A 103,093-nucleotide genomic window follows, 5' to 3' on the forward strand; every position below is an offset into this window, starting at 1 on the left:
ATGGCGCCCGCCACGCCGCCCGCGGCCGACCCGAACGCCGCCGCTCCGATGGCGCCGGCGGCTCCGGCCACCGCGCCCGCCCCGGAACCCGAGAAGGTCTACGCCGTCCCCACCACCGGTGAGATCGGCCAGATCATCGACGTGATCAACCGCATCTGCGTGCCCCTGGTGCGTGGCGGCGACATCTCCAAGCTGGCCACCAAGAGCCTGGGCTTCAAGTTCAACCGGCGGGAGGGGACCTATACCCAGACCCTGCAGGCCAAGCCCTACACCCTGACGGTCTTTTCGCCGGGCTCCAACAAGGACGTCTGCCGGATCGCCCTCAACTACACGCTGAACGGCGAGAAGCCGATCATCGTGGGCCTCAACATCTTCTCGCTGCTGCACCAGCCCGAACTGCTCCAGCAGCGCAACGACTTCGTGCCGGCCACCGACTACAAGCGCATCACCAACTCCTGGGAATACTTCACCGACCGCGAGTCGATCGGCCTGGTGTTCCTGCAGCTGAAAAAGCCGGACGGCTCCTCGGTCAACGGCAAGTGGGACATGGGCGAAGTGCTCTACTCGGAACGCAAGTTCTAGGCTTTCAGCCTCCCGCACCTATATGAGTTCAGGCGCTGGAGACGACTCCAGCGCCTTTCTCTTTCCGGGACGGCCCGGTCTTGGGAGGACAGCCATGGCCTGGCTCATCCTGTTCGTCGCCGGTCTCTGTGAAATCGGCTGGGCCGTCGGCTTGAAATACACCGACGGCTTCACGCGGCTCTGGCCCACGGTGTTCACCGGGGCGAGCCTGCTGGTGTCCATGGCCCTGCTGGGGATCGCCATGAAGTCCTTGCCGCTGGGGACCGCCTACGCGGTCTGGACCGGCATCGGCGCGGTGGGGACGGTGATCCTCGGGATCGTGCTGTTCAAGGAGCCGGCGACGGTGGCGCGCCTGGTCTGCGTCGGCCTGATCGTGGCGGGTATCCTGGGGCTGAAACTCTTCAGCTCACCGCAGACATAACTTAATTAAAACAATAGGGTAGAGCTTGATCCCCAGGGGGTTGAGAACCACTTCACGCGGCCCCTGAAGTGGCCCGGCCGTCGACCTGTTCCAGCCAGTCCCAGGCCTGGGTGGCCACGTCCTGCCATCCGGTCTCCCCCAGCAGCCAGTGGCTCATGCCGGCCATCTCGACGTAGTCGGCGTCCAGGCGCTGGGCGGTCTGGCGGCCGGTCATCGGCGGGTGGACCACGTCGCGCTGCCCCACCATCACCAGGCAGGGGATCCCGATGCCGCCGGTTCCGACGCTGGTGGTCATGAAGGGATCGAGCCACCAGTTCAAGGCCTCCCACAGCGCCCGGCCGCTCTCGGGGCGCAGGCGCTGCACCGTGGCCTCGCGCGCGGCCGACGGCATGCGGTCGAGGCTGTAGGTGCGCATCAGGGTGCGGTCGGGGCTGATGCTGTGGGTGAAGGCCGCTCCCATCATCAAGCCAAAGGCGGTGACCGCCTCTTCCATGGAAGACCCGGCGACGCCCCAGGGGGGCGAGGGAGCCAGCAGGATCAGGGCCTTGGGCGGCGTCCGCTTGGCCGCGAGCTGGGCCACCAGGCCTCCGAGCGAGTGACCGATGAGGATCGGGGGCTCGGGCAGGCCGGCGCACAGCTCGGCGATGTCCCTGGCGTAGTCGGTCATCGAGACGCCGGCGACGGCGCCCGGGCGGTCGTCGTCGCCATGGCCGCGCAGGTCCGGCGTCAGGACGGTATGGCCGGCGGCCTCGAAGGGCCCGCGGAAGGCCTCGAAGGCCCAGCCGCCACAGAAGGCGCCGTGGACCATGACGATGGGTGCGGCCATCAGGCGGCGCGACCCGGCAGGCCCGCGAAATCGTGGAAGGCGGTGATCACCGCTTCATAGGTGGCCTTCTTGAAGGGCACCACCAGGCCCGGCGCCTCGGCGAGCCGGCCCCAACGCCAGGCGTCAAACTCCGGATGTCCCTGGCCCCCGAGGTCGATCTCGGTCTCCTCGCCGTCGAACCTCAGGGCGAACCAGACCTGGCGCTGCCCCTTCCAGCCCTTGGCGATCTTGCTGCCGCTGTGGCCGGGGGGAAAATCATAGGCCATCCAGCCGTCGGTGCGGCCCAGCAGGGTGGTGGAGACGACCCCGGTTTCCTCGGCCAGCTCGCGCCGGGCGGCGACATAGAGATCCTCGCCGGCGTCGACGCCGCCTTGCGGAAATTGCCAGTTGTAGGGCTCGGGCGTGTTGACCCGGCGCCCCAGCCAGACGCGGCCGTCGGGGTGAAAAAGCACCACCCCCACGTTGGGGCGATAGGCGGCGAGGTCGTCCATGGGCGCGAGGTCTTATCTGCGAGTGGTCAGCGCCGAAGCGGGCGCAAGTTGGTAACCCCTAGACTCCACTGATTGTGCCCACTGCGCCACCTGAGTCAGCGTCACAGGGTATGCGAAACCCGATCCCAGAGCCTGGCCATGCTGCAGGGCGCCGGCTTCGAGGGACAGCAGCTGCTGATCGATGGCCTCCACGGAGAGCTGGTCGTCGACGATGCGGTCGGCCGAGGCCCGCGGCAGGCCGCCGCCGCGCCGCGCCGCCGAACCGTCGTCGATGAAGGCCAGGCCGCGGCCGCGCAGGGCGCCGGTGAAGGCGGTCATGGCGCTGTCGGAGCCGACGAAGCGCGAGCCGAGATAGTTGGTCACCCCGAAATAGCCGGTGGCGCGGCTGAGCAGCCATTCCAGCTTCTTGACCGTCTCCTGGCCCTGGGCCTGGGCCATCAGGGTGTAGGGGCCAGGATCGTTGTCGGGATAGTCCACCGGCTCCATGGGGGCCTCCAGCAGCACCTCGTGGCCGTTCTGGCGCGCCAGGTCGATCCAGCCCTGCAGGCCGTCGGAATAGGGCACGAAGGACAGGGTGATCTCGGGGGGCAGGTTTTCGATGGCCTGACGGGTGGCCGTCGCGTTCAGGCCGAGGCCGCCGATCACCAGGGCGACCTTGGGCCGGCCATTGCTGGCGAAGGGCCGGGCATAGGCCTGGGCGGGCGTCTTGCCCCCCGGGCCGATGATGGGCAGCAGGCCGCCGGAGCCCTGGGCGGTGAGGCCCGCGATGGGGGCCGGCGGCAGGGGGTCGGCGGCGTGGAAGGCCTGGGCGCCGGGAACGGTGATCACCGCCTGGCCGAAGGCGGCGCCGGGTCCAAGCGGGTTCTCCGAGAGCCGGAAAATGTCTGTTGATAGAGTGGTCCCGCCGGGGTTGTCGGCGGTCAGGGCCTCCCGCCAGCCCGGGGGCGCGGCCATGGCCGCCACCTTGGCCAAGCTGATGCGCACCACCGGGGTTCCCGCCTTGGGGTCGCCCATCAGGGTGACCAGGATCAGGGCCGCGGACATGAACAGGAAGGCCGCGCCGCCGGCGCCCACATAGGGGTTGGCGATGGCCTTGGCCAACAGCGCCTGGGCGTTGAGCCCCGGCGCTGGGGCGGCGGCGACCGCGACGAGCTTTTTCTTGGAAAACATAGGCATGACCACGCGAGGCTTCAGTCCGGAGCCTGAGGGATCATGGTTAATGAAGGGCTACTTTTCGCCGCGCCGCAGCATGGCGAAGGGCCGCAGGCGGCGCCGCAGCGCCGCCTGGGCGATTACTTGGCGACCGGCTTGGGTTCGAGCTTGGGCAGCTTGGAGACCACCTCGGCCATCTTGGCGGTGGGCTTGGGCAGCTTGGGCGTCGCGGCCACCGAACCGTAGCGCAGGACGTCCTTGGCCCGGGCCAGCTGGAAGTCGCCAGTGGTGGTGTTGAAGTCGGCCGGCGGAGCCTCGGCCGGCTCATGAGCGCCGATGCGGGTCTTGCCCTCCTCGGCGTTCAGGGCGTTGCGGAAGGATGCCTCGCTGAACTGGAAGGCGCGGTTGGCGATGGACTGGGCCTCATCACGGGTCTCGGCCACTTCCAGGTCCGGCTGGATGCCGGTCTTCTGGATGGAACGCCCCGCCGGGGTGTAGTAACGCGCGGTGGTGAGCTTCAGCGCGCCGTCCACGCCGCCCCGCAGCGGGATGACGGTCTGGACCGAGCCCTTGCCGAAGCTGGTGAGGCCCACCAGTTCCGCGCGCTTGCGGTCCTGCAGGGCGCCGGCGACGATTTCCGCCGCCGAGGCCGAGCCGGAATTGATCAGCACCACCACCGGCAGGCCGCCGGTGACGTCGCCGGCGCGGGCGTTGTAGCGCTCGACGTCGCGGGGATCGCGGCCCCGCTGGGAGACGATCTCGCCGCCATCCAGGAACAGGTCGGAGATGCCGACCGCCTGGTCGAGCAGGCCGCCGGGATTGTTGCGCAGGTCGAGGATCAGCCCCTTCATCTTGGGGTTCTTGGCCCTCAGGTCGACGATGGCCGCCTCGGCCTCGTCGGTGGTCTTTTCGTTGAAGGCCGAGACCCGTAGATAGCCGTAGTCGCCCTCGAGCTTGGCGGTGGCGGACTTGGGCTTGATCACCTCGCGGATCAGCTTGACGTCAAAGGGATCGGTCTTCTCGCGGGCGATGGTCAGGGTGACCGGCTCGCCGGGCTTGCCGCGCATCTGCTTGACCGCGTCATTGACCGACAGGCCAAGCACGCTCCCGCCGTTGACGGCGGTGATGAAGTCGCCAGCCTTGACCCCTGCCCTGAAGGCGGGCGTGCCGTCCATGGGCGAGATCACCTTGACCACGCCGTCCTCGCTGGTGACCTCTATGCCCAGGCCGCCATACTCCCCGCGCGTCTGATCGCGCATGTCGTCGAAGCTCTCGGGGTTCAGATAGCCGGAGTGGGGATCGAGCGAGGTCAGCATGCCGTCGATGGCCGCCTCGATCAGTTTCTTGTCGTCGACCTCGGTGACGTACTGACGCTCGACGGTGTCCAGCACGTCGCCGAACAGCTCGAGCATCTTGTAGGTCTTGGCCCGCGGCTGGGACGAGGCCAGCGCCTGCTGGCTGACATAGGCCATGGAGCCCGCCCCGAGGACGAAGGCCGAAACACCGATCAACAGATACTTGCGCATAGACTAGGCCCTAGGGCTCCCTTGCGGCGGAATTGAGCCGCTTAACCGCTTCACGTCCCCATCAGAACCCCACAGGGCTCCATAGTCTTCACTTAGCCAGCGGTCGGTCTCAAGCCGCTTCCGCCCGTCATCCAGCGCCCCGGATTGACCGGCGCGCCGCGTTCCCGGACCTCCAGATAGAGTTCCGGAGGCGATTGTCGCCCATCGGCCATCCATCCGACAGGCGATCCCGCCGCGACGGATTGTCCGACATCGACGTTCACCCGGTCCAGGCCAGCCAACACCAGATGGTATCCACCGGCCAATCTTAAGATCAAGATCACACCCCAGCCCTTCACCGGGCCCACATATTGGACAAGTCCGGCGTCGGGCGCCGCGACTTTCGCCCCAGAGGCGGTCTGGATGGTCAGGCCGTTGGCTTTGCCGCCGCCCGGGACCGCCTGTCCGAAGCGCCGGGTGACGGGGCCATCGGCCGGCGCCATCAGGGCCTTGGGCGCGGTGACCTCGCCGTCGTCCTCCTGCAGGGGGGCTTGGTCGCGGAGACCTGGAGGCTGGATCAGCCGGGCCTCGGCCAGCTGGCTGTCGGCGGTGAACAGGGCCTCGCTGGCCACGGCGGCCAGGCGGCGCTGGCGGGCGATCTCTCCCGCCTCGGCGGCGTAGAGCCGGGCGCGGCGCTGCAGCTCGGGCGTGATCGCCTTGACCAGGATGGCGGCGCGAACCGCCGAGACGGCGTCGTCGGGGCTGACCAGCAGGGCGGGTGGCGGATCGCGGCGGAACTGCTCCAGCACGGTCAGCAGGCGCGCCAGGCGGTTGAGGTTGCGACCCTGCTCGGCGGTGAGCACGGTCTCGCGGACATTGAGGCTCTGCAGTTTATCGCGCTCGCTGACCGCCGCCACGGCCACCACGCCCGCCGCCAGGCTGGCGAGGGCGCCGATCACGAAGGCGGGGCGGAGGCTCTGCAAGGGCGCGTCAGTCTCTGTGATAGGGGCCGCCGGCCAGGATGGTGACCGCCCGATAGACCTGTTCGGCCAGCATGGCGCGAGCCAGGGCATGGGGCCATGTCTGCGGCCCGAAGGCCAGCTTGCCGTTGGCGGCGGCCACCAGGGCCGGGTCGAGGCCGTCGGCGCCGCCGATCATGAAGACCAGGCGGCGCACCCCCTGGTCCCGCAGCCGGGCGATCTCGGCGGCGAAGTCACGGGACGCGCGCGCGCTGCCCCGCTCATCGCAGGCGATGACGTGGGCGTCGGTCAGGTGCGGGCGAAGGACATCAGCCTCGGCGGCCTTGCCGGGTTTCTTGGCTTCGACCTCGACCACCTCGACCGGGCCAAGCCCCAGGGCGCGGCCGGCCGCGGTGGCGCGGTCCACATAGAGCTTCACCAGCTCGACCTCGGGGGAACGGGCCAGACGCCCGACCGCCAGGATCGTCAGCTTCAAGTGAAGGCGATGTGGGCCGAGTCCACCGACCAGATCTTTTCGATGTTGTAGAAGGAGCGGACCTCGGGACGGAACAGGTGGATGATCACGTCGCCAGTGTCGATCAGCACCCAGTCACAGTGGGGCATGCCCTCGACGCGCACCTTGCCGTAGCCTTCGTCCTTGAGGGCGCGCAGCAGGTGATCGGCCATGGCGCCGACATGGCGGTGCGAACGGCCAGAGGCGACGATCAGGCCGTCGGCCACCGCGCTCTTACCCTTCAGGTCGATGAACACGACATCCTGGGCTTTGTCGTCGTCGAGACGCGCCAGGATCAGGTCTTCCAAAGCGCTGATGCGACTCTGGGGATCGGTGGAAACCTCGGTGGAAACCGCGGTTTCGTGCGCACTCGGCGCAGGGTCAGGGCTCAGCGGGGTAGCTCCTTTTTTGCCTCGCTAAAAGGCCTCATATCATGATTGCGCGGAAAGGGGCAGTGCGTGTGCGATCACGATCTTGAGCCGCCCATCCGCGCCCGCATGGCGGTGGACGAGAGGAAGTTGAGGGGGCCGGTGAGGAACACCCAGCGAGGCGGCTGGGTCCCCGCCAGGATGGGCCCCTGGCTGGCAGGGCGGCGCGCATGGCTGAACCGTTGCGCGGCGGGCGAGAAGCGGCTTCTCAGGGAGATCCACGGCCGCGAGACTACGGCGACCGGTGCGCCGCCCATGATCTGCGTCCAACCACGCCAGCGGTGGAAGCTGGCCAGGCTGTCGGCGCCCATGATCCAGACGAATTTCACTCCCGGATAGCGGGCCTTCAGAACCCGAAGGGTGTCGATGGTGTAGGTGGAGCCGATGGCGGTCTCGGCGTCGGAGACGATCATCGCCCGGCCGCGAGCCACCTTGCGCACCCCGGCCATCCGCTCGGCGAGGCTGGCGGTCTCGCGGCTGGATTTCAGCGGGTTCTGCGGCGAGACCAGCCAGATGACGCGATCCAGCTTCAGCCGCTTGCGCGCGGTCTCGGCCACATGGGCATGGCCGGCGTGGACCGGATTGAACGAGCCGCCATAGAGCCCGACCCGCATGCCCCGCGTGAGCGTGAAGCCCAGGCGCAGGGTCGCGGGCCGGCCGGCCTCAGGGACGCGCCGGGCGGGTCCGGCGAACCACATGGGCTTCACTCTGGATCAAAACCGCTTCGCCGTATCGGGATTGCGGTCGAGGTTGAGGTCGGTCTGGCGGACCCGGGCGCGGACGGTGAAGACCCCGTCTCCCGCCAGGACCCCGCCGCGGGCGAACAGGCGGCCATGCTCCCAGTTGGAGAGGCCGAGTTCGGGGCGGTTCAGGGCGTACTGGCCGTCCACCCAGCGGGTGAAGCCGTCACCGGTGAAGGGAGCGTCGATGGCCCCGTAGAAGCGGTCGTGGGCCTGGGCGTCCTGCGAGATCAGGCTGGCGGCGAAGCGGGGGCTGTAGCGGTTGAAGAGGGCGACAGCCTGGGCGGCGTCCTCGACAATCATCAGGGAGACCTCAGGGGTCTCCTCCCACTCCCACTCCCGGCCAAGGTCGCCCTCGGCCAGCCGTTCCACCAGGGGCTCCTCGCGCTCGCCCCCGGCGCGGGCGACGGTGACCCGGGCGTCGCGCCAGCCGGCGGGGATGTAGCGTTCGCAGCCCTCCACCACGTGCAGCTTGGCGCCCTTGCGACGCTCGCCGGCGGCCTGCAGGGCGCGCAGGAAGACGGGGACCAGCTCCTCGGCCCGCTCGCGCACGATGCAGCAGACATTCAGGGTGTTGCAGACCTTGCGGTCCAGGGAGTGGTAGGCGGCGGCCTCGAAGCGGTTGGCGTCTGCGGCGACATCGGCCACCATCCAGGCGCCCCCCGTGCCGTGCAGGCTGACCGGGGTCCCGGCCTGGCGGGCGATGGCGCCCAGCTGGGCCACGGCGGGGCCGGAGCCTCGGGCGACGGCCAGGGCCAGGCGCTGGTCGGAGAACATGGCCCAGCCGGCGGCATGCTCGGCGCTATCGACCAGGGCCGCGGCGCCCGGGGGGAGGCCGGCCTGCGCCAAGGCGGGATCCAGGGCGTGCTCGACGATGGCGCGCGCGGTGCCCAGGGCGTCGGAGCCGATGCGGAAGACTACGGTGTTGCCGGTGCGCAGCACGCCGGTAGCGTCGGCGAACACATTGGGGCGGCCCTCGAAGACGAAGCCGGTGACGCCGAGCGGCGCCATGACCTGATCGACGCTCCAGCCCTCGTGGGTGACGGTCTCAAGCACCTTGCCCCGGGCGGCGGGGGCGTCGCGCCAGGCCCGCAGCCCGGCGATCATGTCGGCGCGCATCGCCGGGCTGACGCTCAGGCGGGTGGTGGAACGGCCCCGATCCTGGGCCCGGGTGACATCGGCGGCGTTGGCGGCGCCGATGGCGGTCCAGACCCCGTCGTCGGCGAGCCTGCCCGCGAAGGCGTCGAAGAAGGCGGTGATGGCGGCGTCGCTGACCGCGCCCATCTTCTGGAAGGCGTCATGGGCCCTGCCCACGGCCCTGTCGGCGAGGGCCTGGACGGCGGCCGGAACGTGCAGCAGGTCGCCGCTGTCCTGCACCACCACCAGCCGGTCACCGGCCTGGAAGGCCTGGGCGAGGGCTGGCGAGACATAGGCCACCCGGTCGCCGCCATAGGGGATGGCCATGCCGGAGGCGAGCGCCGTCAGCCGGCCGTTCGCCGCCTCAACCCTGCCTCCGCCCGCTGCATCGTCCACGTCGACCGCCATATGCTCAAGATGAGCCTTAGTAAGCACCTTTGCCGGGGGCGGCAATTCACCCCCGCACCGCGACAGAATGTCCCGCCGATTAAGCCGTCGTTACCAGTCTGGATCCTACCTTGAGGGGCGAGGGGTGGGAGCCGGCGTCATGAAGAAGATCCTCAGTCTCGGCGCGCTGCTGCAGATCATCGCCGGGGTGATGGTGGCCTCCCTGGTGATCACCTGTGCGGTGATGGCCCTGCACGCCTATCATCGCCAGCAGGCCGCCCAGCGCGTGCTGCTGGCCGCCGAGATCTCGCGCGACCTGTTCCACGCCATGCAGGGCCTGAGGCTGGAGCGCGGCGCGGTCGCCATCGCCCTCACCAAGCCCGGCGTCCCGCCGGCGGAGGCCCTGCGAGGCCTCAACGCCAACCGGGCCGGCACCGACGCCGCGATCAAGTCCGCCCTGGCCCGCCTGCAGCGGGCGCGGCTGGACAGGGTGGTGTCCGACGGCCCGGCCCTGCGCCGGCTGGTGGAGGAGATCGACGCGCGACGCGCGACCTTCCTGCGCCTTCGGCAGGTGACCGACCGCGCGATGGCCGCCCCCGACCCGAACCGGTCCGACGCCCTGCGGCAGACCTGGCTGACCGCCGGCGCCAACCTGGTGGACACCCTGGGCGAGCTCTCGGGACAGCTCTCCAACGAGGCCATCCAGGCCGACCCCTTCATCGCCCGGATGATGACCATCAAGCAGGTGGCCTGGCTGGAGCGCGACGCCGCTGGGCTGGACACCATGCTGCTGGGCGAGGCGGTGGGCCGGGGCCGGCCGCCGACCGCCGCCGAGCGCGAGGCCCTGGCCAAGGTCACCGGCGCGGTGGACGCGCCGCATCGGATGATGAGCAGCCAGGCCGGCCTGGCCTTCAACCCGCCGCGCCTGAAGGCCGCCATCGCCAAGGCTGAACGTCGCTATTTCGTGGAGTTCCGGGCCACGCGGGCCGCAGCGCTCACCGCCCTGTCCACGGGGGCGCCGGTCGACGAGGTGGCGCTCAACCGCGACATGATGGAGAGTCTGCAGAGCCTGATGGACATCGTGGCGGTGAGCTTCGACCTCACCGCCGAGCACGCCGCCCATCAGGTGGAGGCGGCCGAACGCCAGGTGCAGCTCTCGATCGGCCTGATGGTGATCGCCTGCGCCTTCGGCCTGCTGTCGGCGACCTTCATCATCGGCCGGGTGGTGCGCCCGATGGCCAGGATCACCCAGGCCATGGGGGACGTGGCGGCCGGGGACCTGGACAGCGAGATTCCCTTCGAGTTCCGTGAGGACGAGATCGGCCGGCTGGCCCAGGCGCTGGGGGTCTTCCGCCGCAACGCCCTGGAACGCCGGGAGATGGAGGACGTGCTGGTGCGCAGCCAGGTCGCCAAGGAGGCGGCCGAGAGCGCCAACAAGATGAAGTCCCAGTTCCTGGCCAATATGAGCCACGAGATCCGCACGCCCCTGAACGGCGTGCTGGGCATGGTCCAGGTGATGGAGCGCGAGGCCCTGGCCCCCGATCAGCGGGAGCGGCTGCACATCATCCGCGATTCCGGCGCCGGCCTGCTGCAGGTGCTGAACGACGTGCTGGATATCTCGAAGATCGAGGCGGGCAAGCTGGACCTGGCGCCCGTCGAGTTCGACATCGAGACCCTGGCCACCCGCACGGTGTCCACCTTCACCGGGGCGGCCGCCGCCAAGCGCCTGGACCTGGAAGTCACGGTCGACCTGGACGCCACCGGTGTCTGGCTGGGGGACGCCGACCGCATCCGCCAGATTCTCTCCAACCTGCTCTCCAACGGCGTGAAGTTCACCGATGTCGGGGCCGTGTCCCTGGAGGTGACCACCACGCCCAAGGGCCTGGACTTCATCGTCCGCGACAGCGGCATCGGCATGTCGGCCGAGGCCCTGCCGAAACTGTTTTCCAAGTTCACCCAGGTCGACGACAGCAACGAACGCCGGTTCGGGGGTACGGGCCTGGGCCTGGCCATCAGCCGTGAGCTGGTGGAGCTGATGGGCGGCGCGATCGAGGTGACGAGCTCACCGGGCAAGGGGTCGGAGTTCCGGGTCAGCCTGCCCCTGCCCCGGGTCAGCGAGACCCCCCGCGCCACGGCCAGCGTGACCCCTGGCGAGATCACCCTGCCCCAGGACCGCCCCCTGCGCATCCTGGCGGCCGAGGACAACCCCACCAACCAGAAGGTGTTGGCGGCCCTGCTGGCGCCGCTGGACGTCCAGCTGACGGTGGTCGGCGATGGGCTGCAGGCGGTCTCGACCTGGGCCACGGCCGACTTCGACGTGATCCTGATGGACATCCAGATGCCCGAGATGGGCGGGGTGGCTGCGGCGCTCGCCATCCGCCAGGCAGAGGCCGCGCAGGGCATGCCGCCGATCCCGATCATCGCGCTGTCGGCCAACGCCATGAGCCATCAGATCGCCGAGTACATGGCTGCCGGCATGACCGCCTATGTCGCCAAGCCGATCGAGGTGGGCGTGCTGTACGAGACCATCGGCGACGCCCTGGCGATCGGCGAAACCCGCCCGGGAGTCCAGGCGCAGGCGGTCTAGCCGGCGGCGGCCTCGGCCGGGGCGTGGCCCAGGGCCAGGTCGTCGGCATGGATCACCGGACCTGAGGTGTAACCCAGGACTCCCTCGATGGCGTCGGACTTGAGGCCCCGGATGGCGACGGCGTCGGCGCTGTCGTAGCGGGTCAGGCCCCGGCCGATCTCGCGGCCCGCCTCGTCGCGCACGACGACGGCGTCACCCTTCTCGAATCGACCCTCGACCGCCCTTATGCCGGCCGCCAGCAGGCTCTTGCCGGTGGACAGGGCGCGGGCGGCGCCATTGTCCACCACGAGGGTTCCGGCGGGCGCGAGCGTTCCGGCGATCCAGGCCTTGTAGGCGGCCTTGGCGCTCAGGGCGGGCTCGATGACGGTGGCGGGTTCGCCGGCTTCCAGAGCCGCCAGGGGCGAGGGGCGGCGACCCAGGGTGATGACGGTGGCGCAGCCGGCCGACTGGGCCATACGGGCTGCGGCGATCTTGGTGGCCATGCCGCCGGTGCCGACCCCGGCGCTGGCGTTGGCGCCCCCGGCCATGGCCTCGATCTCCGGCGTCAGGTGGGTGATGCGGGCCAGGTGCTTGGCGTCAGGATTGCTACGGGGATCGGCGGTGTAGAGGCCGTCGATGTCCGAGAGCAGGATCAGCACGTCGGCGCCGATCATCTGGGCGACCCGGGCGGCCAGGCGATCATTGTCACCGTAGCGGATTTCCTCGGTGACCACGGTGTCGTTCTCGTTGACCACGGGGACCACGCCCAGGTCCAGCAGGGTCTCGACAGTGGCGCGCGCGTTCAGCCAGCGGTGCCGGACCTCGGTGTCGTCGCGGGTCAGCAGCACCTGGGCGGCGTGGATGTCGTGGGGCTCCAGGGCCTCTTCCCAGGCCCGCATCAGGGCCGACTGGCCGGCGGCGGCGGCGGCCTGTTTCTCGGGCAGGGTCAGGGAGCGCTTCGCCAGCATCAGCCGGCGGCGACCTAGGGCCACGGCGCCGGAGGAGACCACCAGCACCTGCTGGCCGCGAGCCCGGAGGCGTGCGACGTCGGCGGCGAAGGCGGCCAGCCAGAGGGTGTCGGCGGTTCCGTCCTCCCCCACCAGCAGGGCCGAGCCGACCTTGACGACGACCCGGCGGGCGCGCTCGATCCCGCTCACGGTTTCCAGCCCACTTCGTCCTCGCCGCCCTTACCCACCGCCGCCGCGGCCTTGCGGTCGCGCACCAGGGCGTAGGCCTCACGCAGGATCTCCTTCACCCCGGTCCCGGCGACGGCGGAGACCAGGCGGACCGGCACGCCGGCGGCTTCCTCCAGCGCCTCGCGCTGCATCTCCACCGTGCTCTCGTCCAGGGCGTCGATCTTGTTGAGCGCGATGATCTCGGTCTTGTCCCCCAACTCCTCGCCATAGGCCTCGAGTTCGTGCCGCACCGTTTTCCAGGCCTCCACGACGTCGGTCTGGGTAGAGTCGATCAGGTGGATCAGCACCGCGGTGCGCTCCACATGTCCCAGGAAGCGGGTCCCGAGGCCCGCCCCGTCCGACGCGCCCTCGATCAGGCCCGGAATGTCGGCCAGGACGAAGCGCTCACTGGGGGAGAGGTCCACGATGCCGAGATTGGGGTGGATGGTGGTGAAGGGATAGTCGGCGATCTTGGGCTTGGCGGCGCTGGCGGCGGCCAGGAAGGTGGACTTCCCGGCGTTGGGCAGGCCGGCCAGGCCGACATCGGCGATCAGCTTCAGCCGCAGCCAGATCCAGCGCTCCTCGCCCTCCTGGCCGGGGTTGGCGTGATAGGGGGCCTGGTTGATAGAGCTCTTGAAGCGGTCGTTGCCCCAGCCGCCATTGCCGCCCTTGGCCAGCAGGAACCGCTGGCCGGGGGTGTCCATGTCGACGATCAGGGTTTCCTTGTCCTCCTCCAGCACCTGGGTGCCGACGGGGACCTTCATGACGATGTCCTCGCCGGCCGCGCCGTGGCGGTTGCGGCCCATGCCGTGGGTGCCGGTCTCGGCCTTGAAATGCTGGCTGTATCGGAAGTCGATCAGGGTGTTGAGGCCGTCCATGGCCTCGATCCAGACGTCGCCGCCCCGGCCGCCGTCGCCGCCGTCGGGGCCGCCGTATTCGATATACTTCTCGCGCCGGAAGGAGACGGCGCCGCCGCCCCCGTTGCCGGAGCGGATATAGACCTTGCACTGGTCGAGGAATTTCATCGGGTCAGGATCCGGTCGCCCACGAGCTTCACGGTCGCGGCGGCCAATAGGGTTTTCAGAAGCGCGCCGGGAAGAAAGGGCGCGACGCCGCCGGCGAAGGCGGCCTTGGCCCCCAGTCCGGAGGCAAGCCAGGCGAAGCCCAGCAGCAGGATGACGGCATGGGCGGCGAGGAAACTGGCTGTCAGCGGCAGCCAGTCCCGGCCGGTCCGCGCCGAAAACCAGCCTACCAGGCCGGCGGCGACCAGGAAGCCCAGGAGGTAGCCGCCGGTGGGCCCCACCAGGGCCTCGACGCCGCTCGCCCCGCCGGCCAGGACCGGCAGGCCCATGGCCGCCTGGGCCAGCCAGATGAAGACGATCTCGAGGGCCAGCCGCAGGCCCGACAGGCCCGCGATCACCAGGAGAGCGTAGGTCTGCAGGGTCATGGGCACGGGATACATGGGCGCCTCCGCCCAGGAGGACGCGGCCAGGAGCCAGCTTCCCACCAGGACGGCGCCAACCCGCCACGCCAAGGCGCGCCCTGCGAGCAGGGCGTCCAAGGGCGCTTTGAAGGTGACGGAGGTGGTCAAATGCAGGATCCAGGAGAGTTCGGCGCCCGCCATAGCACGCGAGCGCCGCAAACTCACGCCAGCCAGACCATCATCCGCGAGGGGACGGCCTCGCCGCGGGCGGCCGAGGGCGAGAGCCGGACCTCCCCGGTGTAGAGGAAGCCGCTCTTGCAGAGCACCGAGGCCGAGGCCGGGTTATCGGAGAAGTGGCGCGCCAGGACGTAGCGCCGCTTCCAGTCCGTGTGGGCCCAGACCAGGGCCCCCTTGGCGGCCTCGGTGGCGAACCCCAGGTTCCAGAAGGGGCGGCCGATCCAGCAGCCCATTTCGGCGCGGCCGTTCTCGCTGTCGAAACCCACCACTCCGATCGGCCCCTGCTCGGGATGGTCGATGACGAACATGGCCCGATCCTCGGGATCGGCGTCGTCCACCTGGGCGAGATAAGCCTGGGCGTCCTCCAGCCCATAGGGGTGGGGGACGGAGGGGGTCATGCGGGCCAGGTCGCGGTCGTTGAGCAGCTTGGCCACGCGGGGCGCGTCGGTCGTCCGCGGACGGCGCAGCCGCAGCCGCTGCGTCTCGATGACGGGTTCGATCTGGATGGAGCACATCTTGAACCTCCCGGGCCCTCTGGTGGGACCCCTGAAACAGAAAAAGCGGGAGCCCGGCGTTCCGGACTCCCGCTTTTCGGGATTCTATCCGGTCCGCCTGACTGATCGTCGGGGCGGAACCGGAGAAGAAGGGTTCCGCCTAGCTGGCGTTGGTCTCGGCAGCCACCACGTTCACATAGGTGCGATCGTCGCGCTTGGTGACGAACTGCACAGCGCCGTCGGCGGTGGCGAAGAGGGTATGGTCACGGCCCATGCCGACATTCACGCCGGCGAAGAACTTCGTGCCGCGCTGACGAATGATGATGTTGCCGCCGACGACGGCTTCGCCACCGAACTTCTTCACGCCGAGACGACGACCGGCCGAGTCGCGGCCGTTGCGGGATGAACCGCCAGATTTTTTGTGAGCCATTGTGGTCTCCTAAACTTGTCTTGATCCGACGCTTATTCGGCGTCGGGCTTCTTGGCGGCGGCCTTCTTCGGCGCGGCGGGCTTCTTCTCGGCGGCTTCAGCCTTGGGCGCAGCGACGACCTTGGGAGCAGCAGCCTTCTTGGCGGCGGCGGCGGGCGCGGCGGCCTTTTCGGCGGCGAGCGCGGCCTTGGCGGTCGCGGCTTCCTCCAGCTTCAGGTTCCGGGCGCGCGCGTTGAGCACCGCCTTGGTGGTCATGTCCACCACGCCGTCCCAGTTCACGGTCTTGCCGGCGCCGGCCACCGAGGTGACGCGCAGGACGCTCTCGTGCTGGCGATGGCCACGGGTGCGGCGATAGCCCTGACGGCGGCGCTTCTTGAAGATCTTGACCTTCAGGCCCTTGCGGGTCTCGATCAGGGTGGCGCTGACGGTGGCGCCTTCCACGATCGGAGCGCCCAGGGTGATGGTTTCGCCATCGCCCAGCATCAGGACGTCGCCGAAGGCCACATTGGCGCCCGGCTCACCTTCAAGCTTTTCGACGACGAGAAGGTCGCCCGCCTGAACCCGGTACTGCTTACCGCCGGTTTTGATCACCGCGTACATCGTTCGCGCCTTGAGACTTTAGCAAAAAAGGATGACGCCCGCGGGAAGGTCCTGCGTGCGAAGGCGCGGACTTATACAGACGACCCCCGCCAAGTCAACGCAAGCCGCTGTCGATTCAGTGACCTCCGGAAGACTCTCCCGGACGCAGGCTGGCGAGCGTCTTGCCGGCGACGTCGCGTTCGCTCTCCCAGTTGGCCACCACGGCCCTGGAGACCTGCTGCATGAAGGCCAGGCGGGCGGGGACCGGCTTGGTGGTGCGCTTCATCAGGACCACCACGGCGTAGGACCGACCATCGGGGGCGGTGAGCACGGCGACGTCGTTGATGCCGATGGAGCCGCCGCGCCAGTCCTGGCCGGTGCCGGTCTTGTGGGCGATGGACCAGCCCGAGGGCAGGCCGCCCTTCAGGCGCCGGGGGCCGGTGCGGGCCTCCGACATGGTGGCGAGGAAGGTGTCGGTGGATTCCTGCGACAAAAGCTCGCCGCGCTTCAGGGCCACCAGGGCGGTGGCCACGCCGGCCGGGGTCGCGCCGTCCAGGGGGTTTTCGAGATAGGCGTGCATGGCGGCGTCCCGCACGGCGTCGGGCAGCCGGGCCCGGGCGTCCTTGAAATTGCCGCCGATGCCCATCTCCGGGCTCCAGGTCAGGCCGGCGATCTTGGCCTGCAGGTTCTTCTCGTCGGCGCCCATGCGGATGCCGGTGAGGTTCTTGCGGGCCAGCATGTCGGCCACGGCGTCGACGCCGCCCACCTCGGCCAGCAGCTTGTCGTTAGCGGCGTTGTCGCTCTCGATCAGGGCCCGGCGCACCAGGTCGCGCAGGGTGGTGGCGTAGCCGGTGGCGCCGATCTTGTGAGAGATGGGCTGGAAGAAGACGCTGCGGTCGTGCGGCCCGAGGACCACCGCCTGGTCCAGGCTGAGCTTGCCCTGGTCCAGGGCGTCCATGGTGGTCATGGCCACCCAGAGCTTGGAGACGCTCTGCTGCGGGAAGGCGTCGTCGCCGGCCACCTGGGCCATCCAGCCCTCGTTGGTGTCGGCCACGGCGATGCCGACAGTCTCGCGATAGCTGGCCGCCAGTTCGTCCAGGCGCTTCTGCAGCGCCTCGGGCGGCGGGCCGGGTTTGGGGCGCGGAGGGACGTGAGGCCGAGGCGCGCCGGTTCCGGCGGCCAGGATGGTGGGGGGCGGAGCCTTTTCAGGCGTGCCGATGGCCACATAGGTCCCGCCCATGATGGCCAGGCCGCCCAGGACCGCCAGGGCCGAGGCCGGTCGCCAGCGGGCGGACCAGAACATCCGGGTGTCGAAGAGGAAGTCGCGTCTAGCCTGGGGCCACTCCGCCGTGCGGTCCTCGATCCAGGTCAGGGCTCGAAGGCTGGCGACAAGCAGAGACAGGCCGCGGTCGGATACGCCGTCCACGCCCGACCGGCCCCAAGCCCGTAGCTGCCCAAGCCCTTGATTCATCACGTCTTGAAAACGCCGATCCGGCCACCTTGGTCAAGGAGTCAGGTGGTCGCGGACTTCCACAGTTACGTGACTGAGCCCCGCGAGGCCCGCCAGGCGGGCGCGATAGGCCTGCGGCGCCTGCGGAGCGGCCGCGGCGAGGACGACGATTGCGGCGTGATGGCCGGGGCCCAGGCGCCACAGATGCAGGTCCAGAATTCGCTCCCCCTCGCCCTCCAGGCGGGCGCGGATCTGCGCGGTGAGCTCGGGGCTGGGATTGATGTCCAGCAGCACGGCGCCCGTGCGGCTGAGCAGCCGCCAGGCGAAGTGGGCCAGCAGGGCCGCACCCACCAGGGCGGCCACCGGATCGGTCCAGCTCCAGCCCAGGTAGCGGCCGGCGGCCAGGCCGGCGATGGCCAGCCCGGAGATCACCGCGTCCCCCGCCAGATGCAGGTGGGCGGCCGACAGGTTCAGATCCCCGTCCCGATCATGGGCGTGGCTCTGGGCCGGCTTCAGCAGCCAGACGCAGACCAGGTTCACCGCCAGGGCGGCGGCGGCCAGGACCAGGGCGCCGTCATATTCCACCTCCGCAGGCGCGAGCAGGCGCTCCACGCTCTCGATGGTGATCAGCAGGGCGGTGACCCCCAGGACCGCGGCGTTGGCGAAGCCGGCCAGGTAGCCCACCTTGCCGGTGCCGAAGGAGAAACGCGGGTCGGTGGAATAGGTGCGGGCCACGGCATAGGCGCCGGCGGCCACCAGCAGGGCGGCCAGGTGGGCGCCCATGTGCAGGCCGTTGGCCACCAGGGCCATGGAGTTAAACATCAGCCCGCCGGTCACCTGCGCCGCCAGGGTGGCCAGGCAGATCGTCGCCACGATCCAGGTCCGGCGCTCATTGCGCGCGTGATCGGCGCCCAGATAGACCCGGTCGCCCCGGAAGGCGTCCATCGGCTCGTCGGCGGGGGGTTCGGCGGTGGTCACGGTCGCCTATATATAGAGTGCTGGGGCAAGGGAGTGGAGCGGTGTTATTCTATAACACTTGTCCGAGGTCAAGCGATCCCGTGCGCGGCGCCTGTTCCATCCCGCGCCGACAATGACTAGATGAGCCCCATGAACGCCAAGACCCCCGTCACCGTCCTCACCGGCTATCTCGGCGCCGGCAAGACCACCCTGCTCAACCGCATCCTCACGGAGGACCATGGCAAGCGCTACGCCGTGATCGTCAACGAGTTCGGCGAGGTGGGCATCGATAACGAACTGATCGTCGGCGCCGACGAGGAAGTGTTCGAGATGAACAACGGCTGCGTCTGCTGCACGGTGCGCGGCGACCTGATCCGGGTGCTCTCAGGGCTCATGAAGCGCAAGGGCGGTTTCGACGCCATCATCGTGGAGACCACCGGCCTGGCCGATCCCGGCCCCGTGGCCCAGACCTTCTTCGTCGACGACGACGTGAAGGCCAAGACGCAGCTCGACAGCGTCACCACCGTGGTGGACGCCAAGCACCTGCCCCTGCGCCTGGCCGATTCCCGGGAAGCGGTCGAGCAGATCGCCTTCGCCGACCAGATCGTACTGAACAAGACCGACCTGGTGACGGACGCCGAACTGAAGGCCGTGGAGGCCGCGATCCGCCGGATCAATCCCCTGGCCCCCATTCATCGGGCGCAGCGCTCCAATGTGCCGCTGGACGCCATCCTGGGCCGTGGCGGCTTCGACCTGGCCCGCATCACCGACATCAGCCCCGAGTTCCTGAACCCCGCGCACGGCGAGGAAGGCCATGTGCATGATGAGGACTGCGATCATGATCATCACGATCACGACCATTCTCACCACGATCACGGCCACGCACATGCGCACGAGGACCATGCGGCCGCGGCCGGTATCCGTGGCGTCTCGCTCACCCTCCGCAAGCCGATCCACGGCCAGAGGGTCACCAACTGGCTGAACCAGCTTCTGGCCGACCAGGGCCCCGACATCCTGCGGGCCAAGGGGATCCTGGACGTGGCCGGGGATGAGCGCCGACTGGTGTTCCAGGCGGTGCACATGATTCTGGAGGGCGACTTCCAGCGCGACTGGAAACCTGAGGAGGACCGCTTCAGCCGGATGGTCTTCATCGGCCGCAATCTGGACGAGGCCGCCCTGAGGGCCGGCTTCGAGGCCTGCGCGGCTTAAGAGCTCCAGATGGTCCCCTCCTGGGGGAGCTGTCAGCGAAGCTGACTGAGAGGAGCTTGGACCCTTGTTGTGGGCGGTAAGGGTCGACTACGTCGATCCCTCTCCGCCCCGGACCTTCGGTCCGAGACGCCTCCCCCGCATCGCGCCGACGCGCTGGGGGAGGATCTGAAACGAAAAAGCCCGCCCGGGTTTCCCTGGGCGGGCTTTTCCTTGTCTTGGAGACGAGGATTAGATGTCTTCGTTGATCAGGGCGACCTGGAAGTAGCCGTTGCCCTGCAGAGCGTTCATCACCGACATGAACTCGCCGTAGCGCACCGTGCGGTCGGCGCGGATATAGACGCGCTCCTCGGTGGGGTTGGGCTTGTTCAGGATGCGGGCGAGGTCGGCCGGCAAGGTGTCGAGGGTGGTGGGCTGGTCGCCGATGTAGAGGCCGGCCACCTGGATGTTGATCAGGGTCGGCTCTTCCACCTTTGTGCCCGGGGGCGGCGGGATCGCCGGCGGCAGGTCGAGCTTGATCGACACCGTCGCGGCGGGGATCGACACCATGAAGATGATGAGGAGCACCAGCATCACGTCCACGAAGGGCGTGACGTTGATGTCGCTGTTTTGGCCGAGGTCGAACTTGCCGCCGCCTCCGCCGCCCAGCTTCGCACCCATATGCAATTCCTTCCCTAGGGGCGCGTATGACGTCGCGCCCATCCACAGTCCGGACACCCTTCGCCAATCAAATCGGGATTGTAAAGCCCGAACCGCTGTCCGCCCGCAGCCAAGTCAAAGCGCTGCCTGACATGCTCTCGCGCCGGGCGAAATTTCCAGGCGCCCGATGTCTCGCCAAGACCCGTGTTAGGCGGCTAAGAGGCGCGCATGAACACCTCCTATGACGCCTATGTCACCGCCGCCCTCTTCGACCGCCACGGCAAGGCGGCTTTCGCCCTCGGCGACGGCACGGTCCGGTTCGAGGACGGGGCGACCGCCGCCGCCCACAAGGGCGTGGCGCTTTCGGCCTGCCTGCACCCCAGCGGCGAGGGCGTGCTGACCGGCGGCGACGACGGGGTCGTGGCCTGGTCGCGGGGCGCGGACGTCACCGAGATCGCCAGGATCCCCGGGCGCTGGATCGAGTCGGTCGCCGCATCGGCCGAATCCAAACTGATCGCCTTCGCCGCCGGCAAGGAGCTGCACGTCCGCGACTCCGCCGACGCGGCTTTTTCGCGGGTGTTCGTGCACGAGAAGTCGGTGGCCGACGTGGCCTTCGACCCCAAGGGGCGGCGTATCGCCACGGCCACCTATAACGGCGCCTGGCTCTGGTACGCCCGGATCGCCGAGCAGAAGCCCATGATCCTGAAATGGGCCGGCAGCCATGTGGCCCTGGCCTTCAGCCCCGACGGCAAGTTCCTGATGAGCTCCATGCAGGAAAATCAGCTGCACGGCTGGCGGGTGGCCGACGAGAAGAACCTCAAGATGGGCGGCTATCCGGCCAAGGTGAAGAGCCTGACCTTCCTCTACAAGGGCCAGATGCTGGCGACCTCGGGCGCCAACGGCGCGGTCATCTGGCCGTTCACGGGCTCGGCGGGGCCGCTGGGCAAGCAGGCGGCGGAGGTGGGCTTCGACGAGAGCTCAATGGTCAATCGCGTGGCCGCCACCCCGGTGGGCAACCGCCTCGCCGCAGGCCTCGACGACGGCCGGGTGTGGGTCTGCGACCTGTCCAACCAGGCCATCGACATGCTGAAGGCCGAGAAGGGCCCGCCGATCTCGGCCCTGGCCATGACCCCGGACGGCAAGCGCGTGGCCTGGGGGGATGAAGAGGGCGGGGCAGGGGTGTTTGAGGTCGCCTAGTCGAACCCCTTCAGCTCCGCCCAGGTCTCGAAGGGGTCGCGGGCCGAGCGCAGGGTGTTGATGGGAGCGGCCTCGTCGCGCCAGCCCAACGCCATGCCTGAGAACAGCATGTGGTCCTCCGGCAGGCCCAACAGGTCTCCCACCGTCTTGGGATAGCGGGCCCAGTATTCCTGGGCGCAGGTGTCGAGGCCACGCTCAGTCGCCAGCAGCATGACGGTCTGCATGTACATCCCCAGGTCCGACCACTGGGGCGGGCCCAGCTTGCGGTCCAGGCAGAAGAACAGGCCGACGGGGGCGCCGAACAGCTCCCCGTTCCGGGCCAGCTGGCGCAGGCGCGCGGGCTTGTCCTCGCGGGGGATGCCGATGGCGGCGTAGAGATCCTCGCCGTTCTGGAACCGCCGCGTGCGGAAGGGGTCCCACAGGCTCGGCGGGTAGACGTCGTATTCCGGGGTCTCACCGAAGGGGTTGGCGGCGACCTTGGCCTTCAGTTCGGTGAGCGCCTCGCCGGCCAGGGCGTAGACCCGCCAGGGCTGAAGATTGCCGCCGGACGGCGCGCGGGCGGCCAGCTCCAGGATCTCGCGGATCACCGCCGCTGGCGGGGTTTCAGGCTTGAAGGCGCGGATGGAGATTCGCCTGGCGACGGCATCGGTGACGTTCATCTGCGCTCCTGCGGTGCGGCGGCTTGACCCATTGTTCTCCATCGCTAGCACTGGCGCGCTGTCGCGTGACAGTCGGAAGTGGATGCCGGTTCAGGCGCCCGTCACCCGGCAAACAATAAGACGAGCCTCTTTTGTCCTTTTAGATTCTCTGAAAGGAAGAGGCTCGAGGTCAAGACAAGGGCCCCTGAACTTGAGCGACACGAACCCCGGTTCCGACAAGGACGATGGCCTGCGCCTCACGCCGCAGGCGTCGGGCGGCTGGGAGGACCTGGCCAGGTCCTGGGACGACATCTCGCTGAATGAAAAGCCGCGCTCGGTGAACGACCGTGGCGACGCCCCGCCTATCCAGATCGCCCAGGCCCCCCGATCCAAGCGCAGCGTCTGGGGCCGGGTCGGCCGCACGGTGGTCAGCCTGGTGCTGGTCTTCGGCCTGATCGGGCCAGTGCTGGTGACCGCCGCCTATCGTTTCGTTCCGCCGCCGATCACCTATCTGATGGTGGAGCGGGTGTTCCAGGGGCGTGGCTTTGACCGAAAGTGGCGCTCTCTGGATGAGATATCGCCGAGCCTTGTGCGCTCGGTGATCGCGGCGGAGGACGCCAAGTTCTGCAGCCACCACGGCTTTGATTTCGGCGCCATGCAGAAGGCCTTGGCCCACAACGAACGCTCCAAGCGGACGCGGGGCGGGTCCACCATCAGCCAGCAGACCGCCAAGAACATCTTCCTGTGGCCGGCCCGCTCCTATGTCCGCAAGGGCCTGGAGGCCTATTTCACCGTCCTGATCGAGGGGCTGTGGGGCAAGCGGCGGATCATGGAGGTCTATCTCAACAGCGTGGAGTGGGGGCCTGGCGTCTATGGCGCGGAGGCCGCGGCCCTGAAGAACTTCGGTGTCAGCGCCGACCGGCTGACCCCCGCCCAGGCCGCCCGGCTGGCGGCCATCCTGCCCAGCCCGCTGAAATGGCGCGCCGCCAAGCCGGGACCCTATGTGAAACGCCGCTCCGGCCGCATCGACAAGGCCGCCAGAACCGTGAGCCGCGAAGGGATGGCGCGCTGCGTCCTGGGTTGACGGAACAAAATTAAGCCCCCAACTCCTCTCTCAAGCGAAACAAATTCGCAAAGGGAGACTTCGATGCGCGTAGGTGTGCCCCGCGAGATCAAGGCGGACGAGTATCGCGTGGGGCTGACCCCCACCGCCGTCCGCGAATATGTCGTGCATGGCCATGAGGTGCTGGTGGAGGCCGGGGCCGGCCAGGGCGCCGGCTATTCCGATGAGGCCTATGCGCGGGCGGGAGCCAGCATCGTCCCGGACGCCGAGGCGGTGTTCGCCGACAGTCAGCTGATCATCAAGGTCAAGGAGCCCCAGGCCGGGGAGTGGGCGCGGCTGACGCCTGAGCACATCCTGTTCACCTATCTGCACCTGGCGCCCGATCCAGCCCAGACCGAGGGCCTGCTGGCCTCGGGCGCGGCGGCGATCGCCTATGAGACGGTGACAGACGCCAACGGCGGCCTGCCGCTGCTGGCTCCGATGTCGGAGGTGGCGGGCCGCATCGCGGTGTTCTCGGCCGGCGAGACCCTGCTGAAGCACAATGGCGGCATGGGCCTGCTGCTGTCGGGGGTGCCCGGCGTGCCCCCGGCGCGGATCTGCGTGCTGGGCGGCGGGGTCGTTGGCATGAACGCCGCCCGCATGGCCGCCGGTCTCGGCGCTGAGGTGGTGGTGGTGGAGCGCTCCATCCCCCGGATGCGGGTGCTGGACGACATGTTCCTGGGGCGCATCCTGACCCGCTACTCGACCCTGGACGCGGTGGAGGAGGAGGTGTTGAAGGCCGACGTGGTGATCGGCGCGGTGCTGACCGCCGGCGCCGCGGCCCCGACCCTGGTGCGCCGCGAGCACCTGTCGCGGATGAAGCCCGGCTCGGTGCTGGTGGATGTCTCCATCGACCAGGGCGGCTGTTTCGAAACCTCCAAGCCCACGACCCACGTCCACCCCACCTACACGATCGACGGGGTGGTGCATTACTGCGTGGCCAATATGCCGGGCGCCGCGCCCAGGACGTCGTCGGAGGCCCTGGGCCACGCGACCCTGCCCTTCGGCCTGGCCCTGGCCGACAAGGGGTTGGACGCCCTCGCCGCCAACCGGCACCTGGCCAAGGGGCTCAACGTGCTCAAGGGTCAGATTACCCACCCGGCGGTGGCGCAGGCCCTGGGCAAGCCGTTCAGCGATCCGTACGGGGCCTGGGCATAGCCACCACACTCCGCTCATCCCGGCCTTCGCCGCGATGAGCGGATGCTGGGCTACGCCGCCCAACGGGCCAGATCTTGCCGCCCCTGCAACACACCCAGGACATCCTCCAAGCCGAACGCAGGGTCATCCGCGTGCAGGGCGCCGTAGACCCCGTTGGCGAAGGCCATGTCGGCGGGGGTCTTCACCCGCCAGTCGAGGGCCGACCAGTCGCGCCGCGCGAGGCAGTGGGCCTGAGGATAGCGTTCGGGCCTGCCGCGGATCTGGGCCAGGGGTGACGTCGCCGCGGCCGTGGCCTCATCAGCCTCGGCGGCGGCGTGGGTCAGGGCCCCGGCGGTGACCACCTCGACCTCCAGCCCCTTGGGGAAGGTGCGCTGGACGCGGTTGGAAGCGTAGGCCGCGCCGGTGGTCAGCGCCAGGCGGATGGTCTCGTCGATGACGCCCGGGTCCACGAAGGGTGAGTCGCCCTTGATGCGCACCACATGGCTGACCGGGCCAGCGGCCTCGACGCAGCGCATGAAGCGGCGCGACAGGTTCTCCGAGGCGCCGCGGAACACGGTCTGGCCGCGGGCGACCAGGAAGCCGGCCATGGGATCGTCCACAGGCTCGTCGCTGGTGGCGACGATCAGCTTGGACAGGCAGCGGGCCTGACGGATTCGCTCCACCTGGCGCAGGATCATGGGCTCGCCGCGCAGGGGAGCCATGGCCTTGCCGGGCAGTCGGGGCGAGGTCATCCGGGCTTGCAGGATCGCGAGGATCATTTGGCGCTGGCTCCTTTTGAGCCGGCCGTGGAGGACGCCTAGGCGGCCCTCCAGGCGCGGGGGTCGAGGGCGACCGGGTCGTCGATCGCCATATCGTCCCAGTCGAGGTCGGGCGGCGGGCTGGAGGCCGCGGCGATCACCGCGTTCAATTCGGCCGCGGTGGTGACGCCCACCAGGACGGCGGCGGCCTCGGGCCGGGACAGGGCGAAGCCCAGGGCAGCCTGCAAGGGGTCGGACCGGCCCTCGGCGATCAGCCGGCGGGCGCGGGAAATCCGGCTGGCGGCTTCCTTCAGGTGGTTGGGAGCCCGGTCGGCGGGCAGGAAGAGCAGGCCCGACAGGAAGATAGAGCGCAGGTGCACCTCGATGCCGATCCCGGTCAGGGCCGCGAGCGTGCCGTCGATCAGCAGTCGCTGGTCGAGCAGAGAGGCCGGGGCCTGGATGATGTCGGGCCGGAAGCGGCGGGCCACGCCCAGGGGATCGTCGGAGGCGAAGACCGAGACGCCGATCTTCTTGGTCAGGCCCTGATCCTTCAGCGCCTTGAGGCGGTCCCACAAGGCCAGGCCGTGGGGCCCGAACAGGTCGGTGGCCGAGGGCACCAGAATGGCGTCGGCCTGTTCCACGCCCAGGCGGCGCAGGGTGGCCCGGGCCTCGGCCTCCACGAAGTCGGGACCGCGGTCGGCGCGGACGGTGGAGATCGAGATCTTGAAGGGGTTGGGCCGGGGCATGATGTCCCCCAGCACGCTCTCCACCTGGGGCGACCAGCCGGCGACGTCGAAGACGGCCAGGCCGGTGCGCGCAGCGACGTCCAGGATGTCCCGGACCTCGGCCTGGGGCGGGCGGCCGCGCAGGCTCGCCTGCTCGAGGGCGAACTGGGCGGAACCGAGACCGAGCTTGGAAAGCGGAGACGTCATGAACAACGCTGGTTGCGAACGCTAGGAGCCCCCATTTACGGGGCAAGGCCTAAAGAAGCGGTGTCTGGAACCTTTCACGGGGGTTAAGCTGAGCGCGATGAGAGAGCCCCTGCCCGAGTGGCCATTGTTCGGCATGGCCGAGGATGTGCGCCCCGCATTGCGGCAAGCCGCGCAACAAAATCAACCGCTTGCGCTCGCCACCCTGGTGTCGGTGGAGGGTGGGGGGCCGCGACCCGTCGGGACCCAGATGGTTTTCGCCGAGGCTATCGTCTGTGGTTATTTTTCAGGCGGCTGTGTGGAAAGCGATATCGCCGACCATGCCGCGTCCTGCCTTGAGGACGGCCAGCCCCGGCGCCTGGTTTACGGCGAGGGCAGCCCCTGGCCCGACATCCAGCTGCTGTGCGGCGCGCGCATCGAGATTTTCCTGGAGCGGGTTCCGGCAGGCGACCCTGCGCTGGCGCAGCTGCTGGCCGCCGAGGCCGAGCGGCGGCCCGCCGTGTGGATCAGCGACGGGGTCAGGCGGCTCTGCGCCGAGCCCGAGACGCAAAGCCCCTGGGAGGGCGCGATTCTGCGCCGCTACGACCCGACCCCGCGCCTGGTGGTGTTCGGCTCCGACCCCACCGCGCTCGCCATCAGCCAGCTGGGCGCCCAGAGCGGGTTCGAGACGACCCTCGTCCGCCCCAAGGGGCCGGAGGCCGGGCCGCCCATCGCCGGGATCGCCTACCTGCGCTCTGAACCGGAGGCCGCGCTCGCCACCATCGGAACCGACCCCTGGACCGCCATCGCCATCGCCACGCACAATCTGGAGACCGACCGCACGGCGCTTGCCGCCGCCCTGCCGTCGGCCGCCGGCTATGTCGGCCTGCTAGGCGCCCGCAAGCGCCTGCCCGAGCGCCTGGCGCCCCTGCGGGCGGCGGGCGTGCCGGAGAACGTCCTGCTCCGTGTCCACGCCCCCATCGGCCTGGACATCGGCGGCAAGGCCCCCTGGGAGGTGGCGGTCTCGGTGATCGGCGAGATCATGGCCCTGCGCCATTCCCGGGCGTCGGAGACGCCGCGCGAACCGGTCTCCAAGCGCGACAGGGAGAGCGCCTGGAGCGCGTCCCGGCCCAAGGAGATCAAGCCCGCCGATCAGGAGCAATTCTAGAGCGTGACAGCCTGGCGTGGGGACCGGTTCAGGCGTCCGTCACCTTCCAGGCTCAGTCTCGTCGCCCGACGGGTACGGGGGCCAGCATGCCGTCCAGGAAGATGCTCTGCACCGCCAGCATGCGCCATTCCAGGGCCAGCTCGCGATAGGGCCCGCTGGACACGCCGCCCGCCGCCGACTTCAGGATCAGGGCCTTGGCCCGGAGGTTCATCTCGTCTGGGGTGAGCATCAGAGGGCTCCTGGATTGTCGTCGGACTCCTCGGGGGCCAGCAACCGGGCCTGCAGGTCGCGGACGGCGCCGTAGCATTCGCAGGATCGCCGCTCGAGGCCGGGGCGATCGAGCACCTCCAGCTGTCCGCGGCTGTAGCGGATCAGGCCCTCGGCCTTCAGCCGGCTGGCGGCGGCGCCCACCGTGGTGCGCTGCACCCCCAGCATGATCGCCAGATAGTCCTGGGTGAGCGGCAGGACGCGGGCGTTCAGTCGGTCCTGGCTCTGCAGGATCCACCGCGCCAGGCGCGGCTCGGTCTCATGCAGGGCGTTGCAGGCCACCGACTGTTCTTCCTGGGCCAACGTCACCTGGGCGAAGCGCAGCAGCAGGTCCACCAGGGCCGGGCTCTGCCGCGCGCGCCCGCGAAGGGCGGCGGCCGGGATCGAAATCCCCGACCCCGCCAGCTGCACGAAGGTCCGGTTGGAGGACACCCCGCCGCTGAGGGCCGGCAACAGTCCGACGGCGCTCTCCGAGCCCACCGTGGCGCATTCGACGCAGGTTCCGTCGTCCATAACCTTGACCACCGACAGACCGGCGCTGCTGGGGAAGTGCGCCTCGGTCACCGGGCCGCCCGACTCGTAAAGTACTTCTCCCGGCCCCCAAGTCGCCTCGACCATGTCTGGGATCAAGGCCCCCAAGTCGGCCTTCGGAAGCGCGGAAAGAACTCGATTGATGAATATCACGGAGCCTCGGCAATTCTCTTGCCGCTCGTAATAACTCAAGTTCACGCTCCAACGCTCGGGAAACCGCCTTTTTGTCTCAATATTACATAAGGTAGAAGTATCTATTCATACTATGAAATAGTATTTGCTTATAATGTCGCGTTCTGACTTAGTGTTGTCGATGCCGCCCTGGTGGCTTCGCCTCAAGGGAACTTTCCGCCTCACTGAGGTCCGCGGTCTTCGCGGATTACGGATGTCCTGATGCAGACCGCAAATCGCCTCCTGCTCTCCCTCGATCCGGCGGACTACGACGTGCTGTCCCGGTCGATGCGGCCGATGACCTTCAAGGCAGGCGTGGTGCTGTACGAGCCCGAGGCGCCCATCGACTGGGTCTATTTCCCGGAGGAGGGGCTGATCTCCCTGCTGTCGGTGATGCTGTCGGGGGTCGCGGTGGAGACCGCGGTGGTGGGCCGGGAGGGGGGCGTCGGCTTCCTGGAGGCGGCGGGCGCCGGGGTGATCTTCTCCCGCGCCCTGGTGCAGGTGGACCTGCTGGCCCTGCGGGTGCCGGCCGAGGCCTATATCGCCGCTTATGACGCCAGCGCCTCCCTGCGGCGGAAAGTCGGCAGCCATGTGGAACTGAGCCTGGCCGAGGCCCGCCAGACCCTGGCCTGTCAGACCCACCACTCCCACGAGCAGCGCCTGGCCTGGTGGCTGCTGGAATGCCAGGACCGCACCGGCGGCGGCCCGACCCTGCCCCTGAAGCAGGACTTCCTCGCCTCGATGCTTGGGGTGCAGCGCTCCACCGTATCCCAGGTGGCCAGCGTGCTGAAGGCCGACGGGCTGATCGACTACACCCGCGGCGTGATCCAGATCCTGGACCGTCCCGGCCTCGAGAAGCGCGCCTGCGAGTGCTACGCCACCACCCAGCACTTCCGGGGAATGATCGAGACCCACGGGAGTGGCGCGACCTGAGCTGGCACGCGGTGGAATCCCTTAAGTCTTAAGGGAAACGCCCGCTCCGGCAGGCGTCTTAAGCTTAACCTGACGCCCCCAGGTTGCGCGCGATTGGCGTCGCCGTCGCCACCCTTAGGTTGCGGCGCATCGGCATCAGGCCGATGCAGGAGGGGTCATGTTTCTTACGGGTGGGTCTGGCAAGGACAGGCTGACGGGCGGCGCGGGCGCCGACACTTTGTATGGCTTGGCGGGGGACGACTCGCTCTCCGGTCTCGGCGGCGAGGACGTCCTGGCTGGCAACGAAGGCGCCGACACCCTCTCGGGCGGCGCCAGCGACGACTACTTGATGGGCGGCCTGGGCAATGACCGCATCGACGGCGGCACGGGCTTTGACTGGGCCGGCTACGAGGACGCCACCGCGGCCGTAAGGGTCGACCTGGCCCTGACCACCGCCCAGAACACCCTGGGCGCCGGGACCGACCAGCTCCTCTCCATCGAGTATGTGTACGGCTCGTCCTACGGCGACACGCTGAGCGGAACGTCGGGCTTCAACTACATCTTCGGCGGCGACGGGAACGACCAGCTGTTCGGCCGCGCGGGCGACGACTTCCTGGCCGGCGGCGCGGGCGACGACCTGATCGACGGCGGCGCGAACGACGACACGGTCAGCTTCGACGACGGCGTTGCGGGCGGCGTCGTGGTCTCCCTGATCACCCAGACCGCCGACGGCCACGGGCATGACAGCTTGGTCTCCATCGAGAGCGTCTACGGCAGTGGCGACAACGACAGCATCGTCGGCAACGACGTCGATAACTACCTGTTCGGCGGTGACGGCGCGGACACCATCGTGGCCGGCGGCGGGGCCGACTACGTCGACGGCGATCTGGGGGACGACTTTGTCGTCGGCGGCGCGGGCGACGACTACATCGCCGGCGGCGCGGGAATCGACACAGTCAGCTTCGACGACGGCCTGACCGGCGGGGTCGTAGTTTCGCTCCTTGCCGGGACCGCCGACGGTCATGGGTATGACCATCTGGACTCCATCGAAAATGTCGTCGGCAGCGCCTATGCGGATACCGTCACAGGTGACGCTTCTAGCAACCATCTCTGGGGGGGAGAGGGCGACGACCTGCTTTCCGGCGGTGCTGGAAATGATGTCCTGGAGGCGTTCTACGGGTTCAACACACTGAATGGCGGCGACGGAGACGATCTCCTCGTCGGCGGCGGGGGCGACCTCCTCTACGGCGAGGAAGGAAATGACGTTCTGAGGTTTGACGGCGGGGCGGGCACGCTCAGCGGTGGGGCGGGGAACGATTTTCTGCTCGGCGGTGGGGGATCCGAAAGCTTTGATGGCGGCAGTGGCATCGACACCGTTAGCTACGAGCGCGGTCAGGGTGGTGGCATCTTTGTTTCGCTCGAGCTCGGCTGGTCCACGCCCGGAGGCGAGAGCTCGCTGGGTGAGCACGGCTTCGATCACCTTGCCGGGGTCGAAAACATCATCGGCACCGCCTACGCGGACAACATTACTGGCGACGCCGGGAACAACTCCATCATCGGCGGCGATGGGCGCGACGGCCTGAGTGGCGGCTCGGGCGGTGTCGATGTGCTCGATGGGGGCGCCGGCGACGACTACTTCAACGCCGGTGGATCCTCTCACCTGACCGTGATCGGTGGACAGGGCGTCGATCAGATCATGTTCTTCGGCAGCGACTTCGTGAGCACCGGCGTGGTTGTTGATCTCGGAGCGACGGGCGCGCAGCAGATCGATGCCACCCACCTCCTCACGATGTCGGGAGTCGAAACCTTCTTCGGCACGATCGGGTCTGACACGGTTTACGCGAGCGACGATGCCAATAAGTTCTATGCGTTTGGTATCGACAAGTTTGTGTTTCGAACCCTCGCGAGTTTGGGAAATGGCGCTGACGCCGACCTTATTTCGAGGATGACCTTCGTCCCCGACCCTAATCCTGGGGCTCCGACGGGGGCGATCATAGATGTCTCGCTCATCGACGCCGACACGACTCAAGCCGGAAACCAGGCGTTCCACCTTCTGTCCGAAGGCTCAGGTTTCACCGGGCACGCCGGCGAAATCACCCGACAGTGGTCTCAGCAAGTCGGCGGGTACATCGTCCAGTTCGACGTGGACGGAGACGCCATCGCTGACGCTCGGCTGAACGTGGTGGGCGGCGTTTCCGTCGCCGACGCCAACTTCATCCTCTAGCCACCTACCCCGCCCGGTCCAGCAGCAGCAACTCGACGAGGTCGCCGGCGGCTGAGGCCGGGGCGCTGGGGGGGCGCCGGAGCAGGGCGTCGGCGGCGGCGAAGACGCTCACCAGGGAGGAGTCCTGGTCGCGGTAGGGCTGGGCGGTGATACCTCCGGCCTCATAGGTCAGCTTGGCCCGCATCCAGTGTTCGCGGGGACCGTTGGCGGCGAGGGGCTCGGCCAGGCGGGCGGTGGCCATGCGCGGGGCGTGGGCCGCGCCGCAATAGGCGGCGATCAGGGGCTTGAGGAACAGTTCGGCGCAGACGAAGGCCGAGGCGGGGTTGCCGGGCAGGCCCAGCAGGCGGCGGCCGTCGGCCAGGACGCCGAAGAAGGTCGGCTTGCCGGGGCGGATCGCGACGCTCTCGACCCTGTACCGGATGCCCAGGGCCTCGGCGGCGGTGCGGACCAGGTCGTGATCGCCCACCGAGGCGCCGCCCACCGTGACGATGAGGTCGGCCTCGGCGCCGCGCATGGCCGCGATCACCGCATCGAGCTGGTCGCGGACGCCGCTGAGCTTGGTGGCCTCCGCCCCCCAGGCCTCGCACATCACCTTCAAGGCCGGGGAGCCGGAATCGTAGATCTGGAAGGGGCCCGGCACAGCCGGCGCCTCGACGATCTCCTCACCCGTTGAGAGGATGGCGATGCGGGGCTTGGCGTGGACGCTGACCTCGGCGCGCCCGGCGGAGGCGGCCAGGGACAGGCGCCAGGGGTCGATGCGGGTCCCCTTGGTGAGCAGGACGTCGCCGACCTGGAAGTCCTTGCCGGCGTCGCGGATATTGTCGCCGGGCGCGGCGGCGGGAACCGTGACCTGATCGCCCTCGCGGGTGGCGTTCTCCTGGATCACCACGCTGTCGGCGCCGCCCGGCAGGGCCGCGCCGGTGAAGATGCGGATGGCCTGGCCGGGCGACAGCGCGCCCTCATAGCCGTGGCCTGCCGCGCTCTCACCGACGATGGCGAGCGCGCCGGGCGTATCGGCGGCGCGCACCGCCCAGCCGTCCATGGCCGAATTGGTGAAGGGGGGCTGGGCGCGGACGGCGGCGACATCCTGCGCCAGCACCCGGCCGTTGGCGGTCTGCAGCGGGATGGTCTGCGCCGGCAGGGCGACAGCCTCCGCCACCATGGCGGACCGGGCGGCGTCGACGCTCAGCAGTTTCACGGACGCTTCCAGTCGCCGGACTTGCCGCCCGACTTCTCCATCAGGCGCACGGCCTCGATGGTCATGGCCTTATCGGCGGCCTTGAGCATGTCATAGACCGTGAGACAGGCCACGGAGACAGCGGTCAGCGCCTCCATCTCCACCCCGGTCTGGCCGCTGGTGCGGACCCGGGCGGTGACGGAAAGCCCGCCCTCGCCGGGTTCGACCCGGACCTCCACCTTGGAGAGCGCCAGGGGGTGGCACAGTGGAATCAGGTCGGAGGTCCTCTTGGCGGCCATGATGCCGGCGATCTCGGCGGTGGATCTGACGTCGCCCTTCTTGGCGTCGCCGGACAGGGCCAGGGCCAAGGTTTCCGCCGACATGCGCACGAAGCCTTCGGCCAGGGCCTCCCGGGTGGTGACCGCCTTGGCCGAGACGTCGACCATGTTGGCCCGGCCGGTCTCGTCGATGTGGGTCAGGCGGCTCATTTCTCGAGCAGGCGCGGCATCAGCTCGACCATGTTGCAGGGGCCATGGCGGCTGTCGAGCTGGGCTGAGATCACCTTGTCCCAGCCGTCCTTCACCGCCCCGTTGGAGCCGGGCAGGCAGAAGACGAAGACCCCGCCCACCAGGCCGGCGGTGGCGCGGCTCTGCAGGGTGGACAGGCCCACCGACTGGTAGCTCACCATGTGGAAGACGACCGAGAAGCCGTCGAGCTTCTTGTCGAACAGCGGCTCGACGGCTTCGGGGGTCACGTCGCGGCCGGTGATCCCGGTGCCGCCGGTGGTGATGATGACGTCCACCGCGCCCGAGGCGACCCAGGCCTTCACCTGCAGGCGGATCTGGTCGACGTCATCCTTGACGATGGCCTTGTCGGCCAGTTCGTGGCCCGCGCCGATGACGCGCTCGGCCAGGACGTGGCCGGAGGTGTCGCTCTCCTCGTCGCGGGTGTCGGAGATGGTCAGGACCGCGATGCGGACCGGGACGATCGGCTGCTTATCGTCGATGCGGCCGCCGGGGCTCAGGGTAGGGGCGTTCATGGGGTCTCCCAGCGGGTGATGTCGGCGTGGTCCTGCGGCCTGGGCTCGATCCAGCGCGCGGCGCCGTCGGGACCGGTCTCCTTCTTCCAGAAGGGAGCGCGGCTCTTCAAGTAGTCCATGAGGAAATCGCAGGCCTCGAACGCGGCGCGGCGGTGGCCCGCCGCCGTGGCCACGAAGACGATGGCGTCGCCGGGCGCGATCTGGCCCACGCGATGGACGATGGAAAAGTCGTCGAGCTTGAAGCGGTCCCGCGCGCGGTCGGCGATGCGGCCGATCTCGGCTTGCGTGAAGCCCGGATAGGCCTCCAGCTCCAGGGTTGTCGTGGCGCCCTGTTCGGCGCGGGCAAGGCCAGTGAAGGTGGCGACCGCTCCGGTCTCGGTGCGGTCCTTGCAGAACGCGGTCAGCAGGACGCCGGGATCGAAGGGCTGGTCGGTCAGCGCGATCATCCGCCGCTCATGGCCGGGAGGAAGGCCACCTCGGAGCGCGCGGTCAGGGCCGCGTCGCCGCGCACGATGGCCTGGTCAAGGGCCACCTGGACGCCGGGGGCGGAGAGAGCCTGCGCGAGACCTTCGTCCTCGGCGCAGAGCTGGGCGCGCAGGGCGAAGAGCGAGGCGGGCAGGGGTTCGAGGGTTCGTTCGCGCCAGCCGGCGATATCGCTCAGGCGCCCGAACAGCAGGACCTTGGCCACCCTAGCCTCCCGTGGTGGACATGTGCCGGGCGACGGCGGGAGCCGAGGACCGGACGATCTGGAAGTCATGGCCCTGGGGCTTGGCGTCCACGGCCAGGCGAATGGCGTCCTCCAGGCCGGCCTCGTCGGCGCCGGCGCGGAGCACGGCGCGCAGGTCGCTGGCGTCCTCGCGGCCCAGGCAGGTGTGGAGGGTGCCGGTGCAGGTCAGGCGCACGCGGTTGCAGGCCTCGCAGAAATTGTGGCTCAGCGGGGTGATGAAGCCCAGGCGGCCGCCGGTCTCCTCCACGGTCACATAGCGGGCCGGGCCGCCGGTGACGTGGTCGCTGTCGGTGAGGGTCCAGAAGCTTTCAAGCTCGCGGCGCACGTCCTTCAGCGACAGGAACTGGTCGGTGCGGTCCACTTCGATCTCGCCCAGGGGCATGGCCTCGATGAGGGTCATGTCGCAGCCTCGGGCGTGGGCCCAGGCGATCAGGTCGGGGAGCTCGGCGGCGTTGTCGTCCTTGAGCGCCACGGCGTTGACCTTCACGGCGATGCCGGCGGCCAGGGCGGCATCGATGCCGGCGATGACCTTGGCGAGATTTCCGCCGCGGGTCAGCGTGCGGAACAGGTCAGGCTTCAGAGTGTCCATGGAGACGTTGATGCGGCGCACGCCGAACTTCGCAAGGTCGCCTGCGAACTCGGTCAACCGGGTGCCGTTGGTGGTGAGGGTCAGCTCGTCCAGGGCGCCGGACTTGAGGTGGCGCGACAGGTTCTCGATCAGGCCCATCACGCCCTTGCGCACCAGGGGCTCGCCCCCGGTGATCCGCAACTTGCGCACTCCCAGCCGAATGAAGCTCGAGGAAATCCGGTCGAGCTCCTCCAGGGTCAGCACCTCGGCCTTGGGCAGGAAGGTCATGTGCTCGGCCATGCAATAAACGCAGCGCAGATCGCAGCGGTCGGTGACCGAGACCCTCAGATAGGTCACGGTGCGGCCGAACCCGTCGATCAGGCTGGCCTGCGAAGCGGCTTGCGAGGGGGCGTCGTCATAGGGCGTCATGCGAAACCTAACATAGAGGGGAACCACGGCGCGTGACAGGGGTAGGCGGATTTGAAGCGATCGTCTTGGCGGCCGGCGCCGGGACGCGGTTCGGCGGCGGCAAACTTCTGGCCCCCTATGGCGATGGCGTCCTGCTGGAAGGGGCCCTGCGCGCGGCCTTCGCGGCGCCGGTGCGGACCGTGACCGTGGTGACGGGCTCCGATCCCAGCCGGGTGGGCGCGGCGGTCATGGCCTATGCCCGGCAGGCGGGTCAGGATGAACGCCTGAAAATTGTCCACGCTGCGGACCATGCCGAGGGCATGGGCGCCTCCCTGCGCCACGCGGCCGCAGCCCTGCCCGCCGATGCGGAGGGGGTCTACGTCTTCCTCGGCGACATGCCGCGCATCCCGGCCTCGGTTCTTGAGCCGCTGGCCCAGGCCGTGCGCGACGGCGCTCCGGCCGCCGCGGCGACCTTCGGCGGCAAGCGCGGCCATCCGGCGCTGATCGGCGCGGCCCTGATCCCGCAGCTGCTGACGCTGACGGGCGACGCCGGGGCGCGGGCGGTGCTGCAGGGGCTGGGCGACCGGCTGGTCCTGATCGAAGCCCCCGACGACGGGGTGCTGTTCGATGTGGACAAGCCAGCCGATCTACCGGGGTCTATCCGTTAAATCTCCACTCATCCCGCCCTTCGCCGGGATGAGCGGAAATGGATGTCCGTCATCCCGGCGAGTCGCGCCTAGGCCTTCACGAAGGGCAGGCTGGTGGTGGCCTGGCCGTTCAGGGCCAGGAGGGCGTTGGCGACGGCCGGCGCGATCACCGGGGTGCCGGGTTCCCCGGTGCCTGAGGGGGCGTTGCCGGAGGGGAGGATGTGGGTCTCCACCGTCGGGGCCTCGGAGTTGCGCAGCACCCGGTAGGTGTCGAAGTTGGTCTGCTCCACCACCCCGTCCTTCAGGGTGATCTTGCCGTAGAGCGCCGCCGACAGGCCGTAGCAGATGCCGCCTTCCATCTGGGCGGCGATCTGGTCAGGCGAGATGGCCGTTCCGCAGTCCACGGCGGTGACGACGCGGCCGACCTTGGGCTGCCCGTCCACCAGCTGCACCTCGGCCACCTGGGCCACCACAGTGCCGAAGCTCTCGTGCACCGCGACGCCGCGCGACCAGCCGGCGGTGGCCGGCTTGTCCCAGCCGGCCTTCTCGGCGACGAGGTTCAGCACCGCCAGGTGACGGGTCGCCCCGGCCTTTTCATAGAGGGTCCGGCGATAGGCCACCGGGTCCTTGCCGGCCTTGCGGGCCAGCTGGTCGATGGTGTGCTCCATGACAAAGGCGGTGTGGGTGGCCCCCACCGAGCGCCACCAGAGCACCGGAATGTTGACGTCAGGCATCAGCACCTGGGCGTCCACCACCGGGGTGGCCTTGAGATAGGGCGAGCCCTTGGTTCCCTCGACGGTGGTTTCGTCAACGCCCTTGGTGGGCATGGGCGAACCCTTCATCAGGGTCTGGGTGACCACGCGGTGGCGCCAGGCGACCGGGTAGCCCTCCTTGTCGACGGTGATCTTCACGGCGTGATGGGTGAGCGGGCGGAAGTAGCCCGCCGCTGTGTCGTCCTCGCGGGTCCAGACCAGCTTCACAGGCCGCATCTTGCCGACCTTCTTGGCGATCTCGACGCACTCGGCGACATAGTCCGATTGGAAGTTGGCTCGGCGCCCGAAGGAGCCGCCCGCGAACAGGGTCTCGATCTCCACGGCGCCCGGCAGCATGCCGACGATCTTGGCGGTGTTGAGCTGGTCCACCGTCGGGATCTGCGAGCCGAAGGTCAGCTTGGCCTTGCCGGCGCCGACCTGGGCCACGCAGTTCATCGGCTCCAGGGCCGCGTGGGCCAGGAACGGGAAATCGTAGGTGGTCTCGAAGATCGTGCCCTGGACCTTCTTGGCGGCGTCACCCTTGGTCTCGAAGGCCTGCCACTCGGTCTTTTCCGGCAGCGTTCCCTTGCCGGCCGCCCACTGACGGTAGTTCGCGGCCATGGTCTCGGAGCTGGCCTTCTCGGCGCCGGTCTCGTCCCAGGTCACCTTCAGGGCCTCGCGGCCCTTGCGGGCGGCCCAGGTGTTCTGCGCCACCACGGCGACGCCGGTGGGGATCTGGTAGACCTCCACCACGCCCGGGACCTTCCTGGCCTCGGCGGCGTCGAAGCTGCCCACCTTGGCGCCGTAGCGCGGGGCGTGGGCGACCATGGCGACGAGCATGTCGGGAAGCTGGACGTCCTGGGTGAAGCGGGCGGTGCCGTCGCTCTTGGCCTGGGAGTCCTTGCGACGCACCCGGTCGGTCCCGATCAGGGTGAAGGTCTTGGGATCCTTCAGCACCGGGGCCTTGGGCGGGGCGATCTTGCCGGCCTCGGGCAGCAGCTGGGCGAAGGTCGCCGACTTGCCGCTCTTGGCGTGGCTGACGACGCTGTCCTTGACGGTGATCTCGCCGACAGGCGCGTTCCACTTATTGGCGGCGGCCTCGATGAACATGGCCTTGGCGCCGGCGCCGGCCTGGCGCAGCTGGGTCCAGGAGTTGGAAATGGCCGAGGAGCCGCCGGTGCCCTGCACGCCCATGCCAGTGTTGGCGTAGACCTTGGCGATGGCGGGCGCCTGCTCGACCTTGACCTTGGTCCAGTCGGCGTCCAGCTCCTCGGCGACGATGGCGGCCAGGCCCGCATGGTTGCCCTGGCCGAATTCGATGTGCTTGGAGATCACCGTCACCGCGCCGTCAGCGCCGATCTTGATGAAGGGGCCGAAGGCGCCGAAGTCCTCCTTGGCGCCGACGCTGAGCAGGTCACCGGGGGAGCAGCCCACCAGAAGGGCGCCGCCCACCAGGGTCGCGCCGACCACCAGGTCGCGCCGGGTGGCGCCTTGGGTTTCGCGGGGGGAGAGGATCCTGTTCATGTCCGCTCCTAGATCTTGGCCGGGGCGGCGGGGGCCGCGACGGGGGTGACGGGGACCGGGGCGGCGGCCGCCATGCCCGCGGCGTCCTTGATGGCCGCGCGGATCCGCTGATAGGTGCCGCAGCGGCAGATGTTGCCGTCCATGGCCGCGTCGATGTCGGCGTCGGTGGGGTTGGGCTTGGCGGCCAACAGGGCCGTGGCGCTCATGATCTGACCCGACTGGCAGTAGCCGCACTGCGGCACGTCATGCTTCACCCAGGCCTGCTGAAGGGGGCTGTTTCCGCCCAGGCTCTCGATGGTGGTGATCTTCATGCCGGCCAGGCCCTCGATGGGCATGACGCAGGAGCGGATCGGCTGGCCGTCGGCCAGCACCGTGCAGGCGCCGCACTGGGCCACCCCGCAGCCGAACTTTGAGCCGATGAGGCCAAGTTCATCCCGCAGCACCCACAGCAGGGGCGTGTCAGGGGCCGCCTTCACCGCCAACGGCTTGCCGTTCACGTCCAGTGTCATGGCCATGGGTCTGTCCCTCCCCGAATGAGATGCAAGCTGCATCTTAACGTCGTTTAGTCGCTGCGGTAAATGTCGCCGTCATGGCGGGGCCGCCCGCGACGCGCTAGGTAGGGCGACAAGCTCTCCGGAGGTCTCATGACACGCCGTGTTCTCGCCGTTCTCGCCGTCACCAGCCTGCTGACGGTTTCGCCTGCCCTGGCCGCCGACGGGGCCAAGGTCTTTCAGCTTCAGTGCAAGACCTGCCACGGCGCCAAGAGCACGCCGATGGGCCCCAGCCTGGCCGGGGTGGCGGGCCGCAAGATCGCGAGCCTGGCCGACTACAGGTATTCGACCGGCCTGACGGCCAAGGCTCCGGCCGTCTGGACCGACGCCAATCTGGACGCCTATCTCGCCGCCCCCACCAAGTTCGCGCCGGGCACCCGGATGCCCACAGGCCTCGCCGGGCCCGCTGACCGCGCCGCGGTGGTGGCCTATATGAAGGGGCTGAAATGAGAGCCGCGCCGTGGATCGCGCTCGCTGCAGGCCTGGCCCTGGCCGGCTGCGCCACCGTCGCCCCTGAAGACGCCACCGACGCGCCCATGACCTATGCTTGCGGCGCCGGGAAGCGCTTCGTGGCGTCCTATGCCCTGGATGGGCGGATCGTGCGGGTGACCGCTGGCGGCCAGACGACGACCCTGCGGCAGGTGAAGAAGAAGAGGGGCGATCCCATCTTCGCGGCCGGCGGCATGACTCTTACCACCAAGGGAGCATCGGCGGATCTGGACGGCGCCCCGGCCGGTCCCTACCGGAACTGCAGAACCGGCTAGTGGACGCCTTCCCCGCCTATTTCCCCCTGGCCGGCCGCAAGATCGTTGTGGCGGGGTCGGGCGAGGCCGCGGAGAACAAGCTGCGGCTGCTGGCTTCGTCGCCGGCGACCCTGGTGCGGGTGGAGGGGGCCGACGCCTTCCTGACCGGCAGCTATTCCGGCGCCCTGCTGGTCTTCATCGACGGCGAGGACGAGGCTTTCGCCAAGGGCGCGGCCGCGGCGGCGCGAGCCGCCCGGGTCCTGGTCAATGTCACCGACCGGCCCGAGCTCTGCGACTTCACCACGCCGGCCGTCATCGACCGGGGCGAGGTGGTGGCGGCCATCGGCACGGGCGGCGCGTCGCCCATGCTGGCGACCATGCTGCGCAACGACATCGAGCAGCGGGTGCCGGAGGGTACGGGCCGGGTCGCGGCCCTGTTCCGCAAATTCCAGGATGACGTCCGCGCCAAGTTCCCCGAATTGCACGCCCGGCGGGCCTTCCTGCGCGAGACCCTGTCGGGCGCGGTGGCGCAAGCCGCCCAGGGCGGCGACATGGAGAAGGCCCAGAGCCTGTTCCGCGACGCCATCGCCAAGGGCCCCAAGGCGGCCGGTAAGGTGCAGTTCGTGGCCGGGCGCGGGCCTGCCGATCTTCTGACCCTCCGCGCCAGCCGAGCCCTGGCCGCCGCCGACGTGATCGCCGCCGACGACGCCGCCGACCCCGACATCCTGGCGATGGCGCGGCGCGACGCCGAGCGGCTGACGCCCCTTGAGGCGACGCCCCAGGCGATGATCGAGCTGGCCCAGTCCGGCCGCCGCGTGGTGCGGGTGGTGGTTCTGGCCCCGCCCGCGGAGGAAGCCCGGGCCCTGGCCGCCGCCGGTGTGACGGTCGAGGTCCTGGCGTCGGCGACGTGACGGGCCTGTCCCCCGACGACTGGGCCGCGATCACCCTGTCCCTGAAGGTGGCCCTCGCCGCCACCGCCTTCGGCCTGCCCCTGGCGCTCGCCACCGCCCTGGCCCAGGCGCGCGGCAGGTTCGGGGTGCGGGTCCTGCTGGATGTCCTGGTGACCCTGCCGCTGGTCCTGCCGCCGGTGGCGACCGGCTATGGCCTGTTGCTGCTGTTCGGCCGGAGCGGTCCGATCGGAGAAGCCCTGGAGAAGGCGGGCGTCGTCTTCGCCTTCGACTGGACGGGCGCGGCCCTGGCGGCGGGGATCATGGCCTTCCCGCTGATGGTGCGACCCATGCGGCTGGCCATCGAGGCCCTGGACAAGGAGGTCGACGAGGTGGCCCGGACCCTGGGCGCCCCGCCCCTCGTGCGGTTCTTCCGCATCACCCTGCCCCTGGCCCTGCCCGGCGTGGCGGCGGGCGCGATCCTGGGGTTCGCCAAGGCGCTGGGGGAATTCGGGGCCACCATCACCTTCGTGGCCGCCATTCCGGGGGAGACTCTTACCCTCCCCGCCGCGATCTACGGCGCCACTCAGTCGCCGGGCGACGAGGCCCGCGCTGGCATGCTGTGCCTGGTGGCCGCCGCCATCGCCATCGGTGCGGTGTTGGTGTCCGACCTGGTGGGGCGGCTGGCCACCCGGACGTCCCGGGGCGCGCCCTAGGTATTTATCCGGGTAATATTGACTAAGGATTATATCCGGGTAAAAGGCGGCGCTTCACCGGAGCCGTCCCAATGTCCCTGCCGCAAGCCTATCGCCCCGCCGTTGACCGCGCCCTCCAGGCGGCGTTCGGCACGACGGAGATGGACAGCCTCGCCCCCGTCGCTGGCGGTCTCTCCGGCGCCCTGACCTATCGGATCCGCGTCGGGGGCATCGCCTATCTGCTGCGGGTCGAGACCCAGCGCGACGGCTTTCAGGATCCCCATCGCTGGCATCCGTGCATGGCCATCGCGGCCCAGGCCTGTCTGGCGCCCCGCGTCCGCTATGCCGACGCCACCGACGGTGTGGTGATCATGGAGTTCATCTCCGAGCAGTCCTGGGCCGTCGACTATGCCGGGACCCGTAGGGACCTGATTGTCGAGGCCGCCCAAGGCGTCCGCGCCCTCCACCAGACACAGGCCTTCCCGCCTCTCGTGGACTACATGCAGGGCATGGACGAGGTCTGGTCAGGGTTCCTGGCCACCGGCCTGCTGGCCAAGGCGGCGACCGCGGATCTGCTGGAGCGATACGGCCGGGTTCGCGCGGCCTACCGCACCGACCCGGCCGACCTGGTCTCCAGCCACAACGACCTGAACCCGCGCAACATCCTCTATGACGGGCGCAGGCTGTGGTTCATCGACTGGGAGAGCGCGTTCCTCGCCGACCGTCACGTGGACCTGGCGACCCTGGCCAACTTCATCACCCATGACGTCGGCGAGGAAGACCTGCTGCTGGCGACCTATTTCGGCCAGGCGCCTGACCCCCGCCAGCGGGCGCGGCATCTGGTGATGCGGCAGGTCAACCACCTGTTCTACGGCCTGATCATGCTGACCGCCGTGGCGCGGCTGCGTCCAGGCGAACGGGCGGCGGGCGGCCTGGAGGGGCCGTCGCTGGCGGAAATCCACCAGGGCATCGGCGCCGGGACCTTCGTCCTGGAGGGCTGGGAAGGTCAGGTCGCCTATGGCAGGGCGCGGCTCGCCCAGGCCCTGGCGGGGATGAAGACCGACGCCTTCGATCAGGCGGTCAGCATGCTGACCGCCTGACGGGCCCTAGTCGTGCAGGGACCGCTTGTTGGTCTCGGGCAGGAACAGCAGGCAGGTGACCACCGAGATCGCCGTGAAGGCGAAGGGGTACCAGAGGCCGGAATAGATATCACCCACCGCCGCCACGATGGCGAAGGCGGTGAAGGGCACGAAGCCGCCGACCCAGCCGGTGCCGATATGGTAGGGCAGGGACATGGCGGTGTAGCGGATGCGGGTGGGGAACAGCTCCACCAGGGTCGCGGCGATGGGTCCGAACAGGGCCGTGGCGGCGATCACGAACACCATCAGCACGCCGAACACGCCGGGCAGGTTCATCCGCGCCGGATCGGCCTTCTCAGGATAGCCGGCGGCCTTCAGCCCGCCCTTGATGCGGCCCTCGATAGCGGCCTTCGCGGCCTTGGCGTCGTCCTTGGAAAGGCCGGCGATGGAGTCTGACTCGACGACGGCCGCGCCGATCTTCACCTGGGCCTTGGCGCCCGGCGCGCCCTGCTGGTTCTTGTAGGAGACCCCGGCGTTGGCCAGCGTGCCCTTGGCGATATCGCAGGAGGAGGTGAAGGCCGCCTTGCCCACAGGATCGAACTGCAGCGAGCACTCGGCCGGGTCGGCCACCACGACGATGGGGGTGCGGGCCTCCGCCTCGGCGAGCGCCGGGTTGGCGGTCTTGGCCAGCATGTGGAAGCCGGGGAAGTAGGCGGCCAGCATCAGGGTCATGCCAAACAGCATCACCGGCTTGCGGCCCACCTTGTCCGACAGCCAGCCGAAGAGGACGTAGAAGATGGCGCTGACCGCGGTGGCGGCCATCATCAGCATGTTGATGGTCTCGGCCGGGACCTTGAGGAACTTGTCCAGGAAGGTCTGGGTGTAGAAGAAGGCCGTGTACCAGACGGCGCCCTGGGCGAACATGATGGCCACCAGGGCCAGGAGCACGATCTTCAGGTTCTTCCAGGTGCCGAAGGCCTCGGTGAAGGGCGCCTTGGCGATCTCGCCTTCCTCTTTCATCTTGGCGAAGGCCGGGCTCTCCGACAGCTTCAGGCGCATGAAGATCGAGATGACCAGCAGGCCCGCCGAGAACAGGAACGGAATGCGCCAGCCCCAGGCGTCGAAGGCCTCGGGCCCGAAGTAGCGGCCCACCACGACCCGGGTCGCCAGGATCACCAGCAAGGCGCCGAACAGGCCGAAGGCGGCGGAGGTCTGCACCCAACTGGTGGAGCGGCCCCGGGCGCCGGGGGGCGCGTGCTCGGCCACATAGATGGCCGCGCCGCCGTATTCTCCGCCGAGCGCGAAGCCCTGCAGGATGCGCATCAGCACGAGCAGGGCCGGCGCGATGATCCCGACCTGGGCGTAGGTGGGCAGGAGGCCGATGGCCACGGTGGCGCCGCCCATCAGCACCACGGTGAACAGGAAGGCGCCCTTGCGTCCCACCCGGTCGCCGATGCGGCCGAACACCAGGGCGCCGAGCGGCCGGAAGGCGAAGCCCGCGCCGAACAGGGCGAGCGCGGCGATATAGCCGGCGGTCTCAGGGAGACCGGAGAAGAAGGTCTTGGAGATGACCTGGGTCAGGCTGCCGAAAACGAAGAAGTCGTACCATTCGAAGGTGGTCCCGGCGGCCGAGGCGCCCACCACGGTGCGCAACGAAGCTTCCTTCGGCGCCTTGGCCTCTTCAACTGCCGCCATACGTCTCTCCCCCGAGCTCTTTGTGACCAAGGTCTAGCATTGGCTTGTGCGGCGTTGGAAGGGCGGGCGCGCTTCTCCTCTTCCACAGGTGGAGAGGTGGGGATTGGCTAGGCCACGGCCTCTTCGGCGAAGTCGGCGGGCGCGCTCAGGCGGGCGATCTCGGTCAGCAGGGCGGTGGGGGAGATCGGCTTGCCCACGACGCCGTCCATTCCGGCTTCCAGGTAGGACTGGTGCTGGTGGGACAGGACGTTGGCGGTCAGGGCTACGATGGGGGTCTGGGCCACGGGACCGCCCAGGGCGCGGATGCGGCGGCAGGCCTCCAGGCCGTCGATGCCGGGCATCTGGACGTCCATCAGGATCAGGTCGAACCCGCCCCGCGCCGCGGCCTTGACCCCCAGCAGGCCGTCGGCGGCGGTCTCGACGCTGGCGCCGAGATTTTCCAGCAGCTTGGTGGCGATTATGCGGTTGGTGGAATTGTCCTCCACCACCAGGATGCGCAGGCCCTCCAGCACCGGTTCGCCGGTGTCGGCGATGGCGACGACCGGCTCGGCCCTGGGAGCGGAAACCTCCAGCCAGAAGACCGAACCCTTGTCCTCAACCGAGGTGAAGCCCACCGCGCCGCCCATCATCTCCGCCAGCTTCTGGGTGATGGCCAGGCCCAGGCCCGAGCCACCGAACTTGCGGGTGGTGGACGCGTCGCCCTGGTCGAAGCGCTGGAAGATGCGGCCCTGGGCGTCGGCGGGAATACCGACACCGGTGTCGGCGACCTCAAGGCGCAGCACCCGGCCGGCGCTCGTGTTGTGCAGGGCGGCCCGGATGGTGATCGACCCTTCCAGGGTGAACTTCACCGCATTGCCCACCAGGTTGAACAGGGCCTGGCGCAGCCGAACCGGGTCGGTGCGGACCCAGTCGAGATCGGCCAGGCCCTCGAGCTTCAGCTCCAGCCCCTTGGCTTCGGCCTGCGGTCGCAGCAGGCGGGTGACCCCCTGGATCAGGGCGGCGGGATCGACGGACTCCTCGGCCAGGGTCAGGGCGCCGGCCTCGATCTTGGAGAAGTCGATCACGTCGTTGAGGAGCTCGGCCAGCATCTGGCCGCAGGAGAGCGCCTCCTCCAGCATGGCCCGGCCGTCCTGGCTCAGGCTCTCGGTCTTCAGCAGGTGCAGGACCCCCATCACCCCGTTCATCGGCGTGCGGATCTCGTGGCTCATATTGGCCAGGAAGGCGGCCTTGGCCTCGGCGCCGGCCTGGGCGGCCTGCTGGGCCTCGATGAGGGCCAGCTCCTGGCGCTTGCGCTGGTCGAAGTCGTGGACGAGGCCGACACCTTTCAGCCAGCGGCCCTTGGAGTCGCGCTTGAGGTGGTGGAACACCCGCATCCAGCGAGCCTCGCCGGAGGGCGTCATGATGCGGGCCTCGAAGGCCTCGCCCGACTTGCGGCGGTCGGCGTTGATGTCGAGGAAGGCCTGGCGCACGCCGGCCATGTCGTCCGCATGGAACTTGGGGAAGTTCAGCTTCAGGGCGTCTCCATAGCTGCGTGAGGAGCGGCCGATCAGCTTCTTGAACTCCGGGCTGGCCCAGAAGGTCTTGTTGACGTGGTCGATCTCATAGACCCCGGCGTCGGCGGCGCTGAGCGCCACCTTCAGGCGCCGGGCGTTGGTCTGGGCCTCGCGCCGGGCGCTGGCCACCGCCGAGATGTCGTCCACATAGGCCAGCATGCCGCCGATCTCGCCGGCGGCGTCCAGCCAGGGCCGCGCCTCCCAGCGCACCCAGTGCTTGCCGCCCTGGCTGTCGGTGAAGCGGTCCTCCTTGCTGGAGATCACCTCGCCCTTCAGGGCCCGCCGCTGGGCGGCCAGAAACTTCTTGGGAATGGTGGGGAAGACGTCCTCCAGCCTGAGCCCCACATGGTCGCGGTGGCCCAGGCTGAAGGCGTGACGCCAGCGGCTCGAGATCATCAGGTAGCGCAGGTCGCGGTCGAACATGGCCACCGCGAAGGGGGCGTTCTCAATCAGCTGACGGATTTGCCGCTCGGCGGCCACGGCCGCGTCGCGGGCGGCGATCATCTCGGTGATGTCCTGCGACATCCCCTTGAGCGCGAAGGCGCCCCCTCGTCGGGGCTCACAATGGAAGGTGGCGCGCCAGGTCGACCAGCGGCCGTCCTTGTTGCGCATCCGGTGTTCAAGCGTCTGGGGGATACCCTCCAGGATGCCGCGGTTGAAGGCGGACCGGACGGCCTGGGCCTCGTCGGGATGCAGGATTTCGCGGAAGGCCTCGGCGCTCCCCATTTCGTCGCGGCTGTAGCCGGTGATGGCAAGGATATCGTCGGACCAGTCGAGGCGCTCGCCGGCCGGCTCGAAGGACCAGGTGCCGACGCCCGCGCTCTCCGAGAGCAGCAGGCGCGTGCGGCGGGCATCCTCCACCTCGGCCTGGCGCTCCCGGTCCTGGGTGGCGTCGCGCAGGGTTCCGATGATTTGCCCGTCGTCGGTCAGCTGGCTACGACCCTCGAACCAGCGGTAGGAGCCGTCCTTCATCCGCATGCGGGCGACGTTCTGGCCAGTGCGGGTCTCGATCAGCTGTTCGGCGAACTCGCCAAAGGCCTCCAGGTCGTCGGGATGAATGAAGTCGGCGGCGGACTTGCCGAGAATCTCGTCGCTGGCCCAGCCGGTCGTCGCCGTCCAGGCCGGGTTCACCAATTTGAATCGGGCGTCAGGACCGATGACGAGCAACAACTCCTGGCTGTTGGTGAACAGCCACTGGATCATCAGGCCGTGCTCCGTCGGCGTGTTGTCCGCACGCTCTGCCGGCATAGAAATCGTCCCCCGCGTTCGAGGCCGACTCTTAGGCGGGAAGCGTAAACGCAACGTTCGAAGAACGCCGTTTGATCGCGAAGGTTGAAGCTATTTCAACCGGGGGCCGTGGAGGGCGCCGAGCCGCGGGCCGTACCAAAATTTCACTATCATGCGATGCACACTACCTTGTATGAAGCAGTACCTTGCGATGTTCGATCGAAGGTTTTGGAGGCAGGCCGCGTGGAAGCCGTGGAAGTTCAACTGAAGAAGGGGGTGCTCGAGATGTGCGTGCTCGCGCTCCTCTCCCGGGGCGACAACTACGCCTACGAGATCGCCAGCCGGTTGGCCGAAGGGATCGATATGGGGGAAGGCACCATCTATCCGCTGATGCGGCGGATGCAGGCCGATGGGCTGGTGGACACCTATCTGGTGGAGTCTTCCTCGGGTCCGCCGCGCAAATATTATCGGCTGACCGAGGCCGGGAAGACCAACTTCATCAGCCAGAAGCAGGCCTGGGTCTCGTTCTCCAAGGCCGTCAACGCCATCCTGGGAGACGCCCAATGACCCGCCAGGCGTTCCTTGCCCGGCTGCGGGAGGGCCTGGCTGGCCTGCCCGCCCATGCCATCACCGACATCGCCGCCGACTATGAGGCGCACTTCGCCGAGGGCGAGGCCGCCGGCCGCACCGAGGCCGAGGTCGCCGCCGCCCTGGGCGACCCTGGCCGCCTGGCTCGCGAGCTGCGCGCCGAGGCGGGCCTGAAGCGCTGGGAGTCCGAGCGCAACCCGTCGGCCGCCGCCTCCGCGGTCTTCGCGGTGCTGGGACTGGGCGCCATCGACCTGCTGATCCTGCTGCCCATCGTGCTCTCCATCGCCGGGACCCTGCTGGGGCTGTTCGTCGCGGTGATCGCGGTATTCGGCTCGGGCGGCTTTGTCTTCGCCGCCGGTCCGTTCCTGGACCCGCCGGGCGGGGTGGCCGCGGCCATGCTGGCGGGCATCGGCCTGATGGCGGGCTCAGTGTCCCTGGGCGCCGTGCTCTGCCTGGTCACCGTCGGCTTCGTGAACCTGCTCGTCTGGTACGGGCGTCTCCACTACCGGCTGCTGAAGCCGGCCATTGAACCTCAAGCCTGAAGGCCCCTGACATGATCCGCCTTCTCGTCATCATCGCCGTGGTGGGCTTTCTCACCTGCATCGTCACCCTGGGCGGCGCCGTGGCCCTCGGCGGCCGCGACATCGCCGCCCAGGGCTGGGACCGCTGGAGCTGGTCGGACCGTGACTGGGACATCGGCTGGGATGAACACGGCAAGCGCCACGGCAGTTGGCGCAACCACCACAAGGACGATCCCGAATGGGCGTCCGTCACCCGGGAGCTGGCCTGGGACGGGGGGACCGCCCTGATCCTGGACGTGCCCGCCGAGGTCACCTTCACCCAAGGCGGCGAAGGCCCCGGCAAGCTGACGGTCACCGGACCCAAGCGCTCCCTCGACACCCTGACCCTTGCGGCCGGCCGGCTCAGTGACCGCGTCAGTCACACAGGCGCGCGTCTGAAAGTCGTCATGACCGCCCCCAAGGTCACCCGCTTCGAGCTGAAGGGCGTCGATCGCCTCAATATCGAGGCCTATGACCAGGACAGCCTGGAGATCAGCACCACCGGCATGGCCAAGGTCACGGGCCAGGGCAAGACCAAGGCCCTGACCCTCAACATGACCGGCGCCGGCGAGGCTGATCTTGGCGGCCTCGACGCCGAGACCGTGGAGGTGGACATCTCGGGCGCGGCCGAAGCCACGGTGGCGCCCCGCACCAGCGCGAGGCTGGACATCTCAGGCTCGGGGGAGGTCGATCTGAAGACCCGCCCCGTGAAGCTGGAAAAGAACATCTCCGGCTCAGGCGAGGTGCACGAGCTGGAATCCTAGAAATCCGCGCAAGCGGAGCGGCCGACGGTTCTTCCCCAAAAAGACAACCGGCCTGACTGGCCCAGGGCGCTCCCCCGCCCTGGGCTCTTTCTTGTGGTCCCGCCCGGTCGCCTGCCGGCCGCTGCGCCTTAGAAGGCGTTCTCGCCGGTGATGGCCCGGCCCAGGATCAGGGCGTGGACGTCGTGAGCGCCTTCATAGGTGTTGACGGTCTCCAGGTTCGCCGCGTGACGCATCACATGGTACTCGCCGGAAATCCCGTTGCCGCCGTGGATGTCGCGGGCCTCGCGGGCGATGGCCAGCGCCTTGCCGCAGTTGTTGCGCTTCATCAGGCTGATGGCTTCCGGCACCCAGGCGCCCTGGTCCAGCAGGCGGCCCAGCGCCAGGGAGCCCTCGAAGCCGAGCGCGATCTCGGTCTGCATGTCGGCCAGCTTCTTCTGCACCAGTTGACGGGCGGCCAGCGGTTTGCCGAACACGCTGCGGGTCTTGGTGTAGTCGCGGCTGGCGTGCAGGCAGAATTCCGCCGCGCCCATGGCCCCCCAGGAAATGCCGTAGCGGGCCTTGTTCAGGCAGGAGAACGGGCCCCGCAGGCCAGAGACATTGGGCAGCATCTGGTCTTCCGGCACGAAGACGTCGGCGAGTGCGATCTCGCCGGTGATGGAGGCGCGCAGGGACAGCTTGTTCTGGATCTTCGGCGTCTCGAAACCCTCCGAGCCCCGGTCCACCAGGAAGCCGCGGATCACCCCGTCCAGCTTGGCCCAGACCAGGGCGACGTCGCAGATCGGCGAGTTGCTGATCCACATCTTGGAGCCGTTCAAGGTGTAGCCGCCGGGCGCCTTGCGGGCCACGGTGCGCATGGAGGCGGGGTCGGACCCGCCGTCGGCCTCGGTCAGGCCGAAACAGCCGATGATCTCACCCTTGGCCATGCCGGGCAGGTACTTGCGCTTCTGCTCTTCTGATCCGAAGGCGTAGATCGGGTACATCACCAGGGACGACTGGACGCTCATGGCCGAACGGTAGCCGGAGTCGATCGCCTCGATCTCGCGGGCGATCAGACCGTAGGCCACGTGGTTGACGCCGGCGCCGCCGTACTCCTCCGGCAGCGTGGGGCCAAGGAAACCCAGGGCGCCCATCTCGGTCATGATCTCGCGGTCGAACCGCTCCTCGGCATAGGCAGAGACCACCCGGGGCAGCAGCTTCTCGCGGGCATAGGACCGGGCCGCGTCCCAGACCATGGTCTCCTCCTCGGAGAGCCGGGACTTCATGTCCAGGGGATCTTCCCAGTCGAAGGTCTTGGCGGCGCTGTCCTGAGCCATGGTTTTTTCCTGCGCTAAAACTGCAGGCCTTATGACGCCAAGTCAGGTCCCTGTGTAGACGCCTTTGCGCTTCTCCAGGAACGAGGCGCGAGACTCCTTCACGTCATTGGTGGCCCGACGGGCGAAGGAGAGGCCGACGGATTCGTATTTCAGGGCGGTGTCGAGGTCGCTTTCGAAGTTGGTCTGCAGCACCTTCTTGGCGGTGCGCACCGCCAGCGGCGGCCAGCGGGTGATCTCCTCGGCATAGGCCAGGGCCGCGTCGAGAAGCTGGTCGTGGGCCACCAGGCGATTGAGCAGGCCCAGGGACTTCGCCTCGTCGGCCAGGACCATGCGGCTGGTCAGGATCAGATCGGCGGCGTCAGCATAGCCGACGATGCGCGGCAGCAGCCAGCTCATCCCTGAGTCGGGCGACAGGCTGCGCTCGACGAAGGTGGTCTTGAAGCGGGCGTGCTCGGAGCCGATGCGGACGTCGCAGCCGAGCGCCGCACTCATGCCGGCGCCCGCGCAGACCCCATTGATGGCGCCGATCAGCGGCTTGTCGAAGTCGTGGAACAGCCTCGCCCACCGCCCCACCCAGCTCATCTCGTCAAGCCGTGCGTTCTGGCTTGTCTCAGGGGGAGGCGCCTGGCCGGTCAGGTCGGCCCCGGAACAGAAGCCCCGCCCGGCCCCGGTGAGAATCACCGCGCGGATATTGTCGTCCTCGCGCGCCAGGGCGAAGGCGGCGTGGACGTCGGCGCGCAGTTCGCCACTTATGGCGTTCAGCTTTTCCGGGCGATTCAGGGTGATGATGCCGGCGTGGCCGCGGGTCTCATACTCGATCGTCTGCCAGGTCATCCGCGTCTCCCCTTTTATCGCGACCCTCACGTTCCTTGCGCGGGGAGGCAAGGGCGATCTGAAACAGAGGTGTCGACCGTACGACAGTCCGCCCACTCGCGCTCCGCGCGAATCATGTGAGTCTGTGTGCAGAACGTCGCAACCTTCCGCGACGGTCGGTCGTTCCCGTGTCAGGCGTTCAAGACCAAGGGACCACCCATGTCGCTTACCCGTACCGAGTCCAACCCGTTCGACCTGGTCCGGCCCTTCGTGGTGCTGGCCGTGTTCGCATTCTTCGTCGGCTTTGCGATCTACATGGTCGCGGGCGCGGGCAGCGTCGCCACCGCCTATTCCCGAACCCACGCCGCGGCGCCGATTTCCTTGGACTCTGTCGACTGGGACAGCCGCAAGGCCATCTAGCGCGGCCTTACTTGCCCCGCGCCACGAACCAGCCGTTGCGGAATTTCTCGTCGGCCTTGCCGTAGACGAAGGTCTCGCCTTCCGGCGTCAGCACGCTTCCCCCCGCCGCTTCCAGCACGGCGTGGCCGGCGGCGATGTCCCACTCCATCGTCGGGCCATGGCGCGGATAGACATCAGCCGAGCCTTCCGCCAGACGGCAGAACTTGATGGAGGAATCCATCGCGCTGGGGGTGTCGAAGCCGTACTTGTCGGCCAGGGCCTTGATCGTCTCTTCCTTCATGGTGTGACTGACCAGGGCGACGGCCTTGCCCTGAGGCCAGGCCCGGGCCTGGACCGGCCTGCCCGCCTCGCCCACCACGCGCTTCATCGTCTGGCCGGCCTGAGTGTACCAGGTCTCGCCCGAGGCCGGGGCGCAGACGGCTCCGGCCACGGGACGACGATGTTCGATCAGGGCGATATTGACCGTGAAGTTGGGGTCGCCGCGCACGAAGGCCTTGGTGCCGTCCACCGGATCCACCAGGAAGAAGCGCTCGCCCACGGCGTCGGGGGTCCCGAACTCGCTGGCGTCCTCCTCGGAGATCACGTGGACCCCCGGGAAGTGGGTCTCAAGCCGCTGCAGGATCAGGGCCTCGCCGCGCCGGTCGGCCTCGGTGACCGGGCTCTCGTCGGCCTTGGAGAAGACCTCAAGGCCTGACTTCCAAAGCGGCAGGACCAGGCGGCCGGCCTCTTCGACGATGTCGGCCAGCAGGGCGCCGACATCGGTGTTGAAACTGCTCATCGCCTGACGCTCCGGGGGTCATCGCTCACAAAGGTCAGGGGCACGATCGCAGTGTCGATCACCTGCTTGCCCGCTTCCTGGAAATTCACCGTCACCTTGCGCCCCGCCACCGACTGCACCTGACCCGGCCCCCAGTCGTCCCGGCCTGGATGGCGCACGATGACGCCGGGCTGGAGGAAGGGATCGGAACCGCTCATGAGGCGGTTACCTATCCGCCTGCCCCGCTTTGCCAAAGCGCCAAATCAGGCCAAGTTCGAGGCCTCATGTCAGACATCGACCAGAACGCCCCCGCCGAACCCTCCGGGGAGCTCCCCCCGGCGCCGCGCACCGCCGAGGTCGCCGCATATCTGGCGGCGCGGATGTGTCACGACTTCATCAGCCCCGCGAGCGCCATCGTCTCGGGCCTCGACCTGCTGGATGATCCCAGCGCCCAGGACATGCGCGAAGACGCCATGAACCTGATCGCCGGCAGCGCGCGCAAACTGGCCGACCTGCTGTCCTTCACCCGGGTCGCCTTCGGCGCGTCGGCGACGGCAGAGATGTTCGACGCCCGCGAACTGGCCAAGCTGGCCCAGGGTGTCTTCGCCCATATGCGCGCCGAAATGGACTGGCAGGTGGAGCCTGCCTCACTGAACAAACCGGCGGCGCGGGCCATTCTCAACCTGGCCCAGATGGCCGGCGCGGCCCTGCCCACCGGCGGCGTCGCCAAGATCCGCGCGGTGGTGGAGGGCGCCACCGTGGTGCTCGCGGTGGAGGCCATCGGTCCCCGCGCCCGCCTGCGCTCCGAGGTCCTGGCCGGTCTGCGCGGCGAGGCCATGGGGGAGGGACTGCACGGCCACTGGGTCCAGGCCTATTACGTCCACCTGTTCCTGACCGACGCGGGCGGCCGAATCTTCGCCGACGTCACTGAAGAGCAGGTCACCTTCGCGGCCAGCATTCCGGCCTGAGCGGCCGTCACATCGGCCTGCGACCTAGCCGCGCGAAATGTGAATTCCGGGCGGGTTAATACGGCTCCTTAACCAACCGCGCGCGAGAAGACGGTTGAAGGGTGGAGTATCCCGTTGAAGACCTGCCTCGTCGTTGACGACAGCCGGGTGATCCGCAAGGTCGCCCGACGGATTCTGGAGGACATCGGCTTCGAGATCGCCGAGGCGTCCGACGGGATGGAGGCGCTTGCCTGGTGCCGGGCGGCCATGCCTGATGCGGTGCTGCTGGACTGGAACATGCCGGTGATGACGGGGATCGAGTTCCTGCGCCACCTGCGGCAGGAGCCGGGCGGCGACAGGCCCACCGTGGTGTTCTGCACCGTCGAGAATGACATCGAACGCATCCGCGAGGCGCTCGACTGCGGCGCCAACGAGTACATCATGAAGCCCTTCGACGGCGACATCATCGCCTCGAAGTTCGCCGAGGCCGGACTGGCATGAGGTCCGAGGACATCGATCTGGTGGTCCAGCTCTGCGCGGCCCGTGCCGGGCTCTTCGTCGACCCGCACAAGACCTACCTGCTGGAGAGCCGCCTGGGCCCGGTGGCGCGGCGTGAGAACTTCGGCTCCATCGACGAGATGATCGCCACCCTGCGCACCAAGCGTGAGGACCGGCTGGCCTGGGCGATCGTCGAGTGCATGGCCTCCAGCGAGACCGCCTTCTTCCGCGACCGCGCGCCCTTCGCCCTGTTCCGGGACGAAATCCTGCCCACCCTCGCGCGGCTGCGCGACGGCGAGCCGATCCGCATCTGGAGCGCGGCCTGCGGTTCGGGCCAGGAAGTCTATTCCCTCGCCATGACCATCGAGGATCAGCGGGCGCTGATTCCGGGCGCCAAGCTGGAGCTGTTCGCCTCGGACCTCTCCGAGCGCGCCCTGGAAAAGGCCCAGAGCGGCCTCTACACCCAGTTCGAGATCCAGCGCGGCCTGCCGATCCGCCAGCTGGTGCGCCACTTCGAGAAGGCCGACGAAATGTGGGCGCTCGCCCCGCGGATCCGTCAGATGGTCCGCTGGCGGCGCATCAACCTGGTGGCCGACCTCTCGGCGGCCGGCCGCTTCGACGTGATCTTCTGCCGATATGTGCTGAACGGCATGGTGGAGCCGATGCGGGCCCGCCTGCTGGAGAACCTGGCCCGGGCTCTGAGCCCCGACGGCTTCCTGTTCCTGGGCCTGGGGGAGACCGCCACCGGCCTTTCGGAGGCCTTCCAGCCCGTCAGCGGGCGACCCGGGCTCTACGCCCGCAATCCTTCCTTTCGCGCCGTCGCCTGACAGGCGGAGCCACACCCCCTAGACTACCCCCATCACTCGGGGAATTTTTCGATGTCCAAGCGCCTGTTGTCCGCGACCGCCGCGATCCTGGCCGCCACCCTGGCGCTGGCCAGCTGCAACAAGCCCACCCAGGAGCCGTCCGCGCCGGTCTCTCCGGGACAGCCGACACCGCCTGTCGCGCCGCCGGGACACGTGGCGACACCGGCTCCTGCCGCCCGCCTGACTGGCTTCTTCCATCAGCCAGGCCTCAACCTGTTCGGCTATTATTTCCCCAAGGCGCCCGTCCAGTTCGGAAATTTCAAGCTCCGCCAGCTGCATCTGGGCTCGCCCGAGGAGTTCGCCAGCTACGAAAAGGGCCAGAGGATCTCGCCCAACTACGCTCCGGTGATGCTGGAGTTCGACGACGTGACCAGCCCCCAGCGGGAGAACGAGCTGGGCCAGCCCTATCACGAGGTCAGCCGGCGGGTTCTGCCCACGGCCTACAGAATCACGTCCGAGCAGCTGAGCTTCCACGGCCGGGACGATGTGCTGGGAGAGGTCAGCTTCGACGGTCGGATCGACGCCAAGGCCCTGGAGCGGGTCCAGGCCGGCGGGGCTGAGGAGACCGTGCTGGACGGAGCGCTCGCGGCCATGGGCCAGAAGCTCAACCGGGCGTTCGTCTGGTTCGGCGGCGACTGACCCCTTCGCCCACGAAAAATCCCGCCGCAGAAACTGCGGCGGGACGTTCGGCCCGAGTGAGGCTTGTAGGTCTTAGTTCTTTGCGTCTTCGGCGGTGTTGGTCACAGCCGAACCGGCGGCGGACACGTCCTGGCCAGCACCCGACAGGGTGTTGCAGGCGGAAATGGCGAAGGTGGCGGCCACGACGGCCAGTAGAGCGAGCTTACGCATATGGGTGTCTCCCCGGGGATGTTGAACTTGCGGGAGACGAACGGTCAGGCTGCAGCCTGGTTCCCTGATTGGTCCTCAGGCTTCACTGTATTTTCGAGACCGGGGGTCGGGAAGACGAGCCGGACCGTCACGCCGCCGGTTTCATTGCGCACCAACTCGGTCCGACCGCGCAGCTGACGGGCGAAGGCGGTCATCAGGGTCCTGCCCACGCCGGACGCCGTAAGCACGTCATTGCTGGACTGCCCGTCGTCGCTGATATCCAGCTCCGCCTCGTCGCCACGCACCTTGAAAGTGACCGTCAGCGTGCCGCCCCGGCCCGCGAAGGCGTGCTTCTGGGCGTTGGTGATCGCCTCGACGGCGAACAGGGCGAGCGGCGCCAGCCTGTCGGGGTCGATCACCAGGGCGTCCACATGTATCTCGGTCTTCACCGGGCCCCCATGCAGGGCCTCGGCGGAGATGAGCTGGCCGGTCAGCTCCTCCAGGAAGGGCCGCAGATCGACCTTCTTCAGGTCCGGGCCCTGATACAGAGCGCGATAGATAAGGGCGAGGGCGGTGATCCTCTGGCGGGTGTCGGACATGGCCGCCCGGGCGGCGGGGTCGGTGAGGGCGCGCTGCTGCATGTTGAGCAGCGAGGAGATGACCTGCAGGTTGTTCTTCACCCGGTGATGGATCTCGCGCATCAGCGCGTCCTTCTGGGCCAGGTTGTCGCGCAGGGTGGCGTCGCGCCCGACGATGGCGTCGGCCATCTGCTCCAGGGTTTCGGCCAGGTCGCGGATTTCCGGCGGTGCCTGTTCGGCCTGGACCGGACGCACCGTCAGGCGGCCCCGGGCATAGAGCGCCGCGATCCTCTGCAGATAAGCGATCCAGCGGATCACCACCCGCTCGGTCACCACCAGCACCGCCAGCAGGGCCAGAACGAAGGCCAGGATTGGGAAGAGCAGGCCGGTCAGGGGGTTGAGCCGCGCCCAGGAGAACAGGCCCTGGGCCCTGGCCGAGAGGATCACATAGAGGTCGTCCCCCACCAGCGGCGCGGCGGAGTAGACCCGGCGCTGGCCGCGGCGATCCTCGGCGTACCAGACCACCGAGCCCTTGGCGTCGGCGCGGGCGCGCCAGTCGCGCGGCAAGGCGGGAAACGCCTCGCGGTCGGTGAGGTTCATGTAGTCGCCCTGCCCATCGGCAAGGGCCACCTCGGCCTCGTCGGGCAGGGAACGGTCGGCCAGGCGCGGGGCCAGGCTCTGCAGGGAGATCACCGCCACCAGGGCGCCGTCAAAGCCGACCTTGGGATCGGTGGAGCGGACCGCCGCCAACAGCACCGGTTCGCGGCCATAGATGGCGCCGGGATCGCGGGTGACCACCAGGTTGTCGCCCTCGGCGAGCTGCCGGAACCAGGGGCGCTCGGCGCGGGCAGGGTCGCTGGGAACATCATGAGCGGCGCAGGCGACCCGGCCGCGCCGGTCGAAACGGATCAGGTTTGAATAGCCGGGGATGCGCTGGGTCACCTCGGCCAGGCGCTGGGCGCACTGGAGGCCGACGGAAGCCGGCGCCAAGGTTTCCAGCAGGATGTCAGCGGCCTCCATCCGGGCCCGCGCCGTGGCGGCGCTGCGCTCGGCCGAGGCGGCGAGGTTCTGGCGGACGATCTCGCCCTCTCGACGGAAGGCCATGGAGGACTGGATCGCGCCGAGGATCAGCACCGGCAACAGGGCCGCGGCCAGCGCGGCGGTAAGGCGCACCCGGATCGTCGACAGAGAACCCCAGGGGGATGTGATCATGTCTTGCCCGTCGCCTAGCGGGCGCTAGAGAGGCGCTCCGCATCCGCCAGGATGGAGCGCATCGCGTCGCCGGCGGCTCCACCATCACGATCATAGGCCCCGTCGTCGAGGATCGCGTGCAGGGCGCGCCGCGCGCGGCTGACCCGGCTCTTCACGGTGCCGACCGCGCAGTTGCAGATTTCGGCTGCCTCCTCATAGGCGAAGCCTCCAGCGCCCACCAGCACCAGGGCTTCACGCTGCTCTGCCGGCAGCATGGCCAGCGACAGGCGCAATTCGTCCAGGGCGACGGGCGCCTCGGGGTCGTCCACCGCCACCAGGGTCCGCTCGGCGGCTTCCTGGTCGAGCTGGCTTTGCCGCCAGGACCGACGCTTCTCCGAATAGAACTGGTTGCGCAGGATCATGAAGGTCCAGGCCTTCATGTTGGTGCCCATCTGGAAGCTGTTGCGCGCGTCCCAGGCCTTCATCATGGCGTCCTGCGCCAGATCGTCCGCGCCGGCCGGTTCTCCGGCCAGGGTCCGTGCGAAGGCGCGCAGGTGGGGGATCAGTTTGACGAGTTCGCGCTTGAACGCCTCGTCATCCGCAGCCGAGCGGTTGGCGTTCTTGGAATCGTCCCCGGCCATTAGCCGTTCTCCGAAGAACGCTTGTCAGCCTTGCGGAGGATATCCAGGAATTCGTCGGGGACCGGCTCGTTGACGACCTCGTCAAACATCTGGCGCAGACGCGCGCCAATGGCCTGCTGCCGAAGTCGGGCTTCGTCGAGAACCGCGGAGACTTTCCGCGGGTCCACATTGGATGCTGGTTCGATCATGTCCTCGGCGCCCCGCTTGCGCGGCGCTTGCCCCCTCGATTGGTCATCGTCGCCCGTCAACGCCCCGCTCCGGTTCCGGTTCCCATGATCGCGCTCTAGGATGGACAAAACGCACGCCTTAGGGAACCGGTTCCCCACAGCGACGTTTCCGGCGCTATGCTGAGCGCTATCGGGCGGGTTATCCCGACGTGGTCGCGTGTTCCTAAAACGGGGAGGGTAAAACCTTGAGTCTGCTAGCCCGACTGGCGCCGCATCTTCCTTATGTGCGCCGCTATGCCCGCGCCCTCACCGGCGATCAAACCACCGGTGATCACTATGTCCGTGTCGCGCTGGAGGCCCTGGCGGCTGGCGAGAGGGTCCTCGAGGCCAATCTCACGCCGCGGGTGGCGCTCTACCACGTCTTCCACGCCATCTGGCTGAGCACGGGCGCCAAGCTTGAGCCCCGCGATGGCGGTGTCACGAGCGACGACGCCAGTGGCCGGCTGATGCGGATCGCGCCCCGGTCGCGCCAGGCCTTCCTGCTGACCGCTCTTGAGGGCTTTACGCCGTCGGAGGCCGCACAGATCCTGGGCGCCGACTTCGCCGAGGTGGAGGGACTGATCGGCGAGGCGCAAGCTGAGATCGACGCCGAATTGGCCACCGACGTCCTGATCATCGAGGATGAACCGGTGATCGCCGCGGACATTGAGGCCCTGGTCACCGAACTGGGCCACACCGTGGTGGATATCGCCGCAACCCGAACCGAGGCGGTCGACGCGGTCAATCGCAAGGTCCCGGGCTTGGTGCTGGCCGACATCCAGCTGGCCGACGGCTCCTCCGGGATCGACGCCGTGAAGGACATCCTGGCCCGCTACGATGTGCCGGTGATCTTCATCACCGCCTTCCCGGAACGCCTGCTGACCGGTGAGCGCCCCGAGCCCACCTTCCTGATCACCAAACCTTTCCAGCCCGAAACGGTGAAGGCGGCGATCGGCCAGGCCTTGTTCTTCCATCCCCGGAACGCCAAGCAAGCCGCCTGATCTTCGAGCCATGGCTTGAACGGAACGCCGGCCTCGCGCCGGCGTTTTCGTTGTCAGGCCGCCGCGTCGGGCGGGGCCATGGTTCCGGAGTCGATTTCATGCTGGGCTGGTCCTTGACCTTCGCCGTCCTCGCCATCGTGGCGGGCCTCCTGGGCTTCATGGGCCTTGCGGGCCTCGCCGCCACCGTGGCCAAGGTGCTGTTCGTCATCTTCCTGGTGCTGCTGGTGGGCAGCTTTGTCATCCGCGCGGTGCGGGGGCAGTCGGTCCTCTGATCCACCGACATCGAGATATGAAAACGGCCGCCCAGTGGGCGGCCGTTTTGCATTGTAGGTGCGAGAGCCTTATCGCGGGGCGTCGGGCGACGTCTGCTGGGTGTTCTCGGCCGGCGCTCCGGCGTCAAAGATCTGAGCATCGGCCGGCTGGCGCGCATTGTTGACCTCGGTGGAGGCGAGGTTGTCGGCCTGCCAGGTCCAGGCGCCGAACAGAGCCATGGCGGCAAGGGCGGTGGAGACCAGCAGCACCCAGAAGACATGACGACCAAAACGGCCCTGGCGGGCGCGAGTGGCGTTGAGGACGGGGTGGTCGGAATTGCGGGAGAGGACGGCCATGGGGGTGGCTCCTTAGTTACCTAGTTCGGGAAATAGCTGAATGGACCGGGGGGAACCGGGCCTGCGGCGTCGCGTGCGCTGAGCTGGCCGATCAGGCCGCCGGCGAAGGCGACCCCCAAGACCACCGCAATGGCGGCGGTGCGGCGGCGCGTCTGGCGCTGGCGCGGGCTCGGCGCGGTGAAATTGACCACTCCGCTGGTGGGCGCATCAAAGGCGCGGATCATGGGGGACCCCCGAGTTCGACGCGAGCCGGACGCCCGCATCTTGCTAACGCCACAGCCCTGCTGCTGTTCCCGCTCATCGACGGTTCAGGTGGGTTGCGGCAAGATGAGTCGCAATGAGGTCGCGGCCTCCCCATCTATTGAGCATCATGATCAAGCCCAGGTACGTTCTCGCCGCCGGCCTCGCCGCCGGTCTCATGTTCGCCTTCGCCAACCTCGCCTCTGCGCAGGGCGCGGCCCTGGAAGGTCGCGAAGTCCGCGCCTCCGATGGCGCGGTGGTGGGGACGATCGCCAAGGTGATCGCCGGCGCCGACGGACGCCCGCTGCAGGTCCTGGTTCAGCCGAAGGGCGCACGCCCGACCGGCCCGCGCAGCCTGCCCTACAAGGCCCTGAGCGCGGACGGCGATCGCTTTGTCATCCCGCTCAGCAAGGCGGAGTTCGACTCCATGCCGGCGGTGAATCTGGCGGTGAAATAAATTCTGAAAAACCCTCGCAAAACGGGAACAAAGGATTTTGCGGTGTGTTTGATATTTGCGAAGGCGGCGACGCCCCCCCCGACTTGAGGCCGGCGCACACGCCGGTCTGCCGCCTTCGCACCCCATTCTCGACGTGCACACCTTCAAGGCGGCTCCCCCCAGAGCCGCCCTTTCTTTGCGCCCTGCCGGCCTAGTTGCGCGGGGTCGAGAGCTTGAGAGTAACGTCGGCGCGACGGCGCAGGGGCCGATTGTCGCCGCCGGTGGTGGTGGAGCCGGCCTGACCCGCGGCGCTCAGATCCAATTCGGCGGCGGGCAGGCCGCTGGCGGCCAGCGCCTGGGTGACGGAAGACGCCCTCTGCCTGGAGAGTTCCAGGTTGGCGGCCGGAGCGCCGGCGGCGTCGGCCAGGCCCATGACCAGAACCTTGTCCACCTGACAGCCCTTGGCCTGATCGGCGGCGGCGCGCAGGACGGCGCGGCCTTCCTTGGTGACCTCAGCGGAGTCAGGCTCGAAGTAAATCTCCGCCGTCACGTCGGCGCAACTCGCCTCGCGCGTGACGATGCGGTCGCGGGCGCTGGTCATTGTCGTGCAGCCGGCCCCCAGGACCGACACCACCAGAACCGCCGCACCAAGTCCACGAACCATCGTCATCAGCCACACCTTCTTGGAACAGGCCGCCACCATAGCCCAGCGCCGCGGCATAGCCATCCACAGCAGCAACGCCTGGCGACGCTCCGCGTTCGACGCCGTCGCAAGGGGAACCCCCAACAGCCTCCACCGTTTCGTGAGTCCAACAAGCGACCGGAGACCACGATCATGCTGTGGAAGCGCCGCAACACTTCGCCCGACGCCCTGACGCACGAAGAGCAGGAGGTTCGCGACGCCGGTGAGCGTGGCCGCCGTGACGAGCGCAAGGCGCGCAAGCGTCACCCGATCATGATGACCCTGACCTTCGCCGCCGCCCTTGTGGGCGGCCTGGTGCTGGCCCCGGCCGTCATGGAAGGGTCCTTCGCCCGCAGGGGCGGAATCGTCGATCATGGCTTGGCCCTGGCCACCAATCATGCTCAGCCCGTGGTCATGGACGCCGCTCGTGACCTGAAGGCCAAGACCTTCCGCCAGACGGAAAGCTGAGCTCCGCATGGGGGCCACGATCCGCAGCATCGAACTGATCGCCAACACCGCCTCGGGCAGTGTCGGAGCCGCAGCGCCTGACGAGGCGCGTGCCCTGCTGGCCGAGTTCGGCGGCAAGGCCAATGTGTGCGTGCCCGAGGGCGGCGACCTGGCGGGCTGCCTGCAGGCCGCCATCGACCGGGCCCCCGACCTGCTGGTGATCCTGGCCGGTGACGGCACCGCGCGCGCCGCGGCCGAGCTTTGCGGCATGGACGGACCGATGATCGCGCCCTTGCCGGGCGGGACCATGAATATGCTGCCCAAGGCGGTCTATGGGACCACCGACTGGAAGGCCGCCCTGCGCGACACCCTTGAACAGGGCGAGGAACGCACGATCGGCGGTGGCGTGGTGGACGGTCGCCTGTTCCTGGTGGCGGCCATCCTTGGCTCCGGAGCCTTGCTGGCGCCCGCCCGCGAGGCGGTGCGCGAGGGTCGCCCGGTGATCGCCTTCCACCGGGCCCGGCGAGCGTGGCGCCGGGCCTTTTCCGGCCGCCTGCGCTACAGCCTCGACGGCGCGACGCGCGGCAAGGCCGAGGCCATGACCTTCATGTGCCCCATCGCCTCGCGCGCTCTGAATGACGACGACCAGTTCCTGGAGGCCGCGGCGCTCGATCCCACCGGCGTGGCCGAGGCGCTGCGCATCGGGCTGCATAGCGTGATGGGCGATTGGCGCGACGATCCCGCGGTCGAGGCCGTGGCCTGCCGGCACGCCCGGGTCTGGGCTTCGAGCGGCATACCGGCCGTGCTGGACGGGGAGCCCGCGCGTCTGAAGGCCAGCGTCCAGGTGAGCTGGAAAAGCGCGGTCACGCGGGTACTGGCTCCGCCCAAGCAAGACCACGCCGAGGCCGGCGGAGATGTGCCCAAAGAGACGGTCAAGGCGGCGAGCTGATGCGCATCGCCCACCTGTCCGACATCCACTTCGGCGGCGAGAACGTCGAGGCGGTGGCCGCAGCGACCGAGTGTCTTGCCGCCGATCCGCTCGATCTGGTGGTGGTCTCCGGCGACCTGACCCGCTTCGGCGAGAAGGGCGAGTTCGCGTCCGCCGCCGCATGGCTCAAGCAGCTTCCCGAACCCAGGCTGGTGACGCCGGGCAATCACGACGCTCCGTACCTCGCCTGGTATGATCGCCTGTTCTCCCCCTTCGCCCGCTATGAGCGCGCCATCGGCCCCGCCCGTTTCCAGACTCATCTGGCGCCGGGCCTGGCGGTGTACGGCGTCAACACAGCGCGCGGGGTCCAGCCCCGCGCCAATTGGTCAAAGGGGCAGATTTCCGACAACCAGGTGCAGGAGGCCCTGGCCTGGTTCGCCGCGGCGCCGGCTGACACCTTGAAGATCGTCGTCTGCCACCATCCGCTTACTGAGATGATCGGCGGGCCCATGACCGGCAAGGTCTGGAACGGGGAGGCCGCCGCCAAGGCCTTCGCCGAGGCCGGGGTCGACCTGGTGCTGAGCGGGCACATCCACGCCCCCTTTACCTGGCCCTACGGCTATGGCGACGGCAAGACCTACGCGGCGGGTTGCGGAACCCTTTCGATCCGCGAGCGCGGCGTTCCGCCCGGATTCAACATCGTGGAGACCGACGGCGCCGAGATCCGGGTCACGGCCAAGGCCTGGACTGGGAGCAAGTACGAGTCGGAGCGCACCTGGTCGCTGACGCGGCGCTGACCCGCACAAAGAAAAGCGCGCCCGCGACCAGGTCGGAGGCGCGCTCTTTGACCTTCGTCTGCGGCGTGTCTAGACGCTTCGCCCGCGGACGAGGTGCATGACGAGGCTGACCACGAACAGCACCAGGAAGACGAAGAACAGAATCTTGGCGACACCCATCGCGGCGCCCGCGATCGAGGTGAAGCCAAGGAGGCCGGCGATCAAGGCGACCACCAGGAAGGTCAGGGCCCAGCTCAGCATGGGGGAAGCTCCGGTTGGTTGGCGTACCTAGCTTGAACGTGCATCAAGCTCAGCCGTTCCCGTGGCGGGCTTCACCGGCGCCGGATGGGTCCAGGCTTGGCCTTCCCCACGCGACGCCGCGTACTGGCCCTTGGCGAAGCTCCAGTTCGGCAGGGCGTCGAACCAGGCGTTCAGGAAGCCCTCACGGTCATTCTTGTGGTCCAGATAGTAGGCGTGCTCCCACAGGTCACAGACCAGCAGGGGGGTAAGGCCGCGATGGATCAGCAGGTCCTCGGCGTCATGGGTGGAGAGCACCTTGAGGGTCTCGCCCTCGGCGGCCAGCCAGACCCAGCCCGAGCCGAAGTGGGCGGCGCCCTCCGTCACGAAGGCGGCCTTCAGGGCCTCGAGTCCGCCGAAGTCACGGGCGATCGCCTGGGTCAGAACACCATCGGGCGCCTGGCGCCCTGCGCTCATCGCGGTCCAGAAGAAGGTGTGGTTCCAAGCCTGGGCGGCGTTGTTGAACAGCTTTCTGGCCGCGTCATCGCCGACGGCCTCCCGGACCACGTCCTCCAGGCTGTCCGGCGTGCGGCCGGCCTTGGCCAGCAGGGTGTTCAGCGTCTCGATGTACTTCTTGTGATGCTTGCCGTGATGCACGTCCATCGTGGCGCGCGAGATCACCGGCTCGAGGGCGGCGTGGTCGTAGGGCAGGGGGGGCAGTTCAAACATGGCGGGGTTCCGGGTGGGGGGCGTGAAACGCCCGTCCCTTCCGAAACCCCTGAACCTGCGTGAGGTTCGCTACTTTTTCTTCGCCTTGTCGGCGGAGCGTGTGGCCATGGCGGTGGCGAGCACCGTGGCCACGATCTTCGGATTCCTCAGCGCCACCAGGCTGGCCCCGATGATGGCGCTGGCCGCGACGATGGGCTTTTCCTTGGCGAGATCGATCAGCCGGGTGAGGGTGTCTCGCTCCTCAGCCTGTTTTCCAAGCCTCGGCGGGTTCACCTTGATCAGCAGCGCCATCGCGCACAGCGCCATCAACACCGCGGCCGCACCGGCGACCGAGGCTGCGGCCCAGGCCGGCCCCACCTGCGGCAGGACGGCCGCATAGAGCGTAAAGGCCAGCGCCACGACGACAACGACCGCCGCCGCGCCAAGCGCGGAGACGGCCGAGACGTAGAGAACGGCTTTCTTGAAGATCAACGGTTGCGGCCGCTGGCGAGCAGCAGACCCACCAGGAGACCAACGCCCAGCGCGGTGCCGGCGGCCATCAGGGGCTTCTCACGAACGCGCTCGACGACGTAGCGCTGGGCTTCGTCGAGATGTTCGCCGGCGTTGTCGGCATAGGTGCGGCTTTGGGCGCGAACCTGCTCCATGCCCTCGGCGACCACCTTCTCAAAGCGCTTCGCGGCTTCGGCGAAGCTGCGTTCGGCCTGGCTGGCCAGTTGGGTCGCGGCCTCGGCCACGGAATTGGCGGCGGCCTTGGCTTCCTCGGCAGTCCGTTCGACGGCGTTCGCGGGCATTGAAGAATCTCCAGAAAATTAGGGGCAGCCCCCGCAAGGCCTTGCGAGCGTGGGGAAGCACAGCCAGAACGCCACCATCTTAGGCCGGTTCCGGCTGCGGCGCAAAGCTGTCGCGCCTGATCGAATTGTGTTCGGCATTGGGGCCCTCAGCCCACGGTTCCTGTCGCATCGGCGCAAACAGCGATCTATGGTCTTCTCATGAGTGAGAAGGCCGCCGGCCTGAACCTGGACCGTAAGCGCCTCGACCTCGCGCTCCAGGCTGCGCGTCTGGGCGAGTTCGAGTGGGACGTCGTCCGCGGCGTTTTCATCGTCAGCGATCGGATGGCCGCGATCACCGGCATGCCGTCCGGTGAAATCCCCGTAGACGGCGCCGCGGATATTCAGGAGTTCGTGCATCCCGACGACAGGGAGGCCCTGACCCTTCAGATTCAGGAGAGCCTCCGCGCCGAGGGTCGCTACGAGGCCGAGTACCGCCTGCAGCCAGGGCCTAACGGCGAGATCATCTGGTTGCGGGCGGCCGGGATCCAGGTCCTGAACGACGCCGGCGAGATGACCGCCCTCTGTGGCGTCGTCCAGAACATCACTGACAGCCGGGTCGAAGACGACCAGCGCCGCACCCTGATGGCCGAGGTGGACCATCGGGTGAAGAACGTGCTCGCCGCGGTCCAGTCCCTGGCCTACCAGACCGCCAAGCGCACCACGTCCCTCGAGAGCTTCCTCTCCAACTTCGCCGGCCGGCTGAAGTCCATGGGCTCGGCAAACGAGCTTCTGACGGCCGCTCGCTGGCGTGGCGCGGCCATCGCCCATCTGGCGGCCGCCGAACTCGGAGGCATCGCCCCTGGTCAAACCCGTTGGGAGGGGCCCGAGCTGTTCCTGACGCCGCGGGCCGCCAACGCCCTGTCCCTGGCCCTGCACGAACTGGCCACCAATGCGGTGAAGTTCGGGGCGCTTTCCACCGACACCGGCCGGGTCGATGTCCGCTGGACGGAGCGGCCGGAGGGCGGGTTCGAACTGACCTGGAACGAGAGTGGCGGGCCCCCGGTCGGCGTCCCCGGACACAAGGGCTTCGGCGCCACCTTGCTGGCACAGGTCACCGGACGCGAACTGAACGGCGAGGTGGTCCCCGAATTCCGCGCCGCCGGCGTGCGGGTGCGGGTCACCGCCGGGGCCCAGACCCTGGTGGACCGGCCCGAAAACGTGCCCGAGGCCCCGGCGGTCCGGGTGTTCGAAACCACGCCCAGGACCGACCGGCCGACGGACCTGCGCGGGTCGCGGGTATTGATCGTCGAGGACGCCGTGCTGCTGGCCCTGGAGCTGGAGACCGGCCTGTCCGACGCCGGCGCCGAGGTGGTGGGGCCGGCCTATGAACTGGCGGAGGCCATGGCCCTGCTGGACGGCCATATCGACGCCGCCGTGCTGGACGCCAACCTCAACGGTCTTTCGGTGCATCCGGTGGCCGAGGCCCTGGCGGCCCGCGGCATCCCCTTCGTGTTCGCCACCGGCTACGGCGACACCGGCGCGCCGCTCGGCTTCGACGCTCCGATCATTCGCAAGCCCTACGACGTGACCCAGGTGGCCGCCGCAGTCTCGGCCCTGCTCAACGCGGCCTAGACCTCCTCGCCGTTCAGGAACCTGATCATGGTCGCCGTGGCCGTGCGGTCCTGGATCATGAACAGGTGGCCGCCCTCGAAGAACCGCAACGTCGAGCCCTTGATCCGGCTGGCCAGGTTCTCCTGGGTCGCCGGCAGGGCGATGCCGTCGTAGCGGCCCGCGGCGATCAGGGTCGGCGCCTCGATCTGGTCCAGCCGGTCCCAGGTGTCGTGGTGGGCGCGGGCCTCCAGCTGACGCCGGGCACCCATCTCGTGACCCGGTTCCTCGCCATAGGGATCGGCTGAACTGATGGCGATGATCTGCCGGTAGGTGTCGGGGTTGGCTTCCGCCCAAGCGGCGTCGCGGCGGGTATCGGAGATCGGCGTCAGGTGTCTGGCGCGGGCCTCGCCCTTGAGATGGTCGATCTCGTGGAAGGGGAAGGAGGCGCCGCCGGCCCCACCTGGCGAGGTGCAGGCTAGGACCAGCCGGTCCACCCGGCCCGGATGCCGCAGAACAAGCTCCTGGGCCACCATGCCGCCGAAGGAGACGCCGACAATGTGGGCGCGCCCGATGCCCAGCTCCCCCATCAGGGCCGAGGCGTCGTCGGCATAGTCAGCCATGCTGTAGGCGACATCGGGCTTGTCCGAACGCCCCAGGCCGCGCTGGTCGTAGGACACCATGTCGAAGGCCTTGGGAAACGGCCCGTCGAACTGGTTGGGCTTGTTGCGCAGGTCGCCGCCGGTGCCGGAAATGAACAACAGGGGCGGACCAGATCCGGCCCGCTCATAATAGAGATTCAGGCCGTTCACGTGGGCGGTGGGCATACGAACTCTCCCTGCCGCGACAGCGGCGCAAGCTTCGCCTAGGTTCGGACGAGCAGGGCAGCCAGGCAAGCGGGGAAGCATCATGAAGAGCGTCGTGGTCACGGGAGTCTCCACCGGCATCGGCTGGGGGATCACCAAGGTGCTGACCGGACAGGGGGTCCGGGTGTTCGGCAGCGTGCGGAAGGCCGCGGACGCTGACCGCCTGCGTCAAGAATTCGGCGACCGCTTCGTCCCCCTGATCTTCGACGTCACCGACGAGGCCGCGGTGCGCGCCGCCGCCGAGCAGGTGCGGGTCGCCCTGGCCGGCGAGACCCTGATGGGTCTGGTGAACAATGCCGGGGTGGCGGTCGCCGGCCCCCTGCTGCACCTGCCCATCGCCGACTTCCGCCAGCAGATCGAGGTCAATCTGACGGGTGTGGTGATTGCGACCCAAGCCTTCGCCCCGCTGCTGAACGCGGGCGGCAAGGGGGCCTCGGGCCGAATCGTCAATATCAGCTCGGTGGGGGGCAAGAACGGCTCGCCCTTCCTGGCGCCCTACAACGCCTCGAAGTTCGCGGTGGAGGGCCTGTCGGAGGCCCTGCGCCGCGAGCTGATGCTGTTCGGTGTCGACGTGATCGTGGTGGCCCCCGGCGCCGTGGCCACGCCGATCTGGGGCAAGGCGCGTCCCGAGGACATCGAGCCCTATCGCCACACCCCCTTCTATCCGGCCCTCCAGAAGGTCCACGCCTTCATGACCTCCAGCGGCGCCGCCGGCCTGCGCCCGGAAGCTATCGGGGAGGCGGTGGCCAAGGCCCTGACCACCCCCAAGCCCAAGGTCCGCTACACCGTCGCCCCCAACCCCCTGACCACCTTCATGATGGCCAACCTGCCCAGGCGCGTTGTGGACAACATGGTCGGCAAGCGGCTGGGGCTCTCTTCCTAGACCTTCGGCATCAGGATCTGCTGGGCGGCGGCGCGGGCGATCAGCTCGCCGTCCTCGCGGCGGAAGTCGGCCTCCACGGTGATCAGCTGGCGGGTGGACGCCGTCACCCGGCCCTCGATTGTCAGGGGGCGGGCGGCGCCGACCTTCACGAACTGCATCTGCAGATTGATGGTGCGGTAGTAGGTCTCGTCGGGCACGACGGTCATGGCCGCGAAGGCCAGGATCTGGTCGGCCAGGGCGGCCAGATAGCCGCCGAACAGCGAGCCATCGCCGTTGAGGATCTCCGGCGTGGGTCGCCAAGTCTTGCGCACCCAGCCCGGGCCCCAGTCCTCCAGGGTTCCCATCCTCAGGGTCGTCACCACCGGCGGGACCTCTGTCGCCCCCGCCTTCAACGCGTCCAGCCGCTCCGTCGCCCAGGTCATCTGTCGTGCCTCCCCTGTTGAGGCCCGGACAATCCGAGTTATGCTCAGGTTCGGCTACTCGTCTTTCACGGAGCCCCCGGGCGCATGGCGCAAACCCAACGCCGACAACCGAGACAGGCTCGGGCGGTGGCGACCCAGGCGACCATCTTCGAGGCCACCGCTCAGATTCTGGAGAGTCAGGGGGAGGCGGCGCTTACCACCAATGCGATCGCCGAGCGCGCGGGGATCAGCATCGGCACGCTTTACCAATACCATGCCGACAAGGCCTCGATCCTGGTGGCCATGGCGCTGGCCGAGAACGCCAAGGTAAGGGCGCAGCTGATCGCGGCCGCAGGGCCGGACGGGGTCTCGCCCGCGCGCCTGGCGATCCGCGCCCAGATCGCCATCATGGCCGACCGCCCGACCACGCGGCGGGCCTGCCTGAAGGCGATCCTGGCCACCGAGCACATCGCGGCCGAGGAGAAGACCACCAACCGCCTGATCGAGCGCCACCCTGGCGACCGCCTGGACCGCTTCGTCATCAGCCGCGCGGTGATCGGGGTGATCCGCGCCGCGGTGCTGGAGGGTTCCCCGGTGCTGGCCGATCCGGGGCTGGAGGACGCGCTGATGAAGCTGGTGGAGCGCTACTCCGCCTAGCCTGGCGCCTTGTGGATCGGGTCGACCCAGGCGACCCCTTCCGGCTTCTCCACCGGCTCGATGTCCAGGTTCACCACCACCGCGTCGCTGTCGCTGCGCACCAGCAGGCATTCCAGGGTCTCATCGGCCGAGGCGTTGATCTCCTGGTGCGGCACATAGGGCGGGACATAGATGAAGTCGCCGGGACCGGCCTCGGCGGTGAATTCCAGCTTCTCGCCCCAGCGCATCCGGGCCCGGCCCTTCAGAACATAGATGACGCTCTCCAGGGGACCGTGATGATGGGCGCCGGTCTTGGCGTCGGCGTGGATGTGGACTGTGCCCGCCCAGAGCTTCTGGGCTCCAACCCGGGCGAAGTTGATGGCCGCGGCCCGGTCCATGCCGGGCGTCTGGGGGGTATTGGTGTCGAGCTGGTCGCCAGGCACCACGCGGACCCCGGTGTGCTTCCAGGCGTCTTGCGGAATATCGGACATCGCTCGGCCTCCGGCGCAGACCCTAGACTATGCCCTTGGCCCGCAGCTCCGCCACCCTCGCGGCGTCGAGGCCCGCCAGACCGGTCAACACCTCGTCGGTGTGCTGGCCAAGGGTGGGCCCCGGCCAGCGAACCTTGCCCGGGGTCTCCGACATCCTTGGGAAGGTGTTCTGCATCTTGATCTTGCCGAACACCGGATGGTCGGTCTCCACGATGGTGTCGCGCGCCTGGAACTGTTCGTTCTCCAGCATGTCCGGTGCGCGGAATATCCGGCCCGAGGGGATGCCGTCGGCCTCCAGCAGGGTCAGCAGGTCGGCCAGCGCAAAATCCTTGGTCCAGTCGGCGATGATGTCGTCCAGCTCGCCCTGGTTCACCCCGCGCGAGGCGTGGTCGACGAACTTCGGGTCCTTGGCCAACTCGGGCCGACCCATCGTTTGCGCCAGCCGGGCGAAGACGGTGTCGCCGTTGCCGCCGATCAGGATCAACTCGCCCTGCGCGCAGGGATAGACGTTGGACGGCGCGATGCCGGGCAGGATCGAGCCCGACCGCTCGCGAACATAGCCGGTGAGGTCGTACTCGGTGACCAGGTTCTCCATCACCGCCAGCACGCTCTCATAGAGGGCCACGTCCAGCATCTGCCCGCGGCCGGTATTGGCCCGGTGGTGCAGGGCCATGGTGATCCCCATCACCGCGTGCATGGCCGTCAGGCTGTCGCCGATCGAGATGCCGGCCCGCGCCGGGGGGCGGTCGGGCTCGCCCGTGACGTGGCGTAGGCCGCCCATGGCCTCGCCGATCAGGCCGTAGCCGGCGCGGGTGGCGTAGGGACCGGTCTGGCCGAAGCCAGAGACCCTCGCCATGATCAGACGCGGATTGATGGCCGACAACGCCTCATAGCCCAAGCCCCACTTCTCCATGGTGCCCGGCCGGAAGTTCTCGATCAGCACGTCGGCCTTGGCGATCAGGTCCCCGGCGATCGCGCGGCCTTCGGGCGTGCGCAGGTCCAGGCCCACCGACTGCTTGTTGCGGCCGATCACCGGCCACCAGGGCGACAGGCCCTGGGGCAGGCTGCGGCCCCACTGGCGCATGGGGTCGCCCACCTTGGGGTCCTCGATCTTGATCACCCGGGCCCCGAAGTCCCCCAGGATCTGTCCGGCGAAGGGGCCGGCGATCAGGGTCCCCATCTCGATGACCACGAGGTCCTTGAGCGGACCCTCGGCGGCGTCAGTCATTTTTCGGCTCCCCGGAACATGTTCACGCTTCCGTGAGTTTGGAATGCGCGGGCAGGTCGTTGGACCCGCCCAGACCTCTGTATGTCAATCAGGAGCTTCCCCATGAGCCGTCATCTGCTGATCGCGGGCGCGTGCATCGCCGCCCTTTCCCTCGCCGCCTGTGGCCAGAAGGCCGATCCTGCGGCGACCGACACCGTCGCCGCCGACCAGGCCGCAATGCCGGCCGCCGACGTTGCGCCCGCCGCGCCCGCCGCGGTGACGATGGCCACCGACTTCGTGCCGATGGCCGCCGCCAGCGACATGTTCGAGATCGAGGCCGCCAAGGTCGCCCAGACCAAGTCCACCAACGCCGAGGTCAAGAAGTTCGCGGCCGAGATGATCGCGGCCCACACCAAGTCCAGCGCCGACCTCAAGAAGGCCATCGCCGACTCGGGCCAGACCATGACGCCCCCGGCCGCCCTGCCCGCCGACAAGCAGGCGATGCTGGACAGCCTGAAGGCCGCCGACGCCGCGGGCTTCGACAAGATGTACGTCGACGGCCAGGTGGTGGCTCACCAGGTGGCGCTGAACCTGATGCAGGGCTATGCCGACGGCGGCGACGTCCCGGCCCTCAAGGCCTTCGCCACCGCCACCGCCCCGGTGGTCAAGGGCCACCACGACATGGCCAAGATGATGGCCGACAAGATGATGTAGGCGGCACGGAGCCCCGCTCTTCACGCCGCGTGCGTGGGGGCGGGGTTCCCTTCCCCCCGGCGCGGGCGTAAGGCGGCTCTCATGACCGATTACGTCCTTGCTCCGCCGGCCCAGGCCTGCGTCCCCGTCGAGGGCTCGAGCGCCCTCTTCCCCGTCCGCCGTATCTACTGCGTGGGGCGCAACTACGCCGCCCACCGCCGCGAGATGGGGGGTGACGACCGAGATCCGCCCTTCTTCTTCGCCAAGCCCGCCGACGCCATCGTCGTGCCTGGGGCCCCAGTCCCCTATCCGACCCGCACCGCCAACCTGCACCACGAGATCGAACTGGTGGTGGCCCTGAAGGGCGGGGGCTCGAACGTGCCCGTCGAGAGCGCCCTGGACCTGGTCTACGGCTACGCGGTCGGCGTCGACCTGACCCGCCGGGACCTGCAGAACACCGCCAAGGACAAGGGACAGCCCTGGGAAGCCGGCAAGGCCTTCGACGCCTCGGCCCCGATCTCCGCCATCAAGCCCTGGACGGGCCCCGCGCCGCAGGGCCGCATCGCCATCTCCGTCAACGGGACGGTGAAACAGGAAGGCGTCGTGGCCGACATGATCTGGAACGTCGCCGAGATCATCGCTGAAGCCTCCAAGCTCTGGGCCCTGGCGCCCGGTGACCTGATCTTCACCGGCACGCCGGAAGGCGTCGCGGCCATCGTGGCCGGCGACAAGATCGAGGGCGAAGTCGACGGCGTCGGCGCCCTCAGCTTCACGGTCGCCTGAGATGAGCCTGATCCTCTATTCCCAGTGGCGGGCCACCGCCCCCTATCGCGTGCGCATCGGCCTGGCGCTCAAGGGCCTCGACTACGTCTACGAGCCCGTCGACCTGGTGGCCGGCGCCCAGCACAAGCCGGCCTATCGCGCGGTCAATATCCAGCGCCTGGTGCCGACCCTGGACCTGGGCGACGGGACCGACGTCCTGACCCAGAGCCTGGCGATCCTGGAATATCTCGACGAGACCCATCCGGAACCCGCCCTGCTGCCCAGGGACCCACTCGACCGCGCTCGGGTCCGCGCCATGGCGGGGATCATCGCCTGCGACATCCACCCCCTGAACAACATGCGGGTGCAGCGGGCCCTGGAGGCCATGGACGTCGCCGCCCCGCGCCGCGCCAAGTGGACCGAGCGCTGGATCGTCGACGGCTTCAACACGCTCGAGCCGATGATCGCCAAGTACGGCAGGGGCTTCTGCTTCGGCGACACGCCCACCATCGCCGATTGCTGCCTGATCCCGCAGATCTACTCGGCGGCCCGCTACAAGGTGGAGCTGGACGCCTGGCCGGCGATCCAGGCGGTGGGCTTGCGGTCCAAGGAGCACCCAGCCTTTATCGCCGCCCTGCCCGAGAACCAACCGGACGCGATCCCGGCCTAGTTCCCCCGAACCCGGACCCTTGCGGTCACCTTGCGGCCCTCGCTGTCGATGACCATCAGGCGGTAGAAGCCGGGGCCCTTGGGCCGCCAGACCACGCGGCCCGACACCGGGTCGCGGGCGAGGGGCTCGCCATCGATGTACCAGGCTAGGCCCTCGCCGCCGGCGGCCAGGACCAGGCCCCGAGACTTGGGGCCGAAGCTCTCCACCTGCACGGCCGAGCCGTCCGGCGGGAAGATCAGGCGTGGGCCGGGGGTGACGGTGTCCAGCTTCCGCAGGGCCTCCGGCGCCGCGCGGGGCGCGATGGGGCGCGGGGCGGCGGCCGGAGCGTCCAGCAGGTCGGCGACGTCGAACAGCAGGGGCAGGGCCGCGTCGCGTCCGGTGAGGCCGCCCCGCGCGCCCCCATCGGCCCGGCCGGTCCAGACCAGGATCACGTACTTGCCGACAATGCCCGCCGCCACCGCGTCGCGGAAGCCGTAGGAGGTGCCGGTCTTGAAGGCCATCAGCGGCCGGCCCTTGGTGAGCGCCGCGGGGCTTGAGCCGGCCGGTGGCGGGGTCTCGCGCAGAATGTCCAGCACCTGGGTGGCGGCGGCCCCGCGCATCAGCCGGTCGCCCCCCTGTCGCGGGCGCCTTTTGGCCTCGGCTTGCGTCCAGGCCAGCGGCTTGGCCACGCCACCGTCGCCGAGCGCCGCATAGAGCACCGCCAGGTCCCGCAGGCTGATCCCGACACCGCCGAGCGCGATGGCCAGGCCCGGCGTGCGAAGCTGCCGCCGCGGTCGCACCAGGGTCACGTCAACGGCGGCCAGCCGCGCCTCGAAGGAGGACGGCCCCACCTTTTCCAGCAGTTCGACGGCCGGCACGTTGAGGGAGTGGGAGAGGGCCTCCCGCGCCGTGACCTTGCCATGGAAGACCCGGTCGAAGTTCTCCGGCTGATAGTCGGCGAAGCGGCGCGGGGCGTCATTGATCTCGGTGTCGGGCGCCGCGATGCCGTCGTCGAAGGCGAAGCCGTAGATGAAGGGCTTGAGGGTCGACCCCGGCGAGCGGATGGCGCGGGTCATGTCGATCCAGCCCCCGGGACGCTCCAGGCCACCGGAGCCGACGGCGGCGCGGACGGCGCGGCTCTTGATCTCCACCACCAGGATGGCGGCGGTGTCCTCCGGCCCCTGGGCGCGGGAGACGGCGGCGGCCAGGGGCTCCAGCCGCGACTGCAGGCCGGCGTCGATCGTCGAGACCACCGAGGCCTGGGAGGCGGGCGCGGCGCGGGCCAGTTCTCCGGCCGTATGCCAAGCCATGGCGGGGAAGGGCGCGCGGCCGGGCAGGGGCTCGCTGTCGGCCTCGCTGGCCTCGGCCTCGGTCATGCGCCGGGCCCGGACCATCTTGTCCAGCACTGCGCGACGGGCGGTGCGCGCCGCATCGGGGCGGCGGTCGGGCCGCCTGGCCTCGGGCGACTGGGGCAGGGCGATCAGCAGGGCCTGCTCGCTGTTGGTCAGGGTCTCCGGCTCATGGCCGAAATAGGAGAGGCTGGCGGCCCGCACCCCCTCCAGGTTGCCGCCGTAGGGGGCCAGCGTCAGGTAGAGGGCCAGGATTTCGCGCTTCGAATAGCGCGCCTCGATCTGCACCGCCCGGATCATCTCGATCAGCTTGGCGCCGAGGGTCCGGGGGCGGGGCTCCAGCAGGCGGGCGGTCTGCATGGTCAGGGTGGAGGCGCCGGAGGTCACCCGGCCGCGAACCATCGCCGAGCCCGCCGCCCGGATCACGGCGATGGGGTCGACCCCGGGATGCAGCCAGAACCGCGCGTCCTCGATGGCCACCAGGCGGCGTTGAAAGACCTTGTCCGTCCGCGCCAGGTCGGTCCGGATCCGCCATCGCCCGTCCTCCACCGGCAGGGCGCGCAGCCAGGCGCCGCGCTGGTCCAGGGCCACCGGTGAGGACCGCTGGGCGCGCGACAGATCCGGCGGCAGCAGGGCGTCCAGGGCGAACACCGCCGTCTCGGCCGCGAGCAGGGCGAGGAGCGCCAGGGTGATGCGGCGCACCTTTCCGCCCCCGTGACCAACGGGTACGGGGGAGGGGGACCGCGAACCGGTGGAGGGGGCGACCTCAGGCTCGGCGCCCGGTCTTGCCCCCTCCACCACGCTCCGCGCGGTCCCCCTCCCCCGTAAACGGAGCAGGAAGATTTGACGCCAGTCCACTTACAGCTACGGCCCCGGCGTGATCGTTGTCCGGTCCGCGGCCGTACGGGCGTTGAGCGCCGGGCGGTACATGTCGTGGGCCTGGGCGCCGGGGAGCAGGAAGTCGCCGGCGGTCACCGCGCGGGCGACATAGGCGAAGGAGAAGCTCGCCTTGCCCGCCAGGTCGGTGGCCGCGACATAGCGGTCGTCGCGGCTTTCCTGGACGTCGGCGCCGGTCAGGGTTCCCAGGAACCGGAACGGTCCGTTCTGGGCGTCGTCCGGTCCCAGCACCGTCTCGATCTCGAAGCCGGCCGGCAGCGGATCGTCAATGACCAGCGCCATGGAGCGCGCCTGGCTGGAGCGTCCCGACACCACGACGATCACCCGGTCGCCCTGGCGCAAGCCCCGGGGATCGACCGCGCCGCCGGTGAAGCCCACCAGCCGCTTGCTGAGCGTGATGCCGCTCTCGCTGGCCGGCGGCGCGGCGATGGGGGTCCCCGTCACCGTCACCGTCCGCCAGAGCGCATTGCCGCCGTTGGTGAAGCTGGCCGCCGAGAGCTTGCCCACCGCCCAGCGCGGCGCTCCGCCCGCCGGGCTGAGCGGGGTGGCGCCGGCGGCGGTGACCTTCATCGGTCCGGCCGCCTTCAGCATGAAGTGGGCGGCCTGCAGCAGGCGAGCCTGCTCCTGGGTGTTGAGGCTGTCAGGGTCCTTCACGGCGTTCTCCAGCCGGCCCTGCAGGCCGCGCGCCATGCCGCTTTCCCCGGCCTCGTAGGCGAGCGCGATGACGGCCGCCAGGTCCCGCAGCGGGCTCTGGTACCAGTCGCTCTCCTCACGATAGCCCAGGCTGCGGATCGCCTGGCGCAGGGCCGAGCGGGCCCGGGCGTGGTCGCCCATCAGGGCGAGGCCCGCGCCCACCTGGGCCTTGGCCAGGGGTGAGCTTTCGCTCCTCATCTGCACGTCGTGCCACCAGCGCAGGCGGCCCAGGTCGCCCCGGCCGCCCTTGGCCAGGACGTAGAGGGCGTAGGCCGAGGCGCGGCTGCGCATGCTGGCCGTGGCCTTCTTGGAGGCGTCGGGCGAGCCCGCCCACCACTCGGGATACTCCGTGCGGTAGGAGATCGGGACCCAGCCGGTGGGCTGGGAGATCTGGCGCATGGCTGACAGCGCCCGGTCGACGGCCTGTTGCGGCACGGGCACGCCCGCGCGCTGGGCCTCGATCAGGAAGTCGGTGGCGTAGGCGCCCAGCCAGGCGTCGGCCTCCCCGTCGCCGACCCGCCAGAGGCCGAAGGCCCCGTCGAGGGTCTGGCGGTCCAGCAGGCGTCCGACGGCGCCGGCCAGGGCGGCGGAGGAGCGCTTCACCTTCGGGTCGCTGCTGACCTCCTGGGCATAGAGCAGGGGATAGGCCGCCGAAATGGTCTGCTCGGTGCAGCCATAGGGATAGCGTGACAGGGCCACAGCGATCGGCCCGGGGTCGAAGCCCCGGAACGGCGAGTAGCTGACCTGCATCGTCGCGTCTCCCGCCGCCAGGCCCGACAGCAGGTCGGCCGTCGGGGTGTAGCTGGTCCCGGGGCGCTGCAACTCGATGGTGGTGCGGGTGACCGGGCTCCAGCCCAGGCGGGTCTGGATCGGATAGTCACGCGTGGTCGTGAAGCCCGGGCCTGAGACCGTGAACCCGACCTTGCCGATGCCGGCGCGGGTGGGGGCGTCAAAGGCGATCCGCTCGGCGACCCGCTGGTTGAGAGCCAGCTGATAGGCCTTCTTGAACGGCGCCAGTATGCCGCCCGACGAGGTCAGTTGGGCGACATACGCGCCGACCCTGCCCTCCAGATTGTGCAGTTCCAGGGTGGCGAAGGCCTTGTCCCCGGGCGCCAGGAAGCGCGGCAGGGACAGTTCGGTCACCACCGGTTCGCGCACGGTGAGCGGCCTGGAGGCCGACCCCACGGCGGTGTCGGTCCAGGCCACGGCCATCAGCCGCAGTTCGCCGTTGAAGTCCGGCGCCGGGAACTTGATCACCGCCTTGCCGTCCAGGCCCGTCTCCACCACGCCCGACCACAGGGCCACGGTCTTGATGGGGGTGACCGTCAGGCCCTCGCCGCCGATCTCGTCGCCGCCGAAGCTGACATTGGCGGGCGCGCCCAGGTTGGGGTCGAGCATGCGGCCGTAGTCATCGCGGTAGCCGAGGGTCAGGGCCTTCTTGCCGAAGTACCACTTCACCGGATCGGGACTGTCGAACTTGGTCAGGCGCAGGATGCCCTCGTCGACGGCCGCCAGGGTCACGTGCGCCCGGCCTCCGAGGCCGGCGCCCTTGATGGTGATGGGCACGCTGAGCAGGGCCTTGGAGTCCACCTTGGCCGGGGTGTTCAGCTCGACGCTGAGCTTGCGGCTCTTCGGGTCGAGGGGGACGTAGACAAGGCCAAGCGCCCGGCGCGGCTTGGGCGCGGCCACCGGATCGCGGGGCTGAACCACGCTCACCAGGACATAGGCCCCGCCGCCCCAGGCGCCGTTGGTCTTCAGGCGCACGGTGGCGCCCTCCTTGCCGACGGTGACGGTCTTGAAGTCGATCAGCCGGTCGGTGGCCACCGCGATCTGAGCCTCGCCGGCATAGGGCGGCTTCAGCGTGATCTCGACGGTGTCGCCCTGGGCGTAGGCCTGGGCCCCGGCGCTGACCCGCACGAAGTCGGGGGCCTCCACGTCCTTGGCCGGCGCGCCCCAACCCGAGGCGAAGCGGATGACGCTTTTGGCGCCGCCCGGTCCGGTGAGCTCGAGGCGATAGTCGCCCCAGCCGAGACGGCGTGCGATGCGGGCGGGAGCCCCAGCGCCCACGTTCAGCGCGCCCTTCTGCACCACCACGTCGCGGCTGGTCCGGCGCCACTGCCAGCGTCCGTCCTGCTGGTACCAGTCATAGTCCCAGTTCTCGGCGATCAGGCTGTAGGCCACGCCGTTGGCCGACGTCCGCTTGCCCATGGCGTCGGCGGCGATGACGTTGAGGGCGATGGTGGGATCCCCGCTGCCGCCTGAGTCACCCTGGTCGACCTTGACCCCCAGATAGAGGGCCTTGGTGCGGACCTTGAGGTTCAGGCCCTCGCGCACCGGCCGGCCGCCGGGCTCGAAGACGCTGGCGGTCATGACGGCCGACAGGGGCTGGGGGGTGTCGCCGGCCTCGGCGGCCGACAGCTTCAGGGTGGCCCGGCCCTCGCCGTCGGTGACGGTCTGGCCGAGGGCGAGATACTTCTCCTCGAAGGGGCTGACCTGGTCGCCCCACTGATAGCCCTCGAACTGCGGGAAGGGATCGGCGTCGACCTTCAGCCGCGCCTCGCCCTGCACCTGCAGGCCGGCGCCGGCAGCGCCGTAGAGGAAGCGGGCGTTGATATCGACATTGCGGATCTCCGCTGCCTTCAGCGGAACGGATTCCTGGCCGACCGTGGTCACCGCCAGCCGCTGCGGGGCGAAGTCCTCGACCGAGAAGCTCAGGGTCCCGGCGGGCTGCTCCAGGCCGTCGATCTCGACCTTGGCGGTCCAGCGGCCGCGGGGCGCGCTCTTGGGCAGGACGACATCGGCGCCGACGGACCCCGCCGGGGCGCGGTCGAAGGCGTAGCGCTTGAACTCCACGCCGGACGGACGGCGCACGACGATGGCGCCCTTGCGATCCTTCACCGCCTTGACCTCACGGTCGCGCAGCAGGGCGTTCAGGTGCACCGTCTCGCCGGGGCGATAGATGCCGCGATCGCCATAGATGTAGGCGTCGACGGCGGTGGAGACCGAACGACCGGCCACGCCGCCGTCCGGGCTTTCGGTGGTGCGGCCGCCGATGCCCTGTTTCGACAGGTCGACAGGGGCGCGGTCGAGGTCGAGCACGGCGAGGTCGCCGGCCGGTCCGTAGGCCATCACCATCTTGGCGTCGGCGGGGCCTTCGCCCTCCAGCAGGGCGTGGTCGAAGCGCGCGCGGCCCGAGGCGTCGGCGTTGGCCACGGCCAGGTCCTCCCCGTTGCGGGCCACCAGGGTGACCTTCACGCCCGGCAGGGTCTTGGCGGTCTTCAGCGAGCGGACCACGACATCGAGGGCTTCGGAGCCGTCATAGGCCGACAGCGCCATGTCGGTGAACATCACCCAGCGCCTGGCCTGGGCCGGCGGATTGGGGTCGAGGGTCTCGCCGTCGTCGCCCTTGATCGCCCGGCCGCCGGACGCGTCGCGCGCCTTGATGACGTAGCCGCCCGGCTTCATTTCCTTGAGCACGGCGCCCAGGGGGAAGACGGTGGTGGTGCGGTCGCCGACGTTCTGGGCGTTCACCGCCACCTCGCCCTTCCAGACGATCCGGCCCTCGTCGTCGGGGCTGTCGGAGCCGTAGTCGTCGGAATACTGGCCCTCGGGCGTGGGATCGGGCGCGCTGATCGACTTGCGGACCAGGTTGCGGTCCACCACGCGCCAGACCTCCACATAGAGGCGTGACACGTTCACGGTCTCGATACCGACGCCGTCGGCGTCCTCGCGCGGCAGGATCACGCCCTCGCCGGCGAAGCCGACATAGGGGGGCTTTTCGCCGAAGGTGAAGTCGACGTCGGCGTTTGCGGCGAGGAGTTCGCCGCCCCGGGCGGGCAGGCCCTTCAGCAGGGTCACGCGGCGGTCGGTGAAGCCGACGCCCGCGACGCAAAGCTCCGAGCCCTTCACCGAGACGGCGGGACTGCCCCCCATGTCCGGCGCCACCAGGACATAGTCAGCATAGGACTTGGCGGGATCGAGCGGACGGGTCAGCTCGACGCAGGCCAGGGGCTCAGGCTTGGAGGTGTCGATGCGCGAGCGCCAGACGGCGAAGCCTTCGGGCTTGGGGACGCCACGGCGGGGCGCGTTGGCGTTGCGGGGCTTGCCGAACAAGGACCAGCCTTGGGCGCCTGGCTCCAGCTTGGCGGCGGGGCCGGACTTGCCGGCGCCGAACAGGGACATGCCGTCCACGCCCTTGGCGGCGATGAAGCCGCCGCCGAAGGCCACCACCAGCAGGCCGGCGGCCAGCAGGCCCGGCACACGGCTGGAACGCGCGCGATCGGTCCACCCCCGCAGGCGGCCACGGAACGTCGAGGCGGGGCGTTGCGGGGCGGCATCGGGCCGGGGCATGGGCTCAGGCGCGCCCTCGGTCGGCGTCTCGTCGCTCGGAGCCATCGCCCCCTCCCCGGATGACCACTGTCGTGGCCAGAGGGGAGGGCAAAGCTTAGCCAAGGTCAATTGGCGTGCCCTGTCGGGGAGGATTTGCGGGCTGATTTTACGGCGCGGAACCGTTGTGTCCCGCTGTTGCGTCTGCGGCCGCCCGACTGGACACGAAGATGTTGCGCGCCGCACTGCATGAAGCGCGCAACCGCTTGACACAAAGGTGCGTTGGAGTCGTCATCAAGCATTCTTGCTGCAACGCAACAACGCGAGGCCGCCCATGACAGACCAACCGTTCGCCTACTCGCTGGCCCATGCCGAGCTTGGCTGGTCGTGGTCGGTCTATGACTTGGACGGCGAGACCGTCGCCACCGGTCTGGATCGCAGTCAGTCGGGCGCCCAGGCCGCGGTGGAGGACACCATCCGCCGCGCCGCCTCTGAGATGCGCGCCTAGCGCTTGACCGCCGACGCGCCTGGACGTCCCATCGCGGTCATGGCGGCGCAGACGCGCCGCGACCCTGACGCGCAAGGACATCCCTCGCATGCGATCCCAACTTCTGGCCGCCACCGCGGTCGCCCTGCTGGCCTTCGGGCCGGCCGCCGCCCAAGGCGCAAAGCCCACCCCGGCGGAAGCCAAGGCCTTCGCCGACAAGGCTGAGGCCGATCTCGCCGCCTTCAGCGAATACGCCGCCCGCTCTTCCTGGGTCCGCGCCACCTACATCACCGAGGACACTCAGTGGCTCGAGGCCAAGGCCAGCGCCGAGCAGAATGTGCTGGCCACCGGCTACGCCAAGCAGGCGGCGAAGTATGACGGGGTCGCTGTCGACCCGGTGACCGCCCGCAAGCTGAAGCTGCTGAAGCTGTTCCTCACCTCGCCGGCGCCCGACCGGCCCGGCGCGGCGGCCGAACTCGCCGGCCTGCAGTCCAGGCTCGACTCCACCTATTCCACCGGCAAGTTCCAGCACAAGGGCAAGGCCCTGACCCTGAATGACGCCGAGGACATCCTGGCCAACAGCCGCGACCCCGCCGAGCTGAAGGCGGTCTGGGAGGGCTGGCACACCGTTTCCCCGCCGATGAAGGCCGACTACGCCAGGGCGGCCGCCCTGACCAACGAGGGCGCCAAGGGCCTGGGCTTCGCCGACACCGGGGCGCTGTGGCGCTCCAACTACGACATGGACCCTGACGCCTTCGCCGCCGAGACCGACCGGCTGTGGACCCAGGTGGAGCCCTTCTACCGGAACCTGCACTGCTATGTGCGGGCCCGGCTGAACGACAAGTACGGCGATGCGGTCCAGCCGCGCACCGGCCCGATCCGCGCTGACTTGACCGGCAACATGTGGGCCCAGACCTGGGGCAACATCTATGACGTGGTGGCGCCCAAGACCGCGGCCTCCAGCTATGATCTGGACAAGCTCCTGGTGGCTCACGGCTATACGCCCGTGAAGATGACCCAGACCGGGGAAGCCTTCTATTCGTCCCTGGGCTTCGCGCCCCTGCCCAAGACCTTCTGGGAACGCTCGATGCTGGAGCGGCCGCGGGACCGCGAGGTCACCTGCCACGCGTCGGCCTGGAACGTGAACGACCGCGACGACATCCGCATCAAGGCCTGTTTCAAGGTCAACGCCGACGACTTCTACACCGTCCATCACGAGCTGGGTCACAACTACTACCAGCGCGCCTATTCGGCTCAGCCCTATCTCTTCAAGGGCTCGGCCAATGACGGCTTCCACGAGGCGGTCGGGGACCTGGCCGGCATGTCGGCCCTCACCCCCACCTACCTCAATCAGATCGGCCTGCTGGAAAAGGTCCCAGGCGCGGAGGAGGACATCCCCTATCTGCTGAAGATGGCGCTCGACAAGATCGCCTTCCTGCCCTTCGGCCTGATGATCGACAAGTGGCGCTGGCAGGTGTTCTCCGGCCAGGTGGACGAGGCGCACTACAATGAGGCCTGGTGGAAACTGCGGGGCCAGTATCAGGGCCTGGCCCCGCCCGGTCCGCGTCCCGCCGACGCCTTTGATCCGGCCGCCAAGTACCACATCGCCGCCAGCGTGCCCTACATGCGCTACTTCCTGGCCTTCAACTACGAGTTCCAGTTCCAGCGCGCGGCCTGCAAGCAGATGGGCTGGAAGGGGCCGCTGCACCGCTGCTCCCTCTATGGCCGCAAGGATGTGGGCGAGAAGCTGAACGCCATGCTGGAGCTCGGAAACTCCCAGCCGTGGCAGGAGACCCTCAAGGTCTATTCGGGCGAGACGCATACCGACGGCAGCGCCATCACCGAGTATTTCAAGCCTCTGAACGGCTGGTTGACCCAGCAGAACAAGGGCGAGCGCTGCGGCTGGTGAGCGGGGCGCCTCGGGGATTTCCTTGCGGCGCCGTTTACCCTGTGGGGCGCCTCTTTCGTTTACGCTGATCTGCGAAACTTCCCCGATATTCCTGAGATCGGGAGCGTGGCGTGCGCGCGAAACTGGACCAAGACAAGGCTCGGGCGATGGACTGGCGGGTGCGGCTGCTGCGCCGCTGCGTGGCCGGCGCCCGGGACGAGAACGGCGCCGCGGCGGTGTTCTTCGCGGTCTCCCTGATCCTGCTCGCCCCGTTGATGCTGGGCATGTTCGACATCTACCTGGCCTCGACCCAGCGCAACAACCTGCAGGACGCCCTGGACGCCGCGGCCCTCTTCGCCGCGCGCTCCACCGGCACGACCAGCGGCGCGGTGGACGCGGTGGGCGACGCCGCCCTCACCGCCAACCTGGTCCTGCCGGCCGGCGCCACCCTGGTGGCCTCGAACTTCACCCTCGTCGGCGACAAGGTGGTGGGTTACGCCGAGGTGACGCCCCCGGCCCTGGCGCCCGGCGTCTGGAACCACACCAACGTCAAGGCCAACGCCGAGGTCGTGCGCTCCCTCGACCGGCTCGAGATCGCCCTGGTGCTCGACAACACCGGCTCCATGCAGGGCACGAAGCTCGCCACCCTCAAGGACGCCGCGGCGGCCCTGGTGGACAAGTTGGTGGAGGCCTCGGCGCGCAGCGTTCAGACCGACCCCCTGAAGATCGCCCTGGTGCCGTTCTCCACCACGGTCCGCGTGCAGGGGACCACGGCGCTGACCAGCTACAACCCCACGAACCGCACCGGGCCGGGCATTCCCACCTGGATCGACCCGCTGGCCTCCGCGCACTGGTCGGGGTCCACCAATAACGACATCTTCGAGGTGAGCTCTGGCTCCACCACCAAGACCGACCGCTTCACGATGATGAAGAACATTGGTCAGTCCTGGGGCGGCTGCGTCGAGCAGCGCCGCCAGCCCTATGACATCCGGGAGGACGCGGCGAGTTCGGCGACCCCGGCCTCGATGTTCATTCCATATTTCTGGCCCGACGAGCCCGACAGCAATCACTACAACAACTACATGAACGATGGCGGCGCCTCAGGCCTGACCGCCCGGCAGAAGCAGCGCCGGACAGCCAAGTACGCCGGCGGCAGCATGGCGCGCTCGGGGGCCTTCAGCCTCGATGGCTCGGCCTACGGCGCCTATTCCCTGGGCCCCAACGCCGGCTGCACCCTGCAGCCCGTCATCCCCCTGACCACCAGCAGCGCCTCCATCAAGACCGGCATCACCAATATGACCGCGGTGGGGGAAACCAACATTCCCCTGGGCCTGGTCTGGGGCTGGCATGCGGTGGCGCCTTCCGGACCGCTTACCGGCGGCTCGCCCTACGGCACCGCCCACGTCCGCAAGATCATCATCCTGATGACCGACGGCAATAACACCATGAACAATCCCTCCAGGAGCGGGGAATCGAACGGCTCGTTCTATGGCGGCCTGGGCTACATCTGGCAGAACATGCTGGGCACCACCTCGTCGGACGGTAACGTGCGCGCCAACGCCATCGACACCCGGCTGGCGCTGCTTTGTTCAGCCGTGAAGGCCAAGGACATCGTGGTCTATACGGTGCGGGTGGAGGTCAATAGCGGCTCCTCGTCCCTGTTGCAGAACTGCGCCTCGACGCCGGACAAGTTCTACGACGTGCAGGATGTCGACGATCTGCAGGCCGCCTTCGACGCCATCGCAGGCTCCATCGACAACTTGAGGCTGGCGAAATAGCCGCGCCGGCCCCGGTGATCGCGTGGCGGCGCTTGAGAAGTCGACCCCGGGGGCCTATCTTGATCCTCGGCGGGTCTGCTGCGGATCTCGTCGAAGGCAACAAATCCCAGAGACCTTAATTCTCTCTACGGGAGCTGTCCCTGTCCGGGCTCGTGGGCCCGGGCATATGGCGCCCACCTGGTATACCAGGTCCGAGGGGGTTTTAACCGTCCTTCACGGCTCTCGCGGCGCCGCCACCCTTTCCCTCCCTCAGGGTGAGAGACCTTGTCCCCGACCTCCAAGACCGAGCAGCGGGCGCGCCTTCGCGTGCTGCGCAAGGCCCTGGCCATCGCGGCCCCCGATGCGGCCGAGCGGGCCGCGGCCCTGCTGCCCCTGGAACGGCTGCCGGCCTTCGCGGCCTTCGGCGGCTACCATGCCCTGGGATCGGAGCTTGACCCCAGCCCGCTGATCCGCAGGCTGGCGGCGACCGGCGCCATGCTGACCCTGCCCGTGGCCCTGTCGCGCGACGCGCCCCTGGTCTTTCGAGCCTGGGATTCCCGCGACACCCTGGTTCCCGACGCCGTCGGCGTGCCGGCGCCCCCGCCCTCCGCCCCTGGACTGCATCCGGACCTGGTGATCGCCCCCCTGCTGGCCTTCGACCGCCGGGGCGGCCGCCTGGGCCAGGGCGGAGGTCATTATGATCGGACCCTGGAGAGCCTTCGCTCGAGCCGGCCGGTCTTTGTCCTGGGCCTGGCCTATGCCGGCCAGGAGGTCGAACCGATGGATCTTGACCCGCACGACCAGAGGCTGGACGCCATCCTCACGGAAACGGGCTATAGGGAAGTCCAGAACATCTAAGGACTATCAATGCGTTTTGCTTTCTTCGGGGATGTGGTGGGCCGAGCCGGCCGCGACGGGATCGCCGACTATCTGCCCGCCCTGCGCCGCAGGCTGGCCCTGGATTTCGTCATCATCAACGCCGAGAACGCCGCGGCGGGTTTCGGCATCACCGAGAACACCGCCCGCGAACTGTTCGACGCCGGGGCCGACTGCCTGACGCTCGGCAACCACTCCTTCGACCAGAAGGAGGCGCTCACCTATATCGTGCGCGAACCGCGCCTGATCCGGCCGGTGAACTATCCGTTGTTCGCCGACACGCCGGGCCGCGGCTCGCAGATGTTCGAGACCGACAAGGGCCAGCGCATCCTGGTGATCAATGTGCTGGGCCGCGTCCACATGGACAGCCTGGATGACCCCTTCGCCGCCGTGGACCGCGAGTTGGAGGCCTGCCCGTTGGGCATGGCCGTGGACGCCATCGTGGTGGACATGCACGCAGAGATCACCAGCGAGAAGATGGCCATGGGTCACTTCTGCGACGGCCGCGCCAGCCTGGTGGTGGGCACCCACACCCACGTCCCCACCGCCGACTGCCAGATCCTCAACGGTGGCACCGCCTACCAGACCGACGCCGGCGCCTGCGCCGACTATGACAGCGTGATCGGCAACCAGAAGGAAGAGCCCCTGCGGCGCTTCACCACCCGCATCTCGGGCGGCCGCTACAAGCCGGCCGAAGGTCCGGCCACGGTCTGCGGGGTCTATGTGGAGACCGACGACGCCACGGGCCTGGCCCGCCGGGTCGAGCCGATCCGCATCGGCGGGCGGCTGTCGGAAACCGTGCCCGTCCTGGACGCCGTGGCGGCGGAGTAGCCCGGCCGACGACCTGGTTCAGGCGACTTCCGTTTCCGCCATGTCCGCACGCGCCTCGCAGGCGTCGAGGATGGCGGCGATCAAGGCCATGGGCTGGATCGGCTTGGGCTGCACGTCGTCAAAGCCGTGGGCCAGCAGCTTCTGATCCTCGCCCGGCATGGCGTCGGCGGTGAGCGCGATCACCGGCTGACGCGGGTCGCCCGTCTCGCCCGCGCGGATGCGGCGCAGGGCCTCGATGCCGTCCATGCGCGGCATGTGCACATCCATCAGCACGAGGTCGAAGGCCTTCTCCCGCAGCATGTCCAGGGCCTCGGCGCCGTCGTTGGCGGTCTCGAGACGCGCGCCGACCGCCTCCAGGACGGCGCGGACCACGGCCTGGTTGATCGGGTTGTCCTCGGCGACCAGCAGGGTGAGGCCCGAAAGCCCGCCGTTCGCCGCCTCGGGTTCGGCCAGGTCGACCGCGTCGGCGCGGGGCAGTTCTAGGGTGACCCGGAACACCGACCCCCGGCCAGGCTCGCTCTCCACCATGATCACGCCGCCCATCAGGTCGGTGAGCTGACGGCAGATGGCGAGGCCGAGGCCCGTGCCGCCGAACTTGCGCGTCGTGGCCGCGTCGGCCTGGGCGAAGGCGTGGAACAGCTTGGCCTGTTGCTCAGGCGCGATGCCGATGCCGGTGTCGGAAACCGCGATCTCGAAGCAGGCGGACTCTTCACCCTGGGCGATCACCGGTCGGACCGACAGGCGCACCTCGCCGACGTCCGTGAACTTCAAGGCGTTGGACACCAGGTTCAGCATGATCTGGCGGATGCGGTTGGGGTCGCCGGCCAGCCAGCGCGGCGCGCCAGGCGCCAGCTCGTAGCTGAGCTCGACGCCCTTGGCGCTGGCGGTCTCCCGCCACAGGTCGATCACCCTGGCGCCGACCTCGGTGAGGTCGAAGGCGATTTCCTCCAGATCCAGCTTGCCGGCTTCGATCTTCGAGACGTCGAGAATGTCGTTGAGGATGGCCATCAGCCCGTCGCCCGAGCGGATCAGCATCTCCACCTGGGCGCCCTGGCGCTCGTCCAGACGGGTCTGCTTCAGGGCGTGGGCCATGCCCAGGACCCCGTTCATCGGGGTCCGCAGCTCGTGGCTCATCATGGCCAGGAAGGCGGACTTGGCCTGGTTGGCCTCTATGGCCGTGGCCTGTGCGTCCTCCAGGGCCTGGGCGCTGCGCATGTTCACCACGGCGCTGTTGAAGACGTAGAGCACCGCCAGGCTGAGGCTGATCGCCAGGGTGACCAGCGGCGCGCCGCTGAACCCGCCGTCCAGCATCAGCAGGCCGATGAGCAGGGCGGCGGGGATACCGGTCAGGATGCCGAGCGCAAGCTTGGAGCGGAAGGCGAAACACTGGCCGTGGATCATCTGGCTCGCGGAGATGGCGATGCAGGTGAGCTGCAGGGCCTGGGACCCTGTCCGCCAGTACATCCAGGCCGCGCCGGACCAGAACAGGCTGACCGCCACCGTGGCTCCGACATAGAGCAGGCGGTTGGTCATGGAATTGGGCCGGCCGGCGGCGGGCTCGCGGGTGACCCACCAGGTCCAGGCCTCGCCGGCCGCCACGGCGCAGAGCCAGATCGTCGCAAGCGCGGGTCCGAAATTCAGGCCCAGCAGCAGGCCGCTGACGAAGGTGAGGACGAGGCGGATCCCCAGGGTCGCGCGCGATTCCGCGCCGACGATATCCAGCTGTTCGTTGAGCAGGCCGCGCAGCGTCATGTTTCCAGCCGGCCCCCCTTTTGAGCGTGTCGAATTCCCCTTCGTCAACCTAGGCCGGCAAACATGAAATCTTCGTTTTTGGCGCCGGAGACCAAAATTCCGCTGGCGAGGTGGCGGGAAGCTGGCCTTAGAGGTCTTCGGCCAGCTTTTCGGGAAGGCTCTTTGGGCCCCGCCCCGGCGGCGGCTGAAAATCAGGCCTTGTCCCGCGCCGCGATGCTTTGTCCGCCCACGCCCCAATGCTCGCGTTCCACCTCGTCGATGACCACGAAGGTGGTCTGCGGGTTCTTGTTCAGCACCTTGACCAGCAGTTCGGTGGCGCCGGCGATCAGCTCTTCCTTCTGGGCCTGGGTGGCGCCGGGCGTGATGCGGATATTGACGTAGGGCATGGAGCCTTCCTGGATGCTGTGGCTTAAGTCGCCTCGTCCTTAAGGCCGGAGTTCGCCGATGTCCCGTTTCCTCGCCCGCGTGCTGATCGCAGCCCTGGGTCTCTGGCTCGCCGCCGTGGTCCTGGCCGGCGTCTCCTATTCCGGTTGGCTGGATCTGCTGCTGGCCGCGCTGCTGCTGGGGCTGGTCAACGCCATCGTCAGGCCGATCGTCTTCCTGCTGACCCTGCCGCTCACCATCCTGACGCTCGGCCTGTTCCTGCTGGTGGTGAACGCCGCCATGATCGGGCTGGTGGCCCTGCTGCTGCCGGGCTTCACGATCTCGGGCCTGATCCCGGGCATCCTCGCCTCGATCATCGTGGGCGTGGTCAGCTGGACCGGCGGGGTCGTGCTGGGCGACGGAAAGTCCGACTGATGGCGACCTTCCTGATCCGTCACAAGGGCGAGCTGGGGGTCGAGTGGGCCTTCATCAGGGCCAAGTCACCGGGCGCCCTGACCACCGCCTTCCGCGACATCGAGGTCATCGAGCCGTGGCCGGAATGGGCCACCCCGCAGATGGTCAAGGATGTCGGCGTCTACGAGATCAGGGGCGAGCTGAGCCCGCTGCTCGAAAAGCTCAAACGCCAGTAGCGCGCACGAAAAAGGGCGGAGCCTCGCGGCCCCGCCCTCAATCTTAAGCGCGTTAGGGGCCTGGACTTAGAAGTCCATGCCGCCCATGCCGCCCATGCCGCCACCCATGTCGGGGCCGCCTTGGCCGCCCTTCTTGGGCGCCTCGACGATCGCGGCTTCGGTGGTGATCATCAGGCCGGCGACCGAGGCCGCGTCCTGCAGGGCGGTGCGGACCACCTTGGCCGGGTCGATGACGCCGGCCGCGACCATGTCCACATACTCTTCGGTCTGGGCGTTGAAGCCGAAGGTCGCCGAGCTGTTTTCCATGACCTTGCCGACCACGATCGAGCCTTCGACGCCGGCGTTTTCGGCGATCTGACGGATCGGGGCCTGCAGGGCGCGGCGCACGATGGCGACGCCGGCTTCCTGGTCAGCGTTGTCACCCTTGAAGCCGTCCAGAGCCTTGGAGGCCTTCAGCAGGGCGACGCCGCCGCCGGGGACGATGCCTTCTTCCACGGCCGCGCGGGTCGCGTTGAGGGCGTCGTCGACGCGGTCCTTCTTTTCCTTCACTTCGACTTCGGTCGAACCGCCGACGCGGATGACCGCGACGCCGCCGGCCAGCTTGGCCAGACGTTCCTGCAGCTTTTCCTTGTCGTAGTCAGACGTGGTGTCTTCGATCTGGCGCTTGATCTGGCCGATGCGGCCTTCGATCGCGTCCTTGGCGCCGATGCCGTCGACGATGGTGGTGTCGTCCTTGGTGATGGAGACTTTCTTGGCCTTGCCCAGCATTTCCAGGCCGACGTTTTCGAGCTTGATGCCCAGGTCTTCGCTGATCAGCTCACCGCCGGTCAGGATGGCGATGTCTTCCAGCATGGCCTTGCGGCGATCGCCGAAGCCCGGCGCCTTGACGGCGGCGACGCGGAGACCGCCGCGCAGCTTGTTCACCACCAGGGTGGCCAGGGCTTCGCCCTCGACGTCCTCGGCGATGATCAGCAGGGGACGGCCCGACTGGACCACGGCTTCCAGGACCGGAAGCAGGGGCTGCAGCGAGGTCAGCTTCTTTTCGTAGAGCAGGATCAGAGGCTCTTCGAGTTCGACCTCCATCTTGTCGGCGTTGGTGATGAAGTAGGGCGACAGGTAGCCGCGGTCGAACTGCATGCCTTCGACGACGTCGAGTTCGGTCTCAGCGGTCTTGGCTTCTTCAACCGTGATGACGCCTTCGTTGCCGACCTTGGCCATGGCCTTGGCGATCATCTCGCCGACTTCGGTGTCGCCGTTGGCGGAGATGGTGCCGACCTGGGCGATCTCGGCGTTGGTGGTGACCTTCTTGGCCGAAGCCTTGATCTCGGCCAGCACCTTGGTGACGGCCTTGTCGACGCCGCGCTTCAGGTCCATCGGGTTCATGCCGGCGGCGACCGACTTCAGGCCCTCGACGACAATGGCCTGGGCCAGGACGGTGGCGGTGGTGGTGCCGTCGCCGGCCTTGTCGTTGGTCTTGGAGGCGACTTCGCGGATCATCTGCGCGCCGAGGTTCTCGAAGCGATCAGACAGTTCGATTTCCTTGGCGACCGAGACGCCGTCCTTGGTGGAGCGCGGGGCGCCGAAAGACTTTTCGATCACCACGTTGCGGCCCTTGGGACCCAGGGTCACCTTCACGGCGTTGGCGAGGACATTGACGCCGCGCAGCATGCGGTCACGCGCGTCGGAGGAGAAATAGACGTCTTTAGCGGCCATTTTTGTTCAGCTCTTTCAGAGTTTTATGGAGGGGAGGAGAGCGGAGGAGGTGGTTATTCAACCACGCCCAGGACGTCGCTTTCCTTCATGATCAGGAGGTCCTGACCGTCGATCTTCACTTCGGTGCCCGACCACTTGCCGAACAGGATCTTGTCGCCCGGCTTCACGTCCAGGGGTTGGATCTTGCCGCTGTCATCACGGGCGCCGGGGCCGACGGCGACGACTTCGCCTTCCTGCGGCTTTTCCTTGGCGGTGTCGGGAATGATGATCCCGCCCTTGGTCTTTTCCTCTTCTTCGACGCGCTTGATCAGCACGCGGTCTCCCAGGGGACGAAACGCCATGTCTTTTTCTCTCCGTTCGAAACGGTTGAATGGATTGCGTCGCACAAGGGGCCGACCGTTAGCAGCCGCGGCCCCTGAGTGCTAACGACGGCCGGGAGGTAGGGTCCCAAGGCTCTGGAGTCAAGCTTGGCTGGAGGCGAAAGGGGTTCGCGGGCGAATCCGCTTGGCCCCCGGGGGACCGCCCGGATAAGGGTTCTGCGAGGGAAGAACCTAGAAATCCCAGGAGAATATCCATGCGTCGCCTCATCGCGCTCGCCGCCCTGTCCGTCGCGGCCGTGGCGTCCGCCGCCAGCGCCGAGACCTGGAAGCCCTACAGCGCCGTCACCGACAAGGGCCTGCAGTGGTCCTACGACACCGACTACGCCTATCGCGACAGCGCCTCTGGCAAGGTCGTGGTGCTGCAGGCGATCGGCAAGCCGGGCGCCACCCCGCGCCTGGGTCCCTCGGCCCCCGGCGCCGCCGACGGCGTCGGCAGCGTCGTGGCCCTCGACTGCCGGGCCCGGACGATCGTGCTGATCGGCTCCTACGCGCCGTCCAAGCCCCTGGCCCTGTCCGACACCTGGCGCTCGGCCACCGCCAAGAAGGTGGAGAGCGCCGACGACAAGGCCCTGGTGTCGGCCGCCTGCGAAGGCGCCGACAAGCTGCCCGCCAAGTAGGGATTGCCAAGCCGGCAGGGCGTCCTAGCCTCGGGTCAAACCGAGGAGGGACGCCGATGCTGGACCATGTGAGCCTGAAGGTCGCCAATCACGCCGCCGCCCAGGCCTTCTACGACAAGGCGCTCGCGCCCCTCGGCCTGACCCGGCTGGTCTCCATGGAGGACGCCTCGGGCTATGGTGCGAGCCGCCCGTTCTTCTGGATCGGCCAGGGGGACAAGGCGGGCTACTGCCATGTCGCCTTCAGCGCGCCCGACCACGCCACGGTGGACGCCTTTCACGCCGCGGCCCTGGCGGCCGGTGGCCGCGACAACGGCTCGCCCGGCCTGCGCGAGTACTATCACCCCACCTACTATGGCGCCTTCGTCCTCGACCCGGACGGGCACAACATCGAGGCGGTGTGCCACGGTGCGGGGCCGGCGCGTCCGGCCTGACGCTGTAAATTGAAACGCTTGTTTGGATTTCGGCGGAAAGTGCGCGAAGCTGGCGGCAACCAACAATCCGCAGGAGAGACCCGATGAGCGAGACCCAGGACAAGGCCCAGTCCAGCTTCAAGCTGAACCCGATGGACGAGCTCAACGACCTGCGGATGTCCGAGAAGGCCCTGCCGCTGCTGGAGCATGTGAAGCGCTTCATCAAGGAAACCGTCAACCCGATGTCGGCGGAGTTCCACCGTCTGGGCGAGGGCAAGGCCGACATCTGGTCCTATGCGCCGGGCCAGCTGGAAGTCCTCGAAAAGGCCAAGGACAAGGCCAAGGCCGAGGGCCTGTGGAACTTCTTCCTGCCCAACGCCGAGACCGGCGAGGGCCTGTCCAACCTCGACTACGCCTATATCGCCGTCGAGCTGGGCAAGAACCCGATGGCCTCGGAGACCATGAACTGCGCCGCGCCCGACACCGGCAACATGGAAGTCCTGGAGCGCGTCGGCACTCCTGAGCAGAAGAAGCAGTGGCTGGAGCCGCTGCTGGCCGGCAAGATCCGCTCGGCCTTCGCCATGACCGAGGTCAACGCCGCCTCGTCGGACGCCAAGAACGTCAACACCCGCGCCACCCTGGTGGGCGACGAGTACGTCATCAACGGCGAGAAGCACTATATCTCCGGCGCCGGCGACCCGCGCTGCAAGATCATGATCACCATGGTCCAGACCAGCCCGGATGGTCCGCCCAACCTGCGCCAGTCGCAGATCCTGGTCCCCACCGACGCGCCCGGCGTGAAGATCGTCGGCCCCATGAACGTGTTCGGCGATCCCGACGCGCCGCACGGCCACATGCACATCATCTTCGACAACGTCCGCGTGCCGGCGTCGAACATGCTGCTGGGGGAGGGCCGCGGCTTCGAGATCAGCCAGCTGCGCCTCGGCCCTGGCCGCATTCACCACTGCATGCGCGCCATCGGCCAGGCCGAGAAGGCCCTGGACCTGATGGTCACCCGCGGCCTCTCCCGCGAAGCCTTCGGCAAGCCGCTGGTTCAGCTGGGCGGCAACATCGAGAAGATCAGCCGCGCCCGCATCGAGATCGAGTCCATGCGCCTGATGGTGCTCAAGGCCGCCAAGGCCATGGACGTCCTGGGCAACCAGGAAGCCCGCATCTGGATCCACATGGTCAAGGCCCTGGTTCCGGAACGGGTCTGCGAGATCATCGACCAGGCCATCCAGATGCACGGCGCTCTGGGCGTGTCGCAGCACACCCCGCTGGCCCGCATGTACACCTCGACCCGCACCCTGCGGATCGCCGACGGCCCCGATGAAGTCCACCACATGGTCGTGGGCCGCAACGAACTGCGCCAGTACCGCGAGATGCCGGCCGACGCCTCCACGGCGGCCGTCTTCCGGAACTAGTCGTTCCGCCACATCGAGACGGAATGAGAGGCGGGGGCGACAGTCCCCGCCTCTTTTCGTTAGTGGCCCGCGGTCGCCGGCGGCGGCGACAGCCGCTTGACGTCCTCCGCGGTCACCGGCTCGGGATAGGCGTTGCCGAAGTTGGTCCGCACATAGGTGATCACCGCGGCGGTCTGTTCGGGGCTCAGCATGTCGCCGAACCAGGGCATGCCGCCCCGGCCCTTGGTGACCATGACGATGGGATAGGCGGCCATCTTCATTTTCGGATTGCTGGCCAGGGACGGGAAGGCCGCCGCCCCCACCGCCCCCTTGCCGTCGGCCATGTGGCAGGTCTGGCAGACCATCCGGTAGACCTCCTCCCCGGTCTTCGGCACGGGGGGCTTGCTGCCCCCGGGCCCCGGCTCGTCGGCCATGGCGGGCGCGGCCAGGGTGAGGGCGACCACCAGGCCCAGCTTGGAAATCATCTTCATGCTCAGGCCTCCAGCGCGCGCTTGTGCAGACGGGTGATGGCGTCGAGGGAGGAGAGCAGGGAGCCCTCCATCCAGCAGCCGACGTAAGATGCGTGCTCGCCGGCCAGCACCACGCGGCCATCGAGAGCCACCAGGTCCTGGTAGTGGGCGGCGCGGGTCTCCTCGGTCCAGCGGGCGCAGCAGCCCAGGATCCAGGGCACGCGGTTCCAGGCCACCGAGGCGCCGTTCGAGAACTCCTTGCGATAGCTCTCCGGGTGGAAGACCGACCCCTGGGCCAGGGCCGCCTCGATCCGCTGCTCCGGCGTCATCCCGGCCAGGTGATAGCCGCTCATCCCGCTGGCGAAGGCGCCCAGCAGCACGGCGGGGCCATCCTGCAGGAAGTTGTTGTTGGGATAGGAGACCAGGCCGATCTCCTGGTTGGTGAAGGAGTGGCCGCCATAGATGGCCGCGTCCTCCTCCCAGAACCGGCGCTTCATCTCCAGGCCGATCTTCACCGAGTTGGAGTAGGGCACCGCGGCGATGGCCGCGTTCATCTTCTCCGACATGTTGTTCTCGATCTGGCTCAGCACCGTCAGCGGGATGGTGCAGACGCACCAGTCGGCCTTGGCCTCGGTGACCACGCCGGTCCCGGTGTCGGTATAGGTGACCGCCACCCCCTTCCTGCCCTGGTCGATCTTGGTGACCTTGGCGTTGTAGGTGATCAGCGGCTGGACTTGGCTGGCGAAGGCCTTGCCGATCATGCCCATGCCCCCCACCGGCTGGAACATGGTGGTCTGGAATTCCTCGTTCATGAAGAACGACATGTTCCGCCAGATCTTCGAATCCAGCACGTCCTTGAGGGCGAACACCTCCGACGGCGACGGCGCGCCGCCCACCCCGCCGCCGGGATTGCGGGCGAACCCCCGGTGCTCGGACGAGCGCAGGTTCTTGGCGTACTTCATGTCGCGATCCAGCATGCCCCACTCGCGCAGGGCCTCCTTCAGGCGGTCGCGATCCTGGGCCGTGACGCTGGCGTCCAGGCCCTTCTGGTCGATGGCCTTGCCCAGCAGCTCGGCGACATTGCCCTCGAAGTCGGCGGCCAGGGACTTGAAGCGCTGCGGCTTGCCGCCGAAAGCCTCGGTGTTGTGGACATAGGCGTTGTGGTTGAACTGCACGAAGGGCTGCAGCTCGACATTGAAGGCCTTGCAGTAGTGCAGCAGGGTCCGGTGATTGTGCGGGATGCGCCAGGGGCCGGGGTTCAGATAGTTGCCGTCGGCGAACCCCACCTTCTGGGTCGCCCCGCCCATCTCGGTGATGGTGTCGCCGCCATAGACCGACCAGTTCCGGCCGCCGGCGCGGTTCTGGTATTCCAGCACCGTGACCTTGTAGCCCGCCTTGGTCAGCTCATAGGCCGCCAGCATCCCGGCCAGCCCCGCCCCCAGCACGATCACCGAGGCGCCCTTGCGCGCGCCCGACAGCTTGGGCGGTCCCGTGAACTGGCTCTCGGCGGCATAACCGAGGGTGGTCATCATGTTGTACATCAGGGCCGATCCGCCCAGCATCCCGATGGTCGACAGCAGCTGCCGTCTCGTCGTCTTCCCGGTCTCTTCCATAAGCCGCCCCCTGAACGCCAGGCTCCAGGCCTAGGGGACGGCGCGGCGCCGGCGCCAACCGTCAGCTCAGGAGCGGGTCCCCTTTTCGCCAACCTGCCTCCGCCTTGGCGCCCCTCGCGATGAACTGGCCACGGATCGAGCAGCCGCCTGTCAGTTCGACCCCCGAAGTTGAGTGCGACCCTGGGGGAGGAATTGCCCCCCTCTCGACGGCCGCGCTTGTTCGGGTGTAGAGCGAACCCGCTCCCAACGAGCCGGGGTCGATCCGCCAGCGCGTGATCCCTAAGGCTCCGTCCTCGCCGCGACCGGCGGACGTCTGAGAGCACGGCGCCTTCCTCCGGAGGGTGAGCGGGCGGACCCGCACATTCCGCGCACGATGCGCAGCTGTTCGCGATCGGAGGGGGCCTGTGTCCCTCTCGACGAAGCGGACGCAACCGGAGGACCACCCATGAGCGCTCTCGCAGCCCTCTTCATCCTTGTTCTGTCCTTTGCGACCGCCACCCTGTCGGGGGTGTTCGGCATGGCCGGCGGCCTGGTCCTGATGGGCGGGCTGGCCCTGGTCCTTCCCGTCTCGGCGGCCTTCGTCACCCACGGGCTGCTGCAGCTGGTGGCCAACGGCTGGCGGGCCATCCTGCATCGCAAGCATGTCGCCTGGTCGATCGTCGCCCTCTACGCCCTGGGCTCGCTGATCGCCGGGGGGGTGATCTCGCTCATCGCGCTCGCGCCCTCAAAGCCGGCCCTCTTCCTGTTCATGGGCCTGCTGCCGGCCCTGCTCTGGCTGCCCCAGGACTGGATCAGGCTGGACGCCGCCAAGCCCGCCCAGGCCCTGCTGTCGGGGATCATGGTCACCGGGGTGAACCTGACGGCCGGGGTGGCCGGGCCGCTGTTGGACATCTTCTTCGTCCGCACGGCGCTCACCCGCCACGTTATCGTCGCCACCAAGGCCGCCACCCAGGTCTTCGCCCACCTGGCCAAGGTGGTGGTCTATGGCGGGCTGATGCTGCGCAGCCAGGACGGCGCCGGCATGCCGCCGCTGTGGCTGTTCGCGGCCGCCATTCCGCTCTCCATGCTGGGCACGGTGGTGGGGGGGCGCATTCTCGACCGCATGACCGACATCAACTTCAAGCGCTACACCCGCCTCATCGTCACGGCGGTGGGCGTCCTCTACCTGGTCCAGGCCGGCCAGCTGTTCCTGAGCGGCCAATGAGCGGTGGGCTGGCGGCCCTGATCCTGGCGGCGGTGCTGGCCACCGCCACCCTCTCGGGCGTCTTCGGCATGGCCGGCGGCCTGATCCTGATGGGGGTGCTGACCGCCCTGCTGCCGGTGCCATCGGCGCTCGCCATCCACGGCCTGGTGCAGATGGCGTCCAACGCCTCGCGCATCGTCCTGCACGTCAGGCACATCGTCTGGAAGGTGGTGGGCTTCTACGCCATCGGCGCGGTGGCCACGATGGCGGCCTTCACGGTGGTCTCGTACATTCCGAGCAAGGCGGTGGTCTATCTGGCGCTGGGCCTGCTGCCGATCCTCATCTGGGTGCCGGAGCGCTACAGCCCGCTGGACGCCGCCCGGCCCAGCCATGCGGTGCTGGCCGGTGTGCTCTCCACCGCCATGGCGCTCACCTCCGGCATATCGGGACCCCTGGCCGACCTCTTCCTGGTGCGCAGCGCGCTGACCCGCCACCAGGTGCTCTCCACAAAGGCCGCCCTGCAGATGTTCAGCCACCTGTCCAAGGTGCTGTTCTATGGCGGCGCGATCCTGCTGGCCGGCGGCGACGGCTTCGCCCCGCCCTGGCTGCTCGTTGCGGCCTGCGCCCTGGCCGTCCTGGGCGTCACCCTCGGGGCCCGGGTGCTGGACAGGCTGACCGACCAGGGCTTCCGCGCCTGGCGGCGCTGGATTTTCACCGGGGTCGCGGCGGTGTACCTCGTCCAGGCGGCGATCCTGTTTGCGAGGGGCCAATGAAAGTCGATCCGACCCGGATGATGGAGAACCGCTTCGTGCGGCTGGAGCCCTTCACCGACGCGCACAAGGAAGAGCTGCGCGAGGCCTGCGACGCCGACCCCTCGGTCTGGACCGACCTCTATCCCTATTCCATGGCCGGCGAGCACTTCGACCCGCAGTGGCGCCGGATGGCCGCCAACCAGGCCAAGGGCGTCTCGATCCATTGGGCGGTGCTGGTGGGCGGCCGCTGCATCGGCATCACCTGCTACTCCTCCTACGACCTGCCCAACGCCAGCCTGGAGATCGGCGGCACCTACTATCACCCCGACTATCGCGGCGGCCCGGTGAACCCAGCGGCCAAGCGGCTGATGATGGGCCAGGCCTTCGGCGACGGCGCGCGTCGCGTGGTCTTCCGCGTCGACGCCATCAACGCCCGCAGCCGCGCCGCCGTGCTGAAGCTGGGCGGCAAGCTGGAGGGGACCTTGCGCCAGGACCGCGTCACCTGGACCGGCCGGGTGCGCGACACCTGCATCTTCTCGGTGCTGAAGGACGAGTGGCCCCCGGTGCGGGATGGGCTGGACGCGCGCCTGGCGGCCTTCGAGGCCTAGGCGTGTTCGACAGCCTCATCGCGGGCCGCACGCCCAGCTATGAGGGCGAGGCCCGCTGGGGCCCGCAGATCCATCTGTCGGTGCGGGTCTTCCCCTGCGCCGAGTCCCCGCCGGACGACCTCGTCACCTCGGTGCGCGGGGTGGTGTTCAAGGGCGCCAAGGTCGTGGTGGTGGACGACGGCATCGACAGCCACGTCATGCCTGGCGGCCGTAGAGAGCCCGGCGAGACGATCAGCCAGACACTGGCGCGCGAACTGCGGGAGGAGTGCGGCTGGTCCGCGCCCAGCCCCCGCCTCTTCGCCATGATCTGTTTCCGGCATCTGTCGGCGCGACCCGACAACTACCGCTACCCCTATCCCGACTTTCTGCATCTGCTGTTCGTGGGCGAGGCCGGCGACTACCGGCGCGGAAGCCTGAAGCGCGCAGGCGAGATCGAGACCGGCTCGCGCCTGGTCCCGATCTCCCGCGCGCTCGCCGCCCTGTCGCTGGAGCAGCGGGCCATTCTGGGGCTGGCGATGGGGGCGCGGCGTTCGCCTTCCTCCCCTGCGTAGCGGGGGAGGGGGACCGCGCGTAGCGGGGTGGAGGGGGCGAGCCTCAAGCTCGGCGCCCGGTCGCGCCCCCTCCACCGCCTGATCGGCGGTCCCCCTCCCCCGTAAACGGGGGAGGAAAACCCAATCCCGCTAAGCGCTGGCCGCTGTCTTCTCTTCGGCCGCCGGGAAGAACACCTCCTTGGCGTGGTCGGCGACGTCCTGGGCGGTGTAGGGGCGGCCCGGGTTGTAGCCGTCGGTCTGCATCATCTTGATCTCGCGCACGCCGCGCGAGGAGACGCCGAGCACCTTGCCGGTGTGGTCGGCGGCCAGGTCGGAGACCATGTAGAGCACGCCCGGCGCGATGTTTTCCGGCAGGCTCATGGCGTCGGGCTCCTTGCCCTGACGGCCCGGCAGATCCGAGGTCATGCGGGTGAAGGCGCCCGGCGCCAGGCCCATGACCCGGATGCCGTACTTGCGTCCCTCGATGGAGAGCACGCGCATGAAGCCGTAGATGCCGGCCTTGGCCGCCCCGTAGTTGGACTGGCCGAAATTGCCGTAGAGGCCCGAGGTGGAGCTGGTCATGACGATGGCGCCGGGCTTGCCGTTGTCCTTCATCCACTTCCACACCGGCATGGTGCAGCAATAGGTGCCCTTCAGGTGCACCTTCACCACCAGGTCCCAGTCCTGTTCAGAGGTGTTGGCGAAGGTCTTGTCGCGCAGGATGCCAGCGTTGCAGACCAGGATGTCGATCTGGCCGTAGTTGTCGAGCGCGGTCTTGGCGATATTCTCGCCGCCTTCCATGGTCGAGACGTCGTCGCCGTTGGCCACGGCCTTGCCGCCCGCCGCGATGATCTCGTCCACCACCTTCTGCGCCGCGGCGCTGGCGCCGTTCCCGGAGCCGTCGCGGCTGCCGCCCAGGTCGTTCACGACGACGCTCGCACCCTCCGCGGCGAACAGCTTGGCATAGGCCTCGCCCAGACCGCCGCCGGCGCCCGTGACAATCGCCACCTTCCCATCAAGAAGTCCCATGGTCGTTCTCCCTATGAATTTAATTATCCCGCATCATCGAACCGCGCTGGCCACCTGACAAGTATTGACCGCCGTCGGGGCAGGGGTGTTCCTGACGGAAAGAGCCGTCAGGTTGGGGAAACACCATGATCCGCGCACTCGCCGCCGCCGCGTTCGGCCTGCTGGCCACCGCCGCCCTGGCCGACGAACCGGCCGCCCGCATCGCCCCCTCGCTCGCCGCCCACACCGCCGAGTTCGCGCCGGCCAAGGTCTATGAGCCCGCGCCCGGCGTGTTCTCCGCCGTCGGCTACGGCATCGCCAATTCCATCATGGTGGTGGGCAAGACCGGGGTGGTGATCATCGACACCACCGACAGCCTGGAGGAGGCCCGGAAGGTGTGGGCCGAGTTCGCGCCGCGGGCCGGCGGCAAGCCGGTGGTGGCCATCATCTACACCCACAACCACAACGACCACATCAGCGGCGCCTCGGCCTTCCCGCTGGCCAAGGGCGGCAAGGTGATCGCCCAGGCGACCCTGCTGCGGGAGGCCGCCAAGTGGAACGGGGTCGCCGCCCCCTCCATAGCCGCCCGCGCGGCCCGCATGTACGGCGTCTTCCTGCCCAAGGGCACGCCGGACGGCTTCGTCAGCGTCGGCATCGGCCCCTTCCTGTCGGCCTTTGGCGGCGGCGGGGCGGGCGGCTTCGTGGCCCCCAACCTGACCTTCGACCAGAAGCTCTCCATCAAGCTTGGCGGCGAACAGTTCGTCCTTGAGCATGCCCCCGGCGAGACCGAGGACCAGCTCTTCGTCTGGATGCCCGAGCGCCGGGTGCTGTTCCCCGGCGACAACATCTACAAGGCCTTCCCCAACCTCTACACGATCCGCGGCACCAGCTATCGCGACCCCGTCCAGTGGGCGGCCTCGCTGGACCGCATGCGCGCCCTGGGCGCCGATGTGCTGGTCCCGTCCCACACCCGGCCCATCGTCGGCGCGGAGGCCATCGCGACGACCCTGACCGACTATCGCGACGCGATTTCCTTCGTCCACGATCAGACTGTCCGCTGGATGAACCAGGGCCTGACGCCTGACGAGATTGTCGAGAAGGTGAAGCTGCCCGCCCACCTGGCGACAGATCCCTATCTGCTGGAGCACTACGGCACCGTGGAGTGGTCGGTGCGCTCGGTGTTCGCGGGCTATATGGGCTGGTTCAGCGGCGACGCCGCGGAGCTTTCCAGGGACGCGCCGGACCTGCGCGCCCGGGAGATCACCGACCTGGCCGGCGGACCCGCCGCCGCGCTCGCCAAGGCGCAGGCCGCCTACAATGAGGGCCGCTGGAAGTGGGCCGCCGAGCTGGCGACCCACGCCCGCCGCGCCGACCCGGCTCTGAAGCCCCAGGCCGACGCCCTGGAGGTGAAAGCCCTGCGCCAACTGGGCTTCGACAGCGTCTCTCCCAACGGCCGCAACTACTATCTGGAGCAGGCCGCTGAACTGGCGGGCAAGGCGCCGGATTGGAAGACCATCATCGGCGCGCGCCAGGGCGGCGCCCAGGCCGCGGGCCTCCCGGCCAGCGCCATCGTCGCCACCTTCCCGGTTCGCCTCAACGCCGAGAAGGCCGCGCAGGCCGAGACGGCGCTGGCCCTGCGGCTGGCCGGTGAGGGCGACTGGACGATCCGCGTCCGCCGCGGCGTGGCCGAGACCTCCACGGGGGTGGCCCCGGACGCCCGCGTGGTGCTGGCGGGGACCAAGGCCGACCTGGTGACCGCCATGGCCTCGCCGGGCGCAATGCAGGGGGCGCTCGCCTCCGGCAAGTTGAAGCTGGAGAAGGGCGGTCCGGCGGACCTGGCGACGGTCTTGGATCTATTCCGCGGCTGAGGCCCGCACATAGGTCCAATGCTCGGCGCGCGGCTTGCCGGCCACCACGCCCTCGATCCCGGCGCAGAGGTTCTCGCCGCAGCGGCGGTACATGACGCGCTGGGGGAAGTCGTGGGCCCGGTTCTCGAAGACCGCGCTGCCGGGATCGCTGGCGATCGCCACGAAGGGGGTCGGCGGCTGGCCGTCCACATAGGCGGTGAAGGTCAGGCCCTGCGGCCCCACGGTGATGGTCATGAACTCCGAGCGCGCCGGCCTGCCCGGACGGTTGATCTGGCCCGCCCCCGACATCGCCCCGCCGAGCGGCGCGAGCCAGGTCTCCCGCGTCACCACCCCGTCCTTCTCATGGGTCCAGGAGCCGGACATCCAGGCAAGGTCGACGAGGGCGGCGATCACCGCGCCCGCCAGTATCGCCAGTATCATGTCGGCTCTCCCTTCTTGCGCCGCGCCCGGAAGAAGCCCTTCAGCATCGCCGAGCTCTCGTCGGCCAGCACGCCGCCGGTGACCTCCGGCCGCCAGTGGCAGGTGGGTTGCTCGAAGAAGCGGGGGCCGTGGATCACCGCCCCGCCCTTGGCGTCCTGCGCCCCGAACACCACGCGGCCGATCCGCGCGTGGCTGATGGCGCCGGCGCACATGGCGCAGGGCTCCAGGGTCACCACCAGGGTCAGGCCTGTCAGCCGGTAGTTGCCGAGCTTTTCCGCCGCCGCCCGCAGCGCCACGATCTCGGCGTGGGCGGTGGGATCGTGGGACCCGATGGGCTGGTTGGCGCCCACGGCCACCACCTCACCCGACACAGGATCGACCACCACGGCGCCCACCGGGGTCTCGCCCCGGTCGGCTGCGGCTTGCGCGGCTTCGAGCGCGATGCGCATGGTGCGAAGATCATGGTCCACGATCCCCAAGACACCCAGGACGACCCCGCAGGTCAAGGCGGCGAACGCATCGCCAAGGCGATGGCGCGGGCCGGCGTCGCCTCCCGCCGCGAGGTCGAACGCCTGATCGAGGCCGGCCGCGTGTTCGTCAACGGTGAGCGGGTCACCACGCCCGCCACCAAGGTGGAGCCCGACGACGTGCTCACCGTCGACGGTGCGCTCGTTCAGGCCGCCGAGCCTGCGCGCCTGTTCCGCTATCACAAGCCCGTCGGCCTGGTGACCACCCACAAGGACACCCAGGAACGCCCGACGGTCTTCGACGCCCTGCCCAAGGCCCTGCCGCGGCTGATCTCGGTGGGCCGCCTCGACCTCAATTCCGAGGGCCTGCTACTGCTGACCAATGACGGCGGCCTGGCCCGGGCCCTGGAACTGCCCGCCAGCGCCGTCGTGCGCCGCTACCGCGCCCGGGCGCGCGGCCGGGTGACCCAGGAGAAGCTCGATCGCCTGAAGGACGGCATCACCGTCGAGGGCGTCAGCTACGGCGCCATCGAGGCCCACCTCGACAAGGCCAAGGAAGGTCCCCAGGGCGCCAACGTCTGGATCACCGTCACCCTGGCCGAGGGCAAGAACCGCGAGGTCCGGCGCGTGCTGGAGGCTCTTGGCCTGACGGTGAACCGCCTGATCCGCATGTCCTACGGCCCGCTCGCCCTGGGAACCCTGGCGGTGGGTGAGATCGAGGAGGTCGGGCCCCGCGTCATCCGCGAGCAGTTCGCCGATCACATCGCGGCCGGAAACCTGCCCACCGGCGACCGCGCCCAGTTCTCCAAGCCGATCGCCACCTGGGCCGGCGGCGATGTCCAGCGCCGGGGCCGCACCGCGCCGGGCGCCGGCCACCACACGGGACCTGACGACGGCATGCCGGCCAAGCCCAAGACCGTCTACAAGGCCGGCTGGGCCAAGCCCACCATCACGCCGAGCCCGCATCCCAAGCGCAAGACCAAGCCGAAACCGGCCGGCCCTGTCGCCCAGGTCCGTCCCGCCGCCATCCCGCCCAGCGGCCCGGCGCGGGCCCCACGGTCCGACGCGCGCCTCGCCGCCCAACGCGCCGAGCCCCGTGCGCCGCGCCCGGCCGCCCCTCGGTCAGACGCGCCGCGTCCGGAGCGTTCTCCCCGACCGGACGCCCCGCGTCCGCAAGGGG

At 68.9% G+C, this 103,093-nt stretch carries 115 protein-coding genes and 1 other RNA gene; 53 read left to right on the plus strand and 63 right to left on the minus strand.

All coding sequences use genetic code 11. The annotated features are described in order from the left end of the window. On the plus strand, positions 1-582 hold a 582-nt coding region (locus tag Q8N10_RS03770), incomplete at its 5' end, for a hypothetical protein (RefSeq protein ID WP_305663867.1). Positions 583-676: 94 nt separating this feature from the next. Next, positions 677-1,003 carry a quaternary ammonium compound efflux SMR transporter SugE gene (gene sugE, locus Q8N10_RS03775; RefSeq protein ID WP_304776099.1) on the plus strand — a complete coding sequence of 109 codons (327 nt, stop codon included), beginning with the start codon at positions 677-679 and terminating at the stop codon, positions 1,001-1,003. Between the two features lie 52 nt (positions 1,004-1,055). Here sugE and Q8N10_RS03780 read toward each other — a convergent pair whose 3' ends face one another. The 9 genes from Q8N10_RS03780 to Q8N10_RS03820 form a co-directional block, all read right to left on the minus strand. After that, positions 1,056-1,829, minus strand: coding sequence for an alpha/beta fold hydrolase (locus tag Q8N10_RS03780; RefSeq protein WP_304776097.1), 774 nt, complete (start codon positions 1,827-1,829; stop codon positions 1,056-1,058). Then, positions 1,829-2,320, minus strand: coding sequence for an RNA pyrophosphohydrolase (locus Q8N10_RS03785; RefSeq protein WP_304776095.1), 492 nt, complete (start codon positions 2,318-2,320; stop codon positions 1,829-1,831). The genes Q8N10_RS03780 and Q8N10_RS03785 overlap by 1 nt, the downstream gene beginning before the upstream one ends. Positions 2,321-2,332: 12 nt before the next feature. Continuing rightward, positions 2,333-3,490 (minus strand): divergent polysaccharide deacetylase family protein, encoded by a 1,158-nt coding sequence (locus Q8N10_RS03790; protein WP_304776094.1) that lies wholly within the window; start codon positions 3,488-3,490, stop codon positions 2,333-2,335. 122 nt (positions 3,491-3,612) lie between these two features. Beyond that, positions 3,613-4,998 carry a S41 family peptidase gene (locus Q8N10_RS03795; RefSeq protein ID WP_304776093.1) on the minus strand — a complete coding sequence of 462 codons (1,386 nt, stop codon included), beginning with the start codon at positions 4,996-4,998 and terminating at the stop codon, positions 3,613-3,615. Between the two features lie 92 nt (positions 4,999-5,090). Continuing rightward, a complete protein-coding gene (locus tag Q8N10_RS03800) occupies positions 5,091-5,960 on the minus strand; it encodes a murein hydrolase activator EnvC (RefSeq protein WP_304776090.1) in 870 nt (289 codons plus the stop codon). A gap of 7 nt (positions 5,961-5,967) precedes the next feature. Then, on the minus strand, positions 5,968-6,432 hold the full coding sequence (gene rlmH / locus Q8N10_RS03805) for a 23S rRNA (pseudouridine(1915)-N(3))-methyltransferase RlmH (RefSeq protein WP_304776087.1): 465 nt from the start codon (positions 6,430-6,432) through the stop codon (positions 5,968-5,970). Then, positions 6,429-6,842, minus strand: a complete 414-nt coding sequence (rsfS, locus tag Q8N10_RS03810; protein WP_304776148.1) for a ribosome silencing factor — start codon at positions 6,840-6,842, stop codon at positions 6,429-6,431. The genes rlmH and rsfS overlap by 4 nt, the downstream gene beginning before the upstream one ends. Positions 6,843-6,916: 74 nt before the next feature. After that, the gene (locus Q8N10_RS03815; protein WP_304776085.1) at positions 6,917-7,576 is read right to left on the minus strand and encodes a nicotinate-nucleotide adenylyltransferase; all 660 of its coding nucleotides are present in this window, start codon (positions 7,574-7,576) and stop codon (positions 6,917-6,919) included. 15 nt (positions 7,577-7,591) lie between these two features. Further along, a complete protein-coding gene (locus Q8N10_RS03820; protein ID WP_305663868.1) occupies positions 7,592-9,151 on the minus strand; it encodes an aldehyde dehydrogenase family protein in 1,560 nt (519 codons plus the stop codon). A gap of 151 nt (positions 9,152-9,302) precedes the next feature. On the opposite strand from Q8N10_RS03820, the gene Q8N10_RS03825 reads away from it, so the two are divergent. Further along, complete coding sequence (locus tag Q8N10_RS03825) at positions 9,303-11,729, plus strand: ATP-binding protein (RefSeq protein ID WP_304776082.1); 2,427 nt, start codon at positions 9,303-9,305, stop codon at positions 11,727-11,729. On the opposite strand, the gene proB is transcribed toward Q8N10_RS03825, so the two are convergent. The 8 genes from proB to Q8N10_RS03865 all read right to left on the minus strand — a co-directional run bounded on the left by proB (position 11,726) and on the right by Q8N10_RS03865 (position 18,473). Beyond that, positions 11,726-12,874, minus strand: a complete 1,149-nt coding sequence (proB, locus tag Q8N10_RS03830) for a glutamate 5-kinase (RefSeq protein ID WP_304776146.1) — start codon at positions 12,872-12,874, stop codon at positions 11,726-11,728. The two genes, Q8N10_RS03825 and proB, sit on opposite strands and share 4 nt — an antisense overlap. Beyond that, positions 12,862-13,908 carry a GTPase ObgE gene (obgE, locus tag Q8N10_RS03835; protein ID WP_304776079.1) on the minus strand — a complete coding sequence of 349 codons (1,047 nt, stop codon included), beginning with the start codon at positions 13,906-13,908 and terminating at the stop codon, positions 12,862-12,864. Before obgE ends, proB begins: the two co-directional genes overlap by 13 nt. After that, entirely contained in the window at positions 13,905-14,474 is a 570-nt protein-coding gene (locus tag Q8N10_RS03840; RefSeq protein ID WP_304776077.1) for a biotin transporter BioY, read from the minus strand. Before Q8N10_RS03840 ends, obgE begins: the two co-directional genes overlap by 4 nt. Positions 14,475-14,527: 53 nt before the next feature. Next, positions 14,528-15,058: a GNAT family N-acetyltransferase gene (locus tag Q8N10_RS03845; RefSeq protein ID WP_304776075.1), complete on the minus strand. Its 531-nt coding sequence runs from the start codon at positions 15,056-15,058 to the stop codon at positions 14,528-14,530. Between the two features lie 139 nt (positions 15,059-15,197). Then, positions 15,198-15,467: a 50S ribosomal protein L27 gene (rpmA, locus tag Q8N10_RS03850; protein WP_215343333.1), complete on the minus strand. Its 270-nt coding sequence runs from the start codon at positions 15,465-15,467 to the stop codon at positions 15,198-15,200. A 32-nt stretch (positions 15,468-15,499) separates the two neighbouring features. Beyond that, entirely contained in the window at positions 15,500-16,066 is a 567-nt protein-coding gene (gene rplU, locus Q8N10_RS03855; protein ID WP_304776071.1) for a 50S ribosomal protein L21, read from the minus strand. Between the two features lie 115 nt (positions 16,067-16,181). Beyond that, on the minus strand, positions 16,182-17,471 hold the full coding sequence (locus tag Q8N10_RS03860; protein ID WP_304776069.1) for a serine hydrolase: 1,290 nt from the start codon (positions 17,469-17,471) through the stop codon (positions 16,182-16,184). A gap of 78 nt (positions 17,472-17,549) precedes the next feature. Next, positions 17,550-18,473 carry a cation diffusion facilitator family transporter gene (locus Q8N10_RS03865; protein WP_304776066.1) on the minus strand — a complete coding sequence of 308 codons (924 nt, stop codon included), beginning with the start codon at positions 18,471-18,473 and terminating at the stop codon, positions 17,550-17,552. 120 nt (positions 18,474-18,593) lie between these two features. Here Q8N10_RS03865 and Q8N10_RS03870 point away from each other — a divergent pair, with 120 nt between their 5' ends. Further along, positions 18,594-19,661 (plus strand): GTP-binding protein, encoded by a 1,068-nt coding sequence (locus Q8N10_RS03870; protein ID WP_304776063.1) that lies wholly within the window; start codon positions 18,594-18,596, stop codon positions 19,659-19,661. Positions 19,662-19,889: 228 nt separating this feature from the next. Here the strand turns inward: Q8N10_RS03870 and Q8N10_RS03875 are convergent, their stop codons facing one another. Then, a complete protein-coding gene (locus Q8N10_RS03875) occupies positions 19,890-20,318 on the minus strand; it encodes a biopolymer transporter ExbD (RefSeq protein ID WP_304776061.1) in 429 nt (142 codons plus the stop codon). A 207-nt stretch (positions 20,319-20,525) separates the two neighbouring features. Between Q8N10_RS03875 and Q8N10_RS03880 the strand changes: the two genes are divergently transcribed. Then, a complete protein-coding gene (locus Q8N10_RS03880; protein WP_304776059.1) occupies positions 20,526-21,494 on the plus strand; it encodes a WD40 repeat domain-containing protein in 969 nt (322 codons plus the stop codon). Here the strand turns inward: Q8N10_RS03880 and Q8N10_RS03885 are convergent. After that, complete coding sequence (locus tag Q8N10_RS03885) at positions 21,491-22,153, minus strand: nitroreductase (protein ID WP_304776056.1); 663 nt, start codon at positions 22,151-22,153, stop codon at positions 21,491-21,493. The two genes, Q8N10_RS03880 and Q8N10_RS03885, sit on opposite strands and share 4 nt — an antisense overlap. 349 nt (positions 22,154-22,502) lie before the next feature. Between Q8N10_RS03885 and mtgA the strand changes: the two genes are divergently transcribed. Beyond that, the gene (gene mtgA / locus Q8N10_RS03890; protein WP_304776143.1) at positions 22,503-23,216 is read left to right on the plus strand and encodes a monofunctional biosynthetic peptidoglycan transglycosylase; all 714 of its coding nucleotides are present in this window, start codon (positions 22,503-22,505) and stop codon (positions 23,214-23,216) included. A 63-nt stretch (positions 23,217-23,279) separates the two neighbouring features. After that, positions 23,280-24,392 (plus strand): alanine dehydrogenase, encoded by a 1,113-nt coding sequence (gene ald, locus Q8N10_RS03895; protein ID WP_304776054.1) that lies wholly within the window; start codon positions 23,280-23,282, stop codon positions 24,390-24,392. A 50-nt stretch (positions 24,393-24,442) separates the two neighbouring features. Here ald and Q8N10_RS03900 read toward each other — a convergent pair whose 3' ends face one another. Both Q8N10_RS03900 and Q8N10_RS03905 read right to left on the minus strand, forming a co-directional pair. After that, entirely contained in the window at positions 24,443-25,150 is a 708-nt protein-coding gene (locus Q8N10_RS03900) for a cytidylyltransferase domain-containing protein (protein WP_304776052.1), read from the minus strand. A 38-nt stretch (positions 25,151-25,188) separates the two neighbouring features. Next, positions 25,189-26,061, minus strand: a complete 873-nt coding sequence (locus tag Q8N10_RS03905) for a bifunctional regulator KidO (RefSeq protein WP_304776050.1) — start codon at positions 26,059-26,061, stop codon at positions 25,189-25,191. Between the two features lie 97 nt (positions 26,062-26,158). Here Q8N10_RS03905 and Q8N10_RS03910 point away from each other — a divergent pair, with 97 nt between their 5' ends. Further along, positions 26,159-27,205, plus strand: coding sequence for an XdhC family protein (locus Q8N10_RS03910; protein WP_304776048.1), 1,047 nt, complete (start codon positions 26,159-26,161; stop codon positions 27,203-27,205). 52 nt (positions 27,206-27,257) lie between these two features. Here Q8N10_RS03910 and Q8N10_RS03915 read toward each other — a convergent pair whose 3' ends face one another. Both Q8N10_RS03915 and Q8N10_RS03920 read right to left on the minus strand, forming a co-directional pair. Continuing rightward, on the minus strand, positions 27,258-27,434 hold the full coding sequence (locus Q8N10_RS03915; RefSeq protein ID WP_304776046.1) for a hypothetical protein: 177 nt from the start codon (positions 27,432-27,434) through the stop codon (positions 27,258-27,260). Beyond that, positions 27,434-28,090 (minus strand): Crp/Fnr family transcriptional regulator, encoded by a 657-nt coding sequence (locus tag Q8N10_RS03920; protein WP_304776044.1) that lies wholly within the window; start codon positions 28,088-28,090, stop codon positions 27,434-27,436. Before Q8N10_RS03920 ends, Q8N10_RS03915 begins: the two co-directional genes overlap by 1 nt. A 306-nt stretch (positions 28,091-28,396) precedes the next feature. Here Q8N10_RS03920 and Q8N10_RS03925 point away from each other — a divergent pair, with 306 nt between their 5' ends. Then, positions 28,397-29,107 (plus strand): Crp/Fnr family transcriptional regulator, encoded by a 711-nt coding sequence (locus tag Q8N10_RS03925; protein ID WP_304776042.1) that lies wholly within the window; start codon positions 28,397-28,399, stop codon positions 29,105-29,107. A 157-nt stretch (positions 29,108-29,264) separates the two neighbouring features. Next, positions 29,265-31,310: a calcium-binding protein gene (locus Q8N10_RS03930; protein ID WP_304776040.1), complete on the plus strand. Its 2,046-nt coding sequence runs from the start codon at positions 29,265-29,267 to the stop codon at positions 31,308-31,310. 4 nt (positions 31,311-31,314) lie between these two features. Here Q8N10_RS03930 and glp read toward each other — a convergent pair whose 3' ends face one another. Genes glp through moaA form a run of 6 tightly spaced genes read right to left on the minus strand, consistent with a single transcriptional unit; the run spans position 31,315 to position 35,250 of the window. Next, positions 31,315-32,508: a gephyrin-like molybdotransferase Glp gene (glp, locus tag Q8N10_RS03935; protein ID WP_304776037.1), complete on the minus strand. Its 1,194-nt coding sequence runs from the start codon at positions 32,506-32,508 to the stop codon at positions 31,315-31,317. Continuing rightward, positions 32,505-32,975 carry a cyclic pyranopterin monophosphate synthase MoaC gene (gene moaC, locus Q8N10_RS03940; protein ID WP_304776034.1) on the minus strand — a complete coding sequence of 157 codons (471 nt, stop codon included), beginning with the start codon at positions 32,973-32,975 and terminating at the stop codon, positions 32,505-32,507. Before moaC ends, glp begins: the two co-directional genes overlap by 4 nt. Continuing rightward, complete coding sequence (gene moaB / locus Q8N10_RS03945) at positions 32,972-33,526, minus strand: molybdenum cofactor biosynthesis protein B (protein WP_304776032.1); 555 nt, start codon at positions 33,524-33,526, stop codon at positions 32,972-32,974. The genes moaC and moaB overlap by 4 nt, the downstream gene beginning before the upstream one ends. After that, positions 33,523-33,972, minus strand: a complete 450-nt coding sequence (locus tag Q8N10_RS03950; RefSeq protein ID WP_304776029.1) for a molybdenum cofactor biosynthesis protein MoaE — start codon at positions 33,970-33,972, stop codon at positions 33,523-33,525. Before Q8N10_RS03950 ends, moaB begins: the two co-directional genes overlap by 4 nt. Next, complete coding sequence (locus Q8N10_RS03955) at positions 33,969-34,214, minus strand: MoaD/ThiS family protein (protein ID WP_304776027.1); 246 nt, start codon at positions 34,212-34,214, stop codon at positions 33,969-33,971. The genes Q8N10_RS03950 and Q8N10_RS03955 overlap by 4 nt, the downstream gene beginning before the upstream one ends. Position 34,215: 1 nt before the next feature. Then, positions 34,216-35,250, minus strand: coding sequence for a GTP 3',8-cyclase MoaA (gene moaA / locus Q8N10_RS03960; protein WP_304776026.1), 1,035 nt, complete (start codon positions 35,248-35,250; stop codon positions 34,216-34,218). 65 nt (positions 35,251-35,315) lie between these two features. Here moaA and Q8N10_RS03965 point away from each other — a divergent pair, with 65 nt between their 5' ends. Continuing rightward, a complete protein-coding gene (locus tag Q8N10_RS03965) occupies positions 35,316-35,897 on the plus strand; it encodes a nucleotidyltransferase family protein (RefSeq protein ID WP_304776023.1) in 582 nt (193 codons plus the stop codon). A gap of 68 nt (positions 35,898-35,965) precedes the next feature. On the opposite strand, the gene Q8N10_RS03970 is transcribed toward Q8N10_RS03965, so the two are convergent. Further along, complete coding sequence (locus tag Q8N10_RS03970) at positions 35,966-38,152, minus strand: xanthine dehydrogenase family protein molybdopterin-binding subunit (RefSeq protein ID WP_304776020.1); 2,187 nt, start codon at positions 38,150-38,152, stop codon at positions 35,966-35,968. Between the two features lie 8 nt (positions 38,153-38,160). After that, positions 38,161-38,667 (minus strand): (2Fe-2S)-binding protein, encoded by a 507-nt coding sequence (locus tag Q8N10_RS03975; RefSeq protein WP_304776018.1) that lies wholly within the window; start codon positions 38,665-38,667, stop codon positions 38,161-38,163. Between the two features lie 129 nt (positions 38,668-38,796). Here Q8N10_RS03975 and Q8N10_RS03980 point away from each other — a divergent pair, with 129 nt between their 5' ends. From Q8N10_RS03980 to Q8N10_RS04000, 5 genes are all read left to right on the plus strand, one after another. Next, the gene (locus Q8N10_RS03980; RefSeq protein ID WP_304776016.1) at positions 38,797-39,153 is read left to right on the plus strand and encodes a cytochrome c family protein; all 357 of its coding nucleotides are present in this window, start codon (positions 38,797-38,799) and stop codon (positions 39,151-39,153) included. Next, positions 39,150-39,467: a hypothetical protein gene (locus Q8N10_RS03985; protein WP_304776014.1), complete on the plus strand. Its 318-nt coding sequence runs from the start codon at positions 39,150-39,152 to the stop codon at positions 39,465-39,467. Before Q8N10_RS03980 ends, Q8N10_RS03985 begins: the two co-directional genes overlap by 4 nt. Then, positions 39,467-40,357 (plus strand): bifunctional precorrin-2 dehydrogenase/sirohydrochlorin ferrochelatase, encoded by an 891-nt coding sequence (locus Q8N10_RS03990; protein ID WP_304776012.1) that lies wholly within the window; start codon positions 39,467-39,469, stop codon positions 40,355-40,357. Before Q8N10_RS03985 ends, Q8N10_RS03990 begins: the two co-directional genes overlap by 1 nt. Further along, complete coding sequence (modB, locus tag Q8N10_RS03995) at positions 40,354-41,049, plus strand: molybdate ABC transporter permease subunit (protein WP_304776009.1); 696 nt, start codon at positions 40,354-40,356, stop codon at positions 41,047-41,049. The genes Q8N10_RS03990 and modB overlap by 4 nt, the downstream gene beginning before the upstream one ends. Before the next feature lie 71 nt (positions 41,050-41,120). Then, a complete protein-coding gene (locus Q8N10_RS04000; protein ID WP_304776007.1) occupies positions 41,121-42,128 on the plus strand; it encodes a phosphotransferase in 1,008 nt (335 codons plus the stop codon). Positions 42,129-42,134: 6 nt separating this feature from the next. Here the strand turns inward: Q8N10_RS04000 and Q8N10_RS04005 are convergent, their stop codons facing one another. Continuing rightward, positions 42,135-43,802 (minus strand): MFS transporter, encoded by a 1,668-nt coding sequence (locus Q8N10_RS04005; protein ID WP_304776005.1) that lies wholly within the window; start codon positions 43,800-43,802, stop codon positions 42,135-42,137. A gap of 107 nt (positions 43,803-43,909) precedes the next feature. Next, positions 43,910-46,603, minus strand: a complete 2,694-nt coding sequence (locus tag Q8N10_RS04010; protein ID WP_304776003.1) for a PAS domain S-box protein — start codon at positions 46,601-46,603, stop codon at positions 43,910-43,912. A 264-nt stretch (positions 46,604-46,867) separates the two neighbouring features. Here Q8N10_RS04010 and Q8N10_RS04015 point away from each other — a divergent pair, with 264 nt between their 5' ends. Genes Q8N10_RS04015 through Q8N10_RS04025 form a run of 3 tightly spaced genes read left to right on the plus strand, consistent with a single transcriptional unit; the run spans position 46,868 to position 48,494 of the window. After that, positions 46,868-47,149: a PadR family transcriptional regulator gene (locus Q8N10_RS04015; RefSeq protein WP_304776141.1), complete on the plus strand. Its 282-nt coding sequence runs from the start codon at positions 46,868-46,870 to the stop codon at positions 47,147-47,149. Beyond that, entirely contained in the window at positions 47,146-47,712 is a 567-nt protein-coding gene (locus Q8N10_RS04020) for a DUF1700 domain-containing protein (protein ID WP_304776001.1), read from the plus strand. Before Q8N10_RS04015 ends, Q8N10_RS04020 begins: the two co-directional genes overlap by 4 nt. An 11-nt stretch (positions 47,713-47,723) precedes the next feature. Then, positions 47,724-48,494, plus strand: a complete 771-nt coding sequence (locus Q8N10_RS04025; RefSeq protein WP_304775999.1) for a GIN domain-containing protein — start codon at positions 47,724-47,726, stop codon at positions 48,492-48,494. A 128-nt stretch (positions 48,495-48,622) separates the two neighbouring features. Here Q8N10_RS04025 and Q8N10_RS04030 read toward each other — a convergent pair whose 3' ends face one another. Together Q8N10_RS04030 and Q8N10_RS04035 are read right to left on the minus strand one after the other, a co-directional pair. Then, complete coding sequence (locus Q8N10_RS04030) at positions 48,623-49,807, minus strand: acyl-CoA dehydrogenase (protein WP_304775997.1); 1,185 nt, start codon at positions 49,805-49,807, stop codon at positions 48,623-48,625. A 42-nt stretch (positions 49,808-49,849) separates the two neighbouring features. Next, positions 49,850-50,641, minus strand: coding sequence for an enoyl-CoA hydratase/isomerase family protein (locus Q8N10_RS04035; protein WP_304775995.1), 792 nt, complete (start codon positions 50,639-50,641; stop codon positions 49,850-49,852). 198 nt (positions 50,642-50,839) lie between these two features. On the opposite strand from Q8N10_RS04035, the gene Q8N10_RS04040 reads away from it, so the two are divergent. Beyond that, complete coding sequence (locus Q8N10_RS04040; protein WP_304775993.1) at positions 50,840-51,040, plus strand: hypothetical protein; 201 nt, start codon at positions 50,840-50,842, stop codon at positions 51,038-51,040. A 7-nt stretch (positions 51,041-51,047) separates the two neighbouring features. Here the strand turns inward: Q8N10_RS04040 and cysQ are convergent, their stop codons facing one another. Next, positions 51,048-51,818, minus strand: a complete 771-nt coding sequence (cysQ, locus tag Q8N10_RS04045; protein WP_304775991.1) for a 3'(2'),5'-bisphosphate nucleotidase CysQ — start codon at positions 51,816-51,818, stop codon at positions 51,048-51,050. Beyond that, positions 51,815-52,015 (minus strand): DUF3553 domain-containing protein, encoded by a 201-nt coding sequence (locus Q8N10_RS04050; RefSeq protein WP_304775988.1) that lies wholly within the window; start codon positions 52,013-52,015, stop codon positions 51,815-51,817. Before Q8N10_RS04050 ends, cysQ begins: the two co-directional genes overlap by 4 nt. Before the next feature lie 66 nt (positions 52,016-52,081). Between Q8N10_RS04050 and chpT the strand changes: the two genes are divergently transcribed. The 4 genes from chpT to Q8N10_RS04070 all read left to right on the plus strand — a co-directional run bounded on the left by chpT (position 52,082) and on the right by Q8N10_RS04070 (position 54,747). Continuing rightward, positions 52,082-52,765 (plus strand): histidine phosphotransferase ChpT, encoded by a 684-nt coding sequence (chpT, locus tag Q8N10_RS04055; RefSeq protein ID WP_304775985.1) that lies wholly within the window; start codon positions 52,082-52,084, stop codon positions 52,763-52,765. 114 nt (positions 52,766-52,879) lie between these two features. Then, complete coding sequence (locus Q8N10_RS04060) at positions 52,880-53,245, plus strand: PleD family two-component system response regulator (RefSeq protein WP_304775983.1); 366 nt, start codon at positions 52,880-52,882, stop codon at positions 53,243-53,245. After that, entirely contained in the window at positions 53,242-54,069 is an 828-nt protein-coding gene (locus Q8N10_RS04065; RefSeq protein WP_304775980.1) for a protein-glutamate O-methyltransferase CheR, read from the plus strand. The genes Q8N10_RS04060 and Q8N10_RS04065 overlap by 4 nt, the downstream gene beginning before the upstream one ends. Before the next feature lie 51 nt (positions 54,070-54,120). Further along, positions 54,121-54,747: a hypothetical protein gene (locus Q8N10_RS04070; protein WP_304775977.1), complete on the plus strand. Its 627-nt coding sequence runs from the start codon at positions 54,121-54,123 to the stop codon at positions 54,745-54,747. Positions 54,748-54,819: 72 nt separating this feature from the next. On the opposite strand, the gene Q8N10_RS04075 is transcribed toward Q8N10_RS04070, so the two are convergent. From Q8N10_RS04075 to Q8N10_RS04090, 4 genes are read right to left on the minus strand one after another with little or no spacing between them, the layout of a single operon-like run. Beyond that, on the minus strand, positions 54,820-54,957 hold the full coding sequence (locus Q8N10_RS04075; protein WP_304775974.1) for an entericidin A/B family lipoprotein: 138 nt from the start codon (positions 54,955-54,957) through the stop codon (positions 54,820-54,822). A 44-nt stretch (positions 54,958-55,001) separates the two neighbouring features. After that, positions 55,002-56,726, minus strand: a complete 1,725-nt coding sequence (locus Q8N10_RS04080) for a sensor histidine kinase (protein WP_304775971.1) — start codon at positions 56,724-56,726, stop codon at positions 55,002-55,004. Positions 56,727-56,740: 14 nt separating this feature from the next. Beyond that, positions 56,741-57,346: a sigma-70 family RNA polymerase sigma factor gene (locus Q8N10_RS04085; protein ID WP_304775969.1), complete on the minus strand. Its 606-nt coding sequence runs from the start codon at positions 57,344-57,346 to the stop codon at positions 56,741-56,743. Then, complete coding sequence (locus Q8N10_RS04090; RefSeq protein WP_370690180.1) at positions 57,346-57,594, minus strand: NepR family anti-sigma factor; 249 nt, start codon at positions 57,592-57,594, stop codon at positions 57,346-57,348. The genes Q8N10_RS04085 and Q8N10_RS04090 overlap by 1 nt, the downstream gene beginning before the upstream one ends. Before the next feature lie 164 nt (positions 57,595-57,758). On the opposite strand from Q8N10_RS04090, the gene Q8N10_RS04095 reads away from it, so the two are divergent. Together Q8N10_RS04095 and Q8N10_RS04100 are read left to right on the plus strand one after the other, a co-directional pair. Beyond that, entirely contained in the window at positions 57,759-58,553 is a 795-nt protein-coding gene (locus Q8N10_RS04095; protein ID WP_304775966.1) for a response regulator, read from the plus strand. A gap of 98 nt (positions 58,554-58,651) precedes the next feature. Beyond that, positions 58,652-58,825, plus strand: a complete 174-nt coding sequence (locus Q8N10_RS04100; RefSeq protein WP_304775964.1) for a DUF1328 domain-containing protein — start codon at positions 58,652-58,654, stop codon at positions 58,823-58,825. Positions 58,826-58,894: 69 nt separating this feature from the next. Here the strand turns inward: Q8N10_RS04100 and Q8N10_RS04105 are convergent, their stop codons facing one another. Both Q8N10_RS04105 and Q8N10_RS04110 read right to left on the minus strand, forming a co-directional pair. Continuing rightward, the gene (locus Q8N10_RS04105) at positions 58,895-59,161 is read right to left on the minus strand and encodes a hypothetical protein (protein ID WP_304775962.1); all 267 of its coding nucleotides are present in this window, start codon (positions 59,159-59,161) and stop codon (positions 58,895-58,897) included. Between the two features lie 20 nt (positions 59,162-59,181). Further along, entirely contained in the window at positions 59,182-59,385 is a 204-nt protein-coding gene (locus Q8N10_RS04110; RefSeq protein WP_304775960.1) for a hypothetical protein, read from the minus strand. A gap of 146 nt (positions 59,386-59,531) precedes the next feature. Here Q8N10_RS04110 and Q8N10_RS04115 point away from each other — a divergent pair, with 146 nt between their 5' ends. Further along, complete coding sequence (locus Q8N10_RS04115) at positions 59,532-59,858, plus strand: PRC-barrel domain-containing protein (protein ID WP_304775958.1); 327 nt, start codon at positions 59,532-59,534, stop codon at positions 59,856-59,858. 190 nt (positions 59,859-60,048) lie between these two features. Here the strand turns inward: Q8N10_RS04115 and Q8N10_RS04120 are convergent, their stop codons facing one another. Further along, positions 60,049-60,507: an OmpA family protein gene (locus tag Q8N10_RS04120; RefSeq protein WP_304775956.1), complete on the minus strand. Its 459-nt coding sequence runs from the start codon at positions 60,505-60,507 to the stop codon at positions 60,049-60,051. Between the two features lie 165 nt (positions 60,508-60,672). Here Q8N10_RS04120 and Q8N10_RS04125 point away from each other — a divergent pair, with 165 nt between their 5' ends. Genes Q8N10_RS04125 through Q8N10_RS04135 form a run of 3 tightly spaced genes read left to right on the plus strand, consistent with a single transcriptional unit; the run spans position 60,673 to position 62,691 of the window. Further along, positions 60,673-60,987 (plus strand): hypothetical protein, encoded by a 315-nt coding sequence (locus Q8N10_RS04125; protein ID WP_304775954.1) that lies wholly within the window; start codon positions 60,673-60,675, stop codon positions 60,985-60,987. 7 nt (positions 60,988-60,994) lie between these two features. After that, a complete protein-coding gene (locus Q8N10_RS04130; protein WP_304775952.1) occupies positions 60,995-61,915 on the plus strand; it encodes a diacylglycerol kinase family protein in 921 nt (306 codons plus the stop codon). Beyond that, positions 61,915-62,691 (plus strand): metallophosphoesterase, encoded by a 777-nt coding sequence (locus Q8N10_RS04135; RefSeq protein WP_304775950.1) that lies wholly within the window; start codon positions 61,915-61,917, stop codon positions 62,689-62,691. Before Q8N10_RS04130 ends, Q8N10_RS04135 begins: the two co-directional genes overlap by 1 nt. Before the next feature lie 69 nt (positions 62,692-62,760). Here Q8N10_RS04135 and Q8N10_RS04140 read toward each other — a convergent pair whose 3' ends face one another. From Q8N10_RS04140 to Q8N10_RS04155, 4 genes are all read right to left on the minus strand, one after another. Next, positions 62,761-62,931 carry a DUF1328 domain-containing protein gene (locus tag Q8N10_RS04140; RefSeq protein WP_215338125.1) on the minus strand — a complete coding sequence of 57 codons (171 nt, stop codon included), beginning with the start codon at positions 62,929-62,931 and terminating at the stop codon, positions 62,761-62,763. A 27-nt stretch (positions 62,932-62,958) separates the two neighbouring features. Continuing rightward, a complete protein-coding gene (locus Q8N10_RS04145; protein ID WP_304775946.1) occupies positions 62,959-63,636 on the minus strand; it encodes a superoxide dismutase in 678 nt (225 codons plus the stop codon). Between the two features lie 69 nt (positions 63,637-63,705). Further along, positions 63,706-64,107 (minus strand): hypothetical protein, encoded by a 402-nt coding sequence (locus tag Q8N10_RS04150; protein WP_304775943.1) that lies wholly within the window; start codon positions 64,105-64,107, stop codon positions 63,706-63,708. After that, positions 64,104-64,427, minus strand: coding sequence for a DUF883 family protein (locus tag Q8N10_RS04155; protein WP_215338128.1), 324 nt, complete (start codon positions 64,425-64,427; stop codon positions 64,104-64,106). The genes Q8N10_RS04150 and Q8N10_RS04155 overlap by 4 nt, the downstream gene beginning before the upstream one ends. Positions 64,428-64,625: 198 nt before the next feature. On the opposite strand from Q8N10_RS04155, the gene Q8N10_RS04160 reads away from it, so the two are divergent. Next, positions 64,626-66,038 carry an HWE histidine kinase domain-containing protein gene (locus Q8N10_RS04160; protein WP_304775941.1) on the plus strand — a complete coding sequence of 471 codons (1,413 nt, stop codon included), beginning with the start codon at positions 64,626-64,628 and terminating at the stop codon, positions 66,036-66,038. Here Q8N10_RS04160 and Q8N10_RS04165 read toward each other — a convergent pair. Further along, positions 66,035-66,841: an alpha/beta fold hydrolase gene (locus Q8N10_RS04165; RefSeq protein WP_304775939.1), complete on the minus strand. Its 807-nt coding sequence runs from the start codon at positions 66,839-66,841 to the stop codon at positions 66,035-66,037. The genes Q8N10_RS04160 and Q8N10_RS04165 overlap by 4 nt on opposite strands. Before the next feature lie 82 nt (positions 66,842-66,923). Here Q8N10_RS04165 and Q8N10_RS04170 point away from each other — a divergent pair, with 82 nt between their 5' ends. Further along, the gene (locus Q8N10_RS04170; protein ID WP_304775937.1) at positions 66,924-67,763 is read left to right on the plus strand and encodes an SDR family NAD(P)-dependent oxidoreductase; all 840 of its coding nucleotides are present in this window, start codon (positions 66,924-66,926) and stop codon (positions 67,761-67,763) included. Here Q8N10_RS04170 and Q8N10_RS04175 read toward each other — a convergent pair. Beyond that, on the minus strand, positions 67,760-68,185 hold the full coding sequence (locus tag Q8N10_RS04175; RefSeq protein WP_304775934.1) for a PaaI family thioesterase: 426 nt from the start codon (positions 68,183-68,185) through the stop codon (positions 67,760-67,762). The two genes, Q8N10_RS04170 and Q8N10_RS04175, sit on opposite strands and share 4 nt — an antisense overlap. 126 nt (positions 68,186-68,311) lie before the next feature. Between Q8N10_RS04175 and Q8N10_RS04180 the strand changes: the two genes are divergently transcribed. Then, positions 68,312-68,821: a TetR/AcrR family transcriptional regulator gene (locus Q8N10_RS04180; protein ID WP_304775931.1), complete on the plus strand. Its 510-nt coding sequence runs from the start codon at positions 68,312-68,314 to the stop codon at positions 68,819-68,821. On the opposite strand, the gene Q8N10_RS04185 is transcribed toward Q8N10_RS04180, so the two are convergent. After that, positions 68,818-69,291 carry a cupin domain-containing protein gene (locus tag Q8N10_RS04185; RefSeq protein WP_304775928.1) on the minus strand — a complete coding sequence of 158 codons (474 nt, stop codon included), beginning with the start codon at positions 69,289-69,291 and terminating at the stop codon, positions 68,818-68,820. The two genes, Q8N10_RS04180 and Q8N10_RS04185, sit on opposite strands and share 4 nt — an antisense overlap. A gap of 22 nt (positions 69,292-69,313) precedes the next feature. Continuing rightward, on the minus strand, positions 69,314-70,519 hold the full coding sequence (locus tag Q8N10_RS04190; RefSeq protein ID WP_304775926.1) for a CaiB/BaiF CoA-transferase family protein: 1,206 nt from the start codon (positions 70,517-70,519) through the stop codon (positions 69,314-69,316). Positions 70,520-70,621: 102 nt separating this feature from the next. Between Q8N10_RS04190 and Q8N10_RS04195 the strand changes: the two genes are divergently transcribed. From Q8N10_RS04195 to maiA, 3 genes are all read left to right on the plus strand, one after another. Next, the gene (locus tag Q8N10_RS04195; protein ID WP_304775925.1) at positions 70,622-71,212 is read left to right on the plus strand and encodes a DUF4142 domain-containing protein; all 591 of its coding nucleotides are present in this window, start codon (positions 70,622-70,624) and stop codon (positions 71,210-71,212) included. Positions 71,213-71,293: 81 nt separating this feature from the next. Then, positions 71,294-71,974, plus strand: coding sequence for a fumarylacetoacetate hydrolase family protein (locus Q8N10_RS04200; protein WP_304775922.1), 681 nt, complete (start codon positions 71,294-71,296; stop codon positions 71,972-71,974). A 1-nt stretch (position 71,975) separates the two neighbouring features. After that, positions 71,976-72,623: a maleylacetoacetate isomerase gene (maiA, locus tag Q8N10_RS04205; RefSeq protein WP_304775919.1), complete on the plus strand. Its 648-nt coding sequence runs from the start codon at positions 71,976-71,978 to the stop codon at positions 72,621-72,623. On the opposite strand, the gene pbpC is transcribed toward maiA, so the two are convergent. Then, positions 72,620-74,653 carry a penicillin-binding protein 1C gene (gene pbpC / locus Q8N10_RS04210; protein WP_304775916.1) on the minus strand — a complete coding sequence of 678 codons (2,034 nt, stop codon included), beginning with the start codon at positions 74,651-74,653 and terminating at the stop codon, positions 72,620-72,622. The two genes, maiA and pbpC, sit on opposite strands and share 4 nt — an antisense overlap. Positions 74,654-74,815: 162 nt before the next feature. Further along, positions 74,816-79,936: an alpha-2-macroglobulin gene (locus Q8N10_RS04215; RefSeq protein WP_304775914.1), complete on the minus strand. Its 5,121-nt coding sequence runs from the start codon at positions 79,934-79,936 to the stop codon at positions 74,816-74,818. 265 nt (positions 79,937-80,201) lie between these two features. Here Q8N10_RS04215 and Q8N10_RS04220 point away from each other — a divergent pair, with 265 nt between their 5' ends. The 6 genes from Q8N10_RS04220 to Q8N10_RS04245 all read left to right on the plus strand — a co-directional run bounded on the left by Q8N10_RS04220 (position 80,202) and on the right by Q8N10_RS04245 (position 85,706). Continuing rightward, positions 80,202-80,375, plus strand: coding sequence for a hypothetical protein (locus Q8N10_RS04220; protein WP_304775912.1), 174 nt, complete (start codon positions 80,202-80,204; stop codon positions 80,373-80,375). An 88-nt stretch (positions 80,376-80,463) separates the two neighbouring features. After that, positions 80,464-82,263 carry a M2 family metallopeptidase gene (locus Q8N10_RS04225; RefSeq protein WP_304775910.1) on the plus strand — a complete coding sequence of 600 codons (1,800 nt, stop codon included), beginning with the start codon at positions 80,464-80,466 and terminating at the stop codon, positions 82,261-82,263. A 110-nt stretch (positions 82,264-82,373) separates the two neighbouring features. Next, positions 82,374-84,020 carry a VWA domain-containing protein gene (locus Q8N10_RS04230; protein ID WP_304775909.1) on the plus strand — a complete coding sequence of 549 codons (1,647 nt, stop codon included), beginning with the start codon at positions 82,374-82,376 and terminating at the stop codon, positions 84,018-84,020. A 72-nt stretch (positions 84,021-84,092) separates the two neighbouring features. Continuing rightward, a non-coding RNA gene (gene ssrS, locus Q8N10_RS04235) (6S RNA) lies at positions 84,093-84,254 on the plus strand. Positions 84,255-84,284: 30 nt separating this feature from the next. Continuing rightward, on the plus strand, positions 84,285-84,857 hold the full coding sequence (locus Q8N10_RS04240) for a 5-formyltetrahydrofolate cyclo-ligase (RefSeq protein WP_304775906.1): 573 nt from the start codon (positions 84,285-84,287) through the stop codon (positions 84,855-84,857). A gap of 9 nt (positions 84,858-84,866) precedes the next feature. Continuing rightward, positions 84,867-85,706: a TIGR00282 family metallophosphoesterase gene (locus Q8N10_RS04245; protein ID WP_304775904.1), complete on the plus strand. Its 840-nt coding sequence runs from the start codon at positions 84,867-84,869 to the stop codon at positions 85,704-85,706. 18 nt (positions 85,707-85,724) lie between these two features. Here Q8N10_RS04245 and Q8N10_RS04250 read toward each other — a convergent pair whose 3' ends face one another. Together Q8N10_RS04250 and Q8N10_RS04255 are read right to left on the minus strand one after the other, a co-directional pair. After that, entirely contained in the window at positions 85,725-87,458 is a 1,734-nt protein-coding gene (locus Q8N10_RS04250) for an ATP-binding protein (RefSeq protein WP_304775901.1), read from the minus strand. Positions 87,459-87,649: 191 nt separating this feature from the next. Beyond that, positions 87,650-87,844 carry a 4-oxalocrotonate tautomerase family protein gene (locus tag Q8N10_RS04255; RefSeq protein WP_304775899.1) on the minus strand — a complete coding sequence of 65 codons (195 nt, stop codon included), beginning with the start codon at positions 87,842-87,844 and terminating at the stop codon, positions 87,650-87,652. Between the two features lie 58 nt (positions 87,845-87,902). Here Q8N10_RS04255 and Q8N10_RS04260 point away from each other — a divergent pair, with 58 nt between their 5' ends. Together Q8N10_RS04260 and Q8N10_RS04265 are read left to right on the plus strand one after the other, a co-directional pair. After that, positions 87,903-88,256, plus strand: a complete 354-nt coding sequence (locus Q8N10_RS04260; protein ID WP_304775896.1) for a phage holin family protein — start codon at positions 87,903-87,905, stop codon at positions 88,254-88,256. Next, a complete protein-coding gene (locus Q8N10_RS04265; protein ID WP_304775893.1) occupies positions 88,256-88,471 on the plus strand; it encodes a hypothetical protein in 216 nt (71 codons plus the stop codon). Before Q8N10_RS04260 ends, Q8N10_RS04265 begins: the two co-directional genes overlap by 1 nt. 66 nt (positions 88,472-88,537) lie before the next feature. Here the strand turns inward: Q8N10_RS04265 and groL are convergent, their stop codons facing one another. Both groL and groES read right to left on the minus strand, forming a co-directional pair. Continuing rightward, complete coding sequence (gene groL, locus Q8N10_RS04270) at positions 88,538-90,184, minus strand: chaperonin GroEL (RefSeq protein WP_304775891.1); 1,647 nt, start codon at positions 90,182-90,184, stop codon at positions 88,538-88,540. Positions 90,185-90,237: 53 nt separating this feature from the next. Beyond that, the gene (gene groES / locus Q8N10_RS04275; RefSeq protein ID WP_304775889.1) at positions 90,238-90,525 is read right to left on the minus strand and encodes a co-chaperone GroES; all 288 of its coding nucleotides are present in this window, start codon (positions 90,523-90,525) and stop codon (positions 90,238-90,240) included. A gap of 233 nt (positions 90,526-90,758) precedes the next feature. Between groES and Q8N10_RS04280 the strand changes: the two genes are divergently transcribed. The 3 genes from Q8N10_RS04280 to Q8N10_RS04290 all read left to right on the plus strand — a co-directional run bounded on the left by Q8N10_RS04280 (position 90,759) and on the right by Q8N10_RS04290 (position 93,015). Further along, complete coding sequence (locus Q8N10_RS04280; protein ID WP_304775887.1) at positions 90,759-91,181, plus strand: hypothetical protein; 423 nt, start codon at positions 90,759-90,761, stop codon at positions 91,179-91,181. 56 nt (positions 91,182-91,237) lie between these two features. Further along, positions 91,238-91,612: a VOC family protein gene (locus tag Q8N10_RS04285; protein ID WP_304775884.1), complete on the plus strand. Its 375-nt coding sequence runs from the start codon at positions 91,238-91,240 to the stop codon at positions 91,610-91,612. Between the two features lie 83 nt (positions 91,613-91,695). Further along, positions 91,696-93,015 (plus strand): acyl-CoA dehydrogenase family protein, encoded by a 1,320-nt coding sequence (locus tag Q8N10_RS04290; protein ID WP_304775883.1) that lies wholly within the window; start codon positions 91,696-91,698, stop codon positions 93,013-93,015. Between the two features lie 59 nt (positions 93,016-93,074). On the opposite strand, the gene Q8N10_RS04295 is transcribed toward Q8N10_RS04290, so the two are convergent. Together Q8N10_RS04295 and Q8N10_RS04300 are read right to left on the minus strand one after the other, a co-directional pair. Continuing rightward, positions 93,075-93,485, minus strand: a complete 411-nt coding sequence (locus Q8N10_RS04295) for a cytochrome c (protein WP_304775881.1) — start codon at positions 93,483-93,485, stop codon at positions 93,075-93,077. Positions 93,486-93,487: 2 nt separating this feature from the next. Then, positions 93,488-95,077 carry a flavin monoamine oxidase family protein gene (locus Q8N10_RS04300; protein ID WP_304775879.1) on the minus strand — a complete coding sequence of 530 codons (1,590 nt, stop codon included), beginning with the start codon at positions 95,075-95,077 and terminating at the stop codon, positions 93,488-93,490. A 445-nt stretch (positions 95,078-95,522) separates the two neighbouring features. Between Q8N10_RS04300 and Q8N10_RS04305 the strand changes: the two genes are divergently transcribed. From Q8N10_RS04305 to Q8N10_RS04320, 4 genes are read left to right on the plus strand one after another with little or no spacing between them, the layout of a single operon-like run. After that, on the plus strand, positions 95,523-96,281 hold the full coding sequence (locus Q8N10_RS04305) for a sulfite exporter TauE/SafE family protein (protein WP_304775878.1): 759 nt from the start codon (positions 95,523-95,525) through the stop codon (positions 96,279-96,281). Beyond that, positions 96,278-97,033: a sulfite exporter TauE/SafE family protein gene (locus Q8N10_RS04310; protein ID WP_304775876.1), complete on the plus strand. Its 756-nt coding sequence runs from the start codon at positions 96,278-96,280 to the stop codon at positions 97,031-97,033. Before Q8N10_RS04305 ends, Q8N10_RS04310 begins: the two co-directional genes overlap by 4 nt. Then, entirely contained in the window at positions 97,030-97,620 is a 591-nt protein-coding gene (locus Q8N10_RS04315) for a GNAT family N-acetyltransferase (RefSeq protein WP_304775873.1), read from the plus strand. The genes Q8N10_RS04310 and Q8N10_RS04315 overlap by 4 nt, the downstream gene beginning before the upstream one ends. A gap of 2 nt (positions 97,621-97,622) precedes the next feature. Next, positions 97,623-98,171, plus strand: coding sequence for an NUDIX hydrolase (locus Q8N10_RS04320; RefSeq protein WP_304775871.1), 549 nt, complete (start codon positions 97,623-97,625; stop codon positions 98,169-98,171). 129 nt (positions 98,172-98,300) lie between these two features. On the opposite strand, the gene Q8N10_RS04325 is transcribed toward Q8N10_RS04320, so the two are convergent. Continuing rightward, entirely contained in the window at positions 98,301-99,179 is an 879-nt protein-coding gene (locus Q8N10_RS04325; protein WP_304775869.1) for an SDR family NAD(P)-dependent oxidoreductase, read from the minus strand. A 125-nt stretch (positions 99,180-99,304) separates the two neighbouring features. Here Q8N10_RS04325 and Q8N10_RS04330 point away from each other — a divergent pair, with 125 nt between their 5' ends. Continuing rightward, positions 99,305-101,026, plus strand: coding sequence for an alkyl sulfatase dimerization domain-containing protein (locus Q8N10_RS04330; RefSeq protein WP_304775867.1), 1,722 nt, complete (start codon positions 99,305-99,307; stop codon positions 101,024-101,026). Here the strand turns inward: Q8N10_RS04330 and Q8N10_RS04335 are convergent. After that, positions 101,012-101,446, minus strand: coding sequence for a DUF6265 family protein (locus Q8N10_RS04335; protein WP_304775864.1), 435 nt, complete (start codon positions 101,444-101,446; stop codon positions 101,012-101,014). The two genes, Q8N10_RS04330 and Q8N10_RS04335, sit on opposite strands and share 15 nt — an antisense overlap. Then, positions 101,443-101,895 carry a tRNA adenosine(34) deaminase TadA gene (gene tadA / locus Q8N10_RS04340; protein ID WP_304775862.1) on the minus strand — a complete coding sequence of 151 codons (453 nt, stop codon included), beginning with the start codon at positions 101,893-101,895 and terminating at the stop codon, positions 101,443-101,445. The genes Q8N10_RS04335 and tadA overlap by 4 nt, the downstream gene beginning before the upstream one ends. A 12-nt stretch (positions 101,896-101,907) precedes the next feature. Between tadA and Q8N10_RS04345 the strand changes: the two genes are divergently transcribed. Further along, positions 101,908-103,093 (plus strand): pseudouridine synthase (locus Q8N10_RS04345; protein WP_305663869.1); only part of this gene is annotated, 1,186 nt, incomplete at its 3' end.

This window comes from Phenylobacterium sp., assembly GCF_030693625.1.
Lineage (GTDB): Bacteria > Pseudomonadota > Alphaproteobacteria > Caulobacterales > Caulobacteraceae > Phenylobacterium > Phenylobacterium ferrooxidans.

Coding starts and splice junctions, on each gene's coding strand:
- Q8N10_RS03825 (WP_304776082.1), top strand. CDS start 9,303: ATGAAGAAGATCCTCAGTCTCGGCGCGCTGCTGCAGATCATCGCCGGG.
- Q8N10_RS04025 (WP_304775999.1), top strand. CDS start 47,724: ATGATCCGCCTTCTCGTCATCATCGCCGTGGTGGGCTTTCTCACCTGC.
- Q8N10_RS03815 (WP_304776085.1), bottom strand. CDS start 7,576: ATGTGGTTCGCCGGACCCGCCCGGCGCGTCCCTGAGGCCGGCCGGCCC.
- Q8N10_RS04260 (WP_304775896.1), top strand. CDS start 87,903: ATGTCCCGTTTCCTCGCCCGCGTGCTGATCGCAGCCCTGGGTCTCTGG.
- groL (WP_304775891.1), bottom strand. CDS start 90,184: ATGGCCGCTAAAGACGTCTATTTCTCCTCCGACGCGCGTGACCGCATG.
- Q8N10_RS04255 (WP_304775899.1), bottom strand. CDS start 87,844: ATGCCCTACGTCAATATCCGCATCACGCCCGGCGCCACCCAGGCCCAG.
- moaC (WP_304776034.1), bottom strand. CDS start 32,975: ATGAGCCGCCTGACCCACATCGACGAGACCGGCCGGGCCAACATGGTC.
- rpmA (WP_215343333.1), bottom strand. CDS start 15,467: ATGGCTCACAAAAAATCTGGCGGTTCATCCCGCAACGGCCGCGACTCG.
- Q8N10_RS03845 (WP_304776075.1), bottom strand. CDS start 15,058: ATGTGCTCCATCCAGATCGAACCCGTCATCGAGACGCAGCGGCTGCGG.
- Q8N10_RS04015 (WP_304776141.1), top strand. CDS start 46,868: ATGTGCGTGCTCGCGCTCCTCTCCCGGGGCGACAACTACGCCTACGAG.
- Q8N10_RS04050 (WP_304775988.1), bottom strand. CDS start 52,015: ATGAGCGGTTCCGATCCCTTCCTCCAGCCCGGCGTCATCGTGCGCCAT.
- Q8N10_RS04020 (WP_304776001.1), top strand. CDS start 47,146: ATGACCCGCCAGGCGTTCCTTGCCCGGCTGCGGGAGGGCCTGGCTGGC.
- Q8N10_RS04070 (WP_304775977.1), top strand. CDS start 54,121: ATGTCCAAGCGCCTGTTGTCCGCGACCGCCGCGATCCTGGCCGCCACC.
- Q8N10_RS04075 (WP_304775974.1), bottom strand. CDS start 54,957: ATGCGTAAGCTCGCTCTACTGGCCGTCGTGGCCGCCACCTTCGCCATT.
- Q8N10_RS04335 (WP_304775864.1), bottom strand. CDS start 101,446: ATGATACTGGCGATACTGGCGGGCGCGGTGATCGCCGCCCTCGTCGAC.
- Q8N10_RS04120 (WP_304775956.1), bottom strand. CDS start 60,507: ATGACGATGGTTCGTGGACTTGGTGCGGCGGTTCTGGTGGTGTCGGTC.
- ald (WP_304776054.1), top strand. CDS start 23,280: ATGCGCGTAGGTGTGCCCCGCGAGATCAAGGCGGACGAGTATCGCGTG.
- Q8N10_RS04300 (WP_304775879.1), bottom strand. CDS start 95,077: ATGGAAGAGACCGGGAAGACGACGAGACGGCAGCTGCTGTCGACCATC.
- Q8N10_RS04030 (WP_304775997.1), bottom strand. CDS start 49,807: ATGGCTCAGGACAGCGCCGCCAAGACCTTCGACTGGGAAGATCCCCTG.
- Q8N10_RS04085 (WP_304775969.1), bottom strand. CDS start 57,346: ATGGCCGGGGACGATTCCAAGAACGCCAACCGCTCGGCTGCGGATGAC.
- Q8N10_RS03790 (WP_304776094.1), bottom strand. CDS start 3,490: ATGTTTTCCAAGAAAAAGCTCGTCGCGGTCGCCGCCGCCCCAGCGCCG.
- Q8N10_RS04190 (WP_304775926.1), bottom strand. CDS start 70,519: ATGACTGACGCCGCCGAGGGTCCGCTCAAGGACCTCGTGGTCATCGAG.
- Q8N10_RS04140 (WP_215338125.1), bottom strand. CDS start 62,931: ATGCTGAGCTGGGCCCTGACCTTCCTGGTGGTCGCCTTGATCGCCGGC.
- Q8N10_RS04265 (WP_304775893.1), top strand. CDS start 88,256: ATGGCGACCTTCCTGATCCGTCACAAGGGCGAGCTGGGGGTCGAGTGG.
- Q8N10_RS03970 (WP_304776020.1), bottom strand. CDS start 38,152: ATGAACAGGATCCTCTCCCCCCGCGAAACCCAAGGCGCCACCCGGCGC.
- Q8N10_RS04175 (WP_304775934.1), bottom strand. CDS start 68,185: ATGACCTGGGCGACGGAGCGGCTGGACGCGTTGAAGGCGGGGGCGACA.
- Q8N10_RS04115 (WP_304775958.1), top strand. CDS start 59,532: ATGATCAAGCCCAGGTACGTTCTCGCCGCCGGCCTCGCCGCCGGTCTC.
- Q8N10_RS04100 (WP_304775964.1), top strand. CDS start 58,652: ATGCTGGGCTGGTCCTTGACCTTCGCCGTCCTCGCCATCGTGGCGGGC.
- Q8N10_RS04285 (WP_304775884.1), top strand. CDS start 91,238: ATGCTGGACCATGTGAGCCTGAAGGTCGCCAATCACGCCGCCGCCCAG.
- Q8N10_RS04010 (WP_304776003.1), bottom strand. CDS start 46,603: ATGCCGGCAGAGCGTGCGGACAACACGCCGACGGAGCACGGCCTGATG.
- Q8N10_RS04310 (WP_304775876.1), top strand. CDS start 96,278: ATGAGCGGTGGGCTGGCGGCCCTGATCCTGGCGGCGGTGCTGGCCACC.
- Q8N10_RS03880 (WP_304776059.1), top strand. CDS start 20,526: ATGAACACCTCCTATGACGCCTATGTCACCGCCGCCCTCTTCGACCGC.
- maiA (WP_304775919.1), top strand. CDS start 71,976: ATGAGCCTGATCCTCTATTCCCAGTGGCGGGCCACCGCCCCCTATCGC.
- Q8N10_RS03785 (WP_304776095.1), bottom strand. CDS start 2,320: ATGGACGACCTCGCCGCCTATCGCCCCAACGTGGGGGTGGTGCTTTTT.
- Q8N10_RS03875 (WP_304776061.1), bottom strand. CDS start 20,318: ATGGGTGCGAAGCTGGGCGGCGGAGGCGGCGGCAAGTTCGACCTCGGC.
- groES (WP_304775889.1), bottom strand. CDS start 90,525: ATGGCGTTTCGTCCCCTGGGAGACCGCGTGCTGATCAAGCGCGTCGAA.
- Q8N10_RS04330 (WP_304775867.1), top strand. CDS start 99,305: ATGATCCGCGCACTCGCCGCCGCCGCGTTCGGCCTGCTGGCCACCGCC.
- Q8N10_RS04035 (WP_304775995.1), bottom strand. CDS start 50,641: ATGACCTGGCAGACGATCGAGTATGAGACCCGCGGCCACGCCGGCATC.
- obgE (WP_304776079.1), bottom strand. CDS start 13,908: ATGAAATTCCTCGACCAGTGCAAGGTCTATATCCGCTCCGGCAACGGG.
- Q8N10_RS03910 (WP_304776048.1), top strand. CDS start 26,159: ATGAGAGAGCCCCTGCCCGAGTGGCCATTGTTCGGCATGGCCGAGGAT.
- Q8N10_RS03950 (WP_304776029.1), bottom strand. CDS start 33,972: ATGATCGCGCTGACCGACCAGCCCTTCGATCCCGGCGTCCTGCTGACC.
- Q8N10_RS04110 (WP_304775960.1), bottom strand. CDS start 59,385: ATGATCCGCGCCTTTGATGCGCCCACCAGCGGAGTGGTCAATTTCACC.
- Q8N10_RS04225 (WP_304775910.1), top strand. CDS start 80,464: ATGCGATCCCAACTTCTGGCCGCCACCGCGGTCGCCCTGCTGGCCTTC.
- Q8N10_RS04315 (WP_304775873.1), top strand. CDS start 97,030: ATGAAAGTCGATCCGACCCGGATGATGGAGAACCGCTTCGTGCGGCTG.
- Q8N10_RS04170 (WP_304775937.1), top strand. CDS start 66,924: ATGAAGAGCGTCGTGGTCACGGGAGTCTCCACCGGCATCGGCTGGGGG.
- Q8N10_RS04080 (WP_304775971.1), bottom strand. CDS start 56,726: ATGATCACATCCCCCTGGGGTTCTCTGTCGACGATCCGGGTGCGCCTT.
- Q8N10_RS04290 (WP_304775883.1), top strand. CDS start 91,696: ATGAGCGAGACCCAGGACAAGGCCCAGTCCAGCTTCAAGCTGAACCCG.
- Q8N10_RS03905 (WP_304776050.1), bottom strand. CDS start 26,061: ATGACGTCTCCGCTTTCCAAGCTCGGTCTCGGTTCCGCCCAGTTCGCC.
- Q8N10_RS03780 (WP_304776097.1), bottom strand. CDS start 1,829: ATGGCCGCACCCATCGTCATGGTCCACGGCGCCTTCTGTGGCGGCTGG.
- Q8N10_RS04130 (WP_304775952.1), top strand. CDS start 60,995: ATGGGGGCCACGATCCGCAGCATCGAACTGATCGCCAACACCGCCTCG.
- Q8N10_RS04280 (WP_304775887.1), top strand. CDS start 90,759: ATGCGTCGCCTCATCGCGCTCGCCGCCCTGTCCGTCGCGGCCGTGGCG.
- Q8N10_RS04005 (WP_304776005.1), bottom strand. CDS start 43,802: ATGGCGGCAGTTGAAGAGGCCAAGGCGCCGAAGGAAGCTTCGTTGCGC.
- Q8N10_RS03870 (WP_304776063.1), top strand. CDS start 18,594: ATGAGCCCCATGAACGCCAAGACCCCCGTCACCGTCCTCACCGGCTAT.
- Q8N10_RS04155 (WP_215338128.1), bottom strand. CDS start 64,427: ATGCCCGCGAACGCCGTCGAACGGACTGCCGAGGAAGCCAAGGCCGCC.
- Q8N10_RS04200 (WP_304775922.1), top strand. CDS start 71,294: ATGACCGATTACGTCCTTGCTCCGCCGGCCCAGGCCTGCGTCCCCGTC.
- moaA (WP_304776026.1), bottom strand. CDS start 35,250: ATGACGCCCTATGACGACGCCCCCTCGCAAGCCGCTTCGCAGGCCAGC.
- Q8N10_RS04165 (WP_304775939.1), bottom strand. CDS start 66,841: ATGCCCACCGCCCACGTGAACGGCCTGAATCTCTATTATGAGCGGGCC.
- Q8N10_RS03975 (WP_304776018.1), bottom strand. CDS start 38,667: ATGGCCATGACACTGGACGTGAACGGCAAGCCGTTGGCGGTGAAGGCG.
- moaB (WP_304776032.1), bottom strand. CDS start 33,526: ATGAACGCCCCTACCCTGAGCCCCGGCGGCCGCATCGACGATAAGCAG.
- Q8N10_RS04245 (WP_304775904.1), top strand. CDS start 84,867: ATGCGTTTTGCTTTCTTCGGGGATGTGGTGGGCCGAGCCGGCCGCGAC.
- Q8N10_RS04220 (WP_304775912.1), top strand. CDS start 80,202: ATGACAGACCAACCGTTCGCCTACTCGCTGGCCCATGCCGAGCTTGGC.
- sugE (WP_304776099.1), top strand. CDS start 677: ATGGCCTGGCTCATCCTGTTCGTCGCCGGTCTCTGTGAAATCGGCTGG.
- Q8N10_RS03915 (WP_304776046.1), bottom strand. CDS start 27,434: ATGCTCACCCCAGACGAGATGAACCTCCGGGCCAAGGCCCTGATCCTG.
- Q8N10_RS04065 (WP_304775980.1), top strand. CDS start 53,242: ATGAGGTCCGAGGACATCGATCTGGTGGTCCAGCTCTGCGCGGCCCGT.
- Q8N10_RS03795 (WP_304776093.1), bottom strand. CDS start 4,998: ATGCGCAAGTATCTGTTGATCGGTGTTTCGGCCTTCGTCCTCGGGGCG.
- Q8N10_RS04185 (WP_304775928.1), bottom strand. CDS start 69,291: ATGTCCGATATTCCGCAAGACGCCTGGAAGCACACCGGGGTCCGCGTG.
- Q8N10_RS04145 (WP_304775946.1), bottom strand. CDS start 63,636: ATGTTTGAACTGCCCCCCCTGCCCTACGACCACGCCGCCCTCGAGCCG.
- Q8N10_RS04000 (WP_304776007.1), top strand. CDS start 41,121: ATGTCCCTGCCGCAAGCCTATCGCCCCGCCGTTGACCGCGCCCTCCAG.
- Q8N10_RS03900 (WP_304776052.1), bottom strand. CDS start 25,150: ATGATCCTCGCGATCCTGCAAGCCCGGATGACCTCGCCCCGACTGCCC.
- Q8N10_RS03985 (WP_304776014.1), top strand. CDS start 39,150: ATGAGAGCCGCGCCGTGGATCGCGCTCGCTGCAGGCCTGGCCCTGGCC.
- Q8N10_RS03920 (WP_304776044.1), bottom strand. CDS start 28,090: ATGGTCGAGGCGACTTGGGGGCCGGGAGAAGTACTTTACGAGTCGGGC.
- tadA (WP_304775862.1), bottom strand. CDS start 101,895: ATGCGCATCGCGCTCGAAGCCGCGCAAGCCGCAGCCGACCGGGGCGAG.
- Q8N10_RS04040 (WP_304775993.1), top strand. CDS start 50,840: ATGTCGCTTACCCGTACCGAGTCCAACCCGTTCGACCTGGTCCGGCCC.
- Q8N10_RS03930 (WP_304776040.1), top strand. CDS start 29,265: ATGTTTCTTACGGGTGGGTCTGGCAAGGACAGGCTGACGGGCGGCGCG.
- Q8N10_RS03980 (WP_304776016.1), top strand. CDS start 38,797: ATGACACGCCGTGTTCTCGCCGTTCTCGCCGTCACCAGCCTGCTGACG.
- Q8N10_RS04325 (WP_304775869.1), bottom strand. CDS start 99,179: ATGGGACTTCTTGATGGGAAGGTGGCGATTGTCACGGGCGCCGGCGGC.
- Q8N10_RS04105 (WP_304775962.1), bottom strand. CDS start 59,161: ATGGCCGTCCTCTCCCGCAATTCCGACCACCCCGTCCTCAACGCCACT.
- cysQ (WP_304775991.1), bottom strand. CDS start 51,818: ATGAGCAGTTTCAACACCGATGTCGGCGCCCTGCTGGCCGACATCGTC.
- Q8N10_RS04160 (WP_304775941.1), top strand. CDS start 64,626: ATGAGTGAGAAGGCCGCCGGCCTGAACCTGGACCGTAAGCGCCTCGAC.
- Q8N10_RS03885 (WP_304776056.1), bottom strand. CDS start 22,153: ATGAACGTCACCGATGCCGTCGCCAGGCGAATCTCCATCCGCGCCTTC.
- Q8N10_RS04195 (WP_304775925.1), top strand. CDS start 70,622: ATGAGCCGTCATCTGCTGATCGCGGGCGCGTGCATCGCCGCCCTTTCC.
- chpT (WP_304775985.1), top strand. CDS start 52,082: ATGTCAGACATCGACCAGAACGCCCCCGCCGAACCCTCCGGGGAGCTC.
- rplU (WP_304776071.1), bottom strand. CDS start 16,066: ATGTACGCGGTGATCAAAACCGGCGGTAAGCAGTACCGGGTTCAGGCG.
- Q8N10_RS03925 (WP_304776042.1), top strand. CDS start 28,397: ATGCAGACCGCAAATCGCCTCCTGCTCTCCCTCGATCCGGCGGACTAC.
- Q8N10_RS04135 (WP_304775950.1), top strand. CDS start 61,915: ATGCGCATCGCCCACCTGTCCGACATCCACTTCGGCGGCGAGAACGTC.
- Q8N10_RS04295 (WP_304775881.1), bottom strand. CDS start 93,485: ATGAAGATGATTTCCAAGCTGGGCCTGGTGGTCGCCCTCACCCTGGCC.
- Q8N10_RS04125 (WP_304775954.1), top strand. CDS start 60,673: ATGCTGTGGAAGCGCCGCAACACTTCGCCCGACGCCCTGACGCACGAA.
- Q8N10_RS04305 (WP_304775878.1), top strand. CDS start 95,523: ATGAGCGCTCTCGCAGCCCTCTTCATCCTTGTTCTGTCCTTTGCGACC.
- Q8N10_RS04250 (WP_304775901.1), bottom strand. CDS start 87,458: ATGACGCTGCGCGGCCTGCTCAACGAACAGCTGGATATCGTCGGCGCG.
- Q8N10_RS04215 (WP_304775914.1), bottom strand. CDS start 79,936: ATGGCTCCGAGCGACGAGACGCCGACCGAGGGCGCGCCTGAGCCCATG.